This window comes from Stenotrophomonas sp. CASM101 (assembly GCF_049384845.1).
Classification (GTDB): Bacteria; Pseudomonadota; Gammaproteobacteria; order Xanthomonadales; family Xanthomonadaceae; genus Stenotrophomonas; species Stenotrophomonas hibiscicola.
The window spans coordinates 56,366-154,108 of the sequence record NZ_JBMRFR010000009.1; the positions used below are offsets into that span (position 1 = coordinate 56,366).

83 protein-coding genes, 1 tRNA gene and 1 pseudogene (1 of these 85 running past the window's edge) are annotated in these 97,743 nt (G+C 67.1%); 59 read left to right on the forward strand and 26 right to left on the reverse strand.

Going from position 1 to position 97,743, the window contains the following annotated elements:
• Nucleotides 1-416, forward strand: the 3' portion of a protein-coding gene (locus VG543_RS13695; RefSeq protein WP_423178713.1) for a hypothetical protein. 1,195 nt of this gene lie to the left of the window's left edge; the window shows 416 of its 1,611 coding nt (coding positions 1,196-1,611); its start codon lies beyond the left edge, outside the window; its stop codon occupies nt 414-416.
• A gap of 165 nt (nt 417-581) precedes the next feature.
• On the opposite strand, the gene VG543_RS13700 is transcribed toward VG543_RS13695, so the two are convergent.
• Entirely contained in the window at nt 582-1,292 is a 711-nt protein-coding gene (locus VG543_RS13700) for a glutathione S-transferase (RefSeq protein ID WP_251103423.1), read from the reverse strand.
• A 169-nt stretch (nt 1,293-1,461) separates the two neighbouring features.
• Here VG543_RS13700 and VG543_RS13705 point away from each other — a divergent pair, with 169 nt between their 5' ends.
• Nucleotides 1,462-2,283 (forward strand): DUF3014 domain-containing protein, encoded by an 822-nt coding sequence (locus tag VG543_RS13705; protein ID WP_423178712.1) that lies wholly within the window; start codon nt 1,462-1,464, stop codon nt 2,281-2,283.
• Nucleotides 2,284-2,464: 181 nt separating this feature from the next.
• Nucleotides 2,465-5,050, forward strand: a complete 2,586-nt coding sequence (gene clpB, locus VG543_RS13710; RefSeq protein ID WP_423178711.1) for an ATP-dependent chaperone ClpB — start codon at nt 2,465-2,467, stop codon at nt 5,048-5,050.
• Between the two features lie 72 nt (nt 5,051-5,122).
• Here the strand turns inward: clpB and VG543_RS13715 are convergent, their stop codons facing one another.
• The 3 genes from VG543_RS13715 to VG543_RS13725 form a co-directional block, all read right to left on the reverse strand.
• Entirely contained in the window at nt 5,123-5,923 is an 801-nt protein-coding gene (locus tag VG543_RS13715) for a MipA/OmpV family protein (protein ID WP_058981573.1), read from the reverse strand.
• Between the two features lie 140 nt (nt 5,924-6,063).
• Nucleotides 6,064-7,353, reverse strand: coding sequence for an ATP-binding protein (locus VG543_RS13720; RefSeq protein WP_423178710.1), 1,290 nt, complete (start codon nt 7,351-7,353; stop codon nt 6,064-6,066).
• Nucleotides 7,350-8,087 (reverse strand): response regulator transcription factor, encoded by a 738-nt coding sequence (locus tag VG543_RS13725; RefSeq protein WP_058981569.1) that lies wholly within the window; start codon nt 8,085-8,087, stop codon nt 7,350-7,352. The genes VG543_RS13720 and VG543_RS13725 overlap by 4 nt, the downstream gene beginning before the upstream one ends.
• A gap of 182 nt (nt 8,088-8,269) precedes the next feature.
• Between VG543_RS13725 and VG543_RS13730 the strand changes: the two genes are divergently transcribed.
• The gene (locus VG543_RS13730; RefSeq protein ID WP_251103419.1) at nt 8,270-9,556 is read left to right on the forward strand and encodes an aminotransferase class V-fold PLP-dependent enzyme; all 1,287 of its coding nucleotides are present in this window, start codon (nt 8,270-8,272) and stop codon (nt 9,554-9,556) included.
• A gap of 448 nt (nt 9,557-10,004) precedes the next feature.
• Here VG543_RS13730 and ybaL read toward each other — a convergent pair whose 3' ends face one another.
• Both ybaL and VG543_RS13740 read right to left on the reverse strand, forming a co-directional pair.
• Nucleotides 10,005-11,702, reverse strand: a complete 1,698-nt coding sequence (gene ybaL, locus VG543_RS13735) for a YbaL family putative K(+) efflux transporter (RefSeq protein ID WP_164145340.1) — start codon at nt 11,700-11,702, stop codon at nt 10,005-10,007.
• Nucleotides 11,703-11,855: 153 nt separating this feature from the next.
• Nucleotides 11,856-14,243 (reverse strand): TonB-dependent receptor plug domain-containing protein, encoded by a 2,388-nt coding sequence (locus tag VG543_RS13740; RefSeq protein WP_346715141.1) that lies wholly within the window; start codon nt 14,241-14,243, stop codon nt 11,856-11,858.
• 335 nt (nt 14,244-14,578) lie between these two features.
• Between VG543_RS13740 and VG543_RS13745 the strand changes: the two genes are divergently transcribed.
• On the forward strand, nt 14,579-16,444 hold the full coding sequence (locus VG543_RS13745) for an ABC-F family ATP-binding cassette domain-containing protein (protein WP_019660143.1): 1,866 nt from the start codon (nt 14,579-14,581) through the stop codon (nt 16,442-16,444).
• 78 nt (nt 16,445-16,522) lie between these two features.
• Here the strand turns inward: VG543_RS13745 and ampR are convergent, their stop codons facing one another.
• The gene (ampR, locus tag VG543_RS13750; RefSeq protein ID WP_423178709.1) at nt 16,523-17,389 is read right to left on the reverse strand and encodes a LysR family transcriptional regulator AmpR; all 867 of its coding nucleotides are present in this window, start codon (nt 17,387-17,389) and stop codon (nt 16,523-16,525) included.
• A gap of 175 nt (nt 17,390-17,564) precedes the next feature.
• On the opposite strand from ampR, the gene blaL2 reads away from it, so the two are divergent.
• The 3 genes from blaL2 to VG543_RS13765 all read left to right on the forward strand — a co-directional run bounded on the left by blaL2 (nt 17,565) and on the right by VG543_RS13765 (nt 20,474).
• Nucleotides 17,565-18,476, forward strand: coding sequence for a L2 family extended-spectrum class A beta-lactamase (blaL2, locus tag VG543_RS13755; RefSeq protein WP_423178708.1), 912 nt, complete (start codon nt 17,565-17,567; stop codon nt 18,474-18,476).
• An 85-nt stretch (nt 18,477-18,561) separates the two neighbouring features.
• Entirely contained in the window at nt 18,562-19,776 is a 1,215-nt protein-coding gene (locus VG543_RS13760; protein WP_262214340.1) for a cation:proton antiporter, read from the forward strand.
• Nucleotides 19,777-19,829: 53 nt separating this feature from the next.
• A complete protein-coding gene (locus tag VG543_RS13765) occupies nt 19,830-20,474 on the forward strand; it encodes a hypothetical protein (protein ID WP_423178707.1) in 645 nt (214 codons plus the stop codon).
• A gap of 76 nt (nt 20,475-20,550) precedes the next feature.
• Here the strand turns inward: VG543_RS13765 and VG543_RS13770 are convergent, their stop codons facing one another.
• Nucleotides 20,551-21,291 carry a DUF3011 domain-containing protein gene (locus VG543_RS13770; protein WP_423178706.1) on the reverse strand — a complete coding sequence of 247 codons (741 nt, stop codon included), beginning with the start codon at nt 21,289-21,291 and terminating at the stop codon, nt 20,551-20,553.
• A 158-nt stretch (nt 21,292-21,449) separates the two neighbouring features.
• Here VG543_RS13770 and aspS point away from each other — a divergent pair, with 158 nt between their 5' ends.
• The 18 genes from aspS (at nt 21,450) to queC (ending at nt 37,635) form a co-directional block, all read left to right on the forward strand.
• Complete coding sequence (aspS, locus tag VG543_RS13775) at nt 21,450-23,201, forward strand: aspartate--tRNA ligase (protein ID WP_111098900.1); 1,752 nt, start codon at nt 21,450-21,452, stop codon at nt 23,199-23,201.
• A gap of 16 nt (nt 23,202-23,217) precedes the next feature.
• A complete protein-coding gene (locus VG543_RS13780; RefSeq protein WP_049441305.1) occupies nt 23,218-23,538 on the forward strand; it encodes a hypothetical protein in 321 nt (106 codons plus the stop codon).
• Nucleotides 23,539-23,569: 31 nt separating this feature from the next.
• Nucleotides 23,570-24,091: a GNAT family N-acetyltransferase gene (locus tag VG543_RS13785; RefSeq protein ID WP_021203144.1), complete on the forward strand. Its 522-nt coding sequence runs from the start codon at nt 23,570-23,572 to the stop codon at nt 24,089-24,091.
• A gap of 75 nt (nt 24,092-24,166) precedes the next feature.
• Entirely contained in the window at nt 24,167-24,799 is a 633-nt protein-coding gene (locus tag VG543_RS13790) for an esterase/lipase family protein (protein WP_188250405.1), read from the forward strand.
• A gap of 268 nt (nt 24,800-25,067) precedes the next feature.
• Nucleotides 25,068-25,799, forward strand: coding sequence for a YebC/PmpR family DNA-binding transcriptional regulator (locus VG543_RS13795; RefSeq protein ID WP_019660133.1), 732 nt, complete (start codon nt 25,068-25,070; stop codon nt 25,797-25,799).
• Between the two features lie 105 nt (nt 25,800-25,904).
• Nucleotides 25,905-26,426: a crossover junction endodeoxyribonuclease RuvC gene (gene ruvC, locus VG543_RS13800; protein ID WP_019660132.1), complete on the forward strand. Its 522-nt coding sequence runs from the start codon at nt 25,905-25,907 to the stop codon at nt 26,424-26,426.
• 13 nt (nt 26,427-26,439) lie between these two features.
• Nucleotides 26,440-27,033, forward strand: coding sequence for a Holliday junction branch migration protein RuvA (gene ruvA, locus VG543_RS13805; protein WP_019660131.1), 594 nt, complete (start codon nt 26,440-26,442; stop codon nt 27,031-27,033).
• Nucleotides 27,034-27,082: 49 nt separating this feature from the next.
• On the forward strand, nt 27,083-29,002 hold the full coding sequence (locus VG543_RS13810; RefSeq protein WP_021203145.1) for a potassium transporter Kup: 1,920 nt from the start codon (nt 27,083-27,085) through the stop codon (nt 29,000-29,002).
• 126 nt (nt 29,003-29,128) lie between these two features.
• Nucleotides 29,129-30,169 carry a Holliday junction branch migration DNA helicase RuvB gene (gene ruvB / locus VG543_RS13815; RefSeq protein WP_233653833.1) on the forward strand — a complete coding sequence of 347 codons (1,041 nt, stop codon included), beginning with the start codon at nt 29,129-29,131 and terminating at the stop codon, nt 30,167-30,169.
• On the forward strand, nt 30,159-30,590 hold the full coding sequence (gene ybgC, locus VG543_RS13820) for a tol-pal system-associated acyl-CoA thioesterase (protein ID WP_019660128.1): 432 nt from the start codon (nt 30,159-30,161) through the stop codon (nt 30,588-30,590). The genes ruvB and ybgC overlap by 11 nt, the downstream gene beginning before the upstream one ends.
• Nucleotides 30,591-30,600: 10 nt before the next feature.
• Nucleotides 30,601-31,380, forward strand: coding sequence for a protein TolQ (tolQ, locus tag VG543_RS13825; RefSeq protein WP_005410752.1), 780 nt, complete (start codon nt 30,601-30,603; stop codon nt 31,378-31,380).
• A 24-nt stretch (nt 31,381-31,404) separates the two neighbouring features.
• Nucleotides 31,405-31,833 (forward strand): protein TolR, encoded by a 429-nt coding sequence (gene tolR / locus VG543_RS13830; RefSeq protein ID WP_006438804.1) that lies wholly within the window; start codon nt 31,405-31,407, stop codon nt 31,831-31,833.
• Nucleotides 31,823-32,878 carry a cell envelope integrity protein TolA gene (tolA, locus tag VG543_RS13835; protein WP_423178705.1) on the forward strand — a complete coding sequence of 352 codons (1,056 nt, stop codon included), beginning with the start codon at nt 31,823-31,825 and terminating at the stop codon, nt 32,876-32,878. Before tolR ends, tolA begins: the two co-directional genes overlap by 11 nt.
• A 283-nt stretch (nt 32,879-33,161) precedes the next feature.
• A complete protein-coding gene (gene tolB / locus VG543_RS13840; RefSeq protein WP_019660126.1) occupies nt 33,162-34,481 on the forward strand; it encodes a Tol-Pal system beta propeller repeat protein TolB in 1,320 nt (439 codons plus the stop codon).
• A gap of 64 nt (nt 34,482-34,545) precedes the next feature.
• Nucleotides 34,546-35,064, forward strand: a complete 519-nt coding sequence (pal, locus tag VG543_RS13845; protein WP_005418510.1) for a peptidoglycan-associated lipoprotein Pal — start codon at nt 34,546-34,548, stop codon at nt 35,062-35,064.
• 3 nt (nt 35,065-35,067) lie between these two features.
• Nucleotides 35,068-35,886: a tol-pal system protein YbgF gene (ybgF, locus tag VG543_RS13850; protein WP_423178704.1), complete on the forward strand. Its 819-nt coding sequence runs from the start codon at nt 35,068-35,070 to the stop codon at nt 35,884-35,886.
• A gap of 303 nt (nt 35,887-36,189) precedes the next feature.
• Entirely contained in the window at nt 36,190-36,891 is a 702-nt protein-coding gene (gene queE / locus VG543_RS13855; protein ID WP_019660124.1) for a 7-carboxy-7-deazaguanine synthase QueE, read from the forward strand.
• A gap of 78 nt (nt 36,892-36,969) precedes the next feature.
• A complete protein-coding gene (gene queC, locus VG543_RS13860; protein WP_111098894.1) occupies nt 36,970-37,635 on the forward strand; it encodes a 7-cyano-7-deazaguanine synthase QueC in 666 nt (221 codons plus the stop codon).
• Between the two features lie 63 nt (nt 37,636-37,698).
• Here the strand turns inward: queC and VG543_RS13865 are convergent, their stop codons facing one another.
• Complete coding sequence (locus VG543_RS13865; RefSeq protein ID WP_423178703.1) at nt 37,699-38,697, reverse strand: DUF2268 domain-containing putative Zn-dependent protease; 999 nt, start codon at nt 38,695-38,697, stop codon at nt 37,699-37,701.
• Nucleotides 38,698-38,875: 178 nt separating this feature from the next.
• Between VG543_RS13865 and VG543_RS13870 the strand changes: the two genes are divergently transcribed.
• A tRNA-Lys gene (locus VG543_RS13870) sits at nt 38,876-38,951 on the forward strand.
• A gap of 271 nt (nt 38,952-39,222) precedes the next feature.
• Nucleotides 39,223-39,551, forward strand: a pseudogene (locus VG543_RS13875) (transposase); the annotation flags it as partial.
• Here the strand turns inward: VG543_RS13875 and VG543_RS13880 are convergent.
• The 3 genes from VG543_RS13880 to VG543_RS13890 form a co-directional block, all read right to left on the reverse strand.
• The gene (locus VG543_RS13880; RefSeq protein WP_423178702.1) at nt 39,527-40,210 is read right to left on the reverse strand and encodes a hypothetical protein; all 684 of its coding nucleotides are present in this window, start codon (nt 40,208-40,210) and stop codon (nt 39,527-39,529) included. The pseudogene VG543_RS13875 and the gene VG543_RS13880 sit on opposite strands and share 25 nt — an antisense overlap.
• A gap of 163 nt (nt 40,211-40,373) precedes the next feature.
• Nucleotides 40,374-40,883 (reverse strand): hypothetical protein, encoded by a 510-nt coding sequence (locus VG543_RS13885; protein WP_111098891.1) that lies wholly within the window; start codon nt 40,881-40,883, stop codon nt 40,374-40,376.
• Nucleotides 40,884-41,554: 671 nt separating this feature from the next.
• A complete protein-coding gene (locus tag VG543_RS13890; protein ID WP_111102131.1) occupies nt 41,555-41,893 on the reverse strand; it encodes a hypothetical protein in 339 nt (112 codons plus the stop codon).
• 173 nt (nt 41,894-42,066) lie between these two features.
• Here VG543_RS13890 and VG543_RS13895 point away from each other — a divergent pair, with 173 nt between their 5' ends.
• Both VG543_RS13895 and VG543_RS13900 read left to right on the forward strand, forming a co-directional pair.
• A complete protein-coding gene (locus tag VG543_RS13895; RefSeq protein WP_058981528.1) occupies nt 42,067-42,906 on the forward strand; it encodes an alpha/beta hydrolase in 840 nt (279 codons plus the stop codon).
• Nucleotides 42,907-42,988: 82 nt separating this feature from the next.
• Nucleotides 42,989-43,927, forward strand: coding sequence for an alpha/beta hydrolase (locus VG543_RS13900; RefSeq protein ID WP_423178701.1), 939 nt, complete (start codon nt 42,989-42,991; stop codon nt 43,925-43,927).
• A gap of 76 nt (nt 43,928-44,003) precedes the next feature.
• Here the strand turns inward: VG543_RS13900 and VG543_RS13905 are convergent, their stop codons facing one another.
• Both VG543_RS13905 and VG543_RS13910 read right to left on the reverse strand, forming a co-directional pair.
• A complete protein-coding gene (locus VG543_RS13905) occupies nt 44,004-44,426 on the reverse strand; it encodes a response regulator (protein ID WP_191862576.1) in 423 nt (140 codons plus the stop codon).
• 92 nt (nt 44,427-44,518) lie between these two features.
• A complete protein-coding gene (locus tag VG543_RS13910) occupies nt 44,519-45,286 on the reverse strand; it encodes a type II CAAX prenyl endopeptidase Rce1 family protein (protein ID WP_346469404.1) in 768 nt (255 codons plus the stop codon).
• Between the two features lie 150 nt (nt 45,287-45,436).
• On the opposite strand from VG543_RS13910, the gene VG543_RS13915 reads away from it, so the two are divergent.
• Nucleotides 45,437-45,745: a zf-TFIIB domain-containing protein gene (locus tag VG543_RS13915; protein ID WP_346469405.1), complete on the forward strand. Its 309-nt coding sequence runs from the start codon at nt 45,437-45,439 to the stop codon at nt 45,743-45,745.
• A gap of 86 nt (nt 45,746-45,831) precedes the next feature.
• Here the strand turns inward: VG543_RS13915 and VG543_RS13920 are convergent, their stop codons facing one another.
• The 6 genes from VG543_RS13920 to VG543_RS13945 form a co-directional block, all read right to left on the reverse strand.
• Nucleotides 45,832-46,344 carry a GNAT family N-acetyltransferase gene (locus tag VG543_RS13920; RefSeq protein WP_423178700.1) on the reverse strand — a complete coding sequence of 171 codons (513 nt, stop codon included), beginning with the start codon at nt 46,342-46,344 and terminating at the stop codon, nt 45,832-45,834.
• Nucleotides 46,345-46,425: 81 nt separating this feature from the next.
• Nucleotides 46,426-47,451 carry a copper resistance protein B gene (locus VG543_RS13925; RefSeq protein WP_134731878.1) on the reverse strand — a complete coding sequence of 342 codons (1,026 nt, stop codon included), beginning with the start codon at nt 47,449-47,451 and terminating at the stop codon, nt 46,426-46,428.
• The gene (locus VG543_RS13930; RefSeq protein WP_164145332.1) at nt 47,448-49,256 is read right to left on the reverse strand and encodes a copper resistance system multicopper oxidase; all 1,809 of its coding nucleotides are present in this window, start codon (nt 49,254-49,256) and stop codon (nt 47,448-47,450) included. The genes VG543_RS13925 and VG543_RS13930 overlap by 4 nt, the downstream gene beginning before the upstream one ends.
• Nucleotides 49,257-49,330: 74 nt before the next feature.
• Nucleotides 49,331-49,711, reverse strand: coding sequence for a CopL family metal-binding regulatory protein (locus VG543_RS13935; RefSeq protein ID WP_134731874.1), 381 nt, complete (start codon nt 49,709-49,711; stop codon nt 49,331-49,333).
• Nucleotides 49,712-49,905: 194 nt separating this feature from the next.
• Complete coding sequence (gene recQ / locus VG543_RS13940) at nt 49,906-51,711, reverse strand: DNA helicase RecQ (RefSeq protein WP_423178699.1); 1,806 nt, start codon at nt 51,709-51,711, stop codon at nt 49,906-49,908.
• 513 nt (nt 51,712-52,224) lie between these two features.
• Nucleotides 52,225-52,773, reverse strand: a complete 549-nt coding sequence (locus tag VG543_RS13945) for a Dps family protein (RefSeq protein ID WP_005418469.1) — start codon at nt 52,771-52,773, stop codon at nt 52,225-52,227.
• An 86-nt stretch (nt 52,774-52,859) separates the two neighbouring features.
• Here VG543_RS13945 and hrpA point away from each other — a divergent pair, with 86 nt between their 5' ends.
• Nucleotides 52,860-56,951, forward strand: a complete 4,092-nt coding sequence (gene hrpA / locus VG543_RS13950) for an ATP-dependent RNA helicase HrpA (RefSeq protein WP_423178698.1) — start codon at nt 52,860-52,862, stop codon at nt 56,949-56,951.
• Nucleotides 56,952-57,059: 108 nt separating this feature from the next.
• Here hrpA and VG543_RS13955 read toward each other — a convergent pair whose 3' ends face one another.
• On the reverse strand, nt 57,060-57,596 hold the full coding sequence (locus tag VG543_RS13955; protein WP_021203721.1) for a hypothetical protein: 537 nt from the start codon (nt 57,594-57,596) through the stop codon (nt 57,060-57,062).
• 130 nt (nt 57,597-57,726) lie between these two features.
• On the opposite strand from VG543_RS13955, the gene VG543_RS13960 reads away from it, so the two are divergent.
• The 8 genes from VG543_RS13960 to tsaB all read left to right on the forward strand — a co-directional run bounded on the left by VG543_RS13960 (nt 57,727) and on the right by tsaB (nt 69,619).
• Nucleotides 57,727-59,883, forward strand: a complete 2,157-nt coding sequence (locus VG543_RS13960; protein WP_423178697.1) for a RelA/SpoT family protein — start codon at nt 57,727-57,729, stop codon at nt 59,881-59,883.
• Between the two features lie 30 nt (nt 59,884-59,913).
• On the forward strand, nt 59,914-61,485 hold the full coding sequence (locus VG543_RS13965) for a hypothetical protein (protein WP_227844843.1): 1,572 nt from the start codon (nt 59,914-59,916) through the stop codon (nt 61,483-61,485).
• Between the two features lie 63 nt (nt 61,486-61,548).
• The gene (locus tag VG543_RS13970; RefSeq protein WP_197575595.1) at nt 61,549-62,439 is read left to right on the forward strand and encodes an NAD-dependent epimerase/dehydratase family protein; all 891 of its coding nucleotides are present in this window, start codon (nt 61,549-61,551) and stop codon (nt 62,437-62,439) included.
• Nucleotides 62,440-62,511: 72 nt separating this feature from the next.
• Complete coding sequence (locus tag VG543_RS13975) at nt 62,512-63,564, forward strand: glycosyltransferase family 2 protein (protein ID WP_227844844.1); 1,053 nt, start codon at nt 62,512-62,514, stop codon at nt 63,562-63,564.
• An 84-nt stretch (nt 63,565-63,648) separates the two neighbouring features.
• A complete protein-coding gene (mrcB, locus tag VG543_RS13980; protein ID WP_423178696.1) occupies nt 63,649-66,090 on the forward strand; it encodes a penicillin-binding protein 1B in 2,442 nt (813 codons plus the stop codon).
• Nucleotides 66,087-66,623 carry a hypothetical protein gene (locus tag VG543_RS13985; protein WP_019660102.1) on the forward strand — a complete coding sequence of 179 codons (537 nt, stop codon included), beginning with the start codon at nt 66,087-66,089 and terminating at the stop codon, nt 66,621-66,623. The genes mrcB and VG543_RS13985 overlap by 4 nt, the downstream gene beginning before the upstream one ends.
• Before the next feature lie 224 nt (nt 66,624-66,847).
• Nucleotides 66,848-68,896 carry an ATP-dependent DNA helicase gene (locus VG543_RS13990; RefSeq protein ID WP_423178695.1) on the forward strand — a complete coding sequence of 683 codons (2,049 nt, stop codon included), beginning with the start codon at nt 66,848-66,850 and terminating at the stop codon, nt 68,894-68,896.
• 9 nt (nt 68,897-68,905) lie between these two features.
• Nucleotides 68,906-69,619 (forward strand): tRNA (adenosine(37)-N6)-threonylcarbamoyltransferase complex dimerization subunit type 1 TsaB, encoded by a 714-nt coding sequence (gene tsaB, locus VG543_RS13995; protein WP_423178694.1) that lies wholly within the window; start codon nt 68,906-68,908, stop codon nt 69,617-69,619.
• A gap of 572 nt (nt 69,620-70,191) precedes the next feature.
• Here the strand turns inward: tsaB and VG543_RS14000 are convergent.
• Nucleotides 70,192-71,076, reverse strand: coding sequence for an energy transducer TonB family protein (locus VG543_RS14000; protein ID WP_021203311.1), 885 nt, complete (start codon nt 71,074-71,076; stop codon nt 70,192-70,194).
• Entirely contained in the window at nt 71,076-72,023 is a 948-nt protein-coding gene (gshB, locus tag VG543_RS14005) for a glutathione synthase (RefSeq protein ID WP_019660098.1), read from the reverse strand. The genes VG543_RS14000 and gshB overlap by 1 nt, the downstream gene beginning before the upstream one ends.
• 240 nt (nt 72,024-72,263) lie before the next feature.
• Here gshB and pilG point away from each other — a divergent pair, with 240 nt between their 5' ends.
• The 7 genes from pilG (at nt 72,264) to VG543_RS14040 (ending at nt 84,241) form a co-directional block, all read left to right on the forward strand.
• Complete coding sequence (pilG, locus tag VG543_RS14010) at nt 72,264-72,665, forward strand: twitching motility response regulator PilG (protein ID WP_005418455.1); 402 nt, start codon at nt 72,264-72,266, stop codon at nt 72,663-72,665.
• A gap of 18 nt (nt 72,666-72,683) precedes the next feature.
• Nucleotides 72,684-73,046 (forward strand): response regulator, encoded by a 363-nt coding sequence (locus VG543_RS14015; protein WP_005410717.1) that lies wholly within the window; start codon nt 72,684-72,686, stop codon nt 73,044-73,046.
• Nucleotides 73,046-73,576, forward strand: a complete 531-nt coding sequence (locus VG543_RS14020) for a chemotaxis protein CheW (RefSeq protein WP_019660097.1) — start codon at nt 73,046-73,048, stop codon at nt 73,574-73,576. Before VG543_RS14015 ends, VG543_RS14020 begins: the two co-directional genes overlap by 1 nt.
• A 41-nt stretch (nt 73,577-73,617) precedes the next feature.
• Nucleotides 73,618-75,654: a methyl-accepting chemotaxis protein gene (locus VG543_RS14025; protein WP_019660096.1), complete on the forward strand. Its 2,037-nt coding sequence runs from the start codon at nt 73,618-73,620 to the stop codon at nt 75,652-75,654.
• Nucleotides 75,655-75,754: 100 nt separating this feature from the next.
• Nucleotides 75,755-82,453 carry an Hpt domain-containing protein gene (locus VG543_RS14030; protein ID WP_423179057.1) on the forward strand — a complete coding sequence of 2,233 codons (6,699 nt, stop codon included), beginning with the start codon at nt 75,755-75,757 and terminating at the stop codon, nt 82,451-82,453.
• The gene (locus tag VG543_RS14035) at nt 82,440-83,780 is read left to right on the forward strand and encodes a chemotaxis protein CheB (protein ID WP_021203309.1); all 1,341 of its coding nucleotides are present in this window, start codon (nt 82,440-82,442) and stop codon (nt 83,778-83,780) included. Before VG543_RS14030 ends, VG543_RS14035 begins: the two co-directional genes overlap by 14 nt.
• On the forward strand, nt 83,777-84,241 hold the full coding sequence (locus VG543_RS14040; RefSeq protein WP_005410712.1) for a chemotaxis protein CheW: 465 nt from the start codon (nt 83,777-83,779) through the stop codon (nt 84,239-84,241). Before VG543_RS14035 ends, VG543_RS14040 begins: the two co-directional genes overlap by 4 nt.
• Nucleotides 84,242-84,343: 102 nt before the next feature.
• On the opposite strand, the gene VG543_RS14045 is transcribed toward VG543_RS14040, so the two are convergent.
• Complete coding sequence (locus VG543_RS14045; RefSeq protein ID WP_171953496.1) at nt 84,344-85,081, reverse strand: 16S rRNA (uracil(1498)-N(3))-methyltransferase; 738 nt, start codon at nt 85,079-85,081, stop codon at nt 84,344-84,346.
• Nucleotides 85,072-86,463 carry an adenosylmethionine--8-amino-7-oxononanoate transaminase gene (gene bioA / locus VG543_RS14050; protein WP_019660091.1) on the reverse strand — a complete coding sequence of 464 codons (1,392 nt, stop codon included), beginning with the start codon at nt 86,461-86,463 and terminating at the stop codon, nt 85,072-85,074. Before bioA ends, VG543_RS14045 begins: the two co-directional genes overlap by 10 nt.
• 77 nt (nt 86,464-86,540) lie before the next feature.
• Between bioA and nudE the strand changes: the two genes are divergently transcribed.
• From nudE to VG543_RS14100, 10 genes are all read left to right on the forward strand, one after another.
• On the forward strand, nt 86,541-87,104 hold the full coding sequence (gene nudE / locus VG543_RS14055) for an ADP compounds hydrolase NudE (RefSeq protein WP_019660090.1): 564 nt from the start codon (nt 86,541-86,543) through the stop codon (nt 87,102-87,104).
• Entirely contained in the window at nt 87,101-87,904 is an 804-nt protein-coding gene (gene cysQ, locus VG543_RS14060; protein WP_019660089.1) for a 3'(2'),5'-bisphosphate nucleotidase CysQ, read from the forward strand. The genes nudE and cysQ overlap by 4 nt, the downstream gene beginning before the upstream one ends.
• A gap of 13 nt (nt 87,905-87,917) precedes the next feature.
• Complete coding sequence (gene mazG, locus VG543_RS14065; RefSeq protein WP_111102081.1) at nt 87,918-88,757, forward strand: nucleoside triphosphate pyrophosphohydrolase; 840 nt, start codon at nt 87,918-87,920, stop codon at nt 88,755-88,757.
• Nucleotides 88,754-89,083: a YnfA family protein gene (locus VG543_RS14070; protein WP_010482716.1), complete on the forward strand. Its 330-nt coding sequence runs from the start codon at nt 88,754-88,756 to the stop codon at nt 89,081-89,083. The genes mazG and VG543_RS14070 overlap by 4 nt, the downstream gene beginning before the upstream one ends.
• A gap of 125 nt (nt 89,084-89,208) precedes the next feature.
• Entirely contained in the window at nt 89,209-89,511 is a 303-nt protein-coding gene (locus VG543_RS14075) for a DUF962 domain-containing protein (RefSeq protein WP_134732454.1), read from the forward strand.
• Between the two features lie 66 nt (nt 89,512-89,577).
• Nucleotides 89,578-90,537, forward strand: coding sequence for an SPFH domain-containing protein (locus VG543_RS14080; RefSeq protein WP_423179056.1), 960 nt, complete (start codon nt 89,578-89,580; stop codon nt 90,535-90,537).
• A gap of 1 nt (nt 90,538) precedes the next feature.
• Entirely contained in the window at nt 90,539-90,982 is a 444-nt protein-coding gene (locus VG543_RS14085; RefSeq protein WP_019660085.1) for an NfeD family protein, read from the forward strand.
• Between the two features lie 122 nt (nt 90,983-91,104).
• Nucleotides 91,105-92,217: a glycine cleavage system aminomethyltransferase GcvT gene (gene gcvT / locus VG543_RS14090; protein WP_164145266.1), complete on the forward strand. Its 1,113-nt coding sequence runs from the start codon at nt 91,105-91,107 to the stop codon at nt 92,215-92,217.
• A gap of 94 nt (nt 92,218-92,311) precedes the next feature.
• Complete coding sequence (gcvH, locus tag VG543_RS14095) at nt 92,312-92,707, forward strand: glycine cleavage system protein GcvH (RefSeq protein ID WP_019660083.1); 396 nt, start codon at nt 92,312-92,314, stop codon at nt 92,705-92,707.
• Between the two features lie 774 nt (nt 92,708-93,481).
• Nucleotides 93,482-93,976, forward strand: coding sequence for a hypothetical protein (locus tag VG543_RS14100; RefSeq protein ID WP_019660082.1), 495 nt, complete (start codon nt 93,482-93,484; stop codon nt 93,974-93,976).
• A gap of 239 nt (nt 93,977-94,215) precedes the next feature.
• Here the strand turns inward: VG543_RS14100 and VG543_RS14105 are convergent, their stop codons facing one another.
• The gene (locus VG543_RS14105; protein ID WP_019660081.1) at nt 94,216-95,619 is read right to left on the reverse strand and encodes a serine hydrolase domain-containing protein; all 1,404 of its coding nucleotides are present in this window, start codon (nt 95,617-95,619) and stop codon (nt 94,216-94,218) included.
• A 284-nt stretch (nt 95,620-95,903) separates the two neighbouring features.
• Between VG543_RS14105 and VG543_RS14110 the strand changes: the two genes are divergently transcribed.
• Together VG543_RS14110 and VG543_RS14115 are read left to right on the forward strand one after the other, a co-directional pair.
• Entirely contained in the window at nt 95,904-97,232 is a 1,329-nt protein-coding gene (locus VG543_RS14110) for an NTP/NDP exchange transporter (RefSeq protein ID WP_332329192.1), read from the forward strand.
• A 30-nt stretch (nt 97,233-97,262) separates the two neighbouring features.
• The gene (locus tag VG543_RS14115) at nt 97,263-97,613 is read left to right on the forward strand and encodes a DUF1304 domain-containing protein (protein WP_312544018.1); all 351 of its coding nucleotides are present in this window, start codon (nt 97,263-97,265) and stop codon (nt 97,611-97,613) included.
• The last annotated feature ends 130 nt before the right edge of the window (nt 97,614-97,743 follow it).

Sequence of the window (97,743 nt, forward strand, 5' to 3'; positions counted from 1 at the left end):
CGGTGGCCTACCTGCTGGCGATCAAGGCGCCGGGCTGGATCGCACCGGACCAGCTGCCGCAGCTGCTGACCAAGCTCGACGGCCACGGCCTGCCGGAGCTGGCGGTGATCTTCACTCTCGGCAACGGCTTCATCATCACCTCGATGCTGTGGATTTCGGCGGTGGCGGCGATGGTCGATGGCCGCCTGCGCCGTGCCTGCGGGTTCCTGCTGGTGGCTGCGTTGCTGACACTGTTCGGGCTGATCCACTCGGTGGATCCGCGCGGTGGCATCTATCTGCCGTGGGAACTGGAAGGATTGGCGCGCATCATCAGCTGGCAGTTCGCGGGCGCCTACGTGGCGCTGGCGGTGCTGCTGGGATTGTTGTCACTGCAGAAACAGCCGGTGAAGCCGCTGGGCGATCGCACCGATCATTGACCGGTGACGCCGGGCATGGCCCGGCGCTACCGCTCCTTCCACTTCTGGTGCTCTGTAGAGCCGAGCCTGCGCTCGGCTGCTCTGAGCCGAGCATGGCTCGGCCCTACAGGGGCGTGTTGCAGGCGGCGAATGATCACAGCGCGCTCTGCCGGCCAGCGGCTGGCACTACCGTTCGGCGTCCAGTTCCGGGTAGTGGCGGAAGATGCCGTTGGTGTTGAACGGCAACCGCCGCTCCGAGGCCAGATAGGCGGCGATGTTCGGCCGCTTTGCCACCCGCGCCTGCAGCGCACGCAGCAGGGGCACGGTGTGGGCCAGTGCCTGCATGCGGCGTGGAAACATGTAGTCCAGCCCGCTCAACAGCTGGAACAGCGACAGATCCACATACGAATGCTCGCGCAGTGCGTGGCGGCCACCGTTGGCGGCCAGCACCTGTTCGAAGTAGCCCAGGAACTTCGGCAGCCGCTCGCCGCGCAGGGACGCAGCGCGCGCCTTGGCTTCGGTCTTCTGTTCTTCGTAGTACTTCGACGCGGCGATCGGATGGTGGGTGTCGTGCACCTCGGCCACCAGATCGGCGATGGTCAGCTGCAGTTGCAGCGCCTGCATCCGCCGCGAGGCCGCCTGTGGCACCAGGTCCAGCGTCGGGCCGAGGAAATCCAGGATCGCCGCGACCTGCGCGATGACCTGGCGGCCGGCCTTCAGGAACGGCGGTGCAAAGGGCTGTGGCCCGTCACTGCTGCCATCCAGGAATGGCTGCATCACCGCATCGCCGTGCACCCGCGCCATGTCGATGTAGTCGGCGCCGGCATCCTCCAGCGCCAGGCGCACGAACTCGCCGCGGCCCTGGATGCCGGTCCAGTAATACAGCGCGTACTGCATGGCAGTGCCTCCACATGAAAAGGCCCACAGCGTCGCGCGGGGCATGCAAAGCAGGCGTGAGCGCGGTTCTGGTGCAGGCCGAACCCGAACGGCAGCGGAACAGGTGGGGAACCCGCTGGAACCGGTGGGGTCCCACCTTGTCCATGCGTGTGAAACGAGGTGCTGCATCATGCAGAGTGGAAAGGCAGTATGGCCCTGGGTGTTGGGCGTGGTGGTGATCGGTTGCGCGGGCGGTTGGTTGTTCCGCGATCAGCTGAAGCGCCTGGCCGACGGTGTTTCGGTGCCGGTTCAATCAACCCCCGCCAGTACCAGCGCACCGCCACAACCGCAGGCAGCCGTAGAACCCGCGCCAGCACCGCCGCCGATCAGGCATCCGCTGGACACCGAGGCCGCCGCTGACCCGGCGCTGCCCAAGTTGGCCGACAGTGATGCGGCTGCCTGGGGCGCATTGAGCCAGCTGTTCCAGGGCGAGGGCCCGATGACCCTGCTGCTGCGCGATCACCTGATCCAGCGCCTGGTCACCCAGGTCGACAACCTGGACAAACCAAGCGTGCCGCCGACGGTGCTGGCCGCACGGCCGCTGCCGGGCAACCTGCAGGTCGAGCATGGCGAGGGCGGGGAACGCATCGCGGCAAGCAACTCGGCGCGTTACGCGCCCTATGTGCAGGCCTTCACTGCGCTGGATCCAGCGGCAACGGCTACGGCGTACAAGCGCTTCTATCCGTTGATCCAGCAGGCCTACGTCGACCTGGGCCGGCCCGAGGGCTACTTCAACGACCGTCTGGTGGCGGTGATCGACCATCTGCTGGAGACCCCGGAACTGGCGCAGGCGCCATTGGTGCAGCGTGATGAGCGCGGTCGCTACCGCTTCGTCGATTCCACCCTGCAGTCACGCTCGATCGGGCAGAAGGCCCTGCTACGCATGGACGCCGCGCAGGCGCGGGCGGTCAAGCAGCAGCTGCGGGCGATCCGCAGCGCGATCACCGGCTGAGTCCGCGCACCGCGCGGAACTGATCGGGATCAACGCGCCGACCACACCCGTTCCGGCATGCTGGCCGCAGGCTGACCGGCCCCGGGGTGCAGTCGCAGCCACCCTTGAAACGGGGTGGGGCAACCGCATCTTCCCAGCATCGCCGGCGCGGGCCGGCCCTGATGACCGATGAGGATTCGCAATGCGGATGGACAAGCTCACCTCGCGTTTCCAGCAGGCGCTGGCAGACGCACAGTCGCTGGCCGTGGGCCGCGACAACAGCATCATCGAACCGGTTCACCTGTTCAGCGCGCTGCTGGACCAGCAGGGCGGCAGCACGCGTCCGCTGCTGGCCCAGGCCGGGGTGAACGTGCCGGTGCTGCGCGAGCGCCTGACCGAGGCGCTGGATGCACTGCCGAAGGTGTCCGGCCAGGCCGGCAACGTCTCGATGGGCAATGACCTGGGGCGCCTGCTGAACCAGACCGACAAGCTGGCCCAGCAGCACGGCGATGCCTTCATTGCCAGCGAGTGGTTCGTGCTCGCGGCGCTGGAAGACGGCGGCACGCTGGGCATGGCGCTGCGCGCCGCCGGTGCCGACAAGACCCGCCTGCAGGCTGCGATCGACAAGCTGCGTGGCGGCGAGAACGTGCAGTCGGAGAATGCCGAGGAACAGCGGCAAGCGCTGGAGAAGTACACCATCGACCTGACCGCGCGTGCCGAGAGCGGCAAGCTCGATCCGGTGATCGGCCGTGACGAGGAAATCCGCCGCACGATCCAGGTGCTGCAGCGCCGGACCAAGAACAACCCGGTGCTGATCGGCGAACCCGGCGTGGGCAAGACCGCAATCGTGGAAGGGCTCGCCCAGCGCATCATCAATGACGAAGTGCCCGAAGGCCTGCGCGGCAAGCGCGTGCTGTCGCTGGACATGGGCGCGCTGATCGCCGGCGCCAAGTTCCGCGGTGAATTCGAGGAGCGCCTGAAGGGCGTGCTCAACGACCTGGCCAAGAACGAAGGACAGATCATCCTGTTCATTGACGAACTGCACACCATGGTCGGTGCCGGCAAGGCCGATGGCGCGATGGATGCCGGCAACATGCTGAAGCCAGCGCTGGCGCGCGGCGAGCTGCACTGCATCGGCGCCACCACGCTGGACGAGTATCGCAAGTACATCGAGAAGGATGCCGCGTTGGAGCGCCGCTTCCAGAAGGTGTTCGTGGGCGAGCCGTCGGTGGAGGACACCATCGCGATCCTGCGCGGGCTGAAGGAAAAGTACGCCGTGCACCACGGTGTGGAAATCACCGACCCGGCCATCGTGGCTGCAGCCACGCTGTCCAACCGCTACATCACCGACCGCCAGCTGCCGGACAAGGCCATCGACCTGATGGACGAAGCCGCCTCACGCCTGCGCATGGAGATCGACTCCAAGCCGGAGGAGCTGGATCGCCTGGAACGCCGGGTGATCCAGCTGAAGATCCAGCGCGAGATGCTGAAAAAGGAGAAGGACGAAGCCTCGCGGCAGCGCTTGGCCGATCTGGAAAAGGACATCGATGCGCTGGAGCGCGAGTTCTCCGATCTCAATGAAATCTGGAAGTCGGAGAAGGCCGCGCTGCAGGGCGCAACCAAGATCAAGGAACAGGTCGAGCAGGCCAAGCTGGAGCTGGAGGCCGCGCAGCGCCGCCAGGATTTCGCCAAGATGAGCGAGATCCAGTACGGCCTGTTGCCGCAGCTGGAAAAGCAGCTGGCCGCGGCCCAGGAAGCCGAGCACAAGGACTTCAAGCTGGTACAGGACCGCGTGACCGACGAGGAGATCGCCGAGGTCGTTTCGCGCTGGACCGGCATCCCGGTCAACAAGATGCTCGAAGGCGAGCGCGACAAGCTGCTGCGCATGGAAGAGGTGCTGCACAACCGCGTGGTCGGCCAGGAGGAAGCGATCAAGGTCGTCTCCGATGCCGTGCGCCGCTCGCGTGCAGGCCTGTCCGATCCGAACCGTCCGGCCGGCTCGTTCCTGTTCCTCGGCCCGACCGGCGTCGGCAAGACCGAGCTGTGCAAGTCGCTGGCCGAATTCCTGTTCGACAGTGCCGACGCGATGATCCGCATCGACATGAGCGAGTTCATGGAGAAGCACAGCGTCGCCCGCCTGATCGGCGCGCCTCCGGGCTATGTCGGCTACGAGGAAGGTGGCTACCTGACCGAGGCCGTGCGTCGCCGTCCGTACTCGCTGATCCTGCTGGACGAAGTGGAGAAGGCGCATCCGGATGTGTTCAACATCCTGCTGCAGGTGCTCGACGATGGCCGCCTGACCGATGGACAGGGCCGTACCGTGGACTTCCGCAACACCGTCATCGTGATGACCTCGAACCTGGGCTCGCACCAGATCCAGGACATGAGCGCCGACGACAGCCCCGAGGCCTACACCCAGATGAAGGCGGCGGTGATGGGCGTGGTGCAGGCGCACTTCCGGCCGGAGTTCATCAACCGGCTCGACGACATCGTGGTGTTCCACCCGCTGGACAAGCAGCAGATCAAGCAGATCGCGCGCATCCAGATGCGCGGGCTGGAGAAGCGCCTGGCCGAGCGCGGGTTGAAGCTGTCGGTCTCCGATGCGGCGTTCGATCTGCTCGGCAACGTCGGCTTCGATCCGGTCTATGGCGCGCGCCCGTTGAAGCGTGCAATCCAGTCGCAACTGGAAAATCCGCTGGCGCAGCAGATCCTGTCCGGCGCCTTTGTCAACGGCGACACCATCGAGGTTGGCAACGACGGCGGTCGCCTGGTGTTCGCCAAAGCGTGATTCACACGGGGCGCCGCCTGGCCGCAGCGCCCCGTTTCCTGCGAGGTATGCCGGGCCATGCCCGGCGCTCACTCAGAAGCGGTGCGTATAGCCGCTCATCAAGCCGAACTGGTTCGCCTTCTGCACGATCGGGCTGTCGGCGGCATCACCGAGCAGGCGCGTGCCTTCGGCCGAGATGTACCAGTTGCCGTTGCGGCCCACGCGGTGGCTCCACTTCAGGCCGACACCGGCACTGACCAGGCCGGCCTTTGGCTTGTGCTCGGCAAAGCCGGTACGCGCCGCCTGTTCCGGGCTGACGCCGTACCAGGTCTGCATGTAACCGCGGTTGCCGTAGTCGGTGGACACGCTGCCGCTGACCACGCCGCCGGCCAGGTCGAACAGCGGCATGCTCAGGTTCAGATGGATCTGCTGGGTGGCCAGGCCGTTCTCGGCCTTGTCCTCGTCCTTGCCGGTGAACTGCCAGGAGCCGCTCAGCACGGCTTCGCCCAGCGTATAACCAGCCGAGACGCCGACCAGGGGACGGGTATCGATATCACCCATGCCGCGCAGGAAGTCGGAACCGCCGAGCAGCGAGTCCTTTTCCTTGCGGATGCCGCTGGCGCCGACATACGCGCGCACGCGGGTGTGCTCGCCGATGGAGGTGCCCCAGCCAATGCCAGTGGTGCCCAGAAACCATCCACCCGGCGAGGTGACATCAAAGGACAACGACGGCGTCGCACGATACTCCTCGCTGCCGCTGTAGCGCGGCGCCACGCCACCGCCGGCAGCGAGCTCGAAGGTCCAGTGGTCATCCCTGGCGTGGGCGATCGGTGCGGCGAACAGCGGCAACAGGGCCAGGCAGAGCAGGGCGGGGGAACGGCGAAGCTGGGACATGGAAACTCTCGACAATGGGAGGAAGGCAGCGCGCGCATCCGGCGAGTGCTGCAGGGTCGCTAGCGTGGCGATACGCCGGCGACCGATCCGTCCGCAGTTGTGCGGGAGTTGTAATCAACTGTAATTCCACCCAAGGGCGTTCAGCTGGCAGCCAGCGGCCAGTGCATCTCCAGGCGCGCGCCGCCCAATGTGGCGCGGCTGATGCGAAGCTCGCCGCCGTGGCGGACGGCAATGCGGCTGACGATGGCCAGGCCCAGGCCGAAGCCCCCGGTATCGCGGCTGCGGCTGTCATCCAGGCGGGTGAACGGGCGCATCACCTTCTCGCGATCGGCTTCGGCGATGCCGGGGCCATCGTCATCCACGCGCAGGCAGGCGCGGCCGCTGACACCGACCAGCGAGACTTCCACGTGCGAGCGCGCATGGCGCAGCGCATTGCCGACCAGGTTGCTCAGTGCCAGCTGCAGCAGGCGCGGCTCGGCATCCACCCGTGGCAATGCACTGGGTTGCACGCGCAGGACCACGCCGGCGCGTTCGGCATCACGGCGTGCATCGGCCAGACAGGCCTGCAGCCAGTCGTTGGCTTCGATGCGCTGCATCGGCTCGCCTTCGCTGGGATGCTCCAGGCGCTCATAGGCCAGCAGTTCGCTGACCAGCCGGTTGAGCTCGGCCAGATCGCCGTGCAGGCCCTGTGCCAGCCGTTCGCGGCGTTCGCGGTCATCGCTGTCCTGCATCAGGTCCAGGCCGAAGGCAACGCGCGCGATCGGCGTGCGCAGCTCGTGCGAGATCGCATGGGTCAGGTCGCGCTGGCGCTGCACCAGTTCGGCCACGCGTGCCGCCATGCGGTTGGAGTGGTCGACGATGACCCGGATCTGCGAGCGTGGCGAGACCTGCGCACGTGCCTGCAGATCGCCAGCGCCGATGCGGTCGGCGTGCAGGCGCAGCGCTTCCAGGTCGCGCCAGAGCAGGCGCACCCACGCGTACAGGCTGGCGCCCACCAGCAGCAGGATGCTGAGGTAGGCGGCGATGGTCATGTACGTCGTCATCTGCACCGCGCCAGGCAGGCGCAGGTGCAGCCAGCGGCCATCGCTGCCCTCGATGGGCAGCAGGACCTGCTGGTATTGATCGCGCACGATGAAACCATCGGCCTTCACGGCCACCTGTTCCTGCGCGTCGAGTGCGGGAGGTTTGTCGAGCAGGGTCAGGGCGATGCCGTAGTGTGGCTGCCACTGCTGCAGGCGCTCACGCTGCTGGTCGGCATCCAGGCCGGCCAGGCCACTGCGCAGGGCGTACACCTGACCACGCACCTGCTGGACGAAGACGCGATCCTGCACGGGCGTGTAGATGCCGTCCAGGATGTGGTTGAGGAAGAACACCGACACCAGGAAGCAGGCACCCGTGATAAACCACAACCACAGGAACAGCCGCTTCATGCGGTCCAGGCCGACGGATTGAACTGGTAGCCACGGCCCCACACGGTCTTGATCCGCCGCGGTTCGCGCGCATCATCGCCGAGCTTGCGGCGCAGCTTGCCGATGCTGACATCGACACTGCGGTCCAGGCCGTCAAAGCCGATGCCGCGCACCGCCTGCAGGATATGGTCGCGCGACAGGATCTGCCCCGGCTGGCTGGCCAGCAGCCACAGGATCTCGAATTCCGTGGTGCCCAGCTCGACCTGCTGACCGTGCAGGTGCACTTCGCGCTGCATGCGGTCGATCAGCAGTTCGCCATGCATCAGACGGCTGGGTGTGCCGGTGTTGCTGCTGCCATGGCGGCGGCGCAGCAGGGCGCGCAGGCGGGCCAGCAGCAGGCGCGGCTCGATCGGTTTGTGCACATAGTCATCGGCGCCCGATTCCAGGCCCAGCACCTGCTCGATGTCGTCTTCGCAGGCGGTCAGCATCAGGATCGGCACGTCGGAGAAACTGCGGATCTGCCGGCACACGTCGATGCCGCCGAGGCCGGGCAGCATCAGGTCCAGTACCACCAGCTCGGGCGCATGCTGGCGGCAGGCCGCGCCGGCAAGGTCACCGCGCGCCACATGCTGCACGGCGAAACCATGTTCGTGGAGATAGTCGCTGACCAGTTCGGCCAGGCGACGGTCGTCCTCCACCAGCAGGACCTGCGTCGGCGTGCCGTTGGCGGTGGGTGTCCAGGGGGATGGCTGCATGCGCGTGGGGCCTCCGTGCCCGGGCAGGAGCGCCCGGCGGCGAAGCCTAGCAACGGCCCATGACGGCTGCCTGAATCGCGGCCAACCTGATAACCGGCGGTACGGACGTCATCGCCAGCGGCTCTCAGTGCCACGCCCCGGCTGGCCTATGGTGGCGGTTTCCCCGGATGGAGCCTGGTGCAATGAGCGACCCGCAGTGGCAACTGGAAACCCTGGCCGTGCATGGTGGCTATCGGCCCGATCCGACCACCCGCGCGGTGGCGGTGCCGATCTACCAGACGGTGGCGTACGCCTTCGATGACACCCAGCACGGGGCCGACCTGTTCGACCTGAAGGTGCCGGGCAACATCTACACGCGCATCATGAACCCCACCACCGACGTACTGGAGCAGCGCCTGGCTGCGCTGGAAGGCGGCATCGGTGCGCTGGCGCTGGCCTCGGGGCAGGCCGCGATCACCTATGCCCTCCAGACCATTGCAGAGGCCGGCGACAACATCGTCGCCTCCAGCGCGCTGTATGGCGGCAGCCTCAACCTGCTGGCGCACACGCTGCCGCAGTACGGCATCCAAGCGCGCTTTGCTGATCCGGCTGATCCTTCTGCGTTCGCCGCGCTCATCGACGAGCGCACCAAGGCGGTGTTCGTCGAATCCATCGGCAACCCGCGTGGCAACGTCACCGACATCGCCGCCATCGCCGAGGTCGCGCATGCCGCTGGCGTGCCCCTGATCGTCGACAACACCGTGGCCACGCCGTTCCTGCTGCGCCCATTCGAGCACGGCGCCGACATCGTGGTGCATTCGCTGACCAAGTACCTGGGCGGCCACGGCACCAGCCTGGGCGGCGCGATCATCGATTCGGGCCGCTTCGACTGGACCGCACAGCCCCAACGCTTCGCGCGGCTCAACCAGCCCGACCCCAGCTACCATGGCGTGGTCTATACCGAAGCCCTGGGGCCAGCGGCCTACATCGGCCGCGCGCGGGTGGTGCCGCTGCGCAATACCGGCGCTGCGTTGTCGCCGTTCAATGCGTTCCTGATCCTGCAGGGCATCGAGACCCTGGCCCTGCGCATGGAACGCATCAACGCCAATGCACTGGCCGTCGCGCAGTACCTGAAGGCGCACGCCAAGGTAGCGTGGGTGCGCTACGCCGGACTGGCCGACGACCCCGAGCACGCCGCCGCGCAGCGCTATCTGGGTGGGCACGGCTCGGGCGTGCTGACCTTCGGCCTGCCGGGCGGGCGCGAGGCAGGCGCACGTTTCCTTGACGCGCTGAAATTGTTCACCCGCCTGGTCAACCTGGGCGATGCGAAGTCACTGGCCACCCATCCGGCCTCGACCACCCACCGCCAGTTGGATGCGGCGGAACTGGCCAAGGCCGGCGTCAGTGAAGACACCGTGCGGCTGTCGATCGGCATCGAGCACATCGGCGACCTGCGCGCCGACCTGGAGCAGGCCCTGGCCGCCGCCTGATAGCCACGCGCTTGGTCGTCATCGCCACAGGCGATCACCGCCGGCCACGCGATGCGCTAGGGTGGAACTGCCTCTCCAAGGCGTGGCAACGTGGCGATCCAGATCCCCGGTCGATGCGGGTCGACCGGGGTTTTTTTGTTTCCGGGGTCAGATCCGTTTTCCTGCGGAAAACGGATCTGACCCAATGCACCGCCGTGTCGACCAAGGTCGACACCTACCAGAGCAGAACGCCGTTCCGGCAGATCGCAGGAATCTGTCGAAGGCGGGGTGGGTCCGGTGGCGGGAGTGTCCGCGGCATGGATGCCGCGGCCAAGCCCCCATGGAAGGGTTTACGGCGTCTCCCGCCACCGGACCCACCCCGCCATCCCACGGAATGCCTGCTTTTGCCGTTGCAGTTGAAGTTGCTTCAGCAGGTGCAGGGCTGCAAGCCCTGCCGCACGCACACCCCTCACACCACCGGAATACTGTGCTGGCCCAACCCGCGATACGGCGGCGTGGCCATCACCATCTCCGCCAGCGAGTACGCCAGCTCACGTTCGGCCATCACCGTCCCATCGGCACCGTGTTCCAGCAGATGCTTCACTTCCGCATCGCTGTGTGCGCGCGCCAGCAGGGTCAGGTCCGGGTTGATCGCCCGCAGCTTGGCCAGCGCCTCACCGGCTTCCAGCGGCTGCGGAATCGCCAGCACCGCAATCTTCGCCCGCTCAGGATGGGCCTCGGCCAGCACCCGGTCGGCCGCCGCACTGCCGCGGATCGCCGCCAGGCCCTTGGCGTGCGCCGCCTCGACGTGTTCCTTGTTGTCATCGATCACCAGCACCGGCACGCCACGGTCGCTCAGCACCTGCGCCAGTTCGCTGCCGACCCGGCCATAGCCGATCACGATGGCGTGGTCATGCAGGTCCCGTGACGGGCCGATGGCTTCAGGCGGCTCGGGTGCCTGCGGGGACTGCTCCTGCTTGGCCTGCCAACGGTCGAGCAGGCCGAACACCAGTGGGTTGAGCATGATCGACACCAGCGCACCGGCCAGCACCAGCGACTGGCCTTCCTTCGGCAGGATCTGCAGCGCCACGCCCAGGCCGGCGATGATGAAGGCGAACTCGCCGATCTGTGCCAGGCTGGCCGAGATGGTCAACGCGGTGCTGGTCGGGTGGCCGAACGCACGCACGATGAAAAATGCCGCCGCCGACTTGCCGAACATGATGATGGCGACGGTGGCCAGCACCTGCCACGGATGCTGGACGAGGATGTTGGGGTCAAACAGCATGCCGACCGACACGAAGAACAGCACCGCGAACGCATCGCGCAGCGGCAACGAATCATGCGCGGCCTTGTGGCTCAGCTCCGATTCGTTGAGCAGCATGCCGGCGAAGAACGCGCCCAGCGCGAACGAGACACCGAACAACATCGCCGAACCGAACGCCACGCCCAGCGCGATTGCCAGCACCGACAGAGTGAACAGCTCACGCGAACCAGTACCGGCGATGCGCTCCAGGATCCACGGGATGACCCGGCGCCCGACCACCAGCATCACCGCCACGAACAGGCCCAGCTGCACGAAGGTCCAGCCGATGTCGGCCAGCACGCTGCCGAGCGAGTGCGACTCCTTGGCCGCGTCGGGGCCGAACACGCCGGCCATCACCGGCATCATCACCAGTGCCAGCACGCAGGCCAGGTCTTCCACGATCAGCCAGCCGACCGCGATCTTGCCGCGCATGGTCTCCAGCAGACGGCGTTCCTCCATCGCCCGCAGCAGCACCACGGTACTGGCGGTGGCCAGCGAGAAACCGAAGATGACGCCATGGATGGCGGGCCAGCCCATCAGCGAGGCCACACCCCAGCCGAGCAGGGTGGCCACCGCGATCTGGCCGATGGCGCCGGGGATGGCGATCGCCTTGACCGCCATCAGGTCCTTCAGCGAGAAGTGCAGGCCGACGCCGAACATCAGCAGCATCACGCCCAGTTCGGCCAGCTGGTTGGCCAGCGCCTGGTCGGCGACGAAGCCGGGGGTGAACGGGCCTACGCAGATGCCAGCAACCAGGTAACCGACCAGGGGAGACAAGCGGAGCTTGTTGGCCAGCGCGCCGAAGATGAAGGCGAGCCCCAGGCCAACGGCAACGATGTTGATCAGGTCGGTGTCATGGTGCATCGGCACTCGCAGGAAATCGGGGGGATGTCCCGATTTTCACCTAATGGGCCAGATGCAGCAAACCCTGCAGGAAAATGGGGTCAGAGCCCTTTTTCCAGCAGGAAAAGGGCTCTGACCCCACAGGGTATGCCGGCCAGCGGCCGGCAGTACCCCTTACCAGGTGTACTTGATCCGCCCGTACACATACGCGCCGTTGAAGCCGAACGGCGAGTAGTTGCTGTACGGCAGCATGCCGAAGGTGGAGTTCTGCAGGTCTTCGGTGCGGTCCGGGTACTTGTCCAGCAGGTTGTCGGCGCCCACGGTCAGGGTCCAGTTGCTGCTCGGCTTGTAGCTGGCCGAGGCATCCACCACCCAGGCATCGCCGTAGGTCTGGTCGCGCAGCGCGGTGGCGGAGTTGCGCACGGTGAACTTGCCGTAGCGGGTTGCGGCCAGGCCCAGTTCCCAGTGATCCGAACGCCAGGTGCCACTCAGGATCGCCTTGTCGCGCGGGTAGCTGTCCTCGATGCGGCCGATCTCATCTCGGCCGATCAGTGACTGGGTCAGGCCCAGAGTGCCAAACACCGCCGGGGTGCCGCCGACGCGGCGCACTTCGGTGTCGTTGTAGCTGTAGGCGGCGGTCAGCTCCAGGCTGCTGGCGCTGAACGGCACGGTGTAGCTGGAGACGAAGTCGACGCCGCGGGTGCGCGTATCCAGGCCGTTGGTGAAGTACGAGAACGCGGTCACCTGCGGCAGGCCGAGGGTGCCCAGCAGCGCGCTGGTGGCGGCGTTGGTGGTGATGCTGGACGAGAGCGCGATGCGGTCATCAATGTCGATCTGGTACGCATCGACGGTGATGTACAGGCGGTCCACCGGCTGCAGCACCAGGCCCAGGCTGTAGGAGGTGGAGGTTTCGGCCTTCAACGGCGAGGCACCCAGCGCCTGCGCGGCCGGGCTGGTGGTCGGGAAGGTGCCACGCTCGACGAACACGCCATTGAGGAACTGGCTGGTCACCGCCTGGTAGCCCTGCTGCGCCAGCGAGGGCGCGCGGAAACCGCTGGAGGCGGTGGCACGCAGCGCGACCTTGTCGGTGAATGCATAGCGCGCCGACAGCTTGCCGGAGAAGCGGTCGCCGAAGTCCGAGTAGTCCTCGTAGCGGCCGGTGATGCCGGCCGAGAACTTCTCGGTCAGGTCCGCTTCCAGGCCGGCATAGACCGCGTAGTTGTGGCGGTCGGCATGCACTTCATTGGTCGGGGTGAAGCCCGCGAAGCCCTGCGCGCCGCTGCCGGTGTACGAGTTCAGCTCGCCCGGGTTCTGGTCCCACTTTTCCTTGCGGTACTCACCACCGAAGGACAGCGTGACCGGGTAGGCCAGGCCCCAGTCCAGTGACTTGGTCAGGTCGGCATTGAAGATGTCCTGCTGGTACTTCAGCGTGCCGTCGTAGAACGAGCGCGGGCTGGTGGCGCCGAGGCTGTAGTTGATGCTGTTGCGGGTGTGGAAGTCCAGAGTGTTCTCGCCGTGGTTCAGGCTCAGGTCCCAGGTCCAGCCGTTGTCGGTGTTGCCCTTGACCCCGGCCACCAGCGAGCGGTCCTTGGAGTACTGGTTGATCTCCGGCACGTAGCCGTCCGGGTAGGTCTGCGCCAGCAGCGCGCTCTGCCCGCTGTGGTTGCGCGAACGGTAGAACGCGAACGAGGTGATGTCGCGGTTGCTGAGCAGCGCGCTGGCGTAGCCGGTCACGTGGTCGCTGAAGTCGAAGCTGGCGTTGGCCGAGGCGGCGGTGGCATCCACGCGCGGGTCGCCGACGATGAAGGTCTTCTGGCCGATGCTGGGGAAGTTGCCGGTGTTCGGCGTGGTGCCGCGGTACGGGCCGGCGCGGTTGCTCTCGTCCTGCTGGCTGATCTGGCCAGCCACGTGCACCCGGCCGCGGCCGTTGCCGAACTCGACGCCGGTGTCGCCGGAGAGCTGGTACTTGTTGCCGTCACCGGCCGAGTACTGGCCGTAGTCCACGGCCAGGCTGCCGCCACGGCCGCTGCCCTTGAGCACGATGTTGATGACGCCGGCGATGGCGTCCGAGCCGTACTGTGCCGACGCACCGTCGCGCAGCACTTCCACGCGCTCGATGGCGGCGATCGGGATCGCATTGATGTCCACCGCTGACGAGCCACGGCCGATGCTGCCGTTGACGTTGATCATCGCCGAGGTGTGGCGGCGCTTGCCGTTGACCAGCACCAGCACCTGGTCCGGCGACAGGCCGCGCAGCTGCGCCGGGCGCACGCCACTGGTGCCGTCGGTCAAGGCCGGGCGCGGGAAGTTCAGCGAGGGCAGGGCGCGCGACAGTGCGGTGGCCAGCTCACTGGTGCCGGTGGACTGCAGCACTTCAGGGGTGATGATGTCGATCGGCGACTGCGATTCGGCGACCGTGCGGTCGGCCACGCGGGTGCCGGTGACGATCACCGTGTCCAGGGTATTGGCGGCGGTGCCGGCCTGCTGGGCAGCGGCAAGGAACGGAGAGCCACCGAGTGCGACAGCGACGGCGGCGGCGATCAGGCTGGTCTTGCGGGTCATCGGGATGGGGCTCCGGTTGGCGGGGGCGGCACCGGAATCGACATCACGGGGGTGAGGCGGACGGCGGTTGTTGCGGTGCGCAATACAGCAATTAACGGGATATTCAGTGCCTGTCAAATGCCGGTCATCGGAAAAAACGTTGCAGCAGCAACCATTTAGCCCGGACAGGCATCGGCGGGGAGGAGACCCGGGACGCGCGCGGCGGGGACGTGGGAGAGAGGAACGTCGGCCACTGCGCATCCCGGGACGCGTCAAGTATTCGTTAACGCTAGAATTGCGTCGCAGGAACAGTGCTCACCAGCACATTCCATCCGGTTATATGGACCCCTCCCCCGATGATCTCCCTTCGTAATTTCGCCTTGCGCCGCGGCGAGCGGCTGCTGTTGTCCAATGTCGACCTGACCCTGCACGCCGGTTACCGGGTAGGTGTGGTCGGCCGCAACGGTGCTGGCAAGTCCAGCCTGTTCGCGGCGGTGAAGGGCGAGCTGGAGGCCGACAAGGGTGACGTCGACCTGCCCGGCAAGGTCCGTATCGCCAGCGTGGCCCAGGAAACCCCGTCGCTGCCGGACCCGGCGCTGAGCTTCGTGCTGGGCGGCGACACCGAGGTGGCCGCGGTGCTGGCCGAAGAGGCCGAGGCGACCGCGCGCGAAGACTGGGAGGCGGTGGCCAACGCACACACCAAGATGGCCGAGATGGGGGCCTACGACGCCGAAGCGCGCGCCGGCAAGCTGCTGCACGGCCTTGGTTTCCCGGCCGAGACCCACCACCGCGCGGTCTCCTCGTTCTCCGGCGGCTGGCGCGTACGCCTGAACCTGGCCCGCGCGCTGATGATGCCCAGCGACCTGCTGCTGCTGGACGAACCGACCAACCACCTGGATCTGGACGCGGTGTACTGGCTGGAACAGTGGCTGCTGAAGTACCCGGGCACCCTGCTGCTGATCTCGCATGACCGCGAGTTCCTCGACAACGTGGCCACCCACACCCTGCACCTGCACGGTGGCGGCGCCAAACTCTACCCGGGCGGCTACACCGATTTCGAGCGCCAGCGCGCCGAACAGCTGCGCCAGCAGCAGATCGCGCACGAGAAGGAGCAGGCCGAGCGTGCCCACCTGCAGAGTTTCATCGACCGCTTCAAGGCGCAGGCCAGCAAGGCCGCGCAGGCGCAGAGCCGCATGAAGCGCTTGGCCAAGCTGGCCGGCACCGAAGCGGTGCGCGCCGAGCGTGAGTTCCGTATCGAGTTCGCGCCGCCGGCCAAGCTGCCGTTCTCGCTGATCCGCCTGAACCACGTCGAGGCCGGCTACGGCAAGGACGCGGTGATCCTGCACAACGTCGGCTTCGGCCTGGAAGCGGGCCAGCGCATCGGCCTGCTCGGCCCCAACGGCGCCGGCAAGACCACCCTGGTGAAGACCCTGGTGGGTGAACTGGCGCCGATCGTCGGCGAGCGCATGGCGCACCCGGACCTGAAGATCGGCTACTTCGCCCAGCACACGGTGGAGTCGCTGCACGAAGGCCAGTCGCCGATGGAGCACTTCCGCGAGATCGCCCCGGACGCACCGAACCAGTCGTTCCGCGACTTCCTGGGCAAGTGGAACTTCCCGGGTGACCGCGCGTTCGAGCCGGTCGACGGCTTCTCCGGTGGCGAGCGCGCACGCCTGGCGCTGGCGCTGATCGCCTGGCAGCAGCCGAACGTGCTGCTGCTGGACGAACCGACCAACCACCTTGATCTGGAAATGCGCGAAGCGCTGGCCGAAGCATTGGCCACCTTCGAAGGCGCGATCGTGATGGTCTCGCACGACCGCCATCTGATCGGCCTGGTCTGCGATACCTACTGGCGCGTGGCCGATGGCGTGGTCGAGCCGTTCGATGGCGACCTGGATGCCTACGCCGCGTGGCTGCGGACCCGCCCGCAGGCGCAGGGCACCAAGGCGCGCATGGAACAGGTGGAAGAGCCGGTGGTGGTCAAGACCGCCCCGGTGGCGCAGGTGGTGCAGAAGAAGCCGGTGAACCCGCACAAGCTGGCCGCGGCCGAGGCCAAGGTGGCCGAGCTGGAAGGTGCACTGGCCGAGCTGGACCGGCAGCTGGCCGACCCGGCCAACTACGCCGATGCCACGCGCATGGCGGTACTTGGCCGTGACCGCGAAACCGCCGCGGCGCAGCTGGAAAAGGCCGAAGCCGCCTGGATGGAACTGCTCGAGTCCTGACCGGTAGTGCCGGCCGCTGGCCGGCAGCGCGATGCGCCCACAACGATCAAGGGATTGCCGGCCAGCGGCCGGCACTGCCTACCCGCCCTGTGCCTGCAGCCACTCGCGGAACCGCTTTGCCGGCTCGCGCTCTGCACGCGAGCGCAGCCGCGTCAGCCAGTAGCGTCCCAGCCCCAGCGTGGTGCCAAACGGCTGCAGCAGGCGGCCTTCGGCCAGCTCCTGCTCGAACATGCGCAGCGGCAGCAGCGCCACGCCGGCGCCGCCGACCGCGGCCATCGCCACGGTCAACGACGAATCGAACACCGGCCCGCGGGCTTCCACGCCACTGACGCCTGCCGCCTGCAACCAGCGCGGCCATTCGTCGCTGCGGTAGGAGCGCAGCAGCGGCAGCGTGCCCAGGTCGCGCGGCTGTTTCAGGCGCCGCGCCAGTGCCGGCGCGCACAGCGGCGCGAACGGCGCGTCGAGGATCGCCGTGCAGGCCTGGCCCTGCCAATCGCCATCACCAAACCGGATGGCCAGGTCCAGGCCTTCGCCGGCCAGGTCGATGCGGTTGTTGTGGGTCTGCAGGCGCAGCTCGATGTCCGGGTGCGCTGCCTCGAACGCGGCCAGCCGTGGCAGCAGCCAGCCGGTGGCGAAGGTGCCGACCACGCCCAGGGTCAGCACTTCACGCGCAGGTCCGCCGGTGTAACGCGCGATGCTGGCCGAGATGCGTTCAAACGATTCGTTGAGCACCGGATACAGCGCCGCGCCTTCTTCGGTGAGCGCCACGCCGCGCGGCAGGCGATGGAACAGGCGGATGCCGAGCCGGTCCTCAAGCCCGCGAATCTGGTGGCTCAGCGCGGCCTGGCTGACACACAGCTCCAGCGCGGCACGGGTGAAGTTCTGGTGGCGGGCGGCGGCCTCGAAGGCGCGCAGCGCGTTCAGGGGCAGGGTAGGGTGCAACATCGCGCCGTCGTGAGCTGGAGTGATGGCTGATCCTAACCCTTCAATGGTGGATTTCGGGAAATTAAAGGGTTGAATACGTCATGCATTAATTCTTCTCATGTCTATTGCAGTTTTTTTGCGCTGGTCGCTCCCGATCAAGGCTTCAATAATCGAGCGGTCCCCCAGGAGAACCCGCATGCTTGCCCGTCGCCGATTCCTGCAGTTCAGTGGTGCCGCCGTTGCTTCCTCGTTTGCGCTGCCGTTGCTGGCACGTGCAGCGGGCAAGGCCGCCGCCACCGCGCCCACAGATGCCGCCATCAACGCCGCCAGTGATTTCGCCGCGCTGGAGAAGGCTTGCGCAGGACGCTTGGGCGTGACCCTGCTCGATACCGCCAGCGGTCGCCGCGTCGGTCATCGCCAGGACGAGCGCTTCCCGATGTGCAGCACCTTCAAGAGCATGCTGGCCGCGACCGTGCTCAGCCAGGCCGAGCGCATGCCGGCATTGCTGGACCGGCGGGTGCCGGTGCGTGACGCCGATCTGCTCTCGCACGCACCGGTCACCCGCCGTCATGCCGGCAAGGACATGACCGTGCGCGATCTGTGCCGTGCCACGATCATCACCAGCGACAACACCGCTGCCAACCTGTTGTTTGATGTGGTCGGCGGGCCGCCAGCGGTCACCGCGTTCCTGCGCGCCAGCGGCGATGCGGTCAGCCGCAGCGACCGGCTGGAGCCGGAGCTGAACAGCTTTGCCAAGGGCGACCCGCGCGACACCACCACCCCGGCTGCGATGGCGGGTTCGCTGCAGCGTGTGGTGCTGGGGAAAGTGCTGCAGCCGGCATCGCGGCAGCAGCTGGCCGACTGGCTGATCGATAACGAGACCGGTGACGCCTGCCTGCGCGCGGGACTGGGCAAGCGCTGGCGGGTGGGCGACAAGACCGGCAGCAATGGCGAGGACGCGCGCAACGATATTGCCGTGTTGTGGCCGCGGGCAGGCGGCGCACCGTGGGTGCTGACCGCCTATCTGCAGGCCAGTGCGATCAGCAACGAGCAGCGCGCCCAGGTGCTGGCCCAGGTGGGCCGGATCGCCGATCGACTGATTGGGTGAGGTAACCGGGGTCATTCAAACGTCGCTTGCCGGATCGGTTCGGCGCGCGCATCCTGCGCGCGTTCGAACCCCACGGAAGACCCCGATGAGCCATGAGTTGATCTACCTGCTGCTGATCTTCGCGCTGCTGGTGATCCCGCGCGCGCTGCAGCGCTTCAGCCTGCCCGCACCACTGACCTGCCTGCTGTTCGGCATCATCGGCATGCTCTGGCTGGGGGATCAGGCACATGATGCGGTGATCGGACTGCTGGCCACCCTGGGCATTTCCTCGCTGTTCCTGTTCGCCGGCCTGGAAGTGGATCTGCAGGCGCTGCGCCGGGGCATGTGGCCGCTGCTGGCACATCTGGTCATCCGTACCGGCACGCTGTTCGGGGTGGGCTGGCTGGCTTGGCGTTATGCGGGGCTGCCGTGGCAGGCCGCTGGCCTGTTGGCGTTGGCGCTGCTGACGCCGTCCACGGGCTTCATCATGGATTCGCTGTCGCGGCTGGGCCTGAGCGAGGACGAGCGGTTCTGGGTGACCAGCAAGGCCATCGCCGGCGAACTGCTGGCGCTGGCGGCGTTGTTCATCGTGCTGCAGGCCGGCGATCCGGGGCATATGGCGCTGTCCAGCCTGGCGCTGCTGGCGATGATGGTCGGCCTGCCGCTGCTGTTCATCGCGCTGGGCCGCTGGGTGGCACCGCACGCGCCGGGCTCGGAATTCTCGCTGCTGGTGATGGTCGGCATGGTGGCGGCCTACATCACCTACCTGCTGGGCGTGTACTACCTGGTTGGCGCGTTCATCGCCGGCCTGGTCGCGCGCCTGCTGCACCAGCGCATGCCGCTGCTGGCCTCGCACGAGAACCTGCACGCGCTGCGCCTGTTCGCCTCGTTCTTCGTGCCGTTCTACTTCTTCAACGCCGGCACCAAGGTGCCTGCCGAAGCGCTGAGCTTCGAGGCGCTGGGGCTGGGCATCGTGATCACCCTGGTGGTGCTGCCGCTGCGCATCGGCGTGGTCTGGCTGCAGCGCCGGGTGATGTTCGGCGAGAGCTTCCGCAGCAGCCTGCGGGTCTCGCTGGCGCTGGCACCGACGCTGATCTTCACCCTGGTGCTGGCGGCGATCATGCGTGAGCGCTTCCAGATTCCGGCGGTGCTGTTCGGTGCGCTGCTGCTGTACGCGGCGCTGACCACGCTGTTGCCGTCGCTGGTGTTCCGTACACCGTTTGACGTTGATCCGGTGGAGCAGGAGCCGGCCGGCGAGGGCGAGGCCGCACCGGTGGCGGCGACCGAAGCACTGCCGGCAGCACCGTCTGCCGAGCGCTGAGCGGGACTGGCGCGCGGTTTGCGCCCATCGTCCATGGCCGTTAGGGTTGGGGCATGAGACCGATTGCCGTTGCCACTGCCGCCGCCCTCCTGCTCAGCCTCGCTGCGTGCACGCAGCGCTCCGATACGGTCGCCCATGACCTGGCGACCGCACCGGCCGATGCGTTCATGGCCGCCGTCGCCGCACATTGCGGCCAGGCCTACGTCGGCAAGGTGGTGGAGGACACGCCTGCACCGACCGCCAAGGATCCGTTCGCCGGGCAGCGCCTGGTCATGCATGTGCGCGGCTGCGCCGACCCGGCGCACGAGCTGCGCATCCCGTTCCATGTCGGTGATGACCACTCGCGGACCTGGGTGCTGACCCGCACGCCGAACGGGCTGCGGCTGAAGCACGACCACCGCCACGAAGATGGCAGCCCCGACACGATCACCCTCTACGGTGGCGACAGCACGCCACCGGGTACCGCCGAGCGCCAGCAGTTCCCGGCCGATGCCGATTCGGTGGCGATGTTCCGCCGCGCCGACATGCTGGCGTCGACCCACAACACCTGGGCGATGGAGATCGATCCGGACCAGACGTTCGTCTACGAACTGACGCGCCCGGACGGCCGCCGCTTCCGCGTGCAGTTCGACCTGAGCAGGCCGGTCGACCTGCCACCGCCGCCTTGGGGTGATGAGGCCGCGCAGCCAGCCCGGTAGCGCCGGGCCGTGCCCGGCGGGTTTTCTGCAGTTGACCGCGCCACTGCGCTCGCCGGGCATGGCCCGGCGCTACCCCTCACCGCGTGCCGAAACGCGCCCGGCAGCCGTTGCTCACCCACACCTGCCCACGCGAGTAACCCCAGCTGCGGCCTTCCTGGCAGGCGCTGCCGGACAGCTGCTGCTGCAGCACCGGGCGGCCTTGGCGCTCATCCCAGTCGCAGTTCTGCGTGCGGTTGTTGTTGCTGCTGCAGGTGATCGAGTAGTTGCTGTTGCCGCCGCCCCAGCCGCCGCCACCGCCCCAGCCGCGGGCCTCGGCGAATTCGGCACGGCAGCCGTTGCTGACCCACACCGCGCCATTGCGCACGCCCCAGGTACGACCTTCGTCGCAAGGGCTGCCGGACAGCTGGCGGACCAGGCGGGCATTGCGCCAGCCGACCGGGCAGCTGCGCTCGCGGTTGTTCTGGCTCTCGCAGCGGATGGTCTCGCCGGGCCGGCCGTTGTTGCCGCCCCAGCCGCCCCCGTTGCCGCCGCCCCAGCCGCCACGGGCCTCGACGAACTCCGCGCGGCAGCCGTTGTTGACCCAGATGCTGCCGTTACGGCTGCCCCAGGTGCGGCCTTCGTCGCAGGCGCTGCCGGACAGCTGGCGGACCAGCTGCGCATTGCGCCAGCCGGTGTTGCAGACCCGTTCGCGGTTGTTCTGGCTTTCGCAGCGGACCACGCCGCTCTGCGCATGCGCGGAAGGGGTGGGCAGGGCCAGGGTGCCCAGCGCACCCAGGCTGAGGGTTACGGCCAGGCTGGCCTGGGACAGCGGTTTCATGGCGGCATCCCATACGGTGGTAGGTGCCCGACTATAGGGAGGGAGGCGATCAAGCCGGTGTGACTGGCCGGATTTGCCCCGGCCGGGGCCTCGGCCGCAGAATACGAGGCTTTCCGGCCCCCATCCGGTGCCGGCGTTCTCCAGCGGAGCTTCCCCCCATGCGTACCCACTTCTGCGGCCTGGTCGATGAGACCCTGATTGGCCAGACTGTCACCCTCGCCGGCTGGACCGACGTGGCCCGTAACCAGGGCGGCGTCTGCTTCATCGATCTCCGCGATCATGAAGGCATCGTGCAGGTGACCGTGGAAGTCGACAACGCCGACGTGTTCGCCGTGGCCGCGTCGCTGGGCTATGAGGATGTGCTGCAGGTGGAAGGCGTGGTGCGTGCACGCCACGCGGTGAACGACAAGATGCGCACCGGCAAGGTGGAAGTGATCGCCACCGCCATCACCGTGCTGAACAAGGCCGCGCCGCTGCCGTTCCACGCGCACGAGAACCCGGGCGAGGAAACCCGCCTGAAGTACCGCTACCTGGACCTGCGCCGTCCGGAAATGCAGCGCATGCAGCGCACCCGCATCAAGCTGGTGCAGGCCCTGCGCCGCCACCTGGACGAGAAGGGCTTCCAGGACATCGAGACCCCGATCCTGACCAAGGCCACCCCGGAAGGCGCGCGCGACTTCCTGGTGCCGGCGCGCATGCACCCGGGCGAGTTCTATGCCCTGCCGCAGAGCCCGCAGCTGTTCAAGCAGATCCTGATGGTGGCCGGCTTCGACCGTTACTACCAGATCGCGCGCTGCTTCCGCGATGAAGCACTGCGTGCCGACCGCCAGCTGGAGTTCACCCAGCTGGACATGGAATTCGCCTTCGTGCGCGAGCGCGACGTGCAGGACTTCGTCGAAGACATGATCCGCGCCATCTTCAAGGAAGTGGTCGACGTCCAGCTGGATGCCAGCTTCCCGCGCATGACCTGGGCCGAGGCGATGCGTCGCTACGGTTCGGACAAGCCGGACCTGCGCATCGCGCTGGAGCTGGTCGACGTGGCTGAACTGGTCAAGGACAGCGAGTTCGCAGTGTTCACCGGCCCGGCCAACGATGCCGAAGGCCGCGTCGCCGCGCTGCGGATCCCGGGCGGCGCAGCGCTGAGCCGCAAGCAGATCGACGAGTACGCCGCGCACGCCGCCAAGTACGGCGCCAAGGGCCTGGCCTACATCAAGATCGCCGACAACGGCGAAATCAGCTCGCCGATCCAGAAGTTCTTCAGCGAGGCCTCCTTCGCTGCGCTGGTGGCCCATGTTGGCGCCGGCAACGGCGACATCGTGTTCTTTGGTGCCGGTGGCTACAACAAGGTCTCCGACTTCATGGGCGCGCTGCGCCTGAAGGCCGGCAAGGACTTCGGCCTGGTCGCCGACGGCTGGGCGCCGCTGTGGGTCACCGACTTCCCGATGTTCGAATGGGACGAGGAAGAACAGCGTTACGTCGCCCTGCATCACCCCTTCACCGCACCGGCCGTGGACGACATCGCCGACCTGCGCGCCAACGCCCGTACCGCCGTTTCGCGCGGCTACGACATGGTGCTCAACGGCAATGAGATCGGCGGTGGTTCGATCCGTATCCACCGTCCGGACATGCAGAGCGCGGTGTTCGAGCTGCTCGGCATCGGTGCCGAAGAGGCCCGCGCCAAGTTCGGCTTCCTGCTCGACGCGCTGAACTACGGCGCGCCGCCGCACGGTGGCATCGCCTTCGGCATCGACCGCATCGCCGCGCTGATGGCCGGCACCGAATCGATCCGCGACGTCATCCCGTTCCCGAAGACTACCGGTGCACAGGATCTGATGACCGACGCGCCGTCGCCGATCGTCGACGCGCAGCTGGCCGAAGTGCACATCCAGGTTCGCCCCAAGACCAACTGATCAGGAGATCCAGGCAATGACCGAGTTTGCGTTTTCGCTGGAGTGGGAAAAGCTGGGCAATGAAGGCTCCGAGGCCAACCTGGTCACCGAGCGTGCACGGGTGTTCGGTGGTTGGCTGGTCCGCGTCGGTACCAACCCGGCGGCGATGGCCCTGACCTTCGTCGCCGACGGCGAAGGCCGTTGGGACGGTGAAGACTTCGGCGTCGAGGATTACGAGGACGACGAAGAGGAAGAGTACGACGAGGACGAGGAAGGCGAGGAAGAAGAGGACGAGGACGAAGAGGAATACGAGGAAGAGGACGAGGAAGAAGAAGCGGAGTCGCCTGAAAAGGCTTGACCCCTGCTTCGCCCTGGCGTCAACTTCCTGCATGTATTCGATCCGCCGCGCCACTGTGGACGACGCGCCGACCCTGTCGGCGCTGGCCGCCCGCACGTTCACTGAAACCTTCGGCCATCTGTACCCGCCGCAGGACCTGCAGGCCTTCCTGGAGGAGGCCTACGCGGTCGAGCGCCAGCGCGTGATCCTGGCCCACCCCGATTACGCGGTGTGGCTGCTGGAACTGGATGGGGAGGCGGTCGGCCATGCCGCCGCCGGCCCCTGCGGCCTGCCGCACCCGGACGTGAAGCCCGGTGACGGCGAACTCAAGCGCCTGTACCTGATCAAGACGCAGCAAAGCTGCGGCTGGGGCAGCCGCCTGCTGGAAACCGCGCTGGCCTGGCTGGAACACGAGGGCCCGCGCACCCTGTGGTTGGGCGTGTGGTCGGAGAACTTCGGCGCACAGCGCTTCTACGCCCGCTACGGTTTCGAGAAGGCCGGCGAATACCTGTTCCCGGTGGGCGACACGAACGATCTCGAATTCATCCTGCGCCGCGCACCGCGCGCGGCCTGATGTTCACTGCCGCTTGCTGCGCGCGCGTGTTCAATCACCGTACGTTCCTGCCCCGCTGACCGCCAGGCTGTTTGCATGACTCCCCCCGTATTGCTGCTGCATGGCATCTGGAATGCCCGCGCCTGGGTCGGGCCGCTGGCCTGGCGCCTGCGCGCGCGCGGCTTCCAGGTGCACGCGTTTGGTTATTCCTCGGTGTTCGGTGGCCCGGACGTGGCCGTACCGCAGCTGCTGGAGCGGCTGGCCGACGCCGGCCCGCTGAGTTTGGTCGGCCACAGCCTGGGCGGGCTGCTGGCGCTGGAAGCGCTGCGGCGCAATCCGCAGCTGCCGGTGCAGCGCGTGGTCTGCCTGGGTTCGCCGCTGCGCGGCAGTGGTACCGCACGCTCGTTGTCCGAGCACGGCTGGGGCCTGGCCCTGGGCCGCAGCAGCGAGCTGCTGCTCGATGGCCTGCCGGACTGGCAGGGCCGGGCGGAGGTTGGCCTGATCGCCGGCTCGGTACCGCATGGGCTGGGCAGCCTGCTGGGTGCCATCGACGATGCCTCCGACGGCACCGTGGCACTGGCCGAGACCCGCCTGCCGGGGCTGGCCGACCATTGCGTGGTGCGCACCAGCCACAGCGGCCTGGTGGTATCGCCCGACGCCGCGCGGCAGACCGCGCATTTCCTGCGTCATGGCCGTTTCGACCACAGCCGCGACGCCGTCGCCGCGTAAGTTGGTGGGAGCGAACGGCCTGCCAGGGTGCGTGCGAACGGCACCAGGGTGGATGCGAACGACACCAAGGTGGGTGCGAACCGTTGGTTCGCACGCTCTTCGCCGGGCATGGCCCGGCGCTACCGGGAAAAGCACCACCAGATCGCCAGCGGTAGCGCCGGGCCATGCCCGGCGAGCGCAGCGGCATCCATCGGGCCTAGACACGGTTGCAGCGCCCGATCAGGTAGAATCCGCGCCTTGATCCTGTAGCAGCCAGACGGTAGCACCCATGGGTAGAGGCCCCTCCATCGAAGCCCGCAAGAACGCGTCCGACGCGAAGCGCGGCAAGATTTTCACCAAGATCATCCGCGAGATCGGCGTCGCCGCGCGCGGCGGTGGAGGCGACCCCAACAACAACCCGCGCCTGCGCGTGGCGGTGGACAAGGGCCTGGCCGTGAACATGTCCAAGGACGTGATCGAGCGCGCCATCAAGAAGGCCACCGGTGAACTGGAAGGCGTCGATTACGAGGAAGTCCGCTACGAGGGCTACGCCCCCGGTGGCGTGGCCGTGATCGTCGACTGCCTGACCGACAACCGCGTGCGCACCGTGGCCGATGTCCGCCATGCGTTCAGCAAGTGCGGCGGCAACATGGGCACCGAAGGCTCGGTGGCCTTCATGTTCAAGCGCCTGGGCGTGCTCAGCTTCGCCCCGGGCGCCGACGAGGAGGCCATCACCGAAGCCGCCATCGAGGCCGGCGCCGATGACATCGTGGTCTATCCGGACGACGGCTCGATCGACGTGGTCACCAGCCCTGACGCCTTCAACGCGGTCAAGGACGCGATGACCGCCGCCGGCCATGTCGCCGATCACGCGGAAATCACGTTCCGCGCGGACAACGACATCAAGGTCGAGGGCGAGGTCGCCCTGCAGGTCAAGAAGCTGCTGGACATGCTGGAAGATCTGGACGACGTGCAGGACGTGTACTCCAACGCCGAACTGGGCGCCGACGCCTACGCCTGAGCCGTCCTCGACGGCCTGGGCGCGGGCCGTTGAACGGTCACCGCGGACAGTCATGAGCCCATACGCCTGCCAGCGCACCCCGTTCCACCCTGCCAGGAGTGCAGCATGACCCGCATCCTCGGCATCGACCCCGGTTCACAGCGGACCGGGGTCGGCATCATCGATGTCGACGCCGCCGGGCGCGTCACCTACGTGCACCACCAGCCGCTGGTGCTGCTGGGCGCGGACGATTTCCCGCAGCGCATGAAGCTGCTGGTGCTCGGCCTGGCCGACCTGTGCCGCGAGTTCCAGCCGCAGGAAGTGGCCATCGAACGCGTGTTCATGGCCCGCAACCCCGATTCGGCGCTGAAGCTGGGCCAGGCCCGGGGCGCGGCGATTTCCGCCGTTGTGCTGCGTGACCTGCCGGTGCATGAATATGCCGCCAGCGAGATCAAGCTGGCGGTGGTCGGTCGTGGTGGTGCCGAAAAGCAACAGGTTCAACACATGGTCGGGCTCATGCTCAACCTGAAAACCAAGCTGCAGGCCGACGCGGCCGACGCGTTGGCGGTGGCGATCACCCATGCCCACGTAAGGGCAACGGCCAACCGCCTGGGGCTCAGTGCCCGCCAGGCGTGGGGCCGCAAATGAGGAGCTGCACGCAATGATCGGTCGACTGCGCGGCATCGTCGCCTACAAGGCGCCGCCGTGGCTGGTGGTGGACGTGAACGGAGTGGGCTACGAGCTGGAGGCGCCGATGAGCACCTTCTATGACCTGCCCGAACTCGGCCGCGAGGTCACCCTGTACACCCATTACGCGCAGAAGGAAGACAGCGTCTCGCTGTACGGCTTCCTGCGCGAGGGCGAACGGCGGCTGTTCCGCGACGTGCAGAAGGTCAGTGGCATCGGCGCGAAGATTGCGCTGGCCGTGCTGTCCGGGGTCACCGTCGAGGAATTCGCGCGCATGGTCCAGGCCGGTGACATCACCGCGCTGACCCGCATTCCGGGCATCGGCAAGAAGACCGCCGAGCGAATGGTGCTGGAACTGCGCGACCGCGCCGCCCAGTTCGGTGCCGGCGGCGCGCTGCCCACCGGCAGCGGCCCGGCCGCGGCCGACCCGCTTTCCGATGCCACCGTGGCGCTGCAGCAGCTGGGCTACAAGCCTGCTGAAGCGGCCCGCATGGCCCGCGACGCCTTCACTGAAGGCGATGAAGTGGCCACCGTGATCCGCAAGGCGCTGCAGTCCGCGCTGCGCTGAGTCGGCTTCCTTTCTCTCAACGAACCGCCTGAGCCTCGCCAGGAGTCCCATGTCCAGCAGTCAAACCCCGCACGCAGCTGCCCCCGGCGGCCACGGTCACGCTCCTCCCGCCGGAGGCCTGGCGCTGATCATCGGTGCGATCGGCGTGGTCTTCGGTGATATCGGTACCAGCCCGCTGTACACCCTGAAGGAGGCGTTCTCGCCGCACTACGGGCTCAACAGCGACCACGACACGGTACTGGGCGTGCTCTCGCTGGCGTTCTGGGCACTGAACATCGTGGTCACGCTGAAGTACGTGACCATCATCATGCGCGCCGACAATGACGGCGAGGGCGGCATCATGGCGCTGATGGCGCTGACCCAGCGCACGCTGCGCAACGGGTCGCGCTCGGCCTACGTGGTGGGCATCCTTGGCATCTTCGGCGCCTCGCTGTTCTTCGGCGACGGCGTGATCACCCCGGCGATCTCGGTGCTTGGCGCGGTCGAAGGCCTGGAGGTGGCCGCGCCCGGCCTGCATGCCTTCATCGTGCCGATCACGGTGGTGGTGCTGCTGATGGTGTTTGCGGCGCAGCGCTTCGGCACCGAGAAGATCGGCAAGGCGTTCGGCCCGATCACGTCGGTCTGGTTCATTTCGCTGGCGGCGATCGGCATCTACAACATCGTGGATGCGCCGGAAGTGCTGAAAGCCTTCAACCCGTGGTGGGCGATCCGCTTCTTCATGGAGCACAGCTGGCACGGCATCTTCATCCTCGGTGCGGTGGTACTGGCGGTGACCGGCGGCGAAGCGCTGTACGCCGACATGGGCCACTTCGGTGCCAAGCCGATCCGCCATGCCTGGTACTTCTTCGTGCTGCCGTGCCTGGTGCTGAACTACCTGGGGCAGGGCGCACTGGTGCTCAACCATCCCGAGGCGCTGAAGAACCCGTTCTTTGAGGCAGTGCCGTCGTGGGCGCTGTACCCGATGATCATCCTGGCCACGATGGCGGCGGTGATCGCCTCCCAGTCGGTCATCACCGGCGCGTTTTCGGTTTCGCGCCAGGCCATGCAGCTGGGCTACATCCCGCGCATGCGCATCAAGCACACCTCGCATGACACCATCGGCCAGATCTACATCCCGGGCATCAACTGGGGCATCGCGGTGATGGTGATCGGCCTGGTGCTGGCCTTCCGCAGCTCGTCCAACCTGGCCGTGGCCTACGGCATCTCGGTGTCGGCCACCATGCTGATCGATACCCTGCTGCTGGCCCTGGTGGCCCGCTCGTTGTGGCCGAAGGCACGCGCCTGGCTGCTGCCCCTGTGCGTGGTGTTCTTCATCATCGACCTCGGCTTTGTCATCGCCAACGGCGCCAAGCTGCTGCAGGGCGCCTGGTTCCCGGTAGTGCTGGGCATCTTCCTGTTCACCATGATGCGTACCTGGCGCCGGGGCCGCGAGCTGCTGCGCGATGAGATCCGCAAGGACGGCATCCGCCTGGATACCTTCCTGCCGGGCCTGATGCTGGCGCCGCCGGTACGCGTGCCGGGCACCGCCGTGTTCCTCACTGCGGATCCGACCGTGGCCCCGCACGCACTGATGCACAACCTCAAGCACAACAAAGTGCTGCACGAACGCAACGTGTTCCTGCATGTGGAAACCCTGCCGATCCCGTATGCGATGGAAGGGCAGCGGCTGAAGATCGAATCGGTGGGCGACGAGTTCTACCGGGTCTATGTGCGCTTCGGCTTCATGGAGACCCCGGACGTCCCACTGGCGCTGATGCGCTCGTGCGACCACGGCGGCATCTACTTCGACCCGATGGACACCACCTTCTTCGCCAGCCGCGAAACCATCGTCGCCACCGCCAACCGCGGCATGCCGATCTGGCGCGACAAGCTGTTCGCGCTGATGCACCGGAATGCCGCGCCGGCGACCGGCTTCTTCCGGATTCCGGGTAACCGGCTGGTGGAACTCGGCGCGCAGGTGGAGATCTGAGGTCTGGTAGTGCCGGCCGCTGGCCGGCATCCGCCGCACCACCGGTGTTCATGGGGTTGCCGGCCAGCGGCCGGCACTACCGTGCTTCCGGCCCCGGAATGCAACCATTTACCGCATAATCACGGTATGACCGACGACCGCATCATCGGCGCCGGCGCCACCCGCGAGGATGACGCCGCCGACGCCAGCATCCGCCCCAAGCGCCTGGCCGACTATCTCGGCCAGGCCCCGGTGCGCGAGCAGATGGAGATCTACATCGAAGCGGCCAAGGGGCGCGGCGACGCGCTCGACCACGTGCTGATCTTCGGGCCGCCCGGCCTGGGCAAGACCACGCTCAGCCACGTCATCGCCAACGAACTGGGCGTGGCCCTGCGCGTGACCTCCGGCCCGGTGATCGAGAAGGCTGGCGACCTGGCTGCGCTGCTGACCAACCTGCAGCCGCACGACGTGCTTTTCATCGACGAGATCCATCGCCTGTCGCCGGTGGTGGAGGAAGTGCTGTACCCGGCGATGGAAGATTTCCAGATCGACATCATGATCGGCGAGGGCCCCGCTGCCCGCTCGATCAAGATCGACCTGCCGCCGTTCACCCTGATCGGTGCCACCACCCGTGCCGGCCTGTTGACCGCACCGCTGCGTGACCGCTTCGGCATCGTCCAGCGGCTGGAGTTCTACAGCGTCGAAGAGCTGACCCGCATCGTGCGCCGTTCGGCGGCGATCCTGGCCATCGACTGCACCGCCGATGGGGCAGGGGAGATCGCGCGCCGCGCGCGTGGCACCCCGCGTATCGCCAACCGCCTGCTGCGCCGCGTGCGCGACTACGCGCAGGTAAAGGCGGGCGGCCACATCGACGAGGCCGTGGCACAGGCCGCGATGAAGATGCTCAAGGTTGATCCGGAAGGCTTCGACGAGCTCGACCGGCGCCTGCTCAGGACCCTGGTCGACTACTTCGATGGCGGCCCGGTCGGCATCGAGTCGCTGGCCGCGGCCCTGTCCGAGGAGCGTGGCACGCTGGAAGACGTGGTCGAGCCCTACCTGATCCAGCAGGGCTTCCTGGTGCGTACCGCGCGTGGCCGCATGGCCACCCACAAGGCTTACCGGCACATGGGCCTGAAGCCGAAGAACCCGCCGCAGGACCTGTTCGCGGAGGTTCCCGATGTTGGTTGAGCCACTATTCAGTTGGCCGACACGCATTTACTGGGAAGATACCGACGCAGGCGGCGTGGTCTACCACGCCCGCTACGTGGCCTTCATGGAACGGGCCCGGACCGAATGGATGCGTGCGCTCGGCTACGGCCAGGAGCGCATGCGCGCCGAGCATGGGATGGTCTTCGCGGTGCGCTCGATGCAGATGGATTTCATCAGGCCGGCACGGCTGGATGACACCCTGCAGGTGAGCGCCCGTCTGGTCCAGCTGAAGAAGGCCAGCATGGTCTTCGACCAGCAGATCCTGCGCGACGGCGAGTTGCTGCTGTCGGCCCAGGTCCGCATCGCCGCACTGGACGCGGCCAGTTTCCGCCCGCGTGGCATGGACGAGGCCGTCCTTGCCGTGCTGCAACCCCACCTCCACCCCGAATCCGAACACTGAGGAACAACGGATGATCGCAACGCTCCTGGCCCTGCAGGCCACGGTCACCGAGGCACTGCCGGCCGACGTCAGCAACGCCGCGACACAGACCCTTGCCCAGGCCACCACCGGCGGCGGCATCAACTACCTCGAACTGATGGCCAAGGCCAGCCTGCCGGTGAAGATCATCGTGCTGCTCCTGCTGGTCGGCTCGTTCGTCAGCTGGGTGATCATTTTCCGCAAGGCACGCGTGTTCAAGCAGGCCACCCGCGAAGCCGACGAGTTCGAGAACCGCTTCTGGTCCGGCGCCGACCTGGGCAAGCTGTACAGCGCCGCCACCGACCGCAGCCGCAGCGTGACCGGCCTGGAAGCCATCTTCGAAGCCGGTTTCCGCGAGTACACCCGCCTGCGCGACAAGCGCCGCTTGGACGGCCGTGCGCAGCTGGAAGGCGCGCAGCGTGCCATGCGTACCACCTACACCCGCGAAGTGGACCAGCTTGAGCGCAACCTGGAACTGCTGGCCAACATCGGTTCGACTGCCCCGTACGTGGGCCTGGTCGGTACCGTGTTCGGCATCATGGTGACCATGCACGACATGATCAGCAGCGGTGCGCAGGCCGGTATCGCCGCCGTCGCGCCGGGCATCTCCGAAGCGCTGTTCGCCACCGCCATCGGCCTGTTCGTGGCGATCCCGGCGGTGTGGGCCTACAACCGCTTCACCACCCGCGTGGAGCGCATGTCGGTGCGGTTCGAGACCTTCGCCGAAGAGTTCAGCTCCATCCTGCAGCGCCAGAGCGCTGGCGACGAGTAAGCGCCTGACCCGGGAGTCCAAGCCATGTCCGCTGCCATCGGCCGCCGAAAGCGCCGCAAGCTGAAATCGGAAATCAACGTCGTCCCCTACATCGACGTCATGCTGGTGCTGCTGATCATCTTCATGGTCACCGCGCCGCTGCTCACCCTGAGCTTCGACGTCGACCTGCCGCAATCCAACGCCAAGGCGCTGGAAAGCAAGCAGGACCCGGTGATCGTCTCGGTGCGCCAGGACGGCCAGCTCAGCCTGAAGCTGCCCGACGCCAAGGAACCGGCCGCCGTGTCGGCCGAGGAACTGGAAGGCCGCCTGGCTGGCATTGCCGCCCAGGACAAGGGCGTGCGCGTGATCGTCGCCGCCGACCGCGCCGTGGCCTATGAGAAGGTCATCGCCGCGATGGATGTGATCAAGCGCGCCAAGGTAGACAAGGTAGGCCTGGCCACCGATGCACGCTGACGCCCTGCCACCTTCGCATCAGCGCGAACCCGGCTGGGGCCTGCCCCTGGCACTGGCACTGCTGGTGCACCTGCTGGTCGCGCTGGTCTTCATCGTGGCCTGGTTCTGGTCACCCGAGCGCAACACCGATGCCGCTGCCGGTGACCCTTCGGTGGAGGCCAGCCTGGCGCTGTCCGCGTCTGAGGCGTCCGCCGCGCGCCAGGCCCTGCGCCAGTCGGAAAAGCTGGAAGACCTGCCGCCGCCGGTGGCCGAGCCGATCCCGGTGCCGGAAGACACCATTCCGCCGCCGCAGCCGATTCCCGAGCCGCGCCCGCAGGACGCGCCCACGCCCCAGCAGCAACAGGCGCAGGAGCGCGTCGCGCAGCCGGACACCAAGGACCAGGAAGCGGTGAGCGCACTGGCCATCTCGCAGGAGAAGGCCAGGCAGGAGCAGGAAGCCAAGCGCCGCCAGGAACAGATCGACCTGACCGAACGCAAGCGCCAGGAAGAAGCGGAGCAGAAGCTGCGCCTGGCCAAGCAGCAGGAAGCGGACGAGAAGAAGAAGCAGGCCGATCAGGCGCGTCAGGCCGCGGACAAGGCCGAGGCCGAGAAGCAGAAGAAGATCGCCGAGATCCGTGCCCGTCGTGAGCAGGCCGAGAAGGAAGCCAAGCTGGCCGAGCAGAAGCTGCGCCAGGTGGCTGCTGCGCGCAATGCCGCCGGCAGTGCCGCCGCCGGTTCCAGCGGTGCGTCCCAGCCGGCTGCCGGTGGTGGTGGCAACAGCGATGATCTTTCGGCCAAGTACGCTGCGGCGATCCAGGCCAAGGTGCTGTCGCAGTGGGTACGGCCGGACACGGTGCCGCTGGGCCAGCGCTGCCAGATCACCATCACCCAGATTCCGGGTGGCACAGTGATGCAGGCCAAGGTCAGCCCGAACTGCCCGTACGACGAGGCCGGCAAGCGTTCGATCGAGGCCGCCGTGCTCAATGCGCAGCCGTTGCCGTACCGCGGCTTCGAGTCGGTGTTCGCGCGCACGCTCAACTTCACTTTTACCGCCCAGGATCGCTGAGGCGGGCAGGGCAGGGGGGGCTTGGGCCACTCCTGCCCACGGATGTCGCGCTTGCCTCTGGTGTGCTCGGTTTCGGCCGGGCAGGCTTTAGGCTGCTGTCGAACACCGCCCCGCTGGGCGGAGTGACCGGGGCAGGCAGGTGCGATGTTAGCCACGACGTTAACGGTGCGTGAGAGGACGGGCTGGAACTGACCCGGAATTCACGTACCCTTGGTTCATGATTGCGAAGCGGTTCACTCCTGCTTTGCTATCCCTCGTTCCGGTTTCCCCTATTGAGCGCTCCATGAAAAAGATGCCTCGCTGGCTTGCCGTGTTTGCGGCCCTGTTGCTGCCCTTTGCTGCCGTCGCGCAGCAGAAGGGGCTGGATATCGACATCATCGGCGGCAATGCCTCCGCGCTGCCGATCACCATCGTGCCGATGCCCTACCAGGGTTCGTCGGCCGCTCCGCAGACCGACGTCGCCGGCGTGGTCCGTGCCGACCTGGAGCGTTCGGGCCAGTTCCGCACGCTGCCGGAAGCGCAGATCGTCGAAAAGCCGGTGCGTGGCGGCGACATCCAGTTCGCCACCTGGCGCGCGCTGAAGCAGAACTACATCGTGGTCGGCCGCGTACTCGACGCCGGTGCCGGTGCCTACCGCGTCGAATACGAACTGTTCGACGTGCCCAAGGGCGAGCGCCTGCTGGGCCTGGCGATGACTGCCCGCGGCAACGCCATGCGCGACGTCGCCCACCAGATGGCCGACGCCATCTACGAGAAGATCACCGGCATCCGCGGCGCCTTCTGGACCCGCATCGCCTACGTGACTGCCAGCGGCAAGGGCGACGCCATGCGCTATGCGCTGATGGTGGCCGACTCCGACGGCTTCAACCCGCAGACCATCGTGCGTTCGGCCGAGCCGCTGCTGTCGCCGTCGTGGAGCCCGGATGGCAGCAAGCTGGCCTACGTCAGCTTCGAGCGTGGCAATTCGGCCATCTACATCCAGAACATCGGCACTGGCGCGCGCGAGCTGGTCACCAGCTTCCGTGGCATCAACAGCGCCCCGGCGTTCTCGCCGGACGGCCGCAAGCTGGCCCTGACCCTGTCGCGTTCGGGCAACCCGGAAATCTACGTCATGGACCTGGGCAGCAAGCAGCTGACCCAGCTGACCAACCACTTCGCCATCGATACCGAGCCGACCTGGGCACCGGACGGCAGCGCGGTGTACTTCACCTCCGACCGCGGCGGCCGTCCGCAGGTCTACAAGGTCGGTGCCGGTGGCGGCAGCGCCGAGCGCGTGACCTTCCAGGGCAACTACAATGCCAAGCCGTCGGTGTCCTACGACGGCAAGAAGATCGTCGTCGCCCAGGGTTCTGGCAACAGCTACAAGATCGCGATGATGGACAGCTCGCTGGGGTCGCCCCGCTGGAGCACGCTGTCCCCGGGGTCGCTGGATGAATCGCCGAGCTTTGCGCCCAACGCAAGCATGGTGCTGTACGCCGCCCGCGAAGGTGGCCGTGGTGTGTTGTATGCCGTTTCGGCCGATGCGCGGGTTCGCCAGCGCCTGGTCCTGGCTGACGGTGATGTGCGCGAACCGGCATGGTCCCCATACCGTACCCAGCGCTAAAAGAGTGTTAATATTTTCGTTGTCTTGAACCCCTCATCGGCTTAGGAGCCACAAAGGTATCGCCATGAACAAGTCCACCCGCGTTCTGCTTGTTTCCCTGCTGTCTGTGGCCGTCCTGGCCGGTTGCTCGAAGAAGGTGAAGGAAGAGCCGGCAGCCCCGGTCGACACCGGCACCTCGACCACCACCCCGACCGGTCCGTCGACCTCCGGCCTGTACGGCCCGGGCGACCTGGACACCGACGCTTGCCTGCGCCAGCGCGTGGTCTACTTCGACCTGGACAAGGAAGACGTGAAGCCGGAATTCCAGGCCATCATGGCGTGCCACGCCAAGTACCTGCGTGACCGTCCGTCCTCGCGCATCACCCTGCAGGGCCACACCGACGAGCGCGGTTCGCGCGCGTACAACCAGGCCCTGGGTGAGCGTCGTGGCAACGGCGTCAGCTCGGCCCTGCAGGCCAACGGTGGTTCGGCTTCGCAGCTGACCGTCGTGTCCTACGGTGAAGAGCGTCCGGTCTGCACCGAGTCGAACGAGTCCTGCTGGTCGCAGAACCGTCGCGTCGAAATCGTCTACACCGCGCAGTAATCCATGCGCATTGGCATCAAACTGATGCTGGTCGTTGCGGCAGCCCTCGTGGCTGCCGCACCGGCGCACGCACAGCGACAGAGCCTGGCTGACCGTGTCGGCGCGCTCGAGCAGCAGATGTACAACAACAGTGCCAACCAGGACCTGTTGAACCAGATCAATCAGCTGCGGCAGCAGGTCACCAGCCTGCAGGCCTCGATCGAGCAGTTGCAGCACGACAACGCCCAGCTCAAGCAGTCCGCCCAGGACCAGTACCTGGATCTGGACAGCCGCCTGAACCGGTTGGAAGGGGGCAACGCCGCCCCGGCCCTGGCGCCCGTTCCGGCGAGCGCGCCCAAGGCCGCACCGGCCCCGGCAAAACCCGCAGCGGCGGCCACTTCCGAGCGGCCGCCTTCCGTCCATGGTGATGCCGGCAGCCTCGCCGCCACCGGTGACGAGCGCACCTCCTACAACGTTGCCTTCGATGCCTTGAAGGCCGGCAGGTACGACGATTCGGCGCAGCTGTTCCTGAGCTTCCTGGAGTTGTACCCGAATGGCGTCTACGCGCCGAACGCGCTGTACTGGCTGGGCGAGAGCTACTACGCCACCCGCAATTTCCCGATGGCCGAGACCCAGTTCCGTGAACTGCTCTCGCGCTATCCGACCCACGACAAAGCCGCGGGCGGCCTGCTCAAGATCGGCCTCTCGCAGTACGGCGAGGGCAAGGTAGACCAGGCCCAGCAGACGCTGGAGACCGTCGTGGCGCAGTACCCCGGCTCGGACGCCGCGCGCACCGCGCAGGACCGTCTGCAGTCCATCCGCCTGGGCAAGCAGATCCGCTGATCCGCGGACCGGGCGTACAATGTGTGCCCTGTAGAGCCGAGCCCATGCTCGGCTGCTTTCGTTTCCGGACCGGCAAACCCGCCCGGATCCGGTAGCGCCGGGCCATGCCCGACGGCTCGCGTCACCGGCAGGGATATGCCCGTTTGGTTGCTGTTGTAGAGCCGAGCCCACGCTCGGCTGCTTTCGTTACCGGCTGGGCCATGCCCGCCCGGTTGTTGTTGTAGAGCCGAGCCCACGCTCGGCTGCTTTCGTTACCGGCCACGGTAGCCCATCCGCCACGTGTCCCACCAAGAAGTGCCCGCCATGACCGCCGTTACCCCGTCCAGCGCCGCCGCCACGCCCAGTGAGATTGTGCAGTCGCCCCTGCCACGCCTGAAGATCACCGAGATCTTCACCTCGCTGCAGGGCGAAGCCGATACCGCCGGCTGGCCGACCGTGTTCGTGCGCCTGACCGGCTGCCCGCTGCGCTGCCAGTACTGCGATACGGCCTATGCCTTCCATGGCGGCACCTGGTGGGACATCGACGACATCGTGGCCGAGGTGCTGGCCCAGGGCGTGCGCCACGTCTGCGTGACCGGCGGCGAGCCGCTGGCGCAGAAACGCTGCCTGGTGCTGCTCCAGAAGCTGTGCGACGCCGGCATGGACGTCTCGCTGGAAACCTCCGGCGCGCTGGACGTCAGCGCGGTGGACCCGCGTGTATCGCGCGTGGTCGACATAAAGACCCCCGGTTCGGCCGAAGTGGCGCGCAACCGCTGGGAGAACCTGCCGCTGCTGACCGCACGCGACCAGATCAAGTTCGTCATCTGCAGCCGCGAGGACTACGACTGGGCCAAGGCCCTGGTCGCCGAGCACGAGCTGGTGAAGCGCTGCACCGTGTTCTTCTCGCCCAGCAAGGGCGAGATCACCGCGCGCCAGCTGGCCGACTGGATCGTCGAAGACCGCCTGCCGGTGCGCTTCCAGATGCAGTTGCATAAAATCCTGTGGAACGACGAGCCGGGCCGATGAGCCCAGGCAACGTTCCCTGATGTAACTCCGGCGCGGGACAGCGTGCTGGCTTTCCCCTCCCAACCGGATGTTTTACCCATGAAGAAGGCAGTCGTGCTTCTCTCCGGCGGCATGGATTCAGCCGCCGTCATCGCCATGGCCCAGGAACAGGGCTTCGCCGTGCATGCCCTGAGCGTGCGCTACGGCCAGCGCCACACCTCCGAACTGGACGCCGCCGCCCGCGTGGCCAAGGCCCAGGGCGTGGTCGCGCACAAGACCGTGGACGTGGACCTGCGCAGCATTGGCGGCTCGGCGCTGACCGACGACATCGACGTGCCCGAGGCCGGCGGTGCCGGCATCCCGGTCACCTACGTGCCGGCGCGCAACACCATCATGCTGTCGCTGGCCCTGGGCTGGGCCGAAGTGCTCGGCGCCAACGACATCTTCTGCGGCGTCAACGCGGTGGATTATTCCGGCTATCCGGACTGCCGCCCCGAGTTCGTGGCCGCGTTCCAGGCGCTGGCCAACCTGGCCACCAAGTCGGGCGTGGAAGGTGCGGGCATCAAGGTACACGCGCCGCTGCAGTTCCTCAGCAAGGGCCAGATCGTCAGCGAAGGCGTGCGCCTGGGCGTGGACTTCGGCCTGACCGTGTCCTGCTACAACGCCGACGCCAACGGCGCCGCCTGCGGCCACTGCGATGCCTGCCGCCTGCGCGCGCAGGGTTTCGCCGAAGCCGGCGTGCCGGACCCCACGCTGTACGTCTGAGGTGATGGGGCTGATGCCCCAATGGTGGGTGCGAACCGTTGGTTCGCACTCTCTGTCCCGGCGCTACCGGCGGCTGGAGTCTGGTAGTGCCGGCCGCTGGCCGGCAGCCTCATCAGGCAACCACCCCGATGCCTCGATGAACGCCCGCACCGCCTTCGGATCGGCATAGTCCAACTCGATCATCCGCGCGATACCGGCCTTCTCGTCGGCCTGCTGGCGCATGTACTCCTGCGCGATGCGATACCCAGCGTAGTACCCCACATCACTCACCCCGAATGGATTGCGGGCGCTGTTGTAGAGCCAGTTGTCGAGGTCATCGCCGTCCATTTCAGCGACAAAACGCGCGCGGATCTCCTCCTCGTGCGCGGGCCCGTAGCTGTACAGTGGCAACGCCGGCCGACGCCCACTCAGCCGTTCGGCCACATACTCCGCCACGCCTTCGCGCACCGCGTACTGCGCCAAGCTGCCGGTAGTCTCGCGCTGCTGGGTATGCACGTACTCGTGCAGGTTGTTCTGCGCGTTGTTTGCCCCCGGACGGCTGTCGTAGAAGATCCGCAGGCGATCGCGCATTTTCGCCGGCAACTCGCTCACGTCCACGCGCTCATCGCCCAGCGCCATCTCCGCACCGATCAGCACCTTGTCACCCAGCGTGGTCCCGCCAGTACGCAGCACGCCCACGGCATAGGTGATGGTGGCCGGGCGCAGGGCGGGGTAGAGCGTGCGGAAGGCGGCCAGGTCCCGCTCCAGAGTGGCGCTGGCCTGCTGCGCGTTGGCGGTCAATGGGCGTACCGACGTCCAGAAGCGCGGCCACGCCCGCATGGCCCCGGCGTATTCGCGGGCGGTGTAGTTGCGCACCTGCATCAGCGCATGCAGGCCGGGGCTGCCTGGATCGATGTAGCGCTCCTGCACGAGTGCGACCTGGCGTTCAACGTCGGGCTCGGCGCGTACCGCGTCATAGGTGGCCCAGAAGCGGCCGATGTCGTTGGTGACGACCTGGGATGGGGTGGCCAGTGCCGTACAGGGCAGCAGCAGGGCGGCAACGAGGCAGAGGGGCAGGCGCATCCGTGGCTCCGGGCAGGAATCACAGCTGGGATGCGCGTGAGGCCTGGAAGGTTTAAGCGGGTTCGCCAGATCGGGTAGTGCCGGCCGCTGGCCGGCATCCTCGACACGCTGGGGTTTCACCCGGCCCGCCAAAGTAGGGTAGAATGCCCACCCCGCCGAAAGGCTGGGGCAGTGCAATGGGCCGTTAGCTCAGTCGGTAGAGCAGAAGACTTTTAATCTTTTGGTCGAAGGTTCGAATCCTTCACGGCCCACCAATTGTATCAGCGACTTAGGCGTCCTTTGGGGCGCCTTTTTCTTTTGCTCCTGAAAACCCTACCGAACACTTCGGGAAAGATGCAGGTTTCACGACAGGCAAGCGATGATCGTATCTATCGCGCATGGCGGCGCTCTTGTGCCCCCGACGTCCCTCAGGTTTTGAGTAGCACGGCGATTTGGAGTTCAATCCCCGACAAGCCGGAGATTGGACATGAAGAACGCTTTTCCGAAGAACAGATCATCGGCTTCCCACGCGAGGCAGAGGCCGGCATGGCGGTGAAGGACCTGTGCCGTCGACATGGCTTCAGCGAGGCCTCGTACCAACTGTGGCGCAGCAAGTTCGGTGGCATGAGCGTGCCCGACGCCAAGCGGTTGAAGGACCTGGAAGCCGAGAACGTCCGGCTGAAGAAGTTGCTGGCCGAGCAGCTGTTCGAGAACGATCTGATCAAGGACGCGCTGCGAGAAAGGTAGCGGACCCGCCGGTGCGGCGTGCGCTGGTGCGGCAGTGGGTGCAGCGCGGGGCAAGCGAGCGCCGTGCCCTGGCGATCATTGGGATGAGTGCCAGCGCGCTGCGCTATGTCCGGCGCGAGGATCGCAACGTTAAATCCTGAGGTGCAGTAGCTATTGTTGGATTGGAGGGGGGGGCGCCGCCAACAACATACTCCGCGTTGACTGACTTCGGCATGTTGGGGCGGACGTCAATCTTGAGACCGGTGACTCTTTCAAGCTTCTTGATTGTATCCTTCAACTCTTCTGCTTGGCGGCTGTCGCCGTTTATGTCAATCAGCACCCGTTCTTCGCCTGGAAACCCAGTCGTCCCCGTGATGCCTGGTATGGCGCTGTGAAAAAGAGGTCTGTGCTTAGCAAGGAGCACGTAAAACTCGTCCTGGGTGTACTTGTGACCAACCTCGAACACCACGCGGGTCGTCGCGCTCTCGGTGTTGATCGTTCGATCCGCGACTGGATCTGGCCCCTTGAGCTGCACCAGGATGTGTTGATCTGGCGCGTCTTTGATCGACAGTTCCGTCAGACGATCTGCGAACTCGATACGCAACGCTTCAATTTCCGACATCACCTCACCTTGAACCGCTAGGCGCGTGATTGCTTCGTCTATCGAGACTGAGGGGTGTTCACTCATATAGCTGTAAACCTGAATCTGCATCTCCTTGCCTTCCTGCGTGTCAGCGTTTGGCACTTGTGCTAAGGCGCAGGTGGATACAAGAAGTGCTGCGGAGCATCCTAGAACCTTCCGTTTCATGCGACATCTCCAGAGTTTGTAACAAATCATGGAGGCTTTCACGCTTCTCGATGCGCGAGCCTAGCACTGTCTCCCCTCGGGCACTGAGACGTAACTCACAAGCTTCAGTGGAATGATTGTGCACCCTGATGTCTGTACTGTGGGGGTGTTCGTATACGCGTCTTTAGATGTGCTGAAGCACTTCATAGATTAGGCGATTGGTCCCTTGCCTAAGAATTTCGTACACACCCAGCCGCTCCTGCTGCTCGCGAAACAAGTCAATCATTCGCTCCACTTCATTCCGGCTGTATGAGTTGTACTTCCTCATAGTGTCCAGCTGCATGAAGTCGTCGGCGTGCAGGTTGTCGATAGTGGCGACTTCGATGACGGCATCCTTGCCGCCGAAGATTATATCCACGGTCTTTCTTGCCATTGGCTGGCTACCAATGTGGATTTGATAGTTGCGAAGCATCCGCATGAAATGAAGAAGTGGACTTGTGCTGCTCGTAATCCTATAGGCGTGTCCTGCGTTATTCATTGCTTCTTCTATGCCCACGAATTCGGTCAGCGCGGCCCGCACATGCATTGCTACGTGGAGGGCGGCTGGCACCCCGTCGCGAATTGGGATATCTGAGCCGCCCGAAAGAAAGAGCATATAAAGGGCGGATGTCGCCCTCTCGTAAAGCTGAGGCACTTGTTGCAGCGCGCTGAAAGGACTCTTCCGTGCGGTGGGTAGTAGCCGCGCTGGTCAACACCGATGTTAGGTTGCAAATGGCCCTGCATTGCAGGGCCCATTGCGTCCTTGCGCCGCCTTTTCAAGCGCGTGTTAGTAGTAGGGGCGCTGCGGATCGTCCATCGCCATTTGCAGCTCATCCATATGGTTAGGGTCGGGAGTTGAGCCAGGTGTCCAACCATTCGCTCTTGAGGTTGATGACGGTGCGATCGTGGCCCACCTCAGCCACTTCCGACATTGGGTCATCGGTCACGGCGGGGGGGGGCGTCGGGACGTCGCCAAGATTCTGGAATGGCAGGAGAGGGTCCGGGGCAACCGGCTGGCCAAGGCCGACCAGGATCCGTCATTCGGGGGGATGGGGTAGGCCTTGTTGAGGCAACTGGAGGGGGAGGAAATCCGTTCCGCAAAATTCCTGCGCCCGTTGTGGCTCAAGGCTTACAAGCGCCCGCTTTAAAGATTGAAGTGGAACGAGTGGCGGCGTAACCCATTGAAAGTAATGAAATTACCCAGTTACTCTTAATCTTTTGGTCGAAGGTTCGAATCCTTCACGGCCAACCACTGCATCCCATGACCCAGGTCATTCAGAAAGGCATCGCAATGCGGTGCCTTTTTTGTTGCCTGGTCCAGGGCCTCTACTTCGTCCGCATTCCCTTGGCTTTTGCGGTCGCCGCGTCGGCAGCTTGCTGTGCGGCCGTCGCTGCCGCATTCGCGGAACGCACGGCTTCCGCTTGAGCCGCGTCAAAGTCAGCCCGGCGCTGCGCGCTGATCCGGCGTTCCAGTTCTGAATATGCGACGTAGCTCTCCGGATGCTTCGCGACGCAGGCCTGCTGCAGCAGCGGGATCGCGTGGTCGGACAATCCCGGTTGGAGGTGGGCGAGCAGGCAGTCCGCATATGCTGCGGATGCTGGCGGAGTGCTGCTGGCCTGAGGTGAGGCGGCGGCAAGGGCGGTGGCGATCAATACACTCAACATGGGAACCTCCTTGTGGATATGAGCGTGGCGGTGACCAGTCCGTGAGCCATGGTGCGCGTTGCATGACCATCACCGACTCCATGGTGCTCCAGTTCCGGTCGATCGGCAAAGTGCCGCGAACGACAGTGCCTCCGGCGGTCTATTCTCAGCGCTTTCCCAATATGGACCGCCCCATGCGTCTGATCGTGCTGTCGCTGTTGTTGTCCGCTGTCTCCGCCGCGCCGCTGATGGCTGCAGAAACCGCGCCGCCCGCTGCCGCCTCGCCTTTGGTCATCGGCGAGACCTTCACCATCGGGTCGAAGGCGCTGGGCGAAACCCGCCGCATCAATGTTTACCGCCCGCAGCCGTGGGGCCTGGATCCGAAGGCGCCGCTGCCGGTGCTGTACATGGCCGATGGCGGCATCGGTGAGGACTTCCTGCATGTGGCCGGGCTGGTGCAGGTGCTGAGCGGCAACGGCAGCATGCGTCCGTTCCTGCTGGTTGGCATCGAGAACACCGAGCGCCGCCGCGACATGACCGGCCCCAGCAACGACCCGCAGGACCGGAAGATCGCGCCGCGCATTGGTGGTTCGGCGGCCTACCGCGCGTTCCTGCGCGAAGAGCTGATGCCGCAGGTGCGCCAGCGCTACCCGACCACCGACGAGCGCGCGCTGATCGGTGAATCGCTGGCCGGCCTGTTCGTGGTCGAGACGCTGCTGCAGGAGCCAACGTTGTTCAACAGCTACATCGCGCTGGACCCCAGCCTGTGGTGGAACCGTGGCGCAATGCTGGCCGGCGCAGCCAAACAGCTGCCGGCGGTGACGCGTGCGCAGCCGCGCGTATTCCTGGCCAGCAGTGGGCAGCCGGAGCTGGCCGCATCCACTGCACGACTGGCCGAGTTGCTGCAGCAGGCTTCGCCGTCGCCGCTGGTGAAGTACCTGCCGTTGCCGGAAGAAACCCACGCTACGATCTATCATCCGGCCGCATTGCAGGCGCTGCGCACACTGTTCCCGGCGCCGCCGGCCTCGCCCTGACCGCACTGGCAGTGGATTGCGCACCATGCAAGGATGCGGCAGCGGCGCCATCCGGTGCGCCGCCCGCAATGGGAGCGTGTGGATGCAGCGTGTGCGTGGATGGAGTGTGGCGGCCTGCCTGGCCGTGAGTGGCTGTGCGATGTCGGTGGCGCCGCCGGCAGCGCAGAGTGAAGCGAAGGAGAGCCCGGCCGCCGCTGTGTCGGGCGTGGTGCTGCCGGATACCGAAGCGCTGCGCGTGCACGATCCGATCGGCCGCGATTATCCGGTCTGGGTGGCGTTGCCGGCCGACTACGCCGCACATCCGGAGAAGCACTATCCGGTGCTGTACGTGACCGACGCGCTGTACAGCTTCCCGCTGGTGCGCAGCGTGCGCAACCTGGTGGGCCAGAAGGGCGTGAACCTGGAGGATTTCATCCTGGTCGGGCTGCCGCCGCAGGAAGGCCTGACGTCCAAGCAGAGCCGCTCGCGCGATTACACGCCCAGCGATCCGGCGCGTACCGATCCGCGTGACTACAGCGACGACGTCAGCTACGGCGGCGCGGCGCACTATCGCGATTTCCTCGCCGAGCGGGTGCTGCCGATGATCGATGCGCGCTACCGCACTGATCCGGCGCGGCGCGCCTATGCGGGTCATTCCTATGGTGGCCTGTTCGGCGCCTATGTGCTGACCACGCGCCCGGACATGTTCCGCACCTACATCCTCTCCAGCCCATCACTGTGGTTCGACGACCATCGGGTGCCGCGCATGCAGGCCGAGGCCAAGGCGCCGGCGCAGCCGACCACGGTGGTGCTGTCGGTGGGCAGCTTTGAAACGGTCAAGCCCGAACCGCGTTATTTCACCCGCAACGACATGTTGCGCCACAACGCCGAATTCGCCGAGCAGCTGCGCAGCAGCGGGCGATCGTTGAAGGTGGAGAACATAGTGATCGATGGCGAGGATCACTTCACCGTCTACCCGGACACGATCACCCGTGCGCTGCTGAAGGTGTTCCCGGGTAGCGGGCCGTACAGCAGCGGTTGATGATGGGCGCCATCCACGCATGGCGTGGATCTACAGGGCCATTGCAGTAGATGCACGCCATGCATGGATGAACGCCTCAGGCCGCCTGTGCATCCGGCCCGGTCAATACGCCCACATCGGCATGCCGGAAGCACAGCCGGATGGCGTCGAGCAGCTCGCTCATGTTGTACGGCTTGGGCAGGAAATGGATGCCGTCGCGCAGCTGCGGCAGCACCTGGTGCTGGTCCATGCCCGACGTCACCAGGATCGGCAGCTGGGGATACAGGCCGCGGACCCGGTTGGCGGCTTCAATGCCACTGATTGCCCCCAGATTCACGTCGGTGAACAGCAAGTCGAAACGCTCACCGGCGGACAGTAGGCCCAATGCCGCTTCGGCAGAGCTCACGCCCGCCACGTGGCAGGCCTGGCTTTCCAGCGCCAGTCGACTCAGTTCGCGGGTTTCCTCGGCGTCCTCGATGAGCAGGACGCGGGGTTCGACGTGGCGCTTGGACAGCAACATGACGCGACAACTCCGGACAGCAACGGTGAAATGGCGCGCAAGTATGCGCAAGCCAGTAGTGATCCCGACGTGCACGGCAGGCTAAGCGGGCGTTACAGGCTTCTCTGGCGCCGGAGCCGCACGTGCCAGGCCAGCACCGCGACCGCGAGCAGGGCGGTGCCGACGCGCAGACCGGTGGCCTGCCAGCCCAAAGCAACGGCGTCGTCGAGGCTGAACACATTCCAGGCCAGGTTCATCGAAACGTGCAGGGCCAGGCCGCACCACAGCGTGTCGCCGTCGAGGTGGTCGAGCCAAGCGAAGATGAAGCCACCGAGGGCGATCACTGCGCCGACGAACAGCGCGATGCCGCCACCGTCGAACCCGCCGAAGCCGAGCCAGTGCACCATGCCGAACAGCAGCGCCTGCTGCAGTGCGAGCCATGGCCAGGGGCCGCGCACGATCTTCACCAGCAGCACGAAGCCCAGGCCGCGGAAGAGTACTTCCTCGGCCAGCGGGAACAGCACCGCCAGCATGGTGGCATCCAGTACGGTCAGTGCCTTGTTCGGTGCACCGAGCAGCGCCAGGCCCAGCCAGCAGGGCAGGCTGGCCAGCAGTACCCACATCGGGCCGCTCCAGCCGTTGCCGCGCAGCCCCAGGCTGGCCATCAGGCCCATCCCGCGTGGCCGCAGCAGCGCGGCCAGCAGAAGTGCCACGAGCACGGCCAGCGCGTTGTCGAGCAGGCTGCCGCCGTAAGCAATGGGCAAGGCGGGAATCGGCGTGCCTGCGGCGGCTGCGATGTCGCGCAGATTCAGGCCAACGCCAACGCCGAACAGCACCAGCAGCAGGCGCGCGGCGCTGGGCAGGCGGGACAGGACGGTCATGCACGCACTCCCTGCGGAACCAGCTTGCAGTGTGGAAGATGGCGAGGGACGCTGGCACGCGCCGGAAGTCCCTGTGCTATCGGTCATGTGTTGCCGCACAGTCATCACAGGGCAGGTACAGTCGTTACCAGACCGACAGGAGCAATGCCGATGCTGTGCCCCGTGTGCAAGACCCAGACCCTGCAGACGGCCGAACGCCATGGCATCGAGATCGACTATTGTCCTGGCTGCCGAGGTGTGTGGCTGGATCGTGGCGAGCTGGACAAGATCATCGAACGTGCGGGCGCCGGTGCTGCGGTACCTCCGCCAGCGCCCGTGCAGGCTCAGCCGGCGTCCACGCCGCCACCGGTGATGCACCGTGATACCCGCCACCTCGGCCAGCGCTACGAGGACAACCGTGGCCACGGCTACAAGAAAAAGAAGAAGGAGAGCTTCCTCTCCGAGTTGTTCGACTTCTAGGCGCTTCGCTCTCTGTAGAGTCGAGCCATGCTCGACTGGCTGTTGCCGCCAATAGCCGAGCATGGCTCGACTCTACAAAGACGTGATCACGGCCGCCGAAGGATAAACTCGCGGTCGTGGGTATCGCCGACGATGAAGTCGTACTCGCCCACTTTGCTGCAGCCATAGCGCGCGTAGAAGCGCTGCGCGCCGAAGTTTTCTTCCCATACGCCCACCCACAGGGTGCGGCGCTGCGGCTGGTCCAGCCAGGCCATGAACGCGTCCATCATGCGTGCACCATGGCCGCCGTTCTGGTGTGCAGCCAGAATGTAGAACCGCTTCAGCTCGATGTCACCCTCGCGTGCATCCGTGTGCGGCAAGGTGTTGGCACCGGCGGCCAGATAGCCGACCACGGCGTCACCGTCCAGCAACAGCCAGATGGCACTGCGTGGGTCGGACAGTTCGATGCGCTGCGGTTCGCTGCTGTAGTGCGCCTGCAGGAAATCGTGCAGCTTCTGCGGCGGATAGGAATCGCCCCAGGTTTCGTTGTACGTGGCGATGGCGATCGCCGACAGCGCATCGACATCGGCAAGGGTGGCGCGGCGGATCTGCAACGACATGGCGGTGCCTGCATTGGAACGTGGCGCAGTGTAGCCGGCCCCGGCGGCTGCCGGGGCTGGCCATTGCTCACGAACCGCTGCTCAGAACCACATGCGCACGCCCGCCACCCAACGCGTGTCGCGCGCGTGGTCACCGGCATAGTCGGCGGTGTCGCCAAACGTACGTTCGTGGCTGATGCCGATGTACGGCGCGAAGCGACGGCTGAACTCATAGCGCAGGCGCAGCCCGGCTTCGACCTTGTTCAGTCCGCGACCAATGCCGTACTCCGGTTCATCCTTGGCCGCAACGGTGGCTTCCAGCAGCGGCTGCAGGATCAGGCGGTTGGTCAACAGCACGTCGTACTCGACCTCGGCCTTGGCCAGCACCTGGCCGCCGGAGCCCATGTACAGCGTGGCCGAGCTTTCGAACTTGTACGGCGCCAGACCCTGGATGCCGATGGCCGCCCATGTGCGCGAGTCGGACGGGCGGAAGTCCTGGCGCACGCCGACCAGCACGTCCCACCACGGCGACACGCTGCGACCATACAGTGCTTCCAGTGACGACGATTCGGTGCGGCCGCGGCTGCGTTCGCCATCGGTGCGCAGCCACAGGCGGTTGATGTTGCCGCCGATCCAGCCGGTGGCTTCCCAGGCCTGGCCGTTGCTGCTCTTGCCATCCCAATGCTCAAGCCGGTCGATCAGCAGCAGGCTGTTGATCTCCGGCGCGTGTTCCATCGCGCCATGCGCGATCGGCGGGAAGGCGGCGGCGCGGTCGGCATCAGTCGGGACCGGGATCGGTTCGCGCGGTTCGGTGGGTGCAGGCGTGCCGTGGCCCATCGCCCCGTGGTCCATCTGCGAATGGTCCATCGCCGCTGGCTGCATCGCGCCATGGTCCATCTTCGAGTGGTCCATCGTGGAGTGGTCCATGCCGGCGTGATCCGCCGCACCCATGTCCATCTCCGAATGATCCATCTTTGAATGATCGACCGTTTCGGCCGGGGTCTTCGCGCTCTTCGCAGGCACGTTCATCGCGCCCATGTCATGGCCGGCGTGCGACTGCGCGAACACCGGCAACGCGGCGGCCAGGCCCAGGGCCAGCAGGCTGGGGGAAAGCAGTGAGCGGCTCATTCTTCGATCCTCACTTCGCGCATCATGCCCGCTTCCATGTGGTACAGCAGATGGCAGTGATAGGCCCAGCGGCCGAGCGCGTCGGCGCGCACGCGGTAGCTGCGGCGTGTACCGGGTGGCATGTCGATGGTGTGCTTGCGCACCTGGAATTCGCCTTGTGCGTTTTCCAGATCGCTCCACACGCCGTGCAGATGGATCGGGTGCTGCATCATGGTGTCGTTGACCAGCACGATGCGCATGCGTTCGCCGTAGTTCAGCCGCAGCGGCTCGGCGCTGGCGAACGGGATGCCGTCGAACGACCAGGAGAATTTCTCCATGTGGCCGGTCAGGTGCAGCTCGACTTCACGACTGGGCTCGCGGCCATCGGGGTCTTCGAACAGGCTGCGCATCGCGCCGTAGGTCAGGACCTTGCGGCCGTTGTCGCGCAGGCCGATGCCGGGGTCGTCCAGCTTCGGTTCGGTGGCCGAACTCTGCATGTCCACCAGCGGGTTGTTGCGTTCGCTGGCCGGATGCTTCGGTGCCTTGCTGGCGGTATCGCCGCCGTGCGCGCCGTGGCCCATGCTGGCGCCGCAGCTGCCTTCCATGCCCTTCATCGCGGCCATGTCGTGGCCACCGTGGCCACCACTGCCCATGTCGTGCCCCATGTCGCTCATCGTCAACAACGGGCGTGGGTCGCGCGCGGGAATCGGTGCCTGCAGGCCATGGCGAACGGCCAGTGTTCCGGCGGCGTAGCCGGTGCGGCCCATGTCCTGGCAGAAGATGGTAAACGCGTCCTGGCCGGTGGGCTCGACCAGCACATCGTAGGTTTCGGCGGGAGCGATGCGGAACTCATCGATGCTGACCGGATGGATGTACTGGCCATCGGCGGCGACCACGGTCATCTTCAGGCCGGGAATGCGCACATCGAAGTAGGTCATCGAGGCGCCATTGATGAAGCGCAGCAGTACCTTTTCCCCGCTGCGGAACAGCCCGGTCCAGTTGCCGGCTGGCGCCGTACCGTTCATCAGGTAGGTGTAGGTGTGCGCGTTGATGTCGGAGATGTCGGTGGGCGTCATCCGCATCCGGCCCCACATGCCGCGGTCGGACAGCGCGGCCGACCAGCCGTCACGCTTCGCATCGCGCAGGAAGTCGGGAAGGGTGCGCTTGTAGTAGTTGTCGTGCTCGGCAAGCTTCTTCATGCGGCGGAACAACGCACCCGGGTCCATGTCGGTCCAGTCGGACAGCAGGATCACGTGCTCGCGGTCGTGGTGGTACGGCGCTGGCTCGGCCGGATCGATGATCAGTGCACCGTACAGGCCGGCCTGCTCCTGGAACATCGAATGGCTGTGGTACCAGTAGGTGCCCGACTGCTTCAGCTGGAAGTGGTAGTGGTAGGTCTCGCCGGGGCCGATGCCGTTGAAGCTCAGGCCGGGCACGCCGTCCATGTTGGCCGGCAGCAGGATGCCGTGCCAGTGGATCGAGGTCGGGTGGCGCTCCAGCGTGTTGCGCACGAACAGGTCCACGGTCTGCCCTTCGCGCCAGCGCAGGATCGGTGCCGGCAGCGATCCGTTGACGGTGATCGCCGGGCGGGTGCGCCCGGTGAAGTTGGCCAGCGATTCGCCGATGGCCAGTTCGATGCGGGTATCGCTGAGCACGGCCGGGGCGCCGGCCAGGCGCGGGGCGGCCGTGGCGGAGGCGAGCGTACGCTGCGGCACGCCGACAGCGGCGATGCCGGCAACCACGCCACCGGCGGCCAGGCCCTGCACGAACAGGCGGCGCGACGGCATGGGCACAGCGCCCGGACCGGGGGGAATGCGGGTATTCATGGTGGTGACTCCAGACACGTAAAGATGCCGGCAGGGGCCGGCTACGGTGCGCAGGGCGCACGATGCGTGTGGAATCAGCCGATGGGAGGGCGTGAGATGGGCGGCAGCGGCGGCGCCGGCCGGCCAGTGGCCGGCATCGGCTGCGGCGCCAGCGACAGTGCCGGGCCCGCCAGATACGGCAAAGGCTGCACCACCAGCAGCGGGTGCTGGGCGCAACTGCGCACGCAGTCCTTGATCTGGCAGTGGGCGTCGTGGGCGGGGGCCTTGGCCTGCGGGGCCTCGTCGGCCTGCATGGCGGCGTGGTGGTGGCAGTCGGCATCGCCGCCATCAAGGGCGGCTACCGCGTGGGCCATCCGGCCCATTTCCTCGTGACCACTGGCCATGGCCGCGTTCAGCCCGTTGAGCAGCAGGCTGAGCATGAGCACGACACGGAGCAGGGTCGAGGCGAGGGACATGGCGCTAATCTAGCCGCAAGCGGCCGTGGATGCACCTCCGGCTGAATGGGCGGTTCAAGGTTGGACCTGCACCAGTGTAGAGCCGGCCCACGCTCGGCTGCCGTTCACGCAGAAGCAGCCGAGCGTGGGCTCGGCTCTACAGGGGGACGAGCGCACGGTTGGCGATGGGGAGGCGCCTGGCCAGGCGCCCGGCGCTACCCCTCTTCGCGCACGATCTCGACCAGGCGCGGGCCGTAGCGGCTCAGCTTGGTGCCGCCGATGCCGCCGACCCGTGCCAGTTCATCCAGGCTGGTCGGGCGCTGCTCGGCGATGTTGCGCAGGGTGCTGTCGTGGAAGATCACGAAGGCCGGCACGTTCTGTTCGCGGGCCAGTTCGGCGCGCAGACCGCGCAGCGCGTTGAACAGCGCCAGATCCTGCGGCAGCACAGACAGGCCGGTGCGCTGCGCGCTGCGCTCGCGCCCGCTGGCGCTGCTGGCCGGGTCGCGGCGCATGCTGATCTGGCGGCGACCGGTCAGCACGTCGCGGCTGGCATCGGTCAGGCGCAGGCCACCGTGGCCCTCGCTGTCCACTTCCAGCAGGCTGGCGGCCACCAGCTGGCGGAACACGCTGCGCCAGGTGCGCGCATCCAGGTCGCGGCCGATCGCATAGGTACTGAGCTTGTCGTGGCCCTGCTGTTTGACCTTCTCGTTCTCGCTGCCCCGCAGGATGTCGATCAGGTGGCCGACGCCGAAGCGCTGGCCGCTGCGGTAGACACAGCTCAGCGCCTTCTGCGCTGGGATAGTCGCGTCCCATGAGGCCGGCGGTGTCAGGCAGTTGTCGCAGTTGCCGCAGGGCTGGGGATAGGTCTCGCCGAAACCGGCCAGCAGCACCTGGCGGCGGCATTGCATGGATTCGCAGTAGCCCAGCAGGTGGTCGAGCTTGCCCCGTTCCAGCTGCTTGCGTTCTTCGCCCGCCTCGGATTGTTCGATCATCTGCTTGAGCAGTACCACGTCGCCCAGGCCGTAGCACAGCCAGGCTTCGGCAGCTTCGCCATCACGACCAGCGCGGCCGGTTTCCTGGTAGTAGCCTTCCATCGACTTGGGCAGGTCGGTATGCGCCACGAAGCGCACGTCCGGCTTGTCGATGCCCATGCCGAAGGCGATGGTGGCGCACATGACGATGCCGTCCTCGCGCAGGAAGCGGCGCTGGTTGTTCGCGCGCACTTCCGGCGGCAGGCCAGCGTGGTAGGGCAGGGCGTTGAAGCCCTGGCCGCAGAGGAATTCAGCGGTCTCCTCGACCTTGCGCCGCGACATGCAGTAGACGATGCCGGCCTCGTCACGGTGGCCGCGCAGGAAATCGGTCAGCTGCTTGCGCGCGTTGTCCTTCTGCACCACGGTGTAGCGGATGTTGGGGCGGTCGAAGGAGCTGACGAAGTGGCGTGCTTCCTGCAGATCCAGGCGCTCGGCGATCTCGCGCTGGGTCGGCGGGTCGGCGGTGGCGGTGAGCGCGATCCGCGGGATCTGCGGCCAGCGCTCGTGCAGTACGGTCAGCTGGCGGTATTCCGGGCGGAAGTCGTGGCCCCACTGCGACACGCAGTGGGCTTCGTCGATGGCGAACAGGGCGATCTGGCTGCGCGACAGCAGCGACAGGAAGCGGCCGGTCAGCAGCCGCTCGGGAGCGACATAGAGCATGTCCAGCTCACCCGCGAGCAGTTCGCGCTCGACGCGGCCGGCGGTCTCGGCATCCAGGGTTGAATTCAGGTACTCGGCACGCACGCCGAGCTGGCGCAGGGCTTCGACCTGGTCCTGCATCAGCGCGATCAGCGGCGAGATGACGATGCCACATCCGTCACGCAGCAGGGCCGGCACCTGGTAGCACAGCGACTTGCCACCGCCGGTGGGCATCAGCACCAGGGCATCGTGACCGGCAGCGACATGCTCCACGATGTCCTGCTGCGGACCACGGAAATCGTCGTAACCAAAGACGCGTTGGAGCAGGTCGTGCGCGGGACGGGAAGGCATCGCGCTAGTTTACCCCGGCGGGGGAGTCGGCAGGGCTGCGCCCTGCACCTGCAGAAGCCTTCAAGCCAGAGCAACGTCAAAGGCAACAGCCTGCTCTGGGGTGTCTGCTGGTTGGGCGGGGCGGTGTGGGCTTGCAGGACACGCCGTAAACCCGTCCTTGGGGGCTCGATGGCGCCATCCATGGCGCCAACGGTCCTGCAAGCCCACACCGCCCCGCCTTCGACGGTTTCCCGGTCACGGAGGGTCCATCCACGCCATGCGTGATGAAAACAGTCAGATATCGACAAACAAGATGGCTTTGCTGGCAGATCGCGGAAAACTGTCGAAGGCGGGGTGGGTCCGGTTGCGGGGGCGTGAGCCGCATGGATGCGGCGACCGAGCCTACATGGACGTATTCACGGCGTCCCCCGCAACTGGACCCGCCCCGCCAATCCACGGATAGCCCGCTTTTGACGTTGACGTTGCAGTTGCCTCTGCGGGTGCAGGGCGCAGCCCTGCCGCCCCCGCCAACCCTTACTGCAGCAGGGAACGCAGCATCCAGGCGTACTTCTCGTGGGTCTGCAGCCGCTGGGTCATCAGATCCTCGGTCGGGGCATCGTCACCCTTGGCCGCCACGTCCAGCACTTCACGGGCCGTACGGCAGACCGCTTCGTTGGCGACCACCAACTGGCGTACCATTTCACGCCAGTCCGCACTGTCGGTCAGGCCCGGTTCCTCGACGATCGAGGTCAGCGCAGCGAATTCCCGGTAGGAGCCCGGGGCATTGAAGCCCAGCGCGCGGATGCGCTCGGCCACATCGTCCAGTGCCGCCCACTGCTCGGTGTACTGCGTCTCGAACATGGTGTGCAGCGAGTTGAACATCGACCCGGTCACGTTCCAGTGGAAGTTGTGCGTCTTCAGGTAGAGCGTGAACGCATCGGCCTGGAAGCGCGACAGACCGTCGGCGATCTTCTTGCGGTCGCCCTGGGTGATCCCGATATCGATGTTCGGCGCCGACGGTGCCGCCGCCGCAAGCTTCTGCTTGCCGGTCTTGGCCTTGGTCGTGCTCTTGGTCTTCGCCATGGGGTTCCTCCTTGTGGAATCGTTGGCCTTCACAATAAACCGGTCGTGATGACTGGTCGCTTTCAAAGTTTTGAACGAACCGATTGATGAACTCTATCGATAAAAATCCATCGCCCCGCCTGCGCCAACAGCGCGCCGCCATCGACGGCGCCATGAGCCGCGACCGGGGCCGTTTGCTGGGGATGCTCTCGCGTTGCCAGGCCAAGCCACAGGATGCGGCACTGGCCGCCACCTTCGAGCAGGCCTTGCAGGCGTCGGTGCAGCGCCGGCAGGTGCGGGCGCAGCAGCAGCCGTCCATTACTCTGGACCCGCAGCTGCCGATTGCGCGTGAAGCCGACGCCATCATCGGGCTGATCCGCGACCACCAGGTCGTGGTGATCGCTGGTGAAACCGGTTCGGGCAAGACCACCCAGCTGCCGAAACTGTGCCTGGCCGCCGGCCGTGGCCAGGCCGGCATGATCGGCTGCACCCAGCCGCGACGGATTGCCGCACGTGCGGTAGCCAGCCGTGTCGCACAGGAACTGCAGAGTGAACTGGGCCAGCTGGTGGGCTACCAGGTGCGCTTCAACGACAAGGTCAGCGAAGACAGCCGCATCAAGTTCATGACTGACGGCATCCTGCTGGCGGAGATTGCCAGCGACCGCTGGTTGTCGAACTACGACACGATCATCGTCGACGAGGCGCACGAGCGCAGCCTCAACATCGACTTCCTGCTGGGCTACCTGAAGCAGCTGCTGCGCAAGCGCCCCGACCTGAAGCTGATCGTCACTTCGGCCACCATCGACACCGGACGCTTCGCCCAGCATTTCGACAATGCGCCGGTGATCAGCGTTGAGGGCCGCACCTACCCGGTGGAGGTGCGCTACCGCGCGCTGGAAGGCGAGGGTGAAGACCAGGGCGAACGTACCGTCAACGATGCCATCGTGTCGGCTGTCGACGAGATTACCCGCCTGGATGCGCGCGGCGACGTGCTGATCTTCCTGCCGGGCGAGCGCGAGATCCGCGATGCGCACCAGTCGCTCGAACGGCGCAAGTACCGCAACACCGAGGTGCTTCCGCTGTATGCGCGCCTGTCCAACCAGGACCAGGACCGGGTGTTCAATCCGGGGCCGAACCGGCGCATCGTGCTGGCCACCAACGTGGCGGAAACTTCGCTGACGGTGCCACGCATCCGTTACGTGGTCGATCCGGGCTTCGCCCGCGTCAAGCGCTACAGCCCGCGCAACAAGCTGGACCGCCTGCACATCGAGCCGATCTCGCAGGCCAGCGCCAACCAGCGCAAGGGGCGCTGCGGCCGTATCGCCGAGGGCATCTGTTACCGCCTGTATGCTGAGGCCGATTTCCAGGCGCGGCCGGAGTTCACCGATCCGGAAATCCGTCGCTCCAGCCTGGCCGGGGTGATCCTGCGCATGCTGCAGCTGGGCCTGGGCCGCATCGAGGAGTTTCCGTTCCTGGAGGCGCCGGACGAGCGCGCGGTTGCCGATGGCTGGCAGCAGCTGACCGAACTGGGGGCGATCGATGCCGAACGGCGCCTGACCACCATCGGCAAGCAGATGGCGCGCCTGCCGGTGGACGTGAAGCTGGCGCGCATGCTGGTGGCCGCGCAGGCCGCCGGCTGCCTGCGGCCGATGCTGGTGATCGCCTCGTTCCTGGGCATCCAGGATCCGCGCGAACGCCCGCCCGAGGCGCGCGGTGCGGCCGACAGCGCGCATGCGCAGTTTGCCGACGGCCGCTCCGAGTTCGTCGGCGTGCTGCGCCTGTGGGATGCCTACCGGCAGGCACATGAAGACCTGACCCAGTCCAAGCTGCGCGACTGGTGTGGCCGTCATTTCCTCGGTTTCCTGCGCATGCGCGAATGGCGCGAGCTGCACCGGCAGCTGCGCCTGCTGTGCGAGGAACTGGGCTGGAAGGAAGAGCCCAGCGAGGCATCGATGGCGCCGCTGCTGGCGGGCAGCACTGCACCGGCCCCGGCGCGCGATGACGCGGCGGCGGTGAAGGCGACCCGGGGCCAGCTGCACCGGGCTGCACGCCTGGCCCGCGAAGGCAAGGCGGAGGCCGCACCGGCGCCGGTGGCCGTGCGCGCGCAGAAGGAACAGGCGCCGGTTGGCGGCGGTTTCAGCGAACGTGTGCGTGCCGCTGCCTACCAGACCCTGCACCGTGCGTTGGTGGCGGGCCTGCCGACGCAGATCGGCCACCGCACCGAGAAGGGCGATTTCCAGGCGCCGCGCCAGCGCCGCTTCCTGCCTTTCCCCGGTTCGGCGCTGGCCAAGCGGCCACCGCCGTGGCTGCTGGTGGCCAACCTGCTGGATACGCAGAAGGTATGGGGCATGACCCTGGCCGCGATCGAGCCGGACTGGGTGATCGCCGAACTGCCGCACCTGCTGCTGCGCAAGCACTTCGACCCGCACTGGTCGCGCGCGCAGGGCCAGGTGCTGGCGTCTGAGCAGATCAGCCTGTTCGGCCTGGTGCTGGCACCGAAGAAACCGGTCCATTACGGCCGCATCGCGCCGGGCGAGGCGCATGACATCTTCGTGCGCCAGGCACTGGTGACCGGCGAGATCAATACCCGCGCCAGTTTCGTCGCCGACAACCAGAAGGTGCTGGAGGTCGCGCGCGAGGAAGAAGCCAAGCTGCGCCGCGCCGGCATCGTTGCCGACGAAGACTGGCAGGCACGCTGGTACCTGGACCGGGTGCCGCCGCAGATCCATTCGGCCTCCGGCCTGGATGCCTGGTGGAAGGGTCTTGCGCCGGAACAGCGCAAGACCCTGCACTGGTCGCTGGCCGACCTGTTGCCGGGCGAAGGCAGTGAGCAGGAGCGCTACCCGAAGTACCTCGCGCTGGGCCAGGCACGATTGCCGCTGCATTACCGCTTCGAGCCGGGTGCCGAGGATGACGGCGTAACCCTTGACGTACCGCTGCACCTGCTCAACGCATTGGATCCGGTGCAGCTGGGCTGGCTGGCGCCCGGCTTCGTTGCCGACAAGGCTGCGGCGCTGATTCGCAGCCTGCCCAAGGCGATGCGCCGCAACTACGTGCCGGCGCCGGACTTTGGTCGCGCGTTCTACGAGGCGTTCCCGCAACCCAGTGCCGATGCCATCACCGGCGAACTGGCGCGTTTCCTCTCACGCGCGACAGGCGCCACGGTGACCGCGCTCGATTTCGAGCCCGGCTCGATCGAACCGCACCTGCACATGAACCTGCGCCTGCGCGACGAGCAGGGCAGGGTGCTGGCCACCTCGCGCGACCTGGACGCATTGCGCGCGAAGTTCGGTGGGCGCGCGGGCGACGCCTTCGCTGCACGCGCCGGACGTGAAATGGCGGCTGATGGCCTGCGTACCTTCCCGGCCACGCCGATTCCGCTGCAGGTGCCCGGCGAAGCCGGCGTGCCGGCCTATCCGGCGCTGCTGGACGAGGGCGACAGCGTGGCGCTGCGCATCTTCGCTGATCGGCAGCAGGCGCAGGCGGCTCATCCGCTGGGTGTGCGCCGCCTGCTGGAGATCGCGCTAGCCGAGAAGATGAAGCAGGCACGCAAGCAGTTGCCGGTGGGTGCCAAGACGGGCCTGCTGTATGCGGCGATCGAATCGCAGGAACGCCTTCGTGGCGACCTGGTTGATGCGGCGATGAACGCCGTACTGGCTGAAGGCCTGGAAGACATACGCGATGCGGCGGCCTTCGAGCAGCGCCGCGAGCATGCGGCCAAGGCGCTGTTCGGTGAGGCCATGTCGCGGCTGAAGCTGGCCGAGACCATCCTGGCGCTGGTGGCCGAACTGAAGCCGATGCTGGAAGCGCCGCTGATGGGCTGGGCGCGCGGCAACCTGGACGACATGGAGGCGCAGCTGGCCGGGCTGATCCATCCAGGCTTCCTGCGCGATACACCGGCCGACGCATTGGCGCAGTATCCGCGCTATCTGAAAGCGATGATCCTGCGTACCGAGCGCGCCAAGCGTGATCCGCCGCGCGATCAGGCGCGCATGCTGGAACTGCATCCGTTCCTGGAAGCGCTGGAAGTGGCTGAGCAGCAGGGCCTGCGCGAGCACCCGCAATGGCAGGCGCTGCGCTGGGATCTGGAAGAGCTGCGGGTGTCGGTGTTCGCGCAGGAGCTGGGCGCGCGGACCGGCATCTCGGCGAAGAAGCTGGCGCAGCGGGTAGCCGCACTGCGCCAGGCGTGGCTCCGATGATGTGATGACGTAGAGCCGAGCCCATGCTCGGCTGCTTTTTTGATGCCTCGTCATCTTCCCGTGCAGATCGCAGCCGAGCGTGGGCTCGGCTCTACACGATGGGCGTCGTTACTTGGTACGACGCACCTTCGGCTGGGTGTTCACACCGTCGACCTTCAGGTACCAGACGCCCATCACACCGGGCTTGATGCTGACGGCGGGCGACTGCCTGCGCACGCCTGCCAGGGTGGTTGCATCGATCTGCTCCCATTCCTGGCCGTTGTCCAGCACGTAGACGCGGCCCTTGCCGAACCCGCGGAACTCACCCTGCAGCACGCCGACGATCGGCTCACTGCTGCCGAAATCGAAGAAGCCGCGATTCTTCACGATCACTTCCTGGCGGCCTTCCTCGCGCGCCGATTCCCGTACCGCTGCAACTGCCTGGGTCGTGGCCGCCTCGACCTTGCCCTGCAGCCAGCGGTTGAGCGTGGCCAGTTCCTGCGCACTGAGCTTTTCCAGGCCAGCAGCCTTGAATTCGGCCGGTGACATCTGCTGCTGCAGGTCACCCTCTACCACGCGCTGGGCCAGCGCAGGCGCCGACAGGGACAGCAACAGTGCGGCACAAGCCAGCAGCCGTAGGCGGAAACGCGGGACGATCGGGGACATGTCGGGACTCTCCTGGGTTTGCCGGCGAGTGTAGCGGCATGTCTTCATGCCGGGGGATGGTGGCCACGGTCATTGTCCCTGAACGGCGCCGGCGCTAGTGTAGAGGCCTCTGTCTTGCCTGCTTGATGCTGTGAACCGCGCTTCCGTCCCCGGCCTGGATGCCTTGTTGAACCGTCCCTCGGCAGCGGTGCTGCCTGCCCCGCTGCGCCAGGCCCTGCGCGAGCATTGGGAAGCGCCGGATTGCGACCACCAGATGCGTACCACCTGGTCGGTGCTGGGCGATACCCTCGATGCGCTGGCGATGCTCTCGGCCGACGAAGGCGCGGTGGTGGCCGCATTGTTGTTCGACCTGCCGGGCCTGCGTACCAGCCTGGAGCAGCTGCCGCTGGGTAACCACAAGACCGCGGTGATCGGCCTGCTTGACGGCCAGGATGCGGCCGACCCGGTGTGGGCGCTGCATGCCGGTCGCGAAGCGGGGCGCAACAGCGAGGGCCTGCGCCGGCTGCTGCTGGCGATCATCCGCGACCTGCGCGTGGTGCCGATCCTGCTGGCGCGCCAGCTCGCGAGGATGCGCGCGGCCGACAAGCTGGACGACGAGCAGCGCCGCGCGCTGGCCCAGCTGACCCGCGACATCCACGCGCCCCTGGCCAACCGCCTGGGCATCTGGCAGCTGAAGTGGGAGCTGGAGGACCTGGCGTTCCGCCACCTGGAGCCGGAGACCTACCGGCGCATTGCGCGGGAAGTCGACGAAACCCGCATCGCCCGCGAGCGCTACGTCGAGAATGTCAAGAAGGTGCTGTCGCGCGAGCTGGTTGCGCAGGGCATCAAGGCCGAGGTCAGTGGCCGCCCGAAGCACATCTACAGCATCTGGCGGAAGATGCAGAAGAAGCGGCTGGCGTTCGACCAGCTGTACGACATCCGTGCGGTGCGGGTAATGGTCGACGATGTCGCCGCCTGCTATGCCGCGCTGGGCGTGGTGCATGCACTGTGGGCACCGGTGCCGAGCGAGTTCGACGATTACATCGCCCGGCCCAAGGCCAACGACTATCGCTCGCTGCATACCGCCGTGGTTGGTCCGGAAGGGCGCACCATTGAAGTGCAGATCCGTACCCACGAGATGCATTCGCAGGCCGAGCTGGGCGTGGCCGCGCACTGGAAGTACAAGGAAGGCGGCAAGGGCGCGGAGAAGTCCTTCGACCGCAAGATCATCTGGATGCGCCAGCTGCTGGAGCAGGCCCAGGACGGGCAGGGCAACGAACTGGCCGGGGCGCTCGATGCCGAACTGACCGAGGACCGGGTCTATGCGCTGAGCCCGAAGGACGAGGTGCTGGACCTGCCGCAGGGCGCCACGCCGCTCGATTTCGCCTATCAGGTGCACACCATGGTTGGCCACCGCTGCCGTGGCGCGAAGGTCAATGGCCGCATCGTACCGCTGACTTACCGTCTGCGCAGTGGCGACCGGGTCGAGATACTGACCGGCAAGGAGGCCGACCCGCGCCGCGACTGGCTGATGCCGGCCAACGGCTTCCTGGCCAGCAACCGTTCGCGCGAGAAGGTGCGCAGCTGGTTCCACAAGCTGGACCGCGCGCGCAACGTGCAGGCCGGGCGCGAACTGCTCGAGCGCGAGCTGAAGCGCCTGGGGCTGCAGCACTCGGACCTGGCCATCGCGGCGAAGAAGTTCCATGCCGACAGCGTTGACGACCTCTACATCCAGGTGGCGCTGGGCGATACCGGGCCGAACCAGGTCAGCCGTGCCCTGCTGGAAGCCGAACGTGCAGCAAGCCAACCGGCGCCCGCGCCGAGCCTGCCGCGGCCGACCGCGCGCCGCGAGAACCTGGGCAAGTCCAAGTTCACCGTACAGGGCGTGGGCAACCTGCTGGTACAACTGGCGCGCTGCTGCCAGCCGGTGGCCGGCGAACCCATCGTCGGCTACCTGACCCGTAGCCGCGGTGTCACCGTGCATCGTGCAGACTGCGCTGCGCTGGCCCGTCTGGCGGCCACCAGCCCGCAGCGCATCCTGCCGGTGGAGTGGGGCCAGGCCGGGGGCGGCTACGAGGTGGACGTCGTGGTCGATGCGGTCGATCGCCGCTGGCTGCTGAAGGACATCACCAACCTGATCGCCCAGGAAGACGCCTACGTGCTGGACATCCACAGTGACAACGTGCGCAACAGTGGCCGTGCCCACCTGCGCCTGCGGCTGAAGGTGAGTGACTACGGCCAGCTGTCGACCCTGCTGGGCAAGCTGGACGCGCTGCCCGGCGTGAGCGAGGCGCGTCGCCTCGGCTGAGCTTCACGCTGCCCCGGCTACCCTGCACGCATGGAACGCGAGCCCCCGCATCGCCCGCATGGCGCTGAACTTCCTGCGCTGGACCGCGTCCGCCGCGAAGGCCGTTGGTGGTGGCTGCAGGCACGCCACGCGCGCCGGGTGTGGCGCTGGGCGCTGGTCGCGGCGCTGGCGGTGTTTGTGCTGCTGGTGCTGCTGCGCAAGCCGCTGGCCGACTGGTTCTGGGATGAGCCTCGGATCGAGCAGCTGCTGGCCGAAGGTGATGGCGCACTGGCGGCCGGGCGGCTGAGTGCCGCCGATGGCAGTGGTGCGCGCGAGCGCTACCAGGCCGTGCTGGCGCTGGATGGAGATCGTCCGCAGGCCCGCGAAGGCCTGGCCCGTACCGGCGCGGCGGCCCTGCAGCAGGCCCGCGAAAAGATGCAGGCCAACGATCTCGACGGCAGCGCGCAGGCGCTGGCACTGGCCCGGGAACTGCAGGTACCACAGGGCGAGGCGGACGCCGTGGCGCGCCAGCTGCGGGCCCGGCGCAGCGCAGGTGCCGGCATCGGTGCACTGCTGGCGCAGGCGCGCAACGCCTTCGCTGCGGGTCGGCTGGATGAAGGTGACAGCAGCGCGCTGCCCCTGTTCCAGCGCATCCTGTCGCTGCAGCCGGACAATCTGCCGGCGCTGGAAGGTCGCGAAGATGCACTGAGCGATCTGCTGCAGCAGGCGCGCGCGCTGGCGGGACGCGGCGAGCTGGCCGAGGCCGCCGCACTACTGCAGCGTGCGCGCCAGTTCGATGCCGGCCATGCTGATCTGCCCGCCAGCCAGGAAGCATTGGCGCAGGCCGTCGAGCGGCGCCTGCGCCAGGCCCAGCGCGCCCTGCAGCGCGGGCAGCTGGAGTCCGCAGCAAAGGGATTTCTCGCCGTTCTGGCAGTGGCGGCCGATGATGCCAGCGCCCAGCGCGGCCGTGAACAGACGTTGCAGGCGGTGCTGGCACGCAGCCAGACGCAGGCCGACGACTTCCGGTTCGAGGCGGCGCGGGCCGATGCCGCGCTGGCGGAGGAGCTGGGCGCTTCGCCGGCCGCGCAACAGCAGCTCGCGCAACGCCTGCAGCGCGCACGGCAGGCCTTGGAGGCACTTCAGCAGCCTGCAGTGAGCAACACGCAGCGTGAACGCGAGCTGCGCGATCACCTGCGCCGGATCGAACGCGCCGAGCGCGCAGGCCAATGGATCAGCCCGCCGGGGCACAGCGCATTCGATGCCCTTCGCGAAGCACAGGCGCTGGCACCGCTCGATTCACGGGTGAAGGCCGCGGCCGCGCGCTTGCTGCCTGCCAGTCGCAGTTGTTTCGACGACAACCTCCGGCAGAACCGGGTGCAGGCTGCAGGTGCCTGCCTGCAGGCCTGGCAGACGCTGGCTCCCACCGCTGGCGGCCTGCCTGCGGCCCGCCAGCGCCTCGCGCAGCGTTGGCTTGCGATTGGCAGCGAACGTTTGGGCAACGGTGATGTCGCCTTTGCCGAACGTGCGCTCCAGCAGGCGGGCGAACTTGGCGTTGGCACTTCCAGCAGCGAGTACCAGCAGTTGCGGCAGCGCCTGCGCGACATCGGGGTGTCGTCGCCCTGAGCCCGCCGCTGCCGGAGGGACCGCTATAGTAGGCACCCCTCGCAACATCCCCACGGAGTGCCGATGACCGTCCTTGTTTCCGGAGCCACCAGCCAGATCGGCCGGTTCCTGCTGCCGCGCCTGGTGCAGGCGCATGGGCGGGTACAGGCGGTGAGCCGGCAACCGCAGCCGGCACAGGACGGCGTGCAGTGGCTGTGCGGGGACTTGGCGGCTGCGCTGGACAGCATGCCGTCTCCGGACCTGCAGGCGATTGCCAGCTTCGGCCCCCTTGAAGCGTTGGCGCAGTGGTTGTCGCGGCAGACGGCGGCCCCCGCGCGGCGGGTCATCGCCACCAGTTCGATGAGCGTGCTGAGCAAGCAGAATTCCGAGCAGGCCGACGAGCAGGACGTTGTGGCGATGCTGCAGCGGGGTGAAGCGGGCCTGATCGCGCAGGCCGAGCGTCTTGGCATGGGTTGGACGATCCTGCGGCCGACCCTGGTCTATGGGGCCGGCATCGACCGCAGCATCACCCCAATCGTGCAGCGTGCGCTGCGTTTGCGCCTGTTTCCGATTCCGCTGGTGGGAGGCCTGCGCCAACCGGTGCATGCCGACGATATCGCCCGCGCCGTGGTGGCTTGCATCGCCACCGGTGCTGCGTCGGCACGGGTGCTGGAAATCGGCGGTGGCGAGCGCCTACCCTATCACGCGATGTTCCGCCGCGTGCACGCCAGCCTGGCACAGCCGACATGGGCGCTGCCGTTGCCGGGCGCGGCACTGCGAGGCTTGGCCGCGGTGCTGCCGCGGGCGCGTGGTCCGGTGTCACGCCTGCAGCAGGATCTGATTGCGGACAATGGCCCACTGCAGGCGCTGCTAGACGTACATCCGCGGCCGTTCCAGCCCGACGCGGACACGTGGCGACCGATGAGCGCGGCCCAGGCCATGCAGCGGATCGCTGCGTATCCCGGCAACGGCTAGCCAGCCAGCGTATCCATCCTGTTGGGGGGCTCTGCTACCATCCCCCAGCCCTTGTTTCCGCGAGTACCTTCGATGCCTGACGCGCCATCCCGAACGGCCCCTGCCGAGCGCATTGGCGTCGCGCTGTGCACCTACAACGGTGCGCGCTACCTGCAGGCGCAGCTGGACAGCATCCTCGACCAGGATCTTCCGGTGAACGAAGTCATGATCGGCGATGACGGTTCCAGCGACCAGACGCTGCAGCTGCTGCAGGCCTTCGTGCCGCGTGCACAAGCGCTGGGCATCCGTGTCGAGATCGTCCAGCACGCGCACAATCTCGGCTATGTGCGCAATTTCGCCGATGCACTGATGCGTTGCCAGGCCGACATCCTGTTCCTGTGCGACCAGGATGATGTCTGGCATCCGGGGCGTGTCCGCCGCTATGTTCAACGCTTCCGGGCAGACCCGGCCCTGTTGCTGCTGCACAGCGACGCGAGGTTGGTGGATGCGCAGGGCGCGCCGCTGGGCCAGCGCCTGATGGAGGTGCTGAAAGTGCACCTGGCCGAAGTGGAGCTGGAGCGCGACGGGCTGGCTGCCGACGTGATCCTGCAACGCAATTTTGTCACCGGCGCAACCTGTGCGCTGCGTCGCCGGCTCGTGGTCGGATCACTGCCCGTGCCTGCGGGCTGGAGCCACGACGAATGGCTGGCGGTCCACGCATCGCTGCGTAAAGGATTGGACATGCTGGCCGAACCGACCATCGACTACCGGCAGCATGGCAACAACCAGATCGGGGCCAGTCGCCGTGGTTTCCTGCAACGCCTGCGCCATCTCGATCTGTTTGATTCACAGGCGCGCCAGCGCACGGCGGGGCGCCTGCTGGCCCTGGCTGATCTGCTGGGACAGCGCGGCGTGGTGGTGGCGCCGGAGCGCTTCCAGGGACTTCACGCGCTCGCTTGGCGCATGGCCTGGTCGCGCCTGCAGCTGTATCGCCGCGTGGATGTGCCGGCAGGCTGGATCGCCCAGGATGCCCCGCAGTTGCTCGCACGCCTGGCCAACGTCTGCCTGGCGGGGGGCGGCTGGAAGGGCGGCTGGGCGGCGCTTGCGGGCGTCAGGGCCGGGTGGCGGGCGTCGCGCGCTGCTTGAACTGCAGTGAAACCGAGGTCCATTACCTGCCGGCCACCACGGCGCCTGCGTTAGACTCGCCAGACCCTACCTGTCTGCATTCCCGTGCCCCGACGCTACGATTCCGACGACATCGACGATTTCGACGACGACGACCAGCAGGACAACGGCCCGCTGTGGCGGCGCCGGCTGATCACCTGGAGCATGGCTGCGGTCGCGTTGGGATTGGGTTTCCTCATTCCCTATACGCTGTACCTGAACCAGCAGGTGACCCAACGTTTCGGCGAACTGCGCTGGCAGATCCCGACGCGGGTGTATGCGCGGCCGCTGGTGCTCACTCCCGGCAAGGCGATGGATGCGTCCACGCTGAAGACCGAGCTGGCCGCCTCCGCCTACCGCGATGATGGCCAGGGCAAGGAGCCGGCCACCTATGCGGTGAATGGCGGGCGCTTTGTCATCTCCAGCCGCGGCTACAACGACGTCGATGGCCGGGTTGCCCCGCGTCGGCTCGAGTTGTCGCTGGCCGATGGTGCGGTCGCCTCGCTGCGCGATGCCGACAGCCGCAAGGCCCTGAAGGCGGCGCGGCTGGATCCGGCGCGTATCGCCACCCTGTACGGCCAGAAGCAGGAAGAACGCCGCCTGATCCGCATGGACGAGGCGCCGGACCTGCTGGTGACCGGCCTGCAGGCAGTGGAGGACAAGGACTTCAACCGCCACCACGGCATCGACCTGTCCGGTATCGCGCGCGCGGTGTGGGTGACCATCCGCTCCGGTGGCCAGAGCCGTCAGGGCGCTTCCACGCTGACCCAGCAGCTGGCCCGCAGCGGCCTGCTCGGCATCGGCAAGGAACAGACGCTCACCCGCAAATTCAACGAAGTGCTCTACGCCCTGATCATGGAAGCGCGCTATGACAAGCGCACCATCTTCGAGGCCTATCTCAACCAGGTGTACCTGGGTCAGCGCGGCAGCCAGGCGATCCATGGCATGTCGTCCGGTGCCGAGTTCTGGTTCGGCCGTGACCTGCAGTCGCTGGAAACCGAGCAGATCGCGCTGCTGATCGGCCTGGTCAAGGGCCCGTCCTACTACGATCCGCGGCGCAATCCGGAACGTGCGTTGGACCGTCGCAACTTCGTGCTGGGCAAACTGCACGAAGCCACGCTGATCGACGACGCCGAGTACCAGCGCGCACTGAAGGCCCCCCTGGGCGTGCCCAAGACGCCGGGACTGGTGGCGGCCAACCGCTTCCCCGCCTATGTTGACCTGGTCCGTCGCCAGCTCGGCCATGACTACCCGGAATCTGCCCTGCAGGGCGCTGGCCTGAGCGTCATGACCGGCATGTCGCCGTCCGCGCAGGCCTATGCCGAAGGCGCGGTGACCCGCACCATCAAGTCGCTGGAAAGCAAGCGCCGGCCCGAACTGCAGGCCGGCATGGTGCTGACCGACGTGCACAACGGCGACGTGCTGGCGGTGATCGGCAGCCGTGAAGTGTCCGAGGTCGGCTTCAACCGCGCGATCGAGGCGCAGCGTCCGGTCGGTTCGCTGCTCAAGCCATTCGTGTACCTGCTCGCGCTGGCGCAGCCGGACCGTTACTCGCTGGCCAGCTGGGTCGACGATTCACCGGTGACGGTGCAGCTCGGCCGCGGCCGCAACTGGAGCCCGGGCAATGCGGACAACCGCAGCCACGGCACGGTGCGCCTGATCGACGCGCTGGCACACTCCTACAACCAGGCCACGGTGCGCGTGGGCATGCAGGTCGGTCCCGAGCGCGTGACCCAGCTGATCCATGTGCTGGCGGGCATCAAGGCCGAGGCCAATCCGGCGGTGATCCTTGGCTCGACCGACCAGAGCCCGTACGCGATGGCACAGCTGTACCAGTTCCTCGCCTCGGGCGGTGAGATCCAGCCGCTGCACGCGGTGCGTGGCGTGCTCGATCCGCAGGGCAAGCTGCTCAAGCGCTACGACAAGACCCCGGCGCCGGCACAGGAAGGCGATTCAATTGCCGCCAACCTGATCAGCGTCGGCCTGCAGCAGGTGGTCTCCAGTGGTACCGCGCAGCGGCTCAATGCCGATGGCCTCGGCCGCCTGCAGCCGGCCGGCAAGACCGGCACCACCAACGATGGCCGTGACAGCTGGTATGCCGGCTACACCGGCGATCATCTGGCGGTGATCTGGATCGGCAACGACCAGAACCAGCAGGCCGGCCTGTATGGCGCTACCGGCGCGATGCGGGTCTGGTCGGGCATCTTCCAGCGCCTGCCGAGTGCGCCATTGCGGGTCAGCAACAAAGGCCTGGACTGGCAGTCGGTCGCGGCCACGGGTCTGAACACAACCGATGAAGGCTGCCCGGGCGCACGCCGCTTCCCGTTCGTGGTGGGCTATGCACCGGCGTATGCGCCGTGCGCGCCGGCAGTGCCGCCGGGCGAGCCGGGCGAAGCTGAAGGGGAGGGCGGTGGCTGGCGTAGCTGGTTCGGCCTGGACCGCAAGCCGGAAGCGCCCGCCGAACCTGCCGCAGCGCCCGCCGCCGCTACTCCTCCCCCGAGCCGATGAAGCCGATGAACATGCGATCCCTGCTGCAGCCCCTGGCCCTGACCGGCCTCAGCCTGGCCCTGGCCGCCTGTGTGACCAGCGCGCCGCCGGTGGTCAAGCCAGTCGATACCACTACGCCGGCACAGCGCCTGGCGGCAGTCGATGCGGCCGCAGGTCCTGACGACAAGGAGCTGTCGGTGCAGCCGCTGCGTGATTCGCAGGTGGAAGACCTGCGGGTGACCGCGCAGGCGCAGCGGCAGGCGAACGACCTGGCCGGTGCCGCCAGCAGCTTGGACCATGCGCTGGAAATCGTGGCCAGCGACCCGGCGGTGCTGCAGGAGCGTGCCGAACTGGCACTGCTGCAGGGGCAGTGGGAACAGGCGGAGACGTTCGCGCGCAAGGCGGTGGATCTGGGTTCGAAGACGGGGCCGCTGTGCCGGCGGCACTGGGCGACGATCGAGCAGTCGCGCCTGGCGCGGGGCGAGAAGGAAAATGCGGTGTCGGCGCATGCGCAGATTGAAGGTTGCACTGTGCCGGGCATCAAGCGGTACTGAATTTTCAGCCAACGGCGCAGCCCCTCGTGGCTGGCTGCTTGGCCGCCGAAAGCAAAAGCTGCGCTTGGCCGGGCGGGGTGGGTTCGCGGGGGACGCCGTAAACCCACAGTCCCCCCGCCAGCCCTCAGTACAACCCAGAGCCATGAACAACGCTGTTGCCGTTGCTCTGGCTCTGGCTTGAAACGGGTGCCGGGCAGCGCCCGGCCGGGTATCCTTTCCCTCTGATGTCCGACCTTGTCCATGCCAGCCGCGAAGCCCTCAGCGACGGCGGCGCGCTCGCCTCGCACCTGGATGCATTCGTCCCGCGTCCGGCACAGCTGCACCTGACCGAAGCCATCGCCGATGCGCTGCAGCAGCGTGACCTGCTGCTGGCCGAGGCCGGTACCGGCACCGGCAAGACGTTCGCCTACCTGGTGCCGGTGCTGCTGTCCGGGTTGCGCACCATCATCTCCACCGGCACCCGCGCGCTGCAGGACCAGCTCTACCACCGCGACCTGCCGCGTGTGCGCCAGGCACTCGGTGTCGGCCTGCGCAGTGCGCTGCTGAAGGGACGTTCGAATTACCTGTGCCGCTACCGCCTGCAGCAGGCGCGGGGCGAGCCGCGCTTCTCAAGCACAGAACAGGCGGCGCAGTTCCAGCGCATCCTGGCCTGGTCCGGACGCTCGGAGTTCGGCGACATCGCCGAACTGGACGGTTTGGCCGATGATTCGCCGCTGCTGCCGATGGTCACCTCCACCGTCGACAACTGTCTGGGCACCGACTGCCCGTTCTGGGAAGACTGCTTCGTGGTGCGCGCGCGGCAACGCGCGCAGGCCGCCGATGTGGTGGTGGTCAACCACCATCTGCTGTTGGCCGACCTGGCACTGAAGCAGGACGGCTTTGGCGAGTTGTTACCGGGGGCGCAGGCCTTCGTCATCGACGAGGCGCATCAGTTGCCTGAACTGGCCGCGCAGTTCTTCGGCGAAGGCTTCGGCATGCGCCCGTGGCAGGAGCTGGGCCGCGACTGCCTGGCCGAAGCGCGCGGCGTCGGGGGGGCGCAGTCGGCGCTGCAGGAACCGGTCGACCACTTGCAGCAGGCGCTGCTGGCGTTGCGTTCGGCGATGGAGGGGCTGCCGCCGCGCGGCACGCAGTGGCGTGCGCTGACGATGCCGCAGGTGCGCGATGGCTTCGACACGGTGATGGCAGGGCTGGTGACGCTGGAGCAGGCCTTGCAGCCGCTGCGCGAAGCCGCGGCGGGCCTGGATGCCTGCCATGCGCGGGCGCGTGAGGCGGTTTCGCGGCTCGGTCGCTGGCTGGGCGATGACGAACCCGCCCTCGACTTCGATACTGATCCTGCGGACACCGGCAATGCCACCGATGTGCTCTGGTATGAGCTCACCCCGCGTGGTTTCCGCTGCCAGCGCACGCCGATGGACGTGTCCGGTCCATTGCGCGAGCACCGTGAGCGCAGTCGCGCGGCATGGATCTTCACCTCGGCGACGCTGACCGTGGGCGGTGGTTTCGATCACATTGCCACCCGCCTCGGGCTGGACGACCCGCAGACGCTGGTCCAGCCGAGTCCGTTCAATTGGCCCGAGCAGGCGCTGTGTTACCTGCCTGAAGGCCTGCCCGATCCGGCCGCGCGGGGTTTCGGAACCGCGCTGATCCAGACCCTGCGGCCGGTGCTGCAGGCCTCGCAGGGCAGGGCGTTCCTGCTGTTCGCTTCGCATCGCGCCCTGCGTGAGGCCGCCGAGGCACTGCGCGATGGGCCATGGCCGTTGTTCGTGCAGGGTGAGGCGCCGCGTGCGACGCTGCTGCAGCGCTTCCGCGAATCGGGCAATGGGGTGCTGCTGGGCTCGGCCAGTTTCCGCGAGGGCGTGGACGTGGTCGGCGAAGCGTTGAGCGTGGTGATGATCGACAAGCTGCCGTTCGCGGCCCCGGACGACCCGGTCTACGAGGCACGCCTGGAGGCGATCCGCAGCCAGGGCGGCAATCCGTTCCGCGACGAACAGTTGCCGCAGGCGGTGATCGCCCTGAAGCAGGGCGTTGGCCGCCTGATCCGCAGCGAAAGCGACCGGGGCGTGCTGGTCCTGTGCGATCCGCGCCTGCTCAACCGTGGCTATGGCCGGGTCTTTCTTGAGTCGCTGCCGCCGTTCCGGCGCACCCGCAGCCTGGCCGATGTGCAGGCCTTCTTTACGCCACAATGGGCGCCCGTGGCCGATGATGCCGTTCCGACCGCCGCCGCCGCGGCGGGCCCGGAGCCGGCGCCCGGTGTCACGTTCCCCCTGTTCTGACCTGATCCGATGAAACTGCTCGCCTTTGAAACCGCCACCGAAGCCTGTTCCGTTGCCCTGCATGTCGATGGGCAGGTACTGGAACGTTTCGAGATCGCCCCGCGCCGGCATGCCGAACTGAGCCTGCCGTGGGCCGAGGCGCTGCTGGCCGAAGCCGGCATCAGCCGCCGCCAGCTGGACGGTATCGCGCTCAGCCGCGGTCCTGGTGCTTTCACCGGCGTGCGCCTGGCGATCGCCATCGCGCAGGGCATCGCACTGGCGCTGGATCGACCGTTGCTGCCGGTCTCGACGCTGCAGGTGCTGGCGCTGCGGGCACCGGCGGAAGAAACGCAGATCCTGTCGGCGATCGACGCACGGATGGGAGAGTTGTACGTTGCGCGCTTCGAGCGTGTGGACGGCCTGCCGGTGGCACGCGATGCCGAACGCGTGTGCGCACCCGCTGCGGTAGCGCTGCCGGAAGAGCTGTCGGCCTACGGTGTCGGTACCGGGTTCGCCGCAGCCGAGGGTGCGCTGGTCGCGCAGCTCGGCACAGGTTTGCGCGGATTCGACGCCACGGCATTGCCGCGTGCGTCTGACGTGCTCGCACTGGCGGTGCCGGCGTTCGCCCGCGGCGAAACCGTCGCACCGGAGAAGGTCGAACCAGCATACCTGCGTGACAACGTGGCACTGACCCTGGTCGAGCAGCAGGCCGCGCGCGAGGCGAAGGCGAAGGCCAACGGCTGAGCCCCTCGTGGCGGAGTTGGTCGCGTAGATCAAAAGCCGTGGTTTGGCCGGGCGGGTGGGCTGCGCAGGGGGCGCTGCAAGTACGTCCATGTAAGCTCGGTCGCCGCTTGCTCGTGTGCGCTGTCCTGCGCACACGGCAAGACCGGGGTTGGGCGTCCTGCCCAACCCGCCCGAGGCATGCCTCGGGCCCATGCGGCTCACGCCCCTGCGCAGCCCACCCGCCCGGCCTCTGACAGTTTCCGTGCACGTCCGCCACGGAAGATCAAAAAAAGAAAAGTCAAAATCAAAAGCGGGTCGCTTCGCTTGCATCCACGCGTGGCGTGGATGTGTATCGACCAAGGTCGACACCTACCAAAGCAATGGTGCGCCGCGATCTATCAGAGGCGGGGCGGTGTCGGGCGGCGGGGTATCCGCGGCATGGATGCCGCGGCTAAGCCTACACGGACGTACTTGCGGCGTCCCCGCCGCCCGACACCGCCTCGCCACGCTTCAGTACACCAACCGCCGCTGTTGCTGTTGCCGTTGCTCTAGCCTTTCAGCGGGTCCCGGGCCGCAGGCCCGGGCAACAAACCCTACCGGTCGTCGCGCAGTTCGCCGCCGGGCAGGAACACCCACGTGCGGGTGACCTGCAGGATGTCGATCTCATCCTCGGTCTTCGGCAACGGCGGGAACGGCTGCGCCAGCTTCACCACCCGCAGTGCCGCCTCATCCAGCAGTGGCGTTCCGCTCGACCGCAGGATCCGGCTGCTCTCCACGCTGCCATCGCGGCGCACGCCCACGCTGATCACCACCTGGCCGCCCAGCCGGCGCTGCCGGGCCTCGTCCGGGTAATTCAGGTTGCCCACGCGCTCGGCGCGGTCAACCCAGGCCCGCAGGTAATTGGCATAGGCATACTCGCGCGTGCTGGCCGACACGAACTTGCGGTTCGGGCGCTTGGCGTACTGCGCCGAGCGCAGATGCACTTCTGCGGCCAGTCGGGCCATTTCCACATCGCGCTGTTCGCGCGCACTCAGCGGGGCGTCCGGTTCGGGCTGATCCGGCGTGGGGCGGGACTGGGCCTGCGCGACCGCCTCTTCGCCATTGCGGCTGCTGACCACCCGTGCCTGTGGCGGCGGGACCGGCGCGGCCGATTGCTGCTGCTGTGGGACCGGGCTCAAACCGGGCTGCGCCTGCGGCACGATGCCGGCCTGGTTGTCGCGCGGACGCTGTGCGCGGTCGTGTTCGCCACCGCCATCCTGGTTGGCTGCGGCAAGAAAATCGGCCTGCTTCGGCGTCAGCGCGGTGCGGGTCTGGCTGAAGATCACTTCCAGCGTGGGCACCAGCGGTGCATCGCCTTTCACGGCGAAGCCCACGCCCAGGATCAGCAGCGCGTGAACCAGCACCGACAGCGCGATGGTCGCCCCCAGCCGTTGCGCTTCGCGTGGTGGCGGGGGCAGGACGGCAGGTGCGGTTGCCATCAGCGCAGGCCGGCCTCAAGCGCGTCGAACAGGGTGCCGGCGATGTTCAGGCCGAACTGTGCGTCCAGTTCGCGTACACAGGTCGGGCTGGTCACGTTGACCTCGGTCAGGTAATCGCCGATCACGTCCAGGCCGACGAAGCGCATGCCGCGACGCTTCATCTCCGGGCCGACCTGGGCCGCGATCCAGCGGTCGCGCTCGCTCAGCGGACGGCCTTCGCCGCGGCCACCGGCAGCCAGGTTGCCCCGGAACTCGTCGCCCTGCGGGATGCGCGCCAGGCAGTAGTCGACCGGTTCGCCATCGACCAGCAGGATGCGCTTGTCGCCGGCCGTGATGTCGGGAATGAACTTCTGGGCCAGTGCCAGTTTGCGGCCGCCGTCGGTCAGGGTTTCCAGGATCACGTTCAGGTTCGGATCGCCTTGGCCGCTGCGGAAGATCGAGCGGCCGCCCATGCCGTCCAGCGGCTTCAGCACGGCCTGGCCATGCTCCAGCGCGAAGGCCTTCAAGGCCTTGGCGTCGCGGCTGACCAGGGTCGGCGGGCAGCACTGCGGGAACAGCAGCGCGGCCAGCTTCTCGTTGTAGTCGCGCAGCCCCTGCGGATTGTTGACCACGCAGGCACCGGCGGCCGCAGCCACGTCCAGCACCTGGGTGTCGTAGATGTACTCGGCGTCGACCGGCGGATCCTTGCGCATCAGCACGATCTGGCCGGGGCCGAATTCGGTACGGCTGAATGCGCCCAGCTCATACCAGCCAGCCGGGTCGTCGCGCACCTGCAGCGGCGCGGTCTGGGCCACTGCCACGCCACCCTCCAGGGCCAGGCCGCCCGGGCGCACATAGTGCAGGGCATGGCCGCGGCGCTGGGCTTCCAGCAGCATGGCGAAGGTGGTGTCCTTGGCGATCTTGATGTGGGCGATGGGGTCCATCACCACGATGACGTTCAACGGCATGGGCGCACCTGTCAGGCAAGGCGTTGATGGTAGCGGCAACGCCGGTCGCGCGCCTCCCTGCCATACTGCAACGCAGCGTCCGCCCGGCGCTCGCGCACTCATTGCGAAACCCGTCACGTTCAGGAGGCTGCCATGCCCCGCGCCATGGGGCGGCCTTGAAGCGGGCGCGGAAAGTGCGATATAGATACGCTTTCGTAGCGGCCCCCGCCAGAGATCGGGCCGTGCGCTTGGGGATAGGCAATGACTGAAAACACGACTGCGGGCGGGGAACTCGCAGGACTCCGGGTGATGGTCATCGATGATTCGAAGACCATCCGCAGGACTGCGGAAACACTGCTCAAGCGGGAAGGCTGCGAGGTGGTCACCGCCACCGACGGCTTTGAAGCGCTTGCGAAGATCGCAGACCAGCAACCGCAGATCATCTTCGTCGACATCATGATGCCGCGCCTGGACGGGTACCAGACCTGTGCGCTGATCAAGGGCAACCAGCTGTTCAAGGCGACCCCGGTCATCATGCTTTCGTCCAAGGATGGCCTGTTCGACAAGGCGCGGGGACGCATCGTCGGCTCGGAGCAATACCTGACCAAGCCATTCACGCGTGAAGAACTGCTGGGTGCCATCCGCACATACGTCAACGCCTGACCAGGGGGGAAAGGCACAATGGCTCGTATCGTTCTGATCGAGGATTCACCGACCGACCGCGCGGTGTTCACCCAGTGGCTGCGCCGTGCCGGCCACGAGGTGCTGGAAGCGGACAACGCCGAGGATGGACTGCAGCTGGTCCGCGACCAGGTGCCGCAACTGGTGCTGATGGACGTGGTCCTGCCCGGCATGAGCGGCTTCCAGGCCACCCGCGCGATGGCCCGTGACGCGGCGATCAAGCACATCCCGGTGATCATCGTCAGCACCAAGGCGATGGAAACCGACAAGGCCTGGGGCCTGCGCCAGGGCGCGGCCGATTACATCGTCAAGCCGCCGCGCGAGGATGAACTGATCGCGCGGATCAACGAACTGGTGGCCTGATGCGCTCGCCTTTCGACATCCTCGAAGCCTATGAACGCCGCAGCCTGGCCCACGCGGTGCAGCTGCCCGAACGGCAGTTCGCCCAGGACCTCTGGCGTGGCGTGGGCTACCGCGTCGGCCAGCGCCGGCTGGTGTCCGATTTCCGCGAAGTGGTGGAGATCGTGCCGATGCCGCCGGTGACCCCGGTGCCATGCGCGCAGCCCTGGCTGCTCGGCGTGGGCAATCTGCGCGGCAACCTGTTCCCGGTGGTCGACCTGAAGTACTTCCTGGAAGGCGTGCGTACCGTGCAGCAGGAAGGCCAGCGCGTGCTGATCATGCGCCAGGCCGGTGGCGACGTCGCACTGACCATCGATGAACTGTTCGGCCAGCGCAGCTTCGAACTGGACCAGCAGATCGAGGCCGGCATGCTGGCCGAAGGGCGCTACGGCCATTTCGTCGATCGCGCCTTCCATGCCGACGGCCACGACTGGGGCGTATTCTCGCTTTCGCTGCTGTCGCGCACCCCTGAATTCCGGCAAGCCGCGGCCTGAGGCCGGGCATCGCCCCCTGCATTGAAGATCGAGGTTGAACGATGAGTACTGCTTCGGACGCCACCAAGACCGGCAAGCTGCGGCTGGGCGGCAGCAACCTCTGGCTGTTCCTGCTGCTGGCATCGATGATCCTGTTCGGCGTCAACACCGGCGTCGCTACCTGGCAGGGCAGTCGCCTGGCCGATGCCGGTTCCAAGGCGGCCGACCTGCAGGTGCTGTCGCAGCAGCTGGCCAACCAGGGCCGTGACGCGGTGGGCGGCAACGCGCAGGCGTTCACTGCCTTCAAGGCCACCCGCAACGCGATCGAACAGAATGTGTCGACCCTGCAGGGCCGCTATGGCAAGGAGCCGGGCGTGTCCGGTGCGATCGCCACGCTGGGCGAGACCTGGGCGCCGCTGGGCAAGCAGGCCGGGCAGCTGGTGGCCAGTGAACCGGCGGTGCTGGCCCTGGCCGGCAACGCCAACAACTTCACCGGCGCCGTGCCGGGGCTGCAGGCCCAGCTGAACGAGCTGGTGCGTGCGATGTCCGCTGCCGGCGCGCCCTCGTCGCAGGTGTACAGCGCACTGCAGCAGGTCGTGGTGGCCGGCTCTATGGCCCGCCGCGTAACCGAAATGCGCGCCGGTGGCAGCGGCGCTGCTACGGCCGGCGATGCGCTGGCGCGTGACATCACCGTGTTCTCGCAGGTGCTCGACGGCCTGCGCAATGGCAACGAGGAACTGGGCATCACCGCCGTGCGCGGTGCCGCTGCCGTGGCCGCGCTGGAACAGTCGCAGCAGAAGTGGGAAGCGATGAAGCAGGACGCTGACGCGATCCTGGCCAGCTCGCGCCAGCTGTTCGCGGCGCAGTCCGCCGCCACCGCGCTGGGCCAGGGTTCGGCCCACATGCTGGATGACAGCCGCAAGCTGTTCGACGCGTTCTCCTCGTTCGGCTCGGTGTCTGACACCCGCCTGTTCCCGAACTTCTGGATCGGTGTGGTCTCCGGTGCGCTGTCGCTGATCGCGATCATCGGCTTTGTTTCCACCAACGTGCGCAGCCGCTCGCGCGAGCAGGAACTGCGCTACCAGACCCAGGTGGAATTCAACAGCCGCAACCAGCAGGCGATCATGCGGCTGCTGGACGAAATCTCATCGCTGGGTGAGGGCGACCTGACGGTGAAGGCCTCGGTGACCGAGGACATGACCGGTGCCATCGCCGACGCGATCAACTACGCCGTCGACGAGCTGCGCCACCTGGTGACCACCATCAATGACACCTCGGCCAAGGTCGCGCTGTCCACCCAGGAGACCCAGGCCACCGCCATGCAGCTGGCAGAGGCGGCCGGCCACCAGGCCAACCAGATCACCTCGGCGTCGGACCGCATCGGCGAAATCGCGGCAAGCATCGAACAGGTGTCGCGCAACTCGGCCGAGTCGGCCGACGTGGCACAGCGCTCGGTGGTGATTGCCGCCGAAGGTGCCGGCGTGGTGCGCGAGACCATCCAGGGCATGGACCAGATCCGTGACCAGATCCAGGAAACCTCCAAGCGCATCAAGCGCCTGGGTGAGTCGTCACAGGAAATCGGCTCGATCGTGGAACTGATCAACGACATTTCCGAACAGACCAACATCCTGGCGTTGAACGCAGCGGTGCAGGCGGCGTCGGCCGGGGAAGCGGGTCGCGGTTTCGCGGTCGTGGCCGACGAAGTGCAGCGCCTGGCAGAACGTACCTCCGGCGCGACCCGACGCATCGAGAACCTGGTGCAGGCCATTCAGGCCGACACCAACGAAGCGGTCACCTCGATGGAACAGACCACCGCCGAAGTGGTGTCCGGTGCACGCCTGGCCGAGGATGCCGGCACCGCGCTGACCGAGATCGAGCGCGTGTCCAATGCACTGAACACCCTCATCAAGAACATCTCCATCGCCGCCCAGCAGCAGTCGGCCGCGGCCTCGGACATCACCCGCACCATGGGCGTGATCCGGCAGATCACCGGCCAGACCTCGCAGGGTGCGGGGCAGACCGCCGAATCGATCGGCCATCTCGCGCAGCTGGCGGCGGACCTGCGCCGTTCGGTCGCCGACTTCAAGCTGCCGGCGTGACGCGGGCGGGGCGGCGAGCAAGGAACCAGTCGATGAAGCATTTCCATTTCCCACGCCAGAACTCGCGCGGCCACCGCGCGGCGGCGAACGGAGCGCGTCCATGAGCAGTCTGCGCGATGCGATGAGCCACGCAGCGCTGGGCTGGGTCAAGCCCGAGCTGGACGAGACCCTGCGCCAGGTGCGCAACGAGGTCGAGTACTACGCCGAAGACCCGAGCGATGCCAGCCGCATGCGCATCTGCGCCGGCTACCTGCACCAGGTGCAGGGCACCCTGCGCATGGTCGAGCTGTATGCACCGGCGATGGTGGCCGAGGAACTGGAACAACTGGCCAATGCCATCGGGGCCGACGGCGTGGCCGACCGTGATGAAGCCTGCGCGACCCTGATGCGTGGCAGCGTGCTGCTGCCCGACTACCTGGAGCGCCTGCAGAACGGCCACCGCGACATCCCGATCGTGCTGATGCCGCTGCTCAACGAGATCCGTGCCGCGCGTGGCGAAGAAGGCGTGCATGACAGCGTGCTGCTGGCATTCGCACCGGACAGCGTCACCGCCACCGAGGCCGAGCTGGACCATGCCCGCGGCAGCCTGAGCGGGCGCAACCGCGAGTTGCTGGACACGGTCGGCAGTGCGGTGAAGGAAGAACTGCTGCGCATCAAGGATGCGCTGGACCTGCACCTGCGCACCGGCGGTGCTCCGGAACAGCTGCAGACCCAGGCCAACGAGCTCGGGGCGGTGGCCGATACGCTGGGCATGATGGGCCTGGGCGTGGCCCGCAGCGTGGTCGTGCAGCAGCGTGACGCACTGCGTGGGGTGGTGGAAGGGCGCCAGCAGATCGATGAGAACCTGCTGCTGGATATCGCCGGGGCACTGCTCTACGTGGACGCCTCGCTGGACGACCAGGTCGCCCATCTGGGCGCTGGCGGCAGTGGCGAGGACGATCCGAGCGCGGTTGAGAACCGCCGCACGGTGGAGGTGCTGGCGCATGAAGCCATCGCCAACTTCGCCGCCGCCCGCGAGCATTTCGTCGCGTTCATCGAAACCAGCTGGAACCATGCCGAGCTGCAGGATGTGCCGCGCCTGCTGGGTGATGTATCCGGTGCGCTGCGCATGCTCGATCTGGGCACCGCCGCAGACTACCTGCGTGGCGTACAGCAGTACATCGAGGCCGAGCTGATCGGTCGCCAGCGCGTGCCCAGTGGCCGCCAGCTGGACACCCTGGCCGATGCCATGGCCAGCCTGGAGTACTACCTGGAAGCCCTGCGCGACCGCCGTCCGGGCCGCGAGGACATCCTCGACATCACCCGCAGCAGCCTTGAAGCGCTGCGCTATTGGCCGTTGCCGGACCGCAACGCGGTGGAACCGGTTGCCGCCGCGCCGGTTCCGTTCGCATCGCTGCTGGTGGACCGGGAGCCGATCGCGCTGCAGGCCGAGCCTTTGCAGCCGGAGCGCATCGAGATTCCGGTTCAGCCAGCCGCGCCCGCCGCCGGCACTGTGCCGGTGCCCTTGCCGGACTTCACCTTTGATCCACCACCGGCCACGCCTGCACCGGAGGTGCTGGACAACCGCCTGATGTTCGGTGCGCTGGGGAACCTTGCATCCACACCGCTGTCGCTGCATGACGACCGCGAGGCGGCGCTGGTCTTCGCCGCCTCCAGCGCGCCTGCGCCCGAGGTGCCGCAGTGGGATCTCGCGCCGTTCCATCCGGACGCCGATCCGGCCGCGAGTGCCGAAGACGAACGCAGCCCGACCTTCGCCAGTTTCGATCCGGTCAGCTTCGAACGCGCCGAAACCGGAATGGAATCGGTGCCGCAATGGACGCTGTCGGAGGCGACACCACCGGTATCGGCTGATGTGGCAGTGGCGGATGTCGAGCACGACGTCGACGCGTCGGTACCCTTTGACACCACTGGCTTTGCAGCGCCGGTGTTCGACCCGGTGGCTGCCGAGCACGATGTGGTTGCTGCCCGTGACGACGTGGTGTTCCGTTTCGACGCCGATGCGCTGGATAACGCCGACGACGTGCTGTCGCTGCACGCCATGGAGACGCTGTCGCTGGACGACGACGCCGGACTGCATCCGTCGCTGGAGACCGTCGATGACGCCACGCCCCAGCCGTTGGACGAAAGCCCCGTGGGTGCCGAAGTCGACGCCGTTGCGGCGGATGTGCCGGAGCACGCGGCCGCGCCGATGGCCGAGGTGCTGACGCCGGCCTCCGATGCACCGGCACCGGCGGTGTCGGTGATTGATATCGACACCATCGCACCGATCGATTTCAGCGAAGCCGACGCACAGTTCTTTGCCGAGCTGAGCGCCGCGGCGGCCGACTTCAATCCGCAGGCCATGGCGGCTCCGCCCGCTGCGGACATCCCGGTCGTGGCTGGGACCGAGGCCGGCTTCGAGGCCGGCTTCGACGACGATGCCGAGAACATCGACGAGGACATCCGCGAGGTGTTCCTGGAAGAGTTCGACGACGAACTGGCCAACCTTGGCACGCTGCTGCCGGCATGGCGCACGCAGCTGGACAACATGGACCGGCTGCGGCCGATCCGCCGCATCTTCCACACCCTCAAGGGCAGTGGCCGACTGGTCGGCGCGCGCACCCTGGGGGAGTTCGCCTGGAAGATCGAGGGCATGCTCAACCGCGTGCTCGATGGCAGCCGGCCAGCCACGCCGGCCGTGCTGGCAATGGTCGACAATGCGCACGCCGCACTGCCGCAGTTGAATGCCGCGCTGCGCCATGGCCAGCGCATCAGCGTGGACCTGCAGGCAATGCAGGCCATCGCCGATCGGGTCGGCGCCGGCGAGGAGACCTTCTACGTGCCGTTGCCGGCTGCGGCCGCAGCGGCAGCGACACTGGCCGAGTCCGAAGGCGAAGACGAAATCAGCCGCCTGCTGGACGCCGAGGCCGCTGCGTCGGCGCAGGCCGATGCCTCGGCGGTGGCCGAAGACGCCGGGACCCCGGCCAACATCGACAGCGTGCTGCGCGAGATCCTCGAGGCCGAGGTCGAAGTCCACCAGGCGACCCTGCAGGAGTGGCTGCGCTCGGCACAGCAGGCACCGCAGCCGGTCAGCGACGCACTGCTGCGTGCGGTTCACACCATGAACGGCGCCTTCGCGATGACCGAAGTGCCGGAAATCACCGCCGTTACCGGCGGCGCCGAGTCCTACATCAAGCGGGCTCTGGCCGCCGATGTGGTACCTGGCGACGAGGGTGTCGCCGCGCTGGACGCAGCTGCGCAGGCGATCACCGCGACCATGGAGGCGCTGCAGGCCGAACACCCGCGCATTGCGCCGCAGGATGCGCTGGTGCAGCGGCTGCAGGCATTGGCTGGCGAGCTGCCGGAAGCGCGCTGGCCGCTGTTCGCGTCGGAAGACGAGGATGAAGAGGGCACCGAACCGGCGCCAGATGTCGAGCAGGCATCCGAAGCCGAAGCGCCGCTGGCCGGCCTGGACGCGCTGGGCGAAACCAGCATGCCCGTTGCTTCCGATGCGGCTCCTGATCTCATTGCCGACCCGCTTGCCGAAGATGCGCTGGAACCGGTTCCATCTGCGCCCGACCTCAGGACGCCGGACGTCGCCGCCGACAGTGGTCTGGAAGTCGGCGAGTTGACCGCCAGCGACGATCTTTCGCGTTACTTCGATGCCGGCTGGCCGTCGGTGCAGGGAGAAGATGAACCCGCAGTGGCGTACACCGGCGCGATTGAATCGATCCAGCCGGTGGAGAGTGCGCCTGTTGTCGAAGGGGCCGACGCAGCTGCCGCGCCCACGATCGAGACCGTCGACGACGCTGATCTGACCATGGCCGACGATCTGTCGCCGTACCTCGACGCCAGTGCGCTGCCGGTCGACGACCGCGACGCGGAAGAGCTGCCGGTGTCTGCGGAAGTTGACGCGATCGACCTGAATACGTCCTTGTCCTTTGATTCGGGCAGCGGCGATGACAGCGTCATTGACGACGCTGCTGCATTGCCACTCGACAGCGAGCTGTCGAGCCTGCAGGATGAAATGGCTGTGCCGGGTTTCGCAGAACCGGTCACGCTGGCAGCCGCGCTCGAGGCCGGCCTGCACGTGATCGAGCAAGAGCGGACCCTGGACGACGACGGGCAATGGCCCGTGATCGGCCTCCAGGCCAGCGAACTCGCGCCGGGCGAGGCAGATGCCTTTGCCGAGGATGCGGACGTCGGCGGGGAGGCGGCGGTCGGTGAAGGAGAGAGCGCCGATCAGCCGTCCCCGGCGACGGTGATTGAGGCGTTCAGCGCAGAGGCACGCGTTGGCAGTGGTGCTCCGGTGCGGTTCTTCGAAATGGAAGAGGCGCCGGGCCAGGGCACGATCAACACCGGTGACGGCACGGAGATCGCAGCGGCCGACATCGAGCCCCCTGCGCCGGATGTTGAGCAGGCGCCTGTTGCGGCGGATGCCGAAGACGGTGCCGATGCCGATGCGCTTGACTTCAGCGTGTACGACCGCGAGCTGGTCGACATCTTTGTCGAGGAAGGCAGGGACCTGCTCGACCACTGTGATGGCCTGATCAGCGAGCTGCGTGATGCACCGCAGGATCGCGAGGTGCTGGCCGGCCTGCAGCGTGACCTGCACACCCTCAAGGGGGGCGCACGCATGGCCGGTATCAATGCCATCGGCGACCTCGGCCACAGCATCGAATCGCTGCTGGAAGCGGTGGCCGCTGGCCGTACCGAAATCGAGCGCCGCGACGTGCAGCTGCTGGAACGCGGCTTTGACCGCCTGCACCAGCTGCTCACCCGTACCGGCACCCACCGCGTGGTGGAGCCGGCGCTGGATCTGGTGGAGGCCTTCGAGGTTCGCACCACCACCGATATTGCTGCAGCCGCCACGGCCGCGCGTGCAGCCAGCGAGGCCGAGACCGTGCCGGCGCAGGCTGCGGCCACGCTGACGCCGATTGTCGACGCGCCGCTGTCGGCACCGCTGCCGGCCGAGGGTACGGTCGATGAAGACCCCCTGGCACGTCCGCAGCAGGAACAGGTGCGCGTGCGCGCCGACCTGCTCGACCGCCTGGTCAACCATGCCGGTGAAGTGGCGATCTACCGCTCGCGGCTGGAACAGCAGCTCGGCGCCTTCCGCGGCGCGATGGGCGAACTGGAGCGCACCAATGCGCGACTGCGCGACCAGCTGCGCCGCCTCGACCTGGAGACCGAGGCGCAGATCGTCGCCCGCTACCAGCGCGAGCAGGACCAGGCCGACCAGAAGTTCGATCCGCTGGAACTGGATCGCTTCTCCACCCTGCAGCAGCTCAGCCGTGCGCTGAACGAGTCCGCCGCCGACCTTGGCGGCCTGCAGGGCGTGCTGGACGATCTGTCGCGCCAGTACGATTCGCTGCTGCAGCAGCAGTCGCGCGTCAGCTCCGAGCTGCAGGATGGCCTGATGCGCGCGCGCATGGTGCCGTTCGATGGCCTGGTGCCGCGCCTGCGCCGCGTGGTCCGCCAGGCCGGCATGGATACCGGCAAGCAGGTCCACCTGACTCTGGAAGGCACCCACGGCGAACTGGACCGCAACGTCCTCGACCGCATGGTCGCGCCGCTGGAACACATGCTGCGCAACTCGGTGGCCCATGGCCTGGAAGCGCCGGAACAGCGCCGCGCCGCCGGCAAGCCGGAGGAGGGCGAGATCGCCATCCGCCTGCACCGCGAAGGCTCGGAAATCGTCCTGGAAGTGGCCGATGACGGCGCTGGCCTGGACCGCGAAGCGATCCGCCGCCGCGCAATCGACCGCGGCCTGCTGGCCGCCGATGCGCAGCCGAACGAGCAGGAACTGGACAACCTCATCTTCGCGTCAGGCTTCACCACCGCCGACCAGGTCAGCCAGCTGGCCGGCCGTGGCGTGGGCATGGACGTGGTGCGCAACGAAGTGCGCCAGCTGGGTGGCTCGGTCGATATCCAGTCAGTGCGTGGGCAGGGCGTGCGCTTCACCCTGCGCCTGCCGCAGACGCTGGCGGTCACCCAGGCGGTGTTCGTGCAGATCGGCGAAACCACCTTCGCAGTGCCGGTGGCCTCGGTCAGTGGTATCGGCCGCCTGTCGCGCGAGCGCTTCGAGGCTGCCGACAGCAGCTACCGCTACAGCGGCGAAGACTATCCGCTGTACGACCTTGGCAGCTTGGTCGGCCAGGCCCCGGCGCGTGCCGACGGCCAGGAGCAGGTGCCACTGCTGCTGGTCCGTGCCGGTGATCTGCGCGCCGCCGTCGCGATCGACCAGGTGCTGGGCAACCGCGAAATCGTGGTCAAGCCGGTCGGCCTGCAGATCGCGTCGGTGCCGGGGATCTACGGCGCCACCATCACCGGCGACGGTCGCGTGGTGGTGATCCTGGACGTGGCGCCGCTGGTGCGCCGTTTCCTGGCCAACCCGACGCTGCCGGTACTGGCCAATGCGCCGCGCCAGGAGCGCCAGGTGCCGCTGGTGATGGTGGTCGACGACTCGCTGACCATGCGCAAGGTCACCGGCCGCATCCTCGAACGCCACAACTTCGAGGTCAGCGTTGCGCGCGACGGCGTGGAAGCACTGGAGCGACTGGAAGAGCGGGTACCGGACCTGATGCTGCTGGACATCGAGATGCCGCGCATGGATGGCTACGAGCTGGCTACCGCGATGCGTGCCGACCCGCGCTACAGGGACGTGCCGATCGTGATGATCACTTCGCGCAGCGGTGACAAGCACCGCCAGCGCGCCTTCGAGATCGGTGTCCAGCGTTATCTGGGCAAGCCGTACCAGGAACTGGACCTGATGCGTAACGTGTACGACCTGTTGGGGATCGCCCGTGTCCGTGAGTGAAACCCAGGCGGCTCCGGCCGTTGCCCTGCTGGCCCGTCCCGGCGCGGCGCGCGAGCGCCTGCGCGAGGCACTGTCGCATGCGGATGTGCAGCTGGTGCTGGAAGACGACCCGAACAGCCTTGAGCCGCAGCTGCTGCACGACGCCCGACCTCAGGTCGTGGTGATTGCGCTGGAGACGGCCATTGAGGACGCATTGGAGCGCCTGGAAACGGTGTTGTCCGCACCGGGCCTGACCCTGGTCTTCGACGAGGCCGAACTGGCCGCACGTCGTGATGGCTGGGAGGCCCAGCGCTGGGGCCGTCATCTGGCCGCGAAGCTGCATGGCCATCAGCAGGTGTTGCCGCCGGGGGCCGAAGAAGAACCCAGCCTGCAACTGGCGCCGGGCCATCCGGCACCGCCACCGGCACCGCAGGAAGAAGCGCTGCAGGCGCACCTGGACCAGGCATCGAGCTGGGCCGACGAGGTCCCCGCTGACAGCCTGTACTCGCCGCCTGCGCAGCTGCACGAACCGATTGCGCTGGAACAGGCGCTGGCGGCGCTGCAGCCGGTCGTGCCTGAGCCGCTGGAGGCCCCCGAACCGCCATCGCTGGCGGAGATCGCGCCCGCAGCACCGCCCATTCCGCCGATCTCCTTCGACCACACCGCATGGTCGCTGGTCGATGACGTGGCCGACGTTCCGGCAGCCGCTTCGCAACACGCCGCGCCGGAGGCACCGCTGCCTTCCTTCGATACCGGCCATCTGAGCCTGGTCGATCTGGATGCTGGTGCGCCCGTGGGCGCACGCGCCGGATCGTTGCTGGTGCTGGCCGGCATCGGCGGCCCGGATGCACTGCGTCGCCTGCTGGGCGCGCTGCCTGCGTCGCTGAGCGTCCCGGTACTGGTGCATATGCGCTTGGACGGTGGCCGCTACGGAAACCTGGTCAAGCAGATGGCGCGCGTGTCGCCGCTGCCGGTGCAGCTGGCCGAAGTCGGCCAGCGTGCAACACCCGGTGAAGTGCACGTGCTGGCCGATGACATCGGCGTGCAGGCAGCCAGCGACGGCCTGCATTTCGTCAGCGACGCGCAAGGGATCTCGATTGCCGCGCTGCCGGCTGAGCACACCGCGCTGGTCCTGCTCAGCGGCGCCGACCTTGCGCTTGTGGGGCCGGCACTGGATCTGGCCGCCGCCGGTGCGTGGGTGGCCGGGCAGGTCGGCGAGGGCTGCTATGACCCTGCCGCGGCCACGGCGGTGGTCGCCGCTGGCATGGTGGCCGGTGAACCACAGGAACTGGCGCAGGCCATCGCCTCGCGCTGGGGCGTGGAAGACGATAACGGAGACGCACCATGAGCTATGCCAGCAATGACGAAATCCGAGGCGTCCTGATCCAGGCCGGCAACGAACGCGTGCTGCTGCCCAATGCCACCGTGGCCGAAATGATGTCGCGGGTGCCGGTGCAGCCGGTTTCCGATGCCCCGCGCTGGCTGGTCGGCGAAATCGGTTGGCACGGCTGGCAGGTGCCGCTGGTGTCGTTCGCGCGCCTTTCCGGCCTGGGCGAGGAAGCCGTGGGCGGCCACAACAAGGTGGTGGTGCTGAAGGCCCTCAGCGGCAACGCGCAGCGCCCGTACTACGCGCTGCTGACGCAGAATTTCCCGCAGCTGATCTCGGTGCCGCGCGATGGCCTGCTGGCCGATGCTTCCGAGGAAACCCTGCCGCAGATCGTGCACATGCGCGTGCTGCTGGGTGAGCAGAGCGCGCTGCTGCCGAACCTGGACGCACTGGAAGCCGCCCTGGATTCGCTGGCGGCTTGATCGGCAATCCGCCGGTCGGGTTCCCGGTAGTGCCGGCCGCTGGCCGGCAACCTCATGATCCCTTGGATGCCGGCCAGCGGCCGGCACTACCACCAATCAACCTTATCCCAGATCGCCCAGCCGCGCCTGCAATGCGGCAATCGCGGCCAGCCCGGCGGTCTCGGTACGCAGGATGCGTGGCCCCAGCTGCAGGCCCTGGAAGCCTGCCGCTGCCAACTGATCCCGGTCGCGCGGCGACCAGCCCCCTTCCGGACCGATCGCGATCACGATGCCGCCCGCCGGCGCCGCGTCCAGCGTCGACAGGCGATGGGCACCCAGCGGGTCCAGGGTCAGCCGCAGCGTATCGGCCGGCAGTGCCGCCGCGGCCTGTGCCAGCGACAGCGGCGGGCCCACCTGCGGAATGCGCGCGCGCCCGGACTGGCCGCAGGCCGAGGTCACCACGTTGTTCCAGTGCGACACGCGCTTCTCCGCCCGAGCCGCATCCAGCTTCACCTCGGTACGCTCGGCATTCACCGGAATGATCGCCGCCACGCCCAGCTCGGTGGCCTTCTGCAGGATCAGGTCCATCTTTTCGCCTCGGGCAATGCCCTGCAGCAGGGTGATCGCCAGCGGCGATTCGTTGTCCACCGCCTGCACCGCATCGATGCGCACCTGCACCTCGCGCTTGCCGGCGGCAGTCAGCGTGGCGCTGTAGTCGTGGCCATCGCCGTTGAACAGCACGCAGGTATCACCCTCGCGCAGGCGCATCACCCGCACCAGATGGTTGGCCGTCTCTTCCGGCAGGGTCACGGTCTGGCCGCTGTGCAGCGCCAGGTGGATGGGGCAGCGGGTCACGCGCATGCAATCGCCTCGTCAATCGCCGCCAGCGTGGTATGTGCCAGCAGCTCCAGTTGTTCGTCGTCCACGCAGTAGGGTGGCATCCAGTACAGCACGTCGCCCAGCGGACGCAGCACCACGCCACGTTTCAGCGCGGCCTTGTAGGCATGCAGGCCCAGCCGCATGGCCGGGTCGAAGGGCGTGCGCTTGTTGCCGTCGCGCGACAGCTCGAAGGCAACTACCATGCCGGCCTGGCGCACGTCGGCCACGTGCGGATGGTCGCTGAACGGTGCGGCCAGCGTGCCCATCACCGAGGCGATGCCACGGTTGCGGGCGATCACATCGTCGTCGCGGAAGATGTCCAGCGTGGCCAATGCCGCCGCGCAGGCCAGCGGGTTGCCGGTATAGCTGTGCGAATGCAGGAAGGCGCGCTCGCGTGAGTCGTCGAGGAAGGCGTCGTACAGCGCCTGCGTGGCCAGCACGGTGGCCAGCGGCAGGAAGCCGCCGGTCAGGCCCTTGGACAGGCACATCAGGTCCGGCATCACCCCGGCCTGCTCGCAGGCGAACAGGGTGCCGGTGCGGCCGAAGCCGGTGGCGATCTCGTCGGCGATCATGAACGCGCCATGGGCGTCGCATAGTTCGCGCACGCGCTGCAGGTAGACCGGGTCATGCATGCGCATGCCGCCGGCGCACTGCAGGCGCGGTTCCAGGATCACCGCACAGATCTCGCCCGGGTGCTGGTCGAACAGCGTGGCAAGGCCATCGGCGGCCTGCCGTGCACGCTCAGCCGGGCTCTGACCGGGCTCAGCCAGGAAAGCATCGGGCGAGGGCGCGAACAGCGCTTCGGCCAGCAGCGGCGCATAGACGCGGCGATACAGCGGAATGTCTCCCAGCGCCAGCGCGCCGAGGGTCTCGCCGTGGTAGCCGTTCTCCAATGCGATGAAACGCGTGCGCTGCGGTTCCCCTCGGTTCTGGAAATACTGGAAGGCCATCTTCAGCGCCACTTCCACGCCGGCGGACCCGTTGTCGGCGTAGAACACCTTGGCCAGTGGTTCGCGGCCAGGCTGGCGTGGGGCCAGTGCGAGCAGGCGTTCGGCCAGGCTGATGGCTGGCTCATGGCCGAAGCCGGCAAGCATCACCTGTTCCAGTTGCCTGGCCTGGGCGGCAATGGCACCACCGATGCGCGGTTCGGCATGGCCGAACAGGTTGGTCCACCAACTGCTGACGGCGTCCAGGTAGCGATTGCCGTCGTGGTCGATCAACCATGCGCCTTCACCACGGGCGATCGGCACCAGCGGCAGGGTATGCGGGTGCTCGCGCATCTGCGTGCACGGGTGCCAGAGCACCTGCAGATCGCGTTGCCGCCAGTGCTGGGCCAGCGGGGAGGGGGTTGGGTCTGCTAGCATTTCGGGCTCATGAACATGTTGCTGCCTGCACATTCTATCGGCACCGGCGCAGGCGCCGGCCGCCGCGGAGATTCCACATGAACGATGACCGTGCCGGGCGTCGCTTGCCGATCATCCATCGGATCACCGATGAGGAGAACGGCCCCTTCCAGCGGCAGCATCTGGACCTGGAGTTCTCCAACGGCGAACGCCGCCGGTTCGAACGTCTGGTCAGCCGAGGTCATGGCGCAGTGGTGGTGGTGCCGATGCTCGACGACGAGACCGTACTGCTGGTACGTGAATACGCTGCCGGCATGCACCGCTATGAACTGGGGTTGGTCAAGGGGCGGATCGATGCCGGCGAGACCCCCGAGCAGGCCGCCGACCGCGAGCTGAAGGAAGAGGCCGGTTTCGGCGCGCGCCGGGTCGATGTGCTGCGCGCGATGACCCTGGCCCCGACCTACATGAGCCACCAGTCGTGGCTGGTGGTGGCACGCGACCTGTACCCGGAAAAGCTGGCCGGCGACGAGCCGGAAGAACTGGAAGTCATCCCGTGGAAGCTGGCCGAGCTGGACCAGCTGATGCTGCGCGAGGACTTTTCCGAGGGGCGCTCGCTGGCGGCACTGTTCATCGCCCGCCAGTGGCTGCAGGGACTGCGATGATCAAGCTGACCACGGACCTGCGCGAGACCGCCATCGCCATCGCCCAGGACGCCGGACGGGCCATCATGCAGGTCTATGCCGATGGCTTCGATGTACAGATCAAGGACGACAGCAGCCCTGTCACCAGTGCCGACCTGGCGGCCAACCAGGTCATTGAACAGGGCCTGCAGCAGCTGACCCCGGACCTGCCAATCCTGTCCGAAGAATCGGCACAGGTGGCCTGGGAGCAGCGCCGCCACTGGGGCGCGTACTGGCTGGTCGATCCGCTCGACGGCACCCGTGAATTCGTCAAGCGCAACGGCGAGTTCAGTGTCAACATCGCGCTGATCTACCAGGGCGCACCGGCCTTCGGCGTGGTGCTGGCCCCGGTGACCGGCATCGTCTGGCATGCCATGCGCGGCGAGCTGGCCTATCGCCGGCAGGGTCTGCACGACACCGTGCTGCGCACCCGCACGCCGGCCACCGTACCGCTGCGGGTTGCTGCCAGCCGCTCGCACCGCTCACCGGAAACCGAGGCTCTGCTTGCAAGGATGGGCCGCATCGAGACCATCGCGCAGGGCTCGTCGCTGAAGTTCTGCCGGATCGCCGAAGGTGGCCTGGATGTCTATCCGCGGCTGGGCCCGACCTCCGAATGGGATACCGCCGCCGGCCAGTGCGTGCTGCACGCCGCCGGCGGCGCGGTGCTGTCGGCCGCGACCGGCAAGCCGTTCCGTTACAACCGCCGCGAAACCCTGTTGAACGGCGATTTCATTGCCCTTGGTGACACCAGCCTGCCATGGCGCGACTGGTTGTCCGATTGACCCTGGAGGCCGCATGAGCGCGCACGACACTCCCACCACCGGCAGCGCCGCCACCCATGAGCTGGAGCGCCTGCTGGCGATCATGGCGCGCCTGCGCGACCCGCAGGGCGGCTGCCCTTGGGACCTGGAGCAGAACTTCGCAACCATCGCGCCATACACCATCGAGGAAGCCTACGAAGTGGCCGATGCGATCGATCGCGGCGATCTCGATGATCTTTGCGATGAACTGGGCGATCTGCTGCTGCAGGTGGTGTTCCATGCGCGCATGGCCGAAGAGCAGGGCAGCTTCGCCTTCGCAGACGTGGCCCGCGCGATCAGCGACAAGATGCAGCGCCGCCACCCGCACGTGTTCGCCGAGGTGAGCGTCGACGATGCCCACGGCGTGACGCGCAACTGGGAAGCGATCAAGCGTGCCGAGCGTGCGGCCAAGGGCGAGCAGGACACCTCCGCACTGGCCGGCATCTCGCGCGGCTTGCCGGAGTGGCAACGTGCGGTGAAGCTGCAGTCGCGCGCGGCCAAGGTCGGTTTCGACTGGCCAGGTCCGCTGCCGGTGCTGGACAAGGCGGCCGAGGAACTGCAGGAGCTGCGCGAGGAGTTCGAGCGCGGGGATATCGCCGGCAACAAGGCGCGCCTGCAGGAAGAGCTGGGTGACCTGCTGTTCGTCTGCGCCAACCTGGCCCGCCATGCCGACATCGACCTGGGTGCGGCGCTGCGCGGGGCCAACCACAAGTTCGAACGTCGCTTCCGTGCGATGGAAGCGCAGGCCGACGCGCAGGGGGAAGCGCTGGCCGCGATGGACCTGGAGGCGCAGGAAGCGCTGTGGCAGCAAGCCAAGGCAGCGGAGAAAGCGTGAAGACACTCGGCCTGTTCCTGCTGACCGCGCTGGCCGAGATCGTCGGCTGCTATCTGCCGTGGCTGTGGCTGCGCAAGGGCGGCAGCATCTGGCTGCTGCTGCCGGCGGCCGCCAGCCTGGCGCTGTTCGCCTGGCTGCTGACCCTGCACCCGACCGCCAGTGGGCGGGTCTATGCCGCCTACGGTGGGGTCTACATCGGCACGGCGCTGTTCTGGTTGTGGCTGGTCGACGGCATCCGTCCCAGCCGGTGGGACCTGTTCGGTGCCGCCCTGTGCCTGGCCGGCATGGCAGTGATCATGTTCGGTCCGCGCACCTCATCGGTGTAGGGCCGAGCCATGCTCGGCCGCTCTTCCTTCCCACTGCGCCGGCGCGCGCAAGCCGAGCATGGCTCGATGCTGCAAAGGCAGCGATGGTGCATGATGGTGGCGGCCCTGGTTCCCGGAGCACGCGCATGTCCCGCTTCGCCAGCTTCCGCGAGTTCTATCCGTTCTATCTCGGCGAGCACCGCCACCCGGTTTCGCGGCGGCTGCACTTCATCGGCAGCTGCGGCGTGCTGGTGCTGGTCATGGCAGCGGGCCTGCGCGGGCAGCCGATGCTGTTGCTCGCTGCGCTGGCCTGCGGCTATGGATTCGCCTGGGTCGGCCATTTCTTCTTCGAGAAGAACCGTCCGGCCACCTTCCAGCATCCGCTGTACTCGTTCATGGGCGACTGGGTGATGTTCGCCGACATCCTGCGCGGGCGCGTGCCCTGGTAGTTCCGCTGTGAATGTGGCCTTCACGCGCTATGCTGGGGCCTGGACGTCACAGATAAGGAAAGCGAGATGTTCCCGACCATGTTCTTTACCGTGGTACTGGCCTTCGTGGCCGTGGTCATCCTCTTCAAGGCGGTACGGATGGTGCCCCAGGGCTTCGAATGGACCGTCGAGCGCTTCGGGCGCTACACGCACACCATGACGCCGGGCCTGCATTTCCTGATCCCGATCGTGTACGGGGTGGGGCGCAAGGTGAACATGATGGAGCAGGTGCTGGATGTGCCCAGCCAGGAAGTGATCACCAAGGACAACGCCGCCGTGCGCGTGGACGGCGTGGTGTTCTTCCAGGTCCTGGACGCTGCCAAGGCCGCTTATGAGGTCGCGAATCTGGAAGTGGCAATGATCGCCCTGGTGCAGACCAACATCCGTACCGTGATCGGCTCGATGGACCTGGATGAATCGCTCAGCCAGCGCGAGGTGATCAATGCCCAGCTGCTGAGCGTGGTCGACCATGCCACCAATCCCTGGGGCGTGAAGGTCAACCGCATCGAGATCCGCGACATCCAGCCGCCGCGCGACCTGCTGGATGCGATGGCGCGGCAGATGAAGGCCGAGCGCGAGAAGCGCGCGCAGATCCTCGAGGCAGAGGGTTCGCGCCAGTCGGAGATCCTGCGCGCCGATGGCGAAAAGCAGGCTACCGTGCTGGAGGCTGAGGGCCGTCGCGAAGCCGGGTTCCGCGATGCGGAGGCCCGCGAGCGCTTGGCCGAGGCCGAAGCCAAGGCGACCCAGATGGTGTCGGCGGCGATTGCCGAAGGTGACGTGCAGGCGATCAACTACTTCGTCGCCCAGAAGTACGTCGAGGCGTTCAAGGAACTGGCCAGCTCGCCGAACCAGAAGCTGGTGCTGATGCCGATGGAGGCCAGCGGCGTGATCGGTTCGATCGCTGGCGTGGCCGAACTGGCCAAGCAGGCACTGGGCGACCAGACCACCAAGGCCGCAGGCAAGCGGCCACCGCCGATCGGAGGCTGACATGCGCTGGGAAGTCGTCGGTTGGGGCGCGTTGGCGCTGCTGCTGTTCGCGGCAGAGGCGTTGGCACCCGGGGCGTTCATGCTGTGGATCGGCATTGGCGCAGCGGCCGTGTTCGTCCTGGTTGCGGTGTTCAGCGGCATTCCGTTGCTGTGGCAGGTCGTTGCCTTCGTCGTGCTGAGCGTGGTCTCGATCCAGTGCTACCGGCGCTGGGGCAGGAAAAGGGCGCGGCCCAGCGATGCGCCGTTGCTCAACCGCCGTGCCGAGCAGCTGGTCGGTCGGGTGGTGCCCTTGCAGCAGGGCATCGTCAGCGGGCAGGGCCGGGTCAGCATCGATGACGCGTCCTGGCCGGTGAGCGGCCCGGAGCTGCCGGCGGGTACGTGGGTACGGGTGCTGGCGGTACAGGGCAGCACGCTGCAGGTTGAGGCTGCGGGCCGCTCCTTGTAGAGCCGGGCCTCTTCGTGCGGGCGTCGCGTGGGCTCGGCTCCGGCGCTGCGCTGCGGCGCGACCTGTGGGTGACCGATCTGGGATAATGGGGGTTCTTGTTTCCTCTGCTGCCGGACCCGGTCATGACCCAGAAGACGCTGCTCAACGATACCCACCGCGCCCTTGGCGCCAAGATGGTCGATTTCGGGGGTTGGGACATGCCCATCCACTACGGCTCGCAGCTCGACGAGCACCACCTGGTGCGCCGTGAGTCCGGTGTGTTCGACGTCAGCCACATGACCGTGGTCGATCTGCGCGGTGAGCAGGTCAAGCCGTTCCTGCGCCGCCTGCTGGCCAACTCGATCGACAAGCTGAAGGTCACCGGCAAGGCACTGTACTCGTGCATGCTGAATCCCCGTGGCGGCGTCATCGACGACCTGATCGTCTACTACCTGGGCGACGACTTCTTCCGCATGGTGGTCAATGCCTCGACCCGCGAAAAGGATCTGGCCTGGCTGCGTGAGCAGGCCGCACCGTTCGGCGTGTCCGTCGAGCAGCGTCCGGACCTGGCCATCCTGGCCGTGCAGGGGCCGCAGGCGCGCGACATCGTCATCAGCCTGGCCCGCGAAGCCGACCGCGCCGCGCTGACCAAGCTGGGCCGCTTCGCCGCCCTGCAGGTGCAGTCCGACGATGGCGTCGAGCTGTTTGTCGCCCGCACCGGCTACACCGGCGAAGACGGCTTCGAAATCCTGCTGCCGCAGGATGCCGTGGTCGCGTTCTGGAACCGCCTGCTGGCGGCAGGCGTGAAGCCGGCAGGCCTCGGCGCGCGCGACACGCTGCGCCTGGAAGCCGGCATGAACCTGTACGGCCAGGACATGGACGAAGAGATCAGCCCATATGAGGCAGCATTGGCCTGGACCGTGTCGCTGGACGAAGGCCGCGACTTCATCGGCCGCGGCGCGCTGGAAGCGCAGAAGGCTGCCGGCACCGCGCGCCAGATGATCGGCCTGGTGATGGACGAAAAGGGCGTGCTGCGCCACGGCCAGGCAGTGACGACGGCCAGCGGCGAGGGCGAGATCCTGTCCGGCACCTTCTCGCCGACGCTGGCCAAGGGCATCGCCTTCGCCCGCGTGCCGGCCGGTGAACTCGGCCAGGTCACCGTCGACATCCGCGGCCGGCAGGTGCCGGTACGCGTGGTCAAGTTCCCGTTCGTGCGCGAAGGCCAGGCCCAGCCCGGCGTGCTCGCCGACGCCTGATCCGAACGTGCCGGTCGTCACTGACAGCAGTGACGGCCGGTTGGTTACACTAGCCCCGTTTTTTCCACCCCCTGCATATCTCTGGAGCAGTCCCATGAGCGAGATCCCCGGCGACCTCAAGTTCCTCAAGTCCCATGAGTGGGCCCGTGTCGAAGGCAATGGCCGCGTCACCGTCGGTATTTCCGACCACGCCCAGGGCCTGCTGGGTGACCTGGTCTACGTCGAACTGCCCGAAGTCGGCGCCGAGGCCAAGGCCGGCGAACAGATCGCCGTTGTCGAGTCGGTGAAGGCCGCCTCGGACGTCTACAGCCCGATCAGCGGCAAGGTCGTCGAGGTCAACTCGGCCCTGTCCGACAAGCCGGAAACCATCAACGAAGATGCCTACGGCGAAGGCTGGATGTTCGTGGTCGAACTGGCCAACGCCGAAGAGGTCAACGATCTGCTGGATCCGGACGCGTACGCCGAAGTCCTGGAGAGCGACGACCACTGAGTCGCGCTTGCGGATTCTGAAACGGCCACCTTCGGGTGGCCGTTTTCGTTTTGGCGAGTGCGTCGGACTCATGACGGCCGGTTCGCTTGGCACCCTCGGCGTGGCATCAGCGGACTGACAATCGGTGCCGATCGGCGTGCGCAGTTTTGCGCAAATCCGCGTTTCCGCCCCGCGCCGACGTACTCGGATGTGAAAACTTTTTGCCCCCCGTTGCGGCGCCGTTGTGCTGGCGTTGGTGCCAGCGGCAGCCGGTGCTGGCGATGTGTGCACGCAGTGGCCACCGACGTGCATGCATCTGCGCAGAGTGCTTATTTCAAGTACTTTTTGTTCAACGCTTGCATGGTTGTTGCTGCAGGCAGCATGCGTGCGTGGCGCTTCGGCGGTCGTCGAGCGCGGAGCGTGGCGACCGTGCAGGCACCACCATGGATGGCGCGGATGTGAAAATTTTTCGCGGGGGTTGTTGACAGTAAAAAAAACCGTGATTAGGTTTCGCCTCAGCAGACCTTGCCTGCCCAACCGAGTGCGCAGAATCAATCGTCCGATGCGAAGCAGCCCCTTCAAGACCACCGCGACCCTGATGACGGTGGACATGGCCCCGCTTCCCCCGGAGAAATGCAAGGCAACTCCCGTTCCGATGCCCGCTCCGCCGATCGAGGCTGGCATTGCCGCATCCGTAACGGCGCGCCTGACGCGCCGGCGGTCCCCGCACGCAGCATCCGCGGGTTTGATCCACCTGGGCGTTTCAACTCCCTATCACTGACGAGGAGCCATCCCATGGCAACCAAGAAAGCTGCGAAGAAAAAGCCCGCCGCCAAGAAAGCGGTGAAGAAGGTCGCGAAGAAGGCCGCTGCCAAGAAGGCAGTGAAGAAGGTCGCGAAGAAGGCGACTGCCAAGAAGGCGGTGAAGAAGGCTGCGAAGAAGGTCGCCAAGAAGGCCACTGCGAAGAAGGCAGTGAAGAAGGCGGCGAAGAAGGTCGCCAAGAAGTCCACTGCCAAGAAGGCCACCAAGAAGGTAGCCAAGAAGGCCACCAAGAAGACTGCCAAGAAGGCAACGGCCCGCAAGCCGGCCAAGAAGGTCGCGAAGAAGGCAACTGCCAAGAAGGCCGTCAAGAAGACCGCCAAGAAGGCAGTGAAGAAGACCGCGAAGAAGGCCACCAAGAAGGCTGCCCCGAAGAAGGCAGCGAAGAAGGTTGCCAAGCGCAAGCCGGCCGCCCGCAAGAAGAAGGCCGCTCCGGTCGCTCTGCCGGCAACCCCGGCACCGCTGATCTAAGTACTTCCCGATAGCCGCATCCTGAAACCCCTTCCCTGGCTGCCCAGCGGGGAGGGGGTTTTTTTATGGGGCCATTGCCAGCACCGAGCCATGGCCGACTGCCTTTCTGACGTTTGACGCGCTGCATCTGTGGAGCAGGGGCCTGTCTTCCGAGCTGGCCGGGCATGGCCAGGTCCTACAAAACAACAAAAAGGGCGGCCCCCAGGCCGCCCTTGATGCTCACGGTCGAGCCCGCCGGATCAGCGCGGGGAAGCCACCGCGCGGTTGCTCGAGGCGCCCTTGCCCTTGCGCTTGTCCTGCTGCTGCGCAGGGCTGCTGCCCTCGGCCATCAGGTTGTCGCTGCCGAAGTCGGTGTCCACGTCCAGCCAGCGCTGCGCCGGCAGGCCGAGCGCGGAGTCGAGCACGGTCGGCAGCAGGCCGCTGGGCAGGCTGCTTTCGCCGTTCCACATGATGGCGATGCCCAGATCGCGTTCCGGCACCAGCGCGACCAGGCCGCGGTAACCCTGTACGGCACCGGCATGGAACACCACGTCGTGGCCGGCGTAGTCGAAGGTGCGCCAGCCCAGGGCATAGCCCGCCGAATGCAGGCGCTCACGGCGCCAGCCTGAACGCATCTCGCCGGGGGTGCTGATCAGGCTCGAATGCAGCGTGGCCAGCAGCGGTGCCGGCAGCACGTCGGGGCGGTGGCCGGTGTGGGCGAGCAGCCACTGCGCCATGTCGCTGGCACTGGCATTGACGCCGGCCGCCGGGGCGACCCGGTAGTAGGTCGGCTTCGGCGTCAGCGAGACCCAGCCGTTGCGGCTGCGCACGTGCGGACGCGCCCAGCGCGAGCTGGCCTGGATGCCGGCCAGGCCGAGACTGGCATCGTTCATGCCCAGCGGCTTGAAGATACGGCGCTCGACCGACTGCTCGTAGAAGCTGCCGGAGGCCGCGTAGACGACATCGCCGATCAGGCTGAAGGCCACGTTCTGGTAGGCATAGCACTCGCCCGGCAGGCACTTCAGGCTGGTGTTGGCCAGTTTCTGGGTCAACGCGTAGTACTCGGCGTTGCCTTCGATGTCGCGGTCGTAGGCGTTGTACGGCAGGCCGACGCGATGGCTGAGCACGTCGGCCACGGTCAGGCGATCAGTGGCTTCCGGCGAGTTCAGGCGGAAACCCGGCACGTAGTCGGTGACCTTGCTGTCCCAGCGCAGCGTGCCGTCGTTGACCAGCAGGCCGGCCATGGTGCCGGCGAAGGCCTTGGACAGCGAGGCCAGGCGGAACACGGTGTGCGCATCAACTGGCAGCGGATTGTTGACGTCGGTGACGCCATAGCCGCGCGCGCTGAGGATACGGCCGCCCTGCACGATCGCCACCGCCATGCCCGGCACGCGTTCGCCATAGGTGAGCTGCTGCGCCATCGATTCGATGTTGGCGACGTTGAAGCCGGGCGCCGGGGCCTGCACGCGGGGCACCAGGCCGGTGCGGTAGGCCGCCGGCTGGGTGTGGGCGACGGTGGGACCCGCAGCAGTTTCGATGTTGGTCGGCATCGGCGGCAACGCCGGCGGGGTCTGCGCGGTGGTGGACAAGGCAACGGGCATCAACATGCCCAGCAAACCGGTGGCCGCCGATCGGATCGGACGACGCAGGCTGTTCTTTTTCATCGGTTGGACCCGTGCGCGACTGCTGATGGCGATTCTAGCGCCGCTTTTCCCCTGTGCACAAACAAAGCGAAGATGAATGCGCATCTCGTTGAAAAAGTTGGCATTTTGGCGCTCTGGAAGTGTGTCCGAACGTGTCGTTCCTGCCTCTCATGCCACTACGCTGCGGCCATCGGTGCGCGCGTCACGCTGGCGATGTTGCAGTGCATTGGCTAACGTACGCGCTTCACCGCCCCGGAGCCTGCCATGCCGCTGTCCAACCGCCGTCTTCTGGCGAGGGACGCCGCGTGAGCGCGGTGAAGGGCAAGGGGCCGCTGCGTGGGCTGACGGCGGCACTACGTGAGTCGCCGGCGCTGTGGTGGTCGTTCCTGTACTTCTTCTGCCTGCTCAGCGGCTACTACGTGCTGCGCCCGGTGCGTGAGGCGATGGCTGCCTCGGCGGACCTGGAAACGGTGTTCCCGCCAGTGCTGATCGCCTGGTTCGCCAGCCACGGCATTGCGTTGAAGGACTTTGTCCTGCAGTTCCTGTTTTCCTGCGTGTTCGTGATCATGCTGGTGCTGCAGCCGGTGTACGGCTGGCTGGTCAGCCGGTTCCCGCGGCGGGTGTTCCTGCCGGCGGTGTATGGGTTCTTCATCGTCACCCTGCTGGGCTTCTACGTACTGTTCGATAGCGGTGTGCCGGGCCGCGGCATGGCGTTCTTTTTCTGGATCACTGTCTTCAACCTGTTCGCGGTGGCGGTGTTCTGGAGCTTCATGGCCGATGTGTTTTCCAACGCGCAGGCACGTGCTTTCTACGGTTACATCGGCGCGGCTGGCACCGTCGGTGCCTTCCTCGGTCCGATCATCACCAGTGCGCTGGTGCAGCGCGTGGGTATCGCCAACCTGATGCTGGTCTCTGCGGGATTCCTGGCCGTCTGCCTGTTGTGCATCTGGCGGCTGCGGCACTGGGCGGTGCTGCGCGAACGCGAGCAGCAACTGGTGTCCGGCGAGAAGCCGATGGGCGGCAGCGTGCTGGATGGCTTGAAACTGATCGTGCGTGAACCTCTGCTGCGCTGGCTGGCGATCATGGTGGTGTTCGGTGTGGGCGTGGGCACCCTGCTGTACAACCAGCAGGCCAGCATCGTGCGTGAGGCATTCAACGATGCAGGCGCTGCTACGGCCTTCTTCTCGCGTATCGACCTGGCGGTGAACGCACTGGCGCTGCTGATGCAGCTCGCCCTGACCCGCTGGCTGCTGTCCCGGCATGGCATTGCGCCGGCGCTGCTGATTCCTGGTTTCGCGATCCTGATCGGCTTCTCGGTGCTGGCGGCCTCGCCGATGCCGCTGATGGTCGCGGTGGTGCAGGTGATGACCCGCGCCAGTGAATTCGCGCTGGCCAAGCCGGCGCGCGAAACCATCTACACCCGCGTGGACCGCCAGTGGCGCTATAAGGCCGGCGCAGCGATCGACACGGTGGTCTACCGGGGCGCGGACCTGAGCTTTGCGTGGCTGCACAAGGGGCTGTCCCTGTTCGGCTCGCACGTGGTGTTCATGGGTGGCGTGGTGGTGGCCGGCTTCATGACCCTGGCCGCGTTCGGCGTGCTGCGCGAAGAAAAGAAACTGCCGCGCGACCGCTGACGCGGCCCAGTCTTCCCGAGGAGAGAAACGATGTCGCTGATCGCGCTGCTGCTGACCGTGCTGGTCGCGGTGCTGCACCTGTACTTCCTGGTGCTGGAGATGTTCCTGTGGACCCGCCCGCTGGGCCTGAAGACCTTCCGCAACACGCCGGAGAAGGCAGAGATCACGCGCGTGCTGGCGGCCAACCAGGGCCTGTACAACGGCTTCCTGGCGGCGGGCATCGTAGTGGGGCTGGTGATCGATCAGCCAGTGCTGGTGACGTTCTCGCTGGCCTGCGTGGTGGTGGCCGGGTGCTATGGCGCCTACAGCGTGAGCCGCCGCATTTTCATGATCCAGGCGGTGCCTGCGATCCTGGCGTTGGTGTTTCGCGCGGTAGCGTAGTTTCCAGCCAGCGGCGCAGCCCCTCGTGGGGTGGTCGCGTAGAGCTTGTCATGGGGGTGGCCGGGCGGGTTGGGTTCGCGGGGGACGCCGCAAGTACGTCCGTGTAGGCTTGGCCGCGGCATCCATGCCG

Bases quoted from the DNA above. Each gene is read 5' to 3' on its own strand.
- ybgF (WP_423178704.1), top strand. From the start codon at position 35,068: ATGCGCATTGGCATCAAACTGATGCTGGTCGTTGCGGCAGCCCTCGTG.
- VG543_RS14085 (WP_019660085.1), top strand. From the start codon at position 90,539: ATGCGCTGGGAAGTCGTCGGTTGGGGCGCGTTGGCGCTGCTGCTGTTC.
- cysQ (WP_019660089.1), top strand. From the start codon at position 87,101: ATGATCAAGCTGACCACGGACCTGCGCGAGACCGCCATCGCCATCGCC.
- pal (WP_005418510.1), top strand. From the start codon at position 34,546: ATGAACAAGTCCACCCGCGTTCTGCTTGTTTCCCTGCTGTCTGTGGCC.
- VG543_RS13915 (WP_346469405.1), top strand. From the start codon at position 45,437: ATGCTGTGCCCCGTGTGCAAGACCCAGACCCTGCAGACGGCCGAACGC.
- clpB (WP_423178711.1), top strand. From the start codon at position 2,465: ATGCGGATGGACAAGCTCACCTCGCGTTTCCAGCAGGCGCTGGCAGAC.
- VG543_RS14000 (WP_021203311.1), bottom strand. From the start codon at position 71,076: ATGGCAACCGCACCTGCCGTCCTGCCCCCGCCACCACGCGAAGCGCAA.
- recQ (WP_423178699.1), bottom strand. From the start codon at position 51,711: ATGCCTTCCCGTCCCGCGCACGACCTGCTCCAACGCGTCTTTGGTTAC.
- VG543_RS13895 (WP_058981528.1), top strand. From the start codon at position 42,067: ATGCGTCTGATCGTGCTGTCGCTGTTGTTGTCCGCTGTCTCCGCCGCG.
- ruvC (WP_019660132.1), top strand. From the start codon at position 25,905: ATGACCCGCATCCTCGGCATCGACCCCGGTTCACAGCGGACCGGGGTC.
- VG543_RS14115 (WP_312544018.1), top strand. From the start codon at position 97,263: ATGTCGCTGATCGCGCTGCTGCTGACCGTGCTGGTCGCGGTGCTGCAC.
- queE (WP_019660124.1), top strand. From the start codon at position 36,190: ATGACCGCCGTTACCCCGTCCAGCGCCGCCGCCACGCCCAGTGAGATT.
- ybgC (WP_019660128.1), top strand. From the start codon at position 30,159: ATGTTGGTTGAGCCACTATTCAGTTGGCCGACACGCATTTACTGGGAA.
- VG543_RS14030 (WP_423179057.1), top strand. From the start codon at position 75,755: ATGAGCAGTCTGCGCGATGCGATGAGCCACGCAGCGCTGGGCTGGGTC.
- gshB (WP_019660098.1), bottom strand. From the start codon at position 72,023: ATGCCGTTGAACGTCATCGTGGTGATGGACCCCATCGCCCACATCAAG.
- ampR (WP_423178709.1), bottom strand. From the start codon at position 17,389: ATGTTGCACCCTACCCTGCCCCTGAACGCGCTGCGCGCCTTCGAGGCC.
- VG543_RS14045 (WP_171953496.1), bottom strand. From the start codon at position 85,081: ATGCGCGTGACCCGCTGCCCCATCCACCTGGCGCTGCACAGCGGCCAG.
- VG543_RS13760 (WP_262214340.1), top strand. From the start codon at position 18,562: ATGAGCCATGAGTTGATCTACCTGCTGCTGATCTTCGCGCTGCTGGTG.
- VG543_RS13700 (WP_251103423.1), bottom strand. From the start codon at position 1,292: ATGCAGTACGCGCTGTATTACTGGACCGGCATCCAGGGCCGCGGCGAG.
- VG543_RS13905 (WP_191862576.1), bottom strand. From the start codon at position 44,426: ATGTTGCTGTCCAAGCGCCACGTCGAACCCCGCGTCCTGCTCATCGAG.
- VG543_RS14020 (WP_019660097.1), top strand. From the start codon at position 73,046: ATGCGCTCGCCTTTCGACATCCTCGAAGCCTATGAACGCCGCAGCCTG.
- VG543_RS13785 (WP_021203144.1), top strand. From the start codon at position 23,570: ATGTATTCGATCCGCCGCGCCACTGTGGACGACGCGCCGACCCTGTCG.
- VG543_RS13920 (WP_423178700.1), bottom strand. From the start codon at position 46,344: ATGTCGTTGCAGATCCGCCGCGCCACCCTTGCCGATGTCGATGCGCTG.
- VG543_RS13890 (WP_111102131.1), bottom strand. From the start codon at position 41,893: ATGTTGAGTGTATTGATCGCCACCGCCCTTGCCGCCGCCTCACCTCAG.
- VG543_RS14080 (WP_423179056.1), top strand. From the start codon at position 89,578: ATGTTCCCGACCATGTTCTTTACCGTGGTACTGGCCTTCGTGGCCGTG.
- aspS (WP_111098900.1), top strand. From the start codon at position 21,450: ATGCGTACCCACTTCTGCGGCCTGGTCGATGAGACCCTGATTGGCCAG.
- VG543_RS13910 (WP_346469404.1), bottom strand. From the start codon at position 45,286: ATGACCGTCCTGTCCCGCCTGCCCAGCGCCGCGCGCCTGCTGCTGGTG.
- VG543_RS13765 (WP_423178707.1), top strand. From the start codon at position 19,830: ATGAGACCGATTGCCGTTGCCACTGCCGCCGCCCTCCTGCTCAGCCTC.
- bioA (WP_019660091.1), bottom strand. From the start codon at position 86,463: ATGCTAGCAGACCCAACCCCCTCCCCGCTGGCCCAGCACTGGCGGCAA.
- VG543_RS13990 (WP_423178695.1), top strand. From the start codon at position 66,848: ATGTCCGACCTTGTCCATGCCAGCCGCGAAGCCCTCAGCGACGGCGGC.
- VG543_RS13770 (WP_423178706.1), bottom strand. From the start codon at position 21,291: ATGAAACCGCTGTCCCAGGCCAGCCTGGCCGTAACCCTCAGCCTGGGT.
- VG543_RS13720 (WP_423178710.1), bottom strand. From the start codon at position 7,353: ATGAAGCGGCTGTTCCTGTGGTTGTGGTTTATCACGGGTGCCTGCTTC.
- VG543_RS13780 (WP_049441305.1), top strand. From the start codon at position 23,218: ATGACCGAGTTTGCGTTTTCGCTGGAGTGGGAAAAGCTGGGCAATGAA.
- VG543_RS13945 (WP_005418469.1), bottom strand. From the start codon at position 52,773: ATGGCGAAGACCAAGAGCACGACCAAGGCCAAGACCGGCAAGCAGAAG.
- VG543_RS13965 (WP_227844843.1), top strand. From the start codon at position 59,914: ATGGAACGCGAGCCCCCGCATCGCCCGCATGGCGCTGAACTTCCTGCG.
- VG543_RS14100 (WP_019660082.1), top strand. From the start codon at position 93,482: ATGGCAACCAAGAAAGCTGCGAAGAAAAAGCCCGCCGCCAAGAAAGCG.
- queC (WP_111098894.1), top strand. From the start codon at position 36,970: ATGAAGAAGGCAGTCGTGCTTCTCTCCGGCGGCATGGATTCAGCCGCC.
- VG543_RS13725 (WP_058981569.1), bottom strand. From the start codon at position 8,087: ATGCAGCCATCCCCCTGGACACCCACCGCCAACGGCACGCCGACGCAG.
- VG543_RS14040 (WP_005410712.1), top strand. From the start codon at position 83,777: ATGAGCTATGCCAGCAATGACGAAATCCGAGGCGTCCTGATCCAGGCC.
- VG543_RS13935 (WP_134731874.1), bottom strand. From the start codon at position 49,711: ATGTCCCTCGCCTCGACCCTGCTCCGTGTCGTGCTCATGCTCAGCCTG.
- VG543_RS13730 (WP_251103419.1), top strand. From the start codon at position 8,270: ATGAGCGACCCGCAGTGGCAACTGGAAACCCTGGCCGTGCATGGTGGC.
- mazG (WP_111102081.1), top strand. From the start codon at position 87,918: ATGAGCGCGCACGACACTCCCACCACCGGCAGCGCCGCCACCCATGAG.
- ybaL (WP_164145340.1), bottom strand. From the start codon at position 11,702: ATGCACCATGACACCGACCTGATCAACATCGTTGCCGTTGGCCTGGGG.
- tolQ (WP_005410752.1), top strand. From the start codon at position 30,601: ATGATCGCAACGCTCCTGGCCCTGCAGGCCACGGTCACCGAGGCACTG.
- hrpA (WP_423178698.1), top strand. From the start codon at position 52,860: ATGAACTCTATCGATAAAAATCCATCGCCCCGCCTGCGCCAACAGCGC.
- VG543_RS13865 (WP_423178703.1), bottom strand. From the start codon at position 38,697: ATGCGCCTGCCCCTCTGCCTCGTTGCCGCCCTGCTGCTGCCCTGTACG.
- tsaB (WP_423178694.1), top strand. From the start codon at position 68,906: ATGAAACTGCTCGCCTTTGAAACCGCCACCGAAGCCTGTTCCGTTGCC.
- VG543_RS13790 (WP_188250405.1), top strand. From the start codon at position 24,167: ATGACTCCCCCCGTATTGCTGCTGCATGGCATCTGGAATGCCCGCGCC.
- tolA (WP_423178705.1), top strand. From the start codon at position 31,823: ATGCACGCTGACGCCCTGCCACCTTCGCATCAGCGCGAACCCGGCTGG.
- pilG (WP_005418455.1), top strand. From the start codon at position 72,264: ATGACTGAAAACACGACTGCGGGCGGGGAACTCGCAGGACTCCGGGTG.
- VG543_RS13975 (WP_227844844.1), top strand. From the start codon at position 62,512: ATGCCTGACGCGCCATCCCGAACGGCCCCTGCCGAGCGCATTGGCGTC.
- gcvT (WP_164145266.1), top strand. From the start codon at position 91,105: ATGACCCAGAAGACGCTGCTCAACGATACCCACCGCGCCCTTGGCGCC.
- VG543_RS13810 (WP_021203145.1), top strand. From the start codon at position 27,083: ATGTCCAGCAGTCAAACCCCGCACGCAGCTGCCCCCGGCGGCCACGGT.
- tolB (WP_019660126.1), top strand. From the start codon at position 33,162: ATGAAAAAGATGCCTCGCTGGCTTGCCGTGTTTGCGGCCCTGTTGCTG.
- VG543_RS13985 (WP_019660102.1), top strand. From the start codon at position 66,087: ATGAAGCCGATGAACATGCGATCCCTGCTGCAGCCCCTGGCCCTGACC.
- ruvA (WP_019660131.1), top strand. From the start codon at position 26,440: ATGATCGGTCGACTGCGCGGCATCGTCGCCTACAAGGCGCCGCCGTGG.
- VG543_RS13970 (WP_197575595.1), top strand. From the start codon at position 61,549: ATGACCGTCCTTGTTTCCGGAGCCACCAGCCAGATCGGCCGGTTCCTG.
- blaL2 (WP_423178708.1), top strand. From the start codon at position 17,565: ATGCTTGCCCGTCGCCGATTCCTGCAGTTCAGTGGTGCCGCCGTTGCT.
- ruvB (WP_233653833.1), top strand. From the start codon at position 29,129: ATGACCGACGACCGCATCATCGGCGCCGGCGCCACCCGCGAGGATGAC.
- VG543_RS13880 (WP_423178702.1), bottom strand. From the start codon at position 40,210: ATGAAACGGAAGGTTCTAGGATGCTCCGCAGCACTTCTTGTATCCACC.
- VG543_RS13955 (WP_021203721.1), bottom strand. From the start codon at position 57,596: ATGTCCCCGATCGTCCCGCGTTTCCGCCTACGGCTGCTGGCTTGTGCC.
- VG543_RS13740 (WP_346715141.1), bottom strand. From the start codon at position 14,243: ATGACCCGCAAGACCAGCCTGATCGCCGCCGCCGTCGCTGTCGCACTC.
- VG543_RS13715 (WP_058981573.1), bottom strand. From the start codon at position 5,923: ATGTCCCAGCTTCGCCGTTCCCCCGCCCTGCTCTGCCTGGCCCTGTTG.
- VG543_RS13900 (WP_423178701.1), top strand. From the start codon at position 42,989: ATGCAGCGTGTGCGTGGATGGAGTGTGGCGGCCTGCCTGGCCGTGAGT.
- VG543_RS13925 (WP_134731878.1), bottom strand. From the start codon at position 47,451: ATGAGCCGCTCACTGCTTTCCCCCAGCCTGCTGGCCCTGGGCCTGGCC.
- nudE (WP_019660090.1), top strand. From the start codon at position 86,541: ATGAACGATGACCGTGCCGGGCGTCGCTTGCCGATCATCCATCGGATC.
- VG543_RS13745 (WP_019660143.1), top strand. From the start codon at position 14,579: ATGATCTCCCTTCGTAATTTCGCCTTGCGCCGCGGCGAGCGGCTGCTG.
- VG543_RS14015 (WP_005410717.1), top strand. From the start codon at position 72,684: ATGGCTCGTATCGTTCTGATCGAGGATTCACCGACCGACCGCGCGGTG.
- gcvH (WP_019660083.1), top strand. From the start codon at position 92,312: ATGAGCGAGATCCCCGGCGACCTCAAGTTCCTCAAGTCCCATGAGTGG.
- VG543_RS13705 (WP_423178712.1), top strand. From the start codon at position 1,462: ATGCAGAGTGGAAAGGCAGTATGGCCCTGGGTGTTGGGCGTGGTGGTG.
- VG543_RS14105 (WP_019660081.1), bottom strand. From the start codon at position 95,619: ATGAAAAAGAACAGCCTGCGTCGTCCGATCCGATCGGCGGCCACCGGT.
- tolR (WP_006438804.1), top strand. From the start codon at position 31,405: ATGTCCGCTGCCATCGGCCGCCGAAAGCGCCGCAAGCTGAAATCGGAA.
- VG543_RS14025 (WP_019660096.1), top strand. From the start codon at position 73,618: ATGAGTACTGCTTCGGACGCCACCAAGACCGGCAAGCTGCGGCTGGGC.
- VG543_RS13930 (WP_164145332.1), bottom strand. From the start codon at position 49,256: ATGAATACCCGCATTCCCCCCGGTCCGGGCGCTGTGCCCATGCCGTCG.
- VG543_RS13795 (WP_019660133.1), top strand. From the start codon at position 25,068: ATGGGTAGAGGCCCCTCCATCGAAGCCCGCAAGAACGCGTCCGACGCG.
- VG543_RS14075 (WP_134732454.1), top strand. From the start codon at position 89,209: ATGTCCCGCTTCGCCAGCTTCCGCGAGTTCTATCCGTTCTATCTCGGC.